At 58.6% G+C, this 115343-nt stretch carries 113 protein-coding genes, 2 tRNA genes and 1 pseudogene (2 of these 116 running past the window's edge); 42 read left to right on the top strand and 74 right to left on the bottom strand.

Translation table 11 applies throughout. The annotated features are described in order from the left end of the window. The 3 genes in view from H7850_RS03510 to H7850_RS03500 are tightly spaced (at most 23 nt apart) and all read left to right on the top strand, a layout consistent with a single transcriptional unit that may run on beyond the window. Window positions 1-92, top strand: the 3' end of a protein-coding gene (locus tag H7850_RS03510; protein ID WP_227367997.1) for a YraN family protein. 277 nt of this gene lie to the left of the window's left edge; 92 of the gene's 369 nt are visible here — the last part of the coding sequence; its start codon lies off the left edge, out of view; its stop codon occupies window positions 90-92. A 23-nt stretch (window positions 93-115) separates the two neighbouring features. Continuing rightward, window positions 116-709 carry a phosphoheptose isomerase gene (locus tag H7850_RS03505; protein WP_227367996.1) on the top strand — a complete coding sequence of 198 codons (594 nt, stop codon included), beginning with the start codon at window positions 116-118 and terminating at the stop codon, window positions 707-709. A 5-nt stretch (window positions 710-714) separates the two neighbouring features. Further along, window positions 715-1290: a BON domain-containing protein gene (locus tag H7850_RS03500; protein WP_227367995.1), complete on the top strand. Its 576-nt coding sequence runs from the start codon at window positions 715-717 to the stop codon at window positions 1288-1290. A gap of 110 nt (window positions 1291-1400) precedes the next feature. Here the strand turns inward: H7850_RS03500 and H7850_RS03495 are convergent, their stop codons facing one another. From H7850_RS03495 to zapE, 8 genes are all read right to left on the bottom strand, one after another. Beyond that, window positions 1401-1913 (bottom strand): ClpXP protease specificity-enhancing factor, encoded by a 513-nt coding sequence (locus H7850_RS03495; RefSeq protein ID WP_227367994.1) that lies wholly within the window; start codon window positions 1911-1913, stop codon window positions 1401-1403. Between the two features lie 72 nt (window positions 1914-1985). After that, window positions 1986-2612, bottom strand: a complete 627-nt coding sequence (sspA, locus tag H7850_RS03490) for a stringent starvation protein SspA (protein ID WP_227367993.1) — start codon at window positions 2610-2612, stop codon at window positions 1986-1988. Between the two features lie 183 nt (window positions 2613-2795). Continuing rightward, window positions 2796-3584, bottom strand: coding sequence for a cytochrome c1 (locus H7850_RS03485; protein ID WP_227367992.1), 789 nt, complete (start codon window positions 3582-3584; stop codon window positions 2796-2798). Continuing rightward, a complete protein-coding gene (locus tag H7850_RS03480; RefSeq protein WP_227367991.1) occupies window positions 3584-4843 on the bottom strand; it encodes a cytochrome b in 1260 nt (419 codons plus the stop codon). Before H7850_RS03480 ends, H7850_RS03485 begins: the two co-directional genes overlap by 1 nt. Further along, window positions 4843-5439: a ubiquinol-cytochrome c reductase iron-sulfur subunit gene (petA, locus tag H7850_RS03475; RefSeq protein WP_227367990.1), complete on the bottom strand. Its 597-nt coding sequence runs from the start codon at window positions 5437-5439 to the stop codon at window positions 4843-4845. Before petA ends, H7850_RS03480 begins: the two co-directional genes overlap by 1 nt. 232 nt (window positions 5440-5671) lie before the next feature. After that, on the bottom strand, window positions 5672-6061 hold the full coding sequence (rpsI, locus tag H7850_RS03470; RefSeq protein ID WP_227367989.1) for a 30S ribosomal protein S9: 390 nt from the start codon (window positions 6059-6061) through the stop codon (window positions 5672-5674). A gap of 13 nt (window positions 6062-6074) precedes the next feature. After that, a complete protein-coding gene (rplM, locus tag H7850_RS03465) occupies window positions 6075-6503 on the bottom strand; it encodes a 50S ribosomal protein L13 (protein WP_227368535.1) in 429 nt (142 codons plus the stop codon). Between the two features lie 179 nt (window positions 6504-6682). Beyond that, window positions 6683-7876, bottom strand: coding sequence for a cell division protein ZapE (zapE, locus tag H7850_RS03460; protein ID WP_227367988.1), 1194 nt, complete (start codon window positions 7874-7876; stop codon window positions 6683-6685). 177 nt (window positions 7877-8053) lie between these two features. Between zapE and H7850_RS03455 the strand changes: the two genes are divergently transcribed. Beyond that, on the top strand, window positions 8054-8524 hold the full coding sequence (locus tag H7850_RS03455) for a YhcB family protein (protein WP_227367987.1): 471 nt from the start codon (window positions 8054-8056) through the stop codon (window positions 8522-8524). A 24-nt stretch (window positions 8525-8548) separates the two neighbouring features. Here H7850_RS03455 and H7850_RS03450 read toward each other — a convergent pair whose 3' ends face one another. Further along, entirely contained in the window at window positions 8549-9307 is a 759-nt protein-coding gene (locus tag H7850_RS03450; RefSeq protein WP_227367986.1) for a Nif3-like dinuclear metal center hexameric protein, read from the bottom strand. Window positions 9308-9424: 117 nt separating this feature from the next. Here H7850_RS03450 and H7850_RS03445 point away from each other — a divergent pair, with 117 nt between their 5' ends. After that, window positions 9425-10675, top strand: a complete 1251-nt coding sequence (locus H7850_RS03445) for a Do family serine endopeptidase (RefSeq protein WP_227367985.1) — start codon at window positions 9425-9427, stop codon at window positions 10673-10675. A gap of 44 nt (window positions 10676-10719) precedes the next feature. Here H7850_RS03445 and hisD read toward each other — a convergent pair whose 3' ends face one another. The 9 genes from hisD to H7850_RS03400 form a co-directional block, all read right to left on the bottom strand. Next, a complete protein-coding gene (gene hisD, locus H7850_RS03440; RefSeq protein ID WP_227367984.1) occupies window positions 10720-12042 on the bottom strand; it encodes a histidinol dehydrogenase in 1323 nt (440 codons plus the stop codon). A 74-nt stretch (window positions 12043-12116) separates the two neighbouring features. Further along, the gene (gene hisG / locus H7850_RS03435; RefSeq protein WP_227367983.1) at window positions 12117-12761 is read right to left on the bottom strand and encodes an ATP phosphoribosyltransferase; all 645 of its coding nucleotides are present in this window, start codon (window positions 12759-12761) and stop codon (window positions 12117-12119) included. 20 nt (window positions 12762-12781) lie between these two features. Next, window positions 12782-14044, bottom strand: coding sequence for a UDP-N-acetylglucosamine 1-carboxyvinyltransferase (gene murA, locus H7850_RS03430; protein WP_227367982.1), 1263 nt, complete (start codon window positions 14042-14044; stop codon window positions 12782-12784). A gap of 14 nt (window positions 14045-14058) precedes the next feature. Next, a complete protein-coding gene (locus H7850_RS03425; RefSeq protein WP_227367981.1) occupies window positions 14059-14313 on the bottom strand; it encodes a BolA family protein in 255 nt (84 codons plus the stop codon). A gap of 101 nt (window positions 14314-14414) precedes the next feature. Beyond that, a complete protein-coding gene (locus H7850_RS03420) occupies window positions 14415-14753 on the bottom strand; it encodes a lipid asymmetry maintenance protein MlaB (RefSeq protein WP_227367980.1) in 339 nt (112 codons plus the stop codon). Next, window positions 14750-15397: a phospholipid-binding protein MlaC gene (locus H7850_RS03415; protein WP_227367979.1), complete on the bottom strand. Its 648-nt coding sequence runs from the start codon at window positions 15395-15397 to the stop codon at window positions 14750-14752. Before H7850_RS03415 ends, H7850_RS03420 begins: the two co-directional genes overlap by 4 nt. 18 nt (window positions 15398-15415) lie before the next feature. Beyond that, window positions 15416-15880 (bottom strand): outer membrane lipid asymmetry maintenance protein MlaD, encoded by a 465-nt coding sequence (gene mlaD / locus H7850_RS03410; RefSeq protein WP_227367978.1) that lies wholly within the window; start codon window positions 15878-15880, stop codon window positions 15416-15418. After that, complete coding sequence (gene mlaE, locus H7850_RS03405) at window positions 15880-16662, bottom strand: lipid asymmetry maintenance ABC transporter permease subunit MlaE (RefSeq protein ID WP_227367977.1); 783 nt, start codon at window positions 16660-16662, stop codon at window positions 15880-15882. Before mlaE ends, mlaD begins: the two co-directional genes overlap by 1 nt. Next, window positions 16659-17471: an ATP-binding cassette domain-containing protein gene (locus H7850_RS03400; RefSeq protein ID WP_227367976.1), complete on the bottom strand. Its 813-nt coding sequence runs from the start codon at window positions 17469-17471 to the stop codon at window positions 16659-16661. Before H7850_RS03400 ends, mlaE begins: the two co-directional genes overlap by 4 nt. A gap of 236 nt (window positions 17472-17707) precedes the next feature. Here H7850_RS03400 and H7850_RS03395 point away from each other — a divergent pair, with 236 nt between their 5' ends. From H7850_RS03395 to mgtE, 11 genes are all read left to right on the top strand, one after another. Beyond that, window positions 17708-18688, top strand: coding sequence for a KpsF/GutQ family sugar-phosphate isomerase (locus H7850_RS03395; RefSeq protein WP_227367975.1), 981 nt, complete (start codon window positions 17708-17710; stop codon window positions 18686-18688). Between the two features lie 11 nt (window positions 18689-18699). Then, complete coding sequence (locus H7850_RS03390; protein WP_227367974.1) at window positions 18700-19257, top strand: KdsC family phosphatase; 558 nt, start codon at window positions 18700-18702, stop codon at window positions 19255-19257. Window positions 19258-19259: 2 nt separating this feature from the next. Next, complete coding sequence (gene lptC / locus H7850_RS03385) at window positions 19260-19838, top strand: LPS export ABC transporter periplasmic protein LptC (protein ID WP_227367973.1); 579 nt, start codon at window positions 19260-19262, stop codon at window positions 19836-19838. Window positions 19839-19843: 5 nt separating this feature from the next. Next, window positions 19844-20365 carry a lipopolysaccharide transport periplasmic protein LptA gene (gene lptA, locus H7850_RS03380; protein ID WP_227367972.1) on the top strand — a complete coding sequence of 174 codons (522 nt, stop codon included), beginning with the start codon at window positions 19844-19846 and terminating at the stop codon, window positions 20363-20365. A 26-nt stretch (window positions 20366-20391) separates the two neighbouring features. Next, on the top strand, window positions 20392-21117 hold the full coding sequence (gene lptB, locus H7850_RS03375) for an LPS export ABC transporter ATP-binding protein (RefSeq protein WP_227367971.1): 726 nt from the start codon (window positions 20392-20394) through the stop codon (window positions 21115-21117). A 173-nt stretch (window positions 21118-21290) separates the two neighbouring features. After that, window positions 21291-22712, top strand: a complete 1422-nt coding sequence (locus H7850_RS03370) for an RNA polymerase factor sigma-54 (protein ID WP_227367970.1) — start codon at window positions 21291-21293, stop codon at window positions 22710-22712. Between the two features lie 78 nt (window positions 22713-22790). Next, window positions 22791-23099: a ribosome hibernation-promoting factor, HPF/YfiA family gene (gene hpf, locus H7850_RS03365; protein WP_227367969.1), complete on the top strand. Its 309-nt coding sequence runs from the start codon at window positions 22791-22793 to the stop codon at window positions 23097-23099. A gap of 8 nt (window positions 23100-23107) precedes the next feature. Then, complete coding sequence (locus H7850_RS03360) at window positions 23108-23596, top strand: PTS sugar transporter subunit IIA (RefSeq protein ID WP_227367968.1); 489 nt, start codon at window positions 23108-23110, stop codon at window positions 23594-23596. Window positions 23597-23689: 93 nt separating this feature from the next. Further along, complete coding sequence (gene rapZ, locus H7850_RS03355) at window positions 23690-24583, top strand: RNase adapter RapZ (RefSeq protein ID WP_227367967.1); 894 nt, start codon at window positions 23690-23692, stop codon at window positions 24581-24583. After that, entirely contained in the window at window positions 24570-24839 is a 270-nt protein-coding gene (locus H7850_RS03350; protein WP_227367966.1) for an HPr family phosphocarrier protein, read from the top strand. The genes rapZ and H7850_RS03350 overlap by 14 nt, the downstream gene beginning before the upstream one ends. Window positions 24840-24973: 134 nt before the next feature. Further along, window positions 24974-26329: a magnesium transporter gene (mgtE, locus tag H7850_RS03345; RefSeq protein WP_227367965.1), complete on the top strand. Its 1356-nt coding sequence runs from the start codon at window positions 24974-24976 to the stop codon at window positions 26327-26329. Window positions 26330-26413: 84 nt separating this feature from the next. Here the strand turns inward: mgtE and pmbA are convergent, their stop codons facing one another. Continuing rightward, entirely contained in the window at window positions 26414-27754 is a 1341-nt protein-coding gene (gene pmbA / locus H7850_RS03340) for a metalloprotease PmbA (RefSeq protein WP_227367964.1), read from the bottom strand. Between the two features lie 66 nt (window positions 27755-27820). Here pmbA and yjgA point away from each other — a divergent pair, with 66 nt between their 5' ends. Continuing rightward, on the top strand, window positions 27821-28330 hold the full coding sequence (gene yjgA / locus H7850_RS03335) for a ribosome biogenesis factor YjgA (RefSeq protein WP_227367963.1): 510 nt from the start codon (window positions 27821-27823) through the stop codon (window positions 28328-28330). Between the two features lie 367 nt (window positions 28331-28697). Here yjgA and tldD read toward each other — a convergent pair whose 3' ends face one another. From tldD to H7850_RS03300, 7 genes are all read right to left on the bottom strand, one after another. Then, window positions 28698-30152: a metalloprotease TldD gene (tldD, locus tag H7850_RS03330; protein ID WP_227367962.1), complete on the bottom strand. Its 1455-nt coding sequence runs from the start codon at window positions 30150-30152 to the stop codon at window positions 28698-28700. Further along, complete coding sequence (locus H7850_RS03325; protein WP_227367961.1) at window positions 30149-34057, bottom strand: YhdP family protein; 3909 nt, start codon at window positions 34055-34057, stop codon at window positions 30149-30151. The genes tldD and H7850_RS03325 overlap by 4 nt, the downstream gene beginning before the upstream one ends. 4 nt (window positions 34058-34061) lie before the next feature. Beyond that, on the bottom strand, window positions 34062-35525 hold the full coding sequence (gene rng / locus H7850_RS03320) for a ribonuclease G (protein WP_227367960.1): 1464 nt from the start codon (window positions 35523-35525) through the stop codon (window positions 34062-34064). 78 nt (window positions 35526-35603) lie between these two features. Next, the gene (locus H7850_RS03315; protein ID WP_227367959.1) at window positions 35604-36191 is read right to left on the bottom strand and encodes a Maf family protein; all 588 of its coding nucleotides are present in this window, start codon (window positions 36189-36191) and stop codon (window positions 35604-35606) included. Then, the gene (gene mreD, locus H7850_RS03310; protein WP_227367958.1) at window positions 36191-36679 is read right to left on the bottom strand and encodes a rod shape-determining protein MreD; all 489 of its coding nucleotides are present in this window, start codon (window positions 36677-36679) and stop codon (window positions 36191-36193) included. Before mreD ends, H7850_RS03315 begins: the two co-directional genes overlap by 1 nt. Next, entirely contained in the window at window positions 36676-37599 is a 924-nt protein-coding gene (gene mreC / locus H7850_RS03305) for a rod shape-determining protein MreC (protein WP_319799267.1), read from the bottom strand. Before mreC ends, mreD begins: the two co-directional genes overlap by 4 nt. 58 nt (window positions 37600-37657) lie before the next feature. Then, entirely contained in the window at window positions 37658-38695 is a 1038-nt protein-coding gene (locus tag H7850_RS03300) for a rod shape-determining protein (RefSeq protein ID WP_227367957.1), read from the bottom strand. A 165-nt stretch (window positions 38696-38860) separates the two neighbouring features. On the opposite strand from H7850_RS03300, the gene gatC reads away from it, so the two are divergent. From gatC to H7850_RS03280, 4 genes are all read left to right on the top strand, one after another. After that, a complete protein-coding gene (gene gatC / locus H7850_RS03295; protein ID WP_227367956.1) occupies window positions 38861-39148 on the top strand; it encodes an Asp-tRNA(Asn)/Glu-tRNA(Gln) amidotransferase subunit GatC in 288 nt (95 codons plus the stop codon). A gap of 122 nt (window positions 39149-39270) precedes the next feature. Further along, window positions 39271-40731, top strand: a complete 1461-nt coding sequence (gene gatA / locus H7850_RS03290; RefSeq protein ID WP_227367955.1) for an Asp-tRNA(Asn)/Glu-tRNA(Gln) amidotransferase subunit GatA — start codon at window positions 39271-39273, stop codon at window positions 40729-40731. Further along, window positions 40731-42182, top strand: coding sequence for an Asp-tRNA(Asn)/Glu-tRNA(Gln) amidotransferase subunit GatB (gene gatB / locus H7850_RS03285; RefSeq protein ID WP_227367954.1), 1452 nt, complete (start codon window positions 40731-40733; stop codon window positions 42180-42182). The genes gatA and gatB overlap by 1 nt, the downstream gene beginning before the upstream one ends. Window positions 42183-42406: 224 nt before the next feature. Next, window positions 42407-42958, top strand: a complete 552-nt coding sequence (locus H7850_RS03280; protein WP_227367953.1) for a cupin domain-containing protein — start codon at window positions 42407-42409, stop codon at window positions 42956-42958. Window positions 42959-43003: 45 nt separating this feature from the next. Here H7850_RS03280 and H7850_RS03275 read toward each other — a convergent pair whose 3' ends face one another. Beyond that, entirely contained in the window at window positions 43004-43177 is a 174-nt protein-coding gene (locus H7850_RS03275; RefSeq protein ID WP_227367952.1) for a hypothetical protein, read from the bottom strand. Between H7850_RS03275 and H7850_RS03270 the strand changes: the two genes are divergently transcribed. Beyond that, window positions 43176-44015, top strand: a complete 840-nt coding sequence (locus tag H7850_RS03270; RefSeq protein WP_227367951.1) for an MBL fold metallo-hydrolase — start codon at window positions 43176-43178, stop codon at window positions 44013-44015. The genes H7850_RS03275 and H7850_RS03270 overlap by 2 nt on opposite strands. 1 nt (window position 44016) lies before the next feature. Here H7850_RS03270 and H7850_RS03265 read toward each other — a convergent pair whose 3' ends face one another. Then, on the bottom strand, window positions 44017-45708 hold the full coding sequence (locus H7850_RS03265; RefSeq protein ID WP_227367950.1) for an endo-1,4-beta-xylanase: 1692 nt from the start codon (window positions 45706-45708) through the stop codon (window positions 44017-44019). A gap of 228 nt (window positions 45709-45936) precedes the next feature. Then, window positions 45937-46161, bottom strand: a pseudogene (locus tag H7850_RS03260) (aldehyde dehydrogenase family protein); the annotation flags it as partial. On the opposite strand from H7850_RS03260, the gene H7850_RS03255 reads away from it, so the two are divergent. Continuing rightward, window positions 46090-46743: a hypothetical protein gene (locus H7850_RS03255; protein ID WP_319799259.1), complete on the top strand. Its 654-nt coding sequence runs from the start codon at window positions 46090-46092 to the stop codon at window positions 46741-46743. The pseudogene H7850_RS03260 and the gene H7850_RS03255 overlap by 72 nt on opposite strands. A gap of 40 nt (window positions 46744-46783) precedes the next feature. Further along, a complete protein-coding gene (locus H7850_RS03250; protein ID WP_227367949.1) occupies window positions 46784-47575 on the top strand; it encodes a helix-turn-helix transcriptional regulator in 792 nt (263 codons plus the stop codon). A gap of 38 nt (window positions 47576-47613) precedes the next feature. Here the strand turns inward: H7850_RS03250 and H7850_RS03245 are convergent, their stop codons facing one another. Both H7850_RS03245 and H7850_RS03240 read right to left on the bottom strand, forming a co-directional pair. Beyond that, a complete protein-coding gene (locus H7850_RS03245) occupies window positions 47614-49356 on the bottom strand; it encodes an endo-1,4-beta-xylanase (protein ID WP_227367948.1) in 1743 nt (580 codons plus the stop codon). A gap of 194 nt (window positions 49357-49550) precedes the next feature. Continuing rightward, window positions 49551-50267 (bottom strand): winged helix-turn-helix transcriptional regulator, encoded by a 717-nt coding sequence (locus H7850_RS03240; RefSeq protein ID WP_227367947.1) that lies wholly within the window; start codon window positions 50265-50267, stop codon window positions 49551-49553. 230 nt (window positions 50268-50497) lie between these two features. Here H7850_RS03240 and H7850_RS03235 point away from each other — a divergent pair, with 230 nt between their 5' ends. Further along, on the top strand, window positions 50498-51904 hold the full coding sequence (locus tag H7850_RS03235; protein WP_227367946.1) for an FAD-binding oxidoreductase: 1407 nt from the start codon (window positions 50498-50500) through the stop codon (window positions 51902-51904). A gap of 160 nt (window positions 51905-52064) precedes the next feature. Here H7850_RS03235 and H7850_RS03230 read toward each other — a convergent pair whose 3' ends face one another. Both H7850_RS03230 and H7850_RS03225 read right to left on the bottom strand, forming a co-directional pair. Continuing rightward, window positions 52065-53564, bottom strand: a complete 1500-nt coding sequence (locus tag H7850_RS03230) for an aldehyde dehydrogenase (protein WP_227367945.1) — start codon at window positions 53562-53564, stop codon at window positions 52065-52067. Further along, the gene (locus H7850_RS03225) at window positions 53561-54964 is read right to left on the bottom strand and encodes an aspartate aminotransferase family protein (protein WP_227367944.1); all 1404 of its coding nucleotides are present in this window, start codon (window positions 54962-54964) and stop codon (window positions 53561-53563) included. The genes H7850_RS03230 and H7850_RS03225 overlap by 4 nt, the downstream gene beginning before the upstream one ends. Before the next feature lie 298 nt (window positions 54965-55262). Between H7850_RS03225 and H7850_RS03220 the strand changes: the two genes are divergently transcribed. Beyond that, window positions 55263-57248: a Na+/H+ antiporter NhaC family protein gene (locus H7850_RS03220; protein ID WP_227367943.1), complete on the top strand. Its 1986-nt coding sequence runs from the start codon at window positions 55263-55265 to the stop codon at window positions 57246-57248. An 88-nt stretch (window positions 57249-57336) separates the two neighbouring features. Here H7850_RS03220 and H7850_RS03215 read toward each other — a convergent pair whose 3' ends face one another. Then, complete coding sequence (locus H7850_RS03215; RefSeq protein ID WP_227367942.1) at window positions 57337-58077, bottom strand: gamma-glutamyl-gamma-aminobutyrate hydrolase family protein; 741 nt, start codon at window positions 58075-58077, stop codon at window positions 57337-57339. A 270-nt stretch (window positions 58078-58347) separates the two neighbouring features. On the opposite strand from H7850_RS03215, the gene H7850_RS03210 reads away from it, so the two are divergent. Together H7850_RS03210 and H7850_RS03205 are read left to right on the top strand one after the other, a co-directional pair. Beyond that, window positions 58348-59727 (top strand): glutamine synthetase family protein, encoded by a 1380-nt coding sequence (locus tag H7850_RS03210; RefSeq protein ID WP_227367941.1) that lies wholly within the window; start codon window positions 58348-58350, stop codon window positions 59725-59727. A gap of 219 nt (window positions 59728-59946) precedes the next feature. Beyond that, window positions 59947-61428 (top strand): Na+/H+ antiporter NhaC family protein, encoded by a 1482-nt coding sequence (locus tag H7850_RS03205; RefSeq protein WP_227367940.1) that lies wholly within the window; start codon window positions 59947-59949, stop codon window positions 61426-61428. Between the two features lie 90 nt (window positions 61429-61518). On the opposite strand, the gene H7850_RS03200 is transcribed toward H7850_RS03205, so the two are convergent. The 21 genes from H7850_RS03200 to hemA all read right to left on the bottom strand — a co-directional run bounded on the left by H7850_RS03200 (window position 61519) and on the right by hemA (window position 85755). Then, a complete protein-coding gene (locus H7850_RS03200) occupies window positions 61519-62082 on the bottom strand; it encodes a glycine zipper 2TM domain-containing protein (protein WP_227367939.1) in 564 nt (187 codons plus the stop codon). A gap of 154 nt (window positions 62083-62236) precedes the next feature. Then, the gene (locus H7850_RS03195; RefSeq protein ID WP_227367938.1) at window positions 62237-63526 is read right to left on the bottom strand and encodes an NAD(P)/FAD-dependent oxidoreductase; all 1290 of its coding nucleotides are present in this window, start codon (window positions 63524-63526) and stop codon (window positions 62237-62239) included. Window positions 63527-63665: 139 nt separating this feature from the next. Then, window positions 63666-64448: a glutathione S-transferase family protein gene (locus H7850_RS03190; RefSeq protein ID WP_227367937.1), complete on the bottom strand. Its 783-nt coding sequence runs from the start codon at window positions 64446-64448 to the stop codon at window positions 63666-63668. 300 nt (window positions 64449-64748) lie between these two features. Beyond that, a complete protein-coding gene (locus tag H7850_RS03185) occupies window positions 64749-65813 on the bottom strand; it encodes a spermidine/putrescine ABC transporter substrate-binding protein (protein ID WP_227367936.1) in 1065 nt (354 codons plus the stop codon). A gap of 79 nt (window positions 65814-65892) precedes the next feature. After that, window positions 65893-66648, bottom strand: a complete 756-nt coding sequence (locus H7850_RS03180; RefSeq protein ID WP_227367935.1) for a Crp/Fnr family transcriptional regulator — start codon at window positions 66646-66648, stop codon at window positions 65893-65895. An 806-nt stretch (window positions 66649-67454) separates the two neighbouring features. Beyond that, entirely contained in the window at window positions 67455-68822 is a 1368-nt protein-coding gene (locus tag H7850_RS03175) for a glutamine synthetase family protein (protein ID WP_227367934.1), read from the bottom strand. Between the two features lie 204 nt (window positions 68823-69026). Beyond that, a complete protein-coding gene (locus H7850_RS03170; protein ID WP_227367933.1) occupies window positions 69027-70088 on the bottom strand; it encodes an ABC transporter substrate-binding protein in 1062 nt (353 codons plus the stop codon). Window positions 70089-70177: 89 nt separating this feature from the next. Further along, window positions 70178-70975 carry an ABC transporter permease gene (locus H7850_RS03165; protein ID WP_227367932.1) on the bottom strand — a complete coding sequence of 266 codons (798 nt, stop codon included), beginning with the start codon at window positions 70973-70975 and terminating at the stop codon, window positions 70178-70180. Continuing rightward, complete coding sequence (locus tag H7850_RS03160; RefSeq protein ID WP_227367931.1) at window positions 70972-71892, bottom strand: ABC transporter permease; 921 nt, start codon at window positions 71890-71892, stop codon at window positions 70972-70974. The genes H7850_RS03165 and H7850_RS03160 overlap by 4 nt, the downstream gene beginning before the upstream one ends. 10 nt (window positions 71893-71902) lie before the next feature. After that, window positions 71903-73054, bottom strand: coding sequence for an ABC transporter ATP-binding protein (locus tag H7850_RS03155; protein ID WP_227367930.1), 1152 nt, complete (start codon window positions 73052-73054; stop codon window positions 71903-71905). A gap of 54 nt (window positions 73055-73108) precedes the next feature. Further along, window positions 73109-74401 (bottom strand): NAD(P)/FAD-dependent oxidoreductase, encoded by a 1293-nt coding sequence (locus tag H7850_RS03150; protein ID WP_227367929.1) that lies wholly within the window; start codon window positions 74399-74401, stop codon window positions 73109-73111. 230 nt (window positions 74402-74631) lie between these two features. After that, window positions 74632-76002 (bottom strand): NAD-dependent succinate-semialdehyde dehydrogenase, encoded by a 1371-nt coding sequence (locus tag H7850_RS03145; protein ID WP_227367928.1) that lies wholly within the window; start codon window positions 76000-76002, stop codon window positions 74632-74634. A 192-nt stretch (window positions 76003-76194) separates the two neighbouring features. Next, window positions 76195-77691 (bottom strand): CoA-acylating methylmalonate-semialdehyde dehydrogenase, encoded by a 1497-nt coding sequence (locus H7850_RS03140; protein ID WP_227367927.1) that lies wholly within the window; start codon window positions 77689-77691, stop codon window positions 76195-76197. 35 nt (window positions 77692-77726) lie between these two features. After that, window positions 77727-79052, bottom strand: coding sequence for an aminotransferase class III-fold pyridoxal phosphate-dependent enzyme (locus tag H7850_RS03135; RefSeq protein WP_227368533.1), 1326 nt, complete (start codon window positions 79050-79052; stop codon window positions 77727-77729). 190 nt (window positions 79053-79242) lie between these two features. Then, window positions 79243-80103, bottom strand: coding sequence for a formyltetrahydrofolate deformylase (gene purU / locus H7850_RS03130; RefSeq protein WP_227367926.1), 861 nt, complete (start codon window positions 80101-80103; stop codon window positions 79243-79245). A 31-nt stretch (window positions 80104-80134) separates the two neighbouring features. Further along, the gene (locus tag H7850_RS03125; protein ID WP_227367925.1) at window positions 80135-81085 is read right to left on the bottom strand and encodes a LysR family transcriptional regulator; all 951 of its coding nucleotides are present in this window, start codon (window positions 81083-81085) and stop codon (window positions 80135-80137) included. Window positions 81086-81098: 13 nt separating this feature from the next. Further along, window positions 81099-81860 (bottom strand): HesA/MoeB/ThiF family protein, encoded by a 762-nt coding sequence (locus tag H7850_RS03120; RefSeq protein ID WP_227367924.1) that lies wholly within the window; start codon window positions 81858-81860, stop codon window positions 81099-81101. A gap of 101 nt (window positions 81861-81961) precedes the next feature. Then, a complete protein-coding gene (locus H7850_RS03115; RefSeq protein ID WP_227367923.1) occupies window positions 81962-82459 on the bottom strand; it encodes an Lrp/AsnC ligand binding domain-containing protein in 498 nt (165 codons plus the stop codon). Between the two features lie 88 nt (window positions 82460-82547). Further along, a complete protein-coding gene (gene prmC, locus H7850_RS03110; RefSeq protein ID WP_227367922.1) occupies window positions 82548-83387 on the bottom strand; it encodes a peptide chain release factor N(5)-glutamine methyltransferase in 840 nt (279 codons plus the stop codon). Beyond that, window positions 83384-84472: a peptide chain release factor 1 gene (gene prfA, locus H7850_RS03105; protein WP_227367921.1), complete on the bottom strand. Its 1089-nt coding sequence runs from the start codon at window positions 84470-84472 to the stop codon at window positions 83384-83386. The genes prmC and prfA overlap by 4 nt, the downstream gene beginning before the upstream one ends. Continuing rightward, window positions 84469-85755, bottom strand: coding sequence for a glutamyl-tRNA reductase (gene hemA, locus H7850_RS03100; RefSeq protein ID WP_227367920.1), 1287 nt, complete (start codon window positions 85753-85755; stop codon window positions 84469-84471). Before hemA ends, prfA begins: the two co-directional genes overlap by 4 nt. Before the next feature lie 225 nt (window positions 85756-85980). On the opposite strand from hemA, the gene H7850_RS03095 reads away from it, so the two are divergent. The 9 genes from H7850_RS03095 to H7850_RS03055 all read left to right on the top strand — a co-directional run bounded on the left by H7850_RS03095 (window position 85981) and on the right by H7850_RS03055 (window position 93324). Next, window positions 85981-87693 carry a tetratricopeptide repeat protein gene (locus H7850_RS03095; RefSeq protein WP_227367919.1) on the top strand — a complete coding sequence of 571 codons (1713 nt, stop codon included), beginning with the start codon at window positions 85981-85983 and terminating at the stop codon, window positions 87691-87693. Window positions 87694-87728: 35 nt separating this feature from the next. Beyond that, entirely contained in the window at window positions 87729-88352 is a 624-nt protein-coding gene (lolB, locus tag H7850_RS03090) for a lipoprotein insertase outer membrane protein LolB (RefSeq protein WP_227367918.1), read from the top strand. Then, entirely contained in the window at window positions 88319-89200 is an 882-nt protein-coding gene (gene ispE / locus H7850_RS03085; protein WP_227367917.1) for a 4-(cytidine 5'-diphospho)-2-C-methyl-D-erythritol kinase, read from the top strand. The genes lolB and ispE overlap by 34 nt, the downstream gene beginning before the upstream one ends. Window positions 89201-89293: 93 nt before the next feature. After that, window positions 89294-89368 (top strand) — tRNA-Gln (locus tag H7850_RS03080). Window positions 89369-89458: 90 nt separating this feature from the next. After that, entirely contained in the window at window positions 89459-90400 is a 942-nt protein-coding gene (locus H7850_RS03075) for a ribose-phosphate pyrophosphokinase (RefSeq protein WP_227367916.1), read from the top strand. Between the two features lie 124 nt (window positions 90401-90524). Further along, window positions 90525-91220, top strand: a complete 696-nt coding sequence (locus tag H7850_RS03070; protein ID WP_227367915.1) for a 50S ribosomal protein L25/general stress protein Ctc — start codon at window positions 90525-90527, stop codon at window positions 91218-91220. Between the two features lie 139 nt (window positions 91221-91359). Next, entirely contained in the window at window positions 91360-91944 is a 585-nt protein-coding gene (gene pth, locus H7850_RS03065) for an aminoacyl-tRNA hydrolase (protein ID WP_227367914.1), read from the top strand. 155 nt (window positions 91945-92099) lie between these two features. Further along, window positions 92100-93191 (top strand): redox-regulated ATPase YchF, encoded by a 1092-nt coding sequence (ychF, locus tag H7850_RS03060; protein ID WP_227367913.1) that lies wholly within the window; start codon window positions 92100-92102, stop codon window positions 93189-93191. 56 nt (window positions 93192-93247) lie between these two features. Further along, window positions 93248-93324 (top strand) — tRNA-Met (locus tag H7850_RS03055). 73 nt (window positions 93325-93397) lie between these two features. On the opposite strand, the gene murB is transcribed toward H7850_RS03055, so the two are convergent. The 9 genes from murB to H7850_RS03010 are packed head-to-tail and all read right to left on the bottom strand — an operon-like array spanning window position 93398 to window position 102187. Further along, window positions 93398-94414, bottom strand: a complete 1017-nt coding sequence (gene murB / locus H7850_RS03050) for a UDP-N-acetylmuramate dehydrogenase (protein WP_227367912.1) — start codon at window positions 94412-94414, stop codon at window positions 93398-93400. Further along, window positions 94411-94884 (bottom strand): low molecular weight protein-tyrosine-phosphatase, encoded by a 474-nt coding sequence (locus H7850_RS03045; protein ID WP_227367911.1) that lies wholly within the window; start codon window positions 94882-94884, stop codon window positions 94411-94413. The genes murB and H7850_RS03045 overlap by 4 nt, the downstream gene beginning before the upstream one ends. Window positions 94885-94918: 34 nt before the next feature. Beyond that, window positions 94919-95701, bottom strand: a complete 783-nt coding sequence (gene kdsB / locus H7850_RS03040) for a 3-deoxy-manno-octulosonate cytidylyltransferase (protein WP_227367910.1) — start codon at window positions 95699-95701, stop codon at window positions 94919-94921. 12 nt (window positions 95702-95713) lie between these two features. Further along, complete coding sequence (locus H7850_RS03035; protein ID WP_227367909.1) at window positions 95714-95989, bottom strand: Trm112 family protein; 276 nt, start codon at window positions 95987-95989, stop codon at window positions 95714-95716. After that, the gene (lpxK, locus tag H7850_RS03030) at window positions 95982-96998 is read right to left on the bottom strand and encodes a tetraacyldisaccharide 4'-kinase (protein WP_227368532.1); all 1017 of its coding nucleotides are present in this window, start codon (window positions 96996-96998) and stop codon (window positions 95982-95984) included. Before lpxK ends, H7850_RS03035 begins: the two co-directional genes overlap by 8 nt. Before the next feature lie 5 nt (window positions 96999-97003). Continuing rightward, entirely contained in the window at window positions 97004-98746 is a 1743-nt protein-coding gene (gene msbA, locus H7850_RS03025) for a lipid A export permease/ATP-binding protein MsbA (protein ID WP_227367908.1), read from the bottom strand. After that, window positions 98743-99177, bottom strand: coding sequence for an ExbD/TolR family protein (locus H7850_RS03020; RefSeq protein WP_227367907.1), 435 nt, complete (start codon window positions 99175-99177; stop codon window positions 98743-98745). The genes msbA and H7850_RS03020 overlap by 4 nt, the downstream gene beginning before the upstream one ends. Continuing rightward, on the bottom strand, window positions 99174-99845 hold the full coding sequence (locus H7850_RS03015; RefSeq protein WP_227367906.1) for a MotA/TolQ/ExbB proton channel family protein: 672 nt from the start codon (window positions 99843-99845) through the stop codon (window positions 99174-99176). Before H7850_RS03015 ends, H7850_RS03020 begins: the two co-directional genes overlap by 4 nt. Before the next feature lie 53 nt (window positions 99846-99898). After that, window positions 99899-102187: a DNA internalization-related competence protein ComEC/Rec2 gene (locus tag H7850_RS03010; RefSeq protein WP_227367905.1), complete on the bottom strand. Its 2289-nt coding sequence runs from the start codon at window positions 102185-102187 to the stop codon at window positions 99899-99901. Between the two features lie 100 nt (window positions 102188-102287). On the opposite strand from H7850_RS03010, the gene H7850_RS03005 reads away from it, so the two are divergent. Then, window positions 102288-102839 (top strand): DUF2062 domain-containing protein, encoded by a 552-nt coding sequence (locus H7850_RS03005; protein WP_227368531.1) that lies wholly within the window; start codon window positions 102288-102290, stop codon window positions 102837-102839. Window positions 102840-102903: 64 nt separating this feature from the next. Here H7850_RS03005 and H7850_RS03000 read toward each other — a convergent pair whose 3' ends face one another. Together H7850_RS03000 and H7850_RS02995 are read right to left on the bottom strand one after the other, a co-directional pair. Then, on the bottom strand, window positions 102904-103596 hold the full coding sequence (locus H7850_RS03000) for an ABC transporter ATP-binding protein (protein WP_227367904.1): 693 nt from the start codon (window positions 103594-103596) through the stop codon (window positions 102904-102906). 9 nt (window positions 103597-103605) lie between these two features. Further along, complete coding sequence (locus H7850_RS02995) at window positions 103606-104847, bottom strand: lipoprotein-releasing ABC transporter permease subunit (RefSeq protein ID WP_227367903.1); 1242 nt, start codon at window positions 104845-104847, stop codon at window positions 103606-103608. A 169-nt stretch (window positions 104848-105016) separates the two neighbouring features. On the opposite strand from H7850_RS02995, the gene H7850_RS02990 reads away from it, so the two are divergent. From H7850_RS02990 to H7850_RS02975, 4 genes are all read left to right on the top strand, one after another. Then, window positions 105017-106069 carry an agmatine/peptidylarginine deiminase gene (locus tag H7850_RS02990; protein ID WP_227367902.1) on the top strand — a complete coding sequence of 351 codons (1053 nt, stop codon included), beginning with the start codon at window positions 105017-105019 and terminating at the stop codon, window positions 106067-106069. A 27-nt stretch (window positions 106070-106096) separates the two neighbouring features. Next, entirely contained in the window at window positions 106097-107020 is a 924-nt protein-coding gene (locus H7850_RS02985) for a carbon-nitrogen hydrolase (RefSeq protein WP_227367901.1), read from the top strand. A gap of 95 nt (window positions 107021-107115) precedes the next feature. Then, window positions 107116-108054: a rhodanese-related sulfurtransferase gene (locus H7850_RS02980; protein WP_227367900.1), complete on the top strand. Its 939-nt coding sequence runs from the start codon at window positions 107116-107118 to the stop codon at window positions 108052-108054. A 126-nt stretch (window positions 108055-108180) separates the two neighbouring features. Continuing rightward, window positions 108181-109044, top strand: coding sequence for a DNA replication terminus site-binding protein (locus H7850_RS02975; RefSeq protein ID WP_227367899.1), 864 nt, complete (start codon window positions 108181-108183; stop codon window positions 109042-109044). A gap of 182 nt (window positions 109045-109226) precedes the next feature. Here H7850_RS02975 and nqrM read toward each other — a convergent pair whose 3' ends face one another. The 8 genes in view from nqrM to H7850_RS02935 are tightly spaced (at most 24 nt apart) and all read right to left on the bottom strand, a layout consistent with a single transcriptional unit that may run on beyond the window. Next, a complete protein-coding gene (gene nqrM / locus H7850_RS02970; RefSeq protein WP_227367898.1) occupies window positions 109227-109484 on the bottom strand; it encodes a (Na+)-NQR maturation NqrM in 258 nt (85 codons plus the stop codon). Continuing rightward, window positions 109481-110551 carry an FAD:protein FMN transferase gene (locus H7850_RS02965; protein WP_227367897.1) on the bottom strand — a complete coding sequence of 357 codons (1071 nt, stop codon included), beginning with the start codon at window positions 110549-110551 and terminating at the stop codon, window positions 109481-109483. The genes nqrM and H7850_RS02965 overlap by 4 nt, the downstream gene beginning before the upstream one ends. Continuing rightward, window positions 110548-111780 carry an NADH:ubiquinone reductase (Na(+)-transporting) subunit F gene (nqrF, locus tag H7850_RS02960; RefSeq protein WP_227367896.1) on the bottom strand — a complete coding sequence of 411 codons (1233 nt, stop codon included), beginning with the start codon at window positions 111778-111780 and terminating at the stop codon, window positions 110548-110550. The genes H7850_RS02965 and nqrF overlap by 4 nt, the downstream gene beginning before the upstream one ends. A 24-nt stretch (window positions 111781-111804) precedes the next feature. Beyond that, entirely contained in the window at window positions 111805-112425 is a 621-nt protein-coding gene (gene nqrE, locus H7850_RS02955; protein WP_227367895.1) for an NADH:ubiquinone reductase (Na(+)-transporting) subunit E, read from the bottom strand. Beyond that, on the bottom strand, window positions 112425-113102 hold the full coding sequence (locus tag H7850_RS02950) for an NADH:ubiquinone reductase (Na(+)-transporting) subunit D (protein ID WP_227367894.1): 678 nt from the start codon (window positions 113100-113102) through the stop codon (window positions 112425-112427). Before H7850_RS02950 ends, nqrE begins: the two co-directional genes overlap by 1 nt. Window positions 113103-113104: 2 nt before the next feature. Continuing rightward, window positions 113105-113884, bottom strand: coding sequence for a Na(+)-translocating NADH-quinone reductase subunit C (locus H7850_RS02945; protein ID WP_227367893.1), 780 nt, complete (start codon window positions 113882-113884; stop codon window positions 113105-113107). Continuing rightward, window positions 113884-115119 (bottom strand): NADH:ubiquinone reductase (Na(+)-transporting) subunit B, encoded by a 1236-nt coding sequence (locus H7850_RS02940; RefSeq protein ID WP_227367892.1) that lies wholly within the window; start codon window positions 115117-115119, stop codon window positions 113884-113886. Before H7850_RS02940 ends, H7850_RS02945 begins: the two co-directional genes overlap by 1 nt. A gap of 4 nt (window positions 115120-115123) precedes the next feature. Continuing rightward, window positions 115124-115343, bottom strand: the 3' end of a protein-coding gene (locus H7850_RS02935; RefSeq protein WP_227367891.1) for a Na(+)-translocating NADH-quinone reductase subunit A. It continues 1130 nt past the right edge of the window; the window shows 220 of its 1350 coding nt (coding positions 1131-1350); its start codon lies beyond the right edge, outside the window — the gene reads right to left on this strand; its stop codon occupies window positions 115124-115126.

Genomic DNA, 115343 nt, shown 5'->3' with positions numbered 1-115343 from the left:
CATGTGCATGCCGCTTTGACGTAGTAGGCGTTGTCGGCACTGCGCCACAAATGGAGTTTACCTGGGTACGCGCCGCCTTCGACGCGTTTTGACCGACACTCGACCTTGGCTCATTATGGATTTTCAATCGCGCATTCTTGACCATTTCAACGCCAGCATCGATACCAAGACCTATGCCAGCGAAGTACTACCGCCCTTCATCGAAGTCGCCAGTCAGATGATGGTTCAGTGCCTGGTCAATGAAGGCAAGATTCTGGCCTGTGGCAATGGCGGCAGCGCCGGAGACAGCCAGCACTTCTCCTCGGAACTGCTCAATCGTTTCGAGCGGGAACGGCCCAGCCTTCCTGCCCTGGCTTTGACCACGGACACCTCGACATTGACATCGATTGCCAATGACTACAGCTATAATGATGTATTTTCGAAGCAGGTGAGGGCCCTGGGTCAGCCAGGGGACATTCTGCTGGCGATCTCTACCAGCGGCAATTCAGCCAATGTGGTTCAGGCGATTCAGGCAGCGCATGATCGAGATATGACGGTCATTGCCTTGACGGGGCGCGATGGTGGCGACATGGTCTCGTTACTGGGGCGTGATGACTGCGAAATTCGCGTACCGGCGACATCTACCGCGCGTATACAAGAGGTCCACTTGCTGGTTATACACTGCCTGTGCGACCTGATTGATGAACAGCTTTTTGGCAGCAACGAGTGATGACGATGAAAAAACCACTAATTACCCCGGTTCTACTTGCCCTGGCTCTGGGGCTAGGCGGATGCTCGGTTATTAACAACGCCACTACGCCCTCTCCTGAAGGGGAGGATTATGGTGCCCGTACTGCCGGCATGCGCGTCGAGGACGGGAGTATCGAAAGCAAGATTCAAGATGCCATGGAAAGTAATGACGCGCGACTGGGCGACGCCCGGGTCGGGGTCAATAGCTTCAATGGCGTCGTATTGCTATACGGACAAGTTCCTAGCCAGGAGCTCAAGGATAAAGCCGGCGAAATCGCGCAGAATACCCGCCAGGTACGCCAGGTACACAACGAATTGACGATCGCTGCAAACCTGCCGTTTACCCAGCGCATGACGGACAACTGGCTGGAAACCAATATCGAGACGCGCTTGGCGTCCAGCGAAGATATAGATTCCCGCCATGTGGAGGTCGTTAGCGAGAACGGCACCGTTTACTTGATGGGCATGGTGTCCCGGCAAGAAGGCCAACGAGTCGTCGACATCGTCTCACAAGTGAGCGGCGTACAGCGCGTCATCAAGATTTTCGACTATCTCGACTGAGCGCTATCCTTTCAAGGCTGGAAAGCAAGCATCAAAAAAAGCGGATGATCCAAGATCATCCGCTTTTTTTGTTTCACGCCTGATACCGACAAGCAACCGATCACTACTCACTATTTGATGACACGTAGCGACGGACGCTCCTTGCCAGCGCCCTTCTTCCCGGACGCGTTCTGATTCGACTCTTTCTCGCTGTCATCCTGCTTGGCTTTGTCGACTTCACTGTCTGTTTCACTGGTGTCGACACTCTCAAGAACAGGGCGCTCTTCTTTCTGTTTCGTTTCATCCGCCATTGCCTCGTCGTACCCGGGCATGACCGGTTCATGTCCGAATACCATGCCAACGCCGTTTTCTTTAGCGTATAGCGCAATCAACGAATCAAAGGGTACGAAAACCTGCATCGGATGACCGCCAAAGCGCGCATCGAAACTAAGAACATCATTTTCCATCTTCAATTCTCGTACCGCAGTAGGCGCGACATTGAGAACGATCTGGCCATTTTGAATGAACTGCTGCGGCACCCTGACACCCTCACGCTCGGCGTCGACAACGATATAAGGTGTCAATTCGTTGTCCAGAAGCCATTCATAAAGGCCCCTGGCAATATAGGGTCGACTGGACAGCATGACGTGCTCCCTCTGAATTAATGTGTGTTCGATCGATGCCTATTGCCGCTCGACTATCCTGCGAGACATCTTTCAAGGACGCATTTCGCGCTCCGCCTCGGACAAGGACGCCTTGAAGGCATCACGAGAGAACAAGCGCTCCATATAGCCCATCAGAGGCTGAACCTGTTTCTCGGGTAGCTCGATCCCCAAACTGGGTAGTCGCCAGAGGATGGGCGCAATACAACAATCGACCAGCGAGAACTCATCGCTCATGAAAAAGGTCATATCGTCAAAGATAGGCGTGATGCCAACCAGGCTTTCACGCAGCTCCTTGCGCGCGCGCTCGGCATCTTTCTTGCCTGCATTGAGAATCTCTTCAACCAGCGGGCACCATTCCCGTTCTATGCGATGCATCCATAGGCGACTCTGCGCGCGGGCAACAGGATAAACGGGCAACAAGGGCGGATGTGGAAAGCGCTCGTCCAGATATTCCATCATCACCTTGGATTCATAGAGCACCAGATCGCGATCCAGCAAGGTGGGGACACTATTATACGGATTGAGATCCGCCAGTTCGGCGGGCCGATTGTCCTCATCGACTTCGACAACATCCACCGCCACGCCTTTCTCAGCCAGCACGATTCTCACGCGATGGCTGTAATGGTCGTGACTACCGGAATAGAAGGTCATCGATGACCGCTTGGCCACTACACCCATGAAACACTTCCTCGTTTCGATTTAAAGCAAGAATGATAACACGCCAGTCCATAGCCGGGGTCTTGCACCATCGAAATCGACGGACTTTAGATGGACACGGTCAACTTATGCCAAAAACAGGCATCAAAAAAAGGCGTATGACAATCACGTCATACGCCTTGATCTCACACTAGATGCGCTTATCTAGTGAACGTCTCGCCAGTATTCACGCTTCAACAGGTATGCGATCACACCGAATATGAATATGAATATCAGCACCTTGGGCGCCATGGACTGAGCCTGTAGCTTCGAAGGCTCGCCAACGTACGCCAGGAAGTTGGTCAAATCCCACATGGCCTGATCGAACTCTTCGGGTTCCATTCTTCCAGGCTCGGTTACCTGGAGCACATGACAGGATTTGTACAGACCAGAAAGCGGGTCAAGCTCCGCATCCGGTGCCGTAGCCTTTTCGGTCTGCGCACAGACCATTTCCTGGGTCCCTTGCAGTGGCTCCAGCACATTGGGCATGCCCACCAGCGGGAACACCGTATTGTTGACACCCCAGGGCCGCTCGGAATCCTTGTAGAAACTGCGCAGGTAGGTATAAATCCAGTCCGTCCCGCGTAGACGCGCAGTCAGGCTCAAATCCGGCGGTGCAGCGCCGAACCAGCCTTCCGCATCGTCTCCATCCATGGCGATACGCATCTGGTCATTGTAGGACAGGTCTTCATCAAAGATGAGATTCTCTTCGACCAGCTCCTGCGGGATGTCCAGATCTTCCGCGGCCCGACTATAGCGCTGATAGTCAAGGGAGTGGCAACCCATGCAGTAGTTAGTGAAAAGCTTCATGCCATTTTGCAGCGATGCCTTGTCATGAATGTCAGGATTCATCTCGTCGAGATGGACACCTCCACCTCCGGCTCCCAATGCAGTCAGAGGGAGTGCGGCCAAGGGCACCAATGCGAAGAGCAGTGCACACAATTGCTTTTTCATTAGCCAGTCACCCTTTCCGGTAGCGGTTTGGTTTTCTCGAACCGGGTATAAAACGGCATCAGCAGGAAGTAGGCAAAATAAATGACCGTACATACCTGCGCGAGCAGAGTACGCCCCGGCGATACCGGCTGCACGCCCAAATATCCCAGGATAACGAAGCTGATTGCGAACAACGCCAGCATAATGCGTGATATCCAACCCTTGTAGCGCATCGAACGTACGGGGCTGCGATCGAGCCAGGGCAATACGAACAGCACGGCAATGGATGCACCCATCATGATCACGCCCCAGAACTTGGAATCGAGGCCGAACAGCGAGAAGGTGATCGCGCGCAGGATCGCGTAGAACGGTGTGAAGTACCATACCGGCGCGATGTGCTCAGGGGTCACGAGGGAATTGGAGGGCTGGAAGTTGGGCTTCTCGAGCAGATACCCGCCCCCTTCCGGGAAGTAGAAGATCACCGCGCAGAACACGAACAGAAAGACCGCTACACCGACGATATCCTTCACGGTGTAATAAGGATGGAATGGAATCCCATCGAGGGGCTTGCCGGTTTCGTCTTTCTTTGCCTTGATATCGATCCCATCGGGATTATTGGATCCGACCTCATGCAAGGCAATGATATGCAGCACCACCAGGCCCAGGATGACGATCGGCAACGCCACCACATGCAGCGCGAAGAAGCGATTCAAGGTGATGCCGGAAATCAGATAGTCACCGCGAATCCACTGGGTTAGATCGTCTCCGATGACGGGAATCGCCGAGAACAGCGAAATGATGACCTGAGCACCCCAATAGGACATTTGCCCCCAAGGCAGCAAGTACCCCATGAAGGCTTCCGCCATCAGCGCCAGATAGATGCACATGCCGAATACCCACAGAAGCTCCCGGGGCGCCTTGTAGGAGCCGTACATCAAGCCACGGAACATATGCAGGTAAACCACCACGAAGAAGGCCGTGGCGCCGGTAGAGTGCATGTAGCGAATCAGCCAACCATACTCGACATCCCGCATGATGTACTCGATGGAAGCAAAGGCGCCTTCGGCAGTCGGGTTGTAGCTCATGGTCAGCCACACCCCGGTCAGGAGCTGGTTGACCAGCACCAGCATCGCCAAAGAACCAAAGAAATACCAGAAGTTGAAGTTCTTGGGCGCGTAGTATTCGGAGAGATGCTCTTTCCACATTTGCGTGGCAGGGAAACGGTCATCCACCCATCGCATGATACCGCTATCGGCCTTGGCCTTGTTCGGATTAGCCATCAGCTCGCCTCCTGATCTTCACCGATCACGATGGTCGTATCGGTATCGTAACGATAGGGTGGCACCAGGAGATTCAAGGGTGCCGGTACGCCGGTAAACACGCGCCCGGCCAGATCGAAGCGCGAGCCGTGGCACGGGCAGAAATAGCCCCCGGGCCAATCGCCTCCCAGATCCGCAGCACCAGGCTCGGGACGATAGGACGGGACACAGCCAAGATGGGTACAGATGCCGATCAGCACGAGGTATTCAGGCTTGATCGAGCGCAGCACCGGATCCACGTAGTCAGGTTGCTGAGGCGCATCCGAATCAGGATCGCGAAGCCGAGAAGGATCGAGCTCCTTGATGCGTTCAATAGCGGCCTCGTCGCGACGCGCCAGCCACACTGGCTTACCACGCCACTCGACGGTCATCTGCTGCCCGGGTTCCAGCTTGGACACATCGACCTCGACTGGCGCCCCCGCCGCTCTTGCCTTGGCACTAGGTTGCCAAGATCCCAGAAAAGGAATCGCTACCCCGACTGCTCCGACTGCGCCTACTACAGCAGTCGCGCCGACGAGGAAACGGCGTCGCCCTTTGTTTACGCCGCTCTCTGCCATCTTATGATTTCTCCCATCAATACAGCTGCCCACTGTCACTATCACGTGCCGCGAAAAGAAAAACTCGCGACCTACTGGTATGAAGTGTCAACATGTTAAGAAAAGGCCTCCATCAACACAAGCTGACACTCGCCAACCCAGTGCTTTCTATTGAGTTAAGTCAATGAAGAACATAAAAAAACGCTCAACCAAAAATGGTTGAGCGTTATTGTCGCACCTGGCGTTGAGGCCGTTAGCGCTTGGAAAACTGGGGACGCCGACGCGCCTTGCGCAGACCCACCTTCTTACGCTCGACCTCGCGCGCATCCCGCGTCACATAGCCGGCTTCCCGCAGCGGCCCACGGAATTCTTCATTATAATTGATCAGTGCGCGAGTGATGCCGTGACGAATAGCGCCGGCCTGAGCGGAACCACCGCCACCGCTGACGGTGATGTAAGCATCGAATTGCTCACCGGTCTGAGTCAGCTCCATCGGTTGGCGCACCACCATCTGGGCGGTAACGCGTCCGAAATAATCAGCCACTTCGCGGTTGTTGACGGTAATCTTGCCGGAGCCCGGCTTGAGGAATACACGGGCCGTGGAAGTCTTGCGGCGCCCGGTACCGTAGTACTGCTGTGACATGGCGAAATATCCCTTAAAGGTTCAGTTCTTGAGGCTGCTGCGCGGCATGAGGATGCTGATTACCGGCGTAGACCTTGAGCTTGGTGTACATGGCGCGGCCTAGCGGCCCCTTGGGCAGCATGCCCTTGACGGCAAACTCGATGACACGCTCCGGCGCATGATCGATCATCTTTTCGAAGGACATCGAGCGCAGGCCACCCGGGTAGCCGGTATGACGATAATAGTTCTTGGCCTGGGCCTTGTTGCCGGTCACACGAACCTTTTCTGCATTGATCACGACGATATAATCGCCTGTGTCGACATGAGGGGTGTATTCCGGCTTGTGCTTTCCGCGCAGGCGGCGTGCAATTTCGGTAGCCAGACGACCGAGCGTCTTGTCCGCAGCATCGACAATGAACCAGTCGCGCTGGACGGACTGCGGCTTAGCAGTGAACGTCTTCATGGATTCAATCACCAATTGAAACATTGGGTCTCGTGTCTTGCGACGACGGACCATCCCTATTTTTCTTGGTTGCCGTTCCCGTGAGAAAGGCAACTGTCGAGCGAGCGCGAAGTATACATGAGGCTTGCGCCCGGGTTAAGAGGTATCGATATCTTATCGATTCAAGGCTAGAGCTAAGTCTAAGGCTGATGCGGAAGCGCCAGATACTCCTGGGACTGCATCTCCTGAAGCCTCGAGAGAGTACGCTCGAATTCAAAAGCCAGCTTATCGCCGTGATATAGTTGATCGATAGGCGCCGCGGCAGACATCAGCAGCTTGACGCCGCGGTCGTAGAATTCATCGACCATGCTGATGAAACGCCTGGCCTGATCCTCGTGTGACGTGCCCATGCGCGGCACACCAGATACCAGCACGGTATGAAACTCCCGGGATAGTTCAATGTAGTCGTTCTGGCTGCGCGGGCCGTCGCATAGCATATCGAAATCGAACCAGACCACGCCTTCGTGTTCGCGATGGGCAGTCAACAAACGATGATTGATTTCGATCTTCGTCTGCTCTTCGCCTTCAGCACCGGCGATGGCGAGGAAGCTTTGCTCGAGTCGACGGGTCGCCTCGTCGCTCAGAGGCTCATGGAACAGCTCAGCATGCTCGAGAGTTCGCAGACGATAGTCGACGCCGGAATCGACATTGACTACTTCACAATGGCGCTTGAGGAGGTCGATTGCCGGCAAAAAGCGCGCGCGCTGCAAGCCATTCCGATAAAGATCGTCGGGTACGATATTGGAGGTGGCTACCAGAACCACGCCATTGGCAAACAGCGCCTTGAGCAGATTGGCCAGGATCATCGCATCGGTAATGTCCTTGACGAAAAATTCGTCGAAGCAGATCACTCGAGCCTCTTTCGCGAACTTGCCGGCAATCAAGTCAAGCGGGTTCTTCTGCCCTTTGTAATGGTCGAGCTCGTTATGGACCCGCTGCATGAAGCGGTGAAAATGCGTGCGCATCTTGTCTGGAAAAGGCAAGGCTTCGTAGAAGGTATCCACCAGATAGGTTTTACCTCGTCCTACGCCACCCCAGAAATACAGCCCTGTCACTTCGGGTGTCTCTTTCTCTGCAGGAGGGGCTGGACGCTTACCTAGAAACCCCTTGACCTTGGAGGCGAGCTTCTCACGACTACTATTATCGGTAGTCGCACCTGGCGCCAATGATCTGCGCGGTGTTGCCGCCAGCTCGTTGAACAAGCGCTGCAGATGCTGCACGGCCGCTTCCTGGGCAGGATCGTACTCGAAATCCTCCCGTTTGAGGTCCTCTCGATAGCGTGCCATGGGAGAACGAGGAGCTGTCGCCTCGGAGGAGGTCGTTGTCACGTGCATGAAGTCTAGTGTAACCCCGGAGATGAACGAGGCATGGATTATACGCTGCCTGGAAGCCCCTGCATAAGCATGGAAAGCATTGTCGCGAACACATTGACCCTTCTCATGTCTTGGACCGTATAATACGTCGTGCCGACGGTCGGCTGAATCGGCACAACAACAGTAAAGGGGATGGATGTGTACGAAGGCAATATCAACTGGATTCTGGCGATTGCCAGCGCCCTGGCAGGCATTGGAATTGGCGCGCTAGGCTATCACTTGCTCAATGCCAACGTGGCCCGTAATCAAAAGGTGCGCCAGCGTTTGGCCGAGACCGAACTTGAACTCAGTCAGGTGAGAGATAATCTCAACGACCATTTCATCAATGTCTTCAGCTTGGTCAAAGGGATCCAGCGCCAGAGCCTGGAGCTGGAGCAGCAGGTAACCCTGGGAGCCGAGCGTTTGAGCGATGATCCACGACTCAAGCAGCAACTGGCTGGTCAGCCCGAGACCGACTCTGTCGACACCACGCCGAAAGATGGCTCCGAAACGTTTGAAACACCACGGGACTACGCTGACGGGGGTAGAGGTACGCTCTCCGAGGACTTCGGCTTGCAGCAGCCGAAGGCTGATGAAGAAGACCAGCAAACCCAGCCTGCTCGCTATTGAGATAGGCATTGTCGGCCATGAAGCTCAAGCAGGATTGTCGATATCCACGAAGCGATGCTCGATGTCCTGCTCGCCTGCCAACCACTCACCGAGTGCCTGAATACCGTAGCGCTCGGTAGCGTGATGACCCGCTGCAAAATAGCTGATGCCCATTTCCCGCGCCAGATGCGTAGTACGCTCGGAGATTTCTCCGGAGATGAAGGCATCGGCCCCGGCTTCGAAAGCCAACTCGATCATGTCTTGGGCGCCGCCAGTGCACCAGGCAACGCGTTCAATCCGCCGCTCATGGGCAACCACGACCGTGGGCTCGCGAGCGAGACGCTGAGTCAGATGCTCCCCCAATGCCACGCTGTCCATTGCCTTGCTCGGCGACCCCAGCCATAGGAGCCCTGCCCCGGGTTCTCCATCGGCACATCCCTGTACTTGAAAATCCAGCTCTGACGCCAGACATGCGTTGTTGCCCAATGTTTGATGAGCATCTAGAGGCAGATGATACGCCAGCAGATTGATGTCATTGCCAAGTAGCGTGGCCAAACGCCGGCGCTTCATGCCGGTAATCGTGACGGGTTCGTTCTTCCAGAAATAGCCATGATGAACGAGCACGAGATCTGCGTCCCAGCATACCGCTTCGTCCAGCAACGCCTGACAGGCGGTTACACCGGTCATGATCCTGCCCACCTGAGCGCGCCCAGCCACCTGCAAGCCATTGACGGTGTAATCCTTGAATTTTTCGGGACACAACAATTCGTCGCATATTTTTACCAATCTATCCCGCGCAATCATCGCTCATCCTCAGGCAGTCAACGTACTGCAGTGGTACACTTTCGCTCATTGTAGCGGTCGCTCCCTTTCGCTTCGAGCCGACAGGATGCCGAATCTCTTTTCAACTAAGGACCTTGCATGCGTCGCCTTGTCAAGCCACTCATCTGGCCCGTGATCAGCGGTGTACTCCTGGCCGTTATCCTGCTCAATCAGTTTCCAGATCTACTCGATCAATCAGCAACGCCGGAGCCCGCCCTAAAGCTGCCCGAGACGCTGACCTCACCGCCCTCCGAAACCAAAGGCATTGGCGATGCCATCGCCCCTACATTGAAAACCGCGCCCATTTCACGCCCAGCGCCAGAACTGCTTGAAGCGGCCCCACTTGCGCGACGCACCGGCCCGGCCAGTTATGCAAGCGCCGTTGACAAGGCGGCACCGGCGGTAACCAATATCTACTCCTCTCGAGTCGTCGAGCGGGAGCAGCACCCTTTGATGTCAGACCCTTTTTTTCGTCAATTCTTCGGCGATGAGATGCCTAGCCGTCAGCGCATGCTATCAAGCCTTGGGTCTGGCGTGATCGTCAGCGATGAAGGCTATGTGCTGACCAACCATCACGTGATTCGAGGCGCCGATCAGATTCAGGTGGCGCTGCAAGATGGCCGCGAGACCCTGGCTAAGGTCATCGGTACCGACCCGGAAAGCGACTTGGCCGTGCTCAAGATCGATCTTGACGATCTGCCCGTCATTAGCCTGGTGGATTCCGAAAGTGCGGCAGTGGGCGATGTAAGCCTGGCCATCGGCAATCCTTTTGGCGTCGGTCAGACCGTGACCATGGGAATCATCAGTGCAACCGGACGCAACCAGCTGGGTCTCTCTGCCTATGAAGACTTCATACAAACCGATGCAGCCATCAACCCGGGTAATTCCGGCGGTGCCCTGATCAATGCCGAGGGCTCGCTGGTCGGCATCAATACGGCTATCTTCTCACGCTCAGGAGGATCCCAGGGTATCGGTTTCGCCATCCCGACCAACGTCGCCCGTGAAATTCTCGACGAGCTGGTGCGCAAGGGGCGCGTCATTCGGGGTTGGCTCGGCCTCGAGGTACAGGGAATCAGCTCGAGTCTGGCCGCCTCGTTCGGCTTGAATACGGTTCAGGGGGTGGTAGTGGCCAGCGTGGTACCCGAAAGCCCCGCTCAGCGGGCCGGCATCCAACAAGGCGACGTGCTACTTTCCATCAACGGCAAGCCGATCATGGATCCCCGTATCGCCATGAGCGACATCGCCGACGTGGAGCCCAACACATCCCTTCCGATCACCTTGATGCGGAGTGGCGAAACACTAAAAGTCAAGATTGAGGTGGGCGAGCGCCCGGCACCCAGCGAGCGCTGAAGCACGATATCGGGTTCGATTGCCCGGGCGCTTGTCTGTCCAGTCTACTCGTCGATGCGATTCTCGGCGGAGCGTGCATGGGCCATCAGGGATTCGCCCCGGGCCAGTATCGAGGCGGTACGCCCAAGCCTGGAGGCGCCCTGGGCAGAGCATTGAATCAGGGATGAACGTTTCTGGAAATCATAGACGCCTAACGGAGACGAAAAACGTGCCGTACCCGAGGTGGGAAGAACGTGATTGGGCCCTGCACAATAATCGCCCAGGGCCTCGGCGGTATGGCGTCCCATGAAGATGGCCCCGGCATGACGAATCCCGGAAAGCCAGGCCTCGGGCTTGTCAACCGAGAGCTCCAGATGCTCAGGCGCAATACGGTTGATCAGCTCGATCGCCTCTTCCCGGTCTTGACACAGGATCAAGGCCCCCCGTGACGAAAGCGACTGACGGATGATGGCTTCGCGCTCCATCTCGGGCAACAGGCGCTCGATGGCCTCCGCGACGGCGTCAATATGGGGCTGCTCCCAGCCAATGAGGATCGCTTGCGCATCCTCGTCGTGCTCCGCTTGAGAGAACAGATCCATGGCCAACCAGTCGGGATCGGTGCCGCCGTCGGTAATCACCAGAATTTCCGAGGGCCCGGCAATCATGTCGATACCCACCTGGCCGAATACTGCACGCTTGGCGGTGGCCACGTAGATATTGCCGGGACCGACGATCTTGTCGACCCGGGGCACCGTCTCGGTGCCGTAGGCCAATGCTGCCACGGCCTGGGCACCACCGATGGTAAACACCTGATCGACCCCGGCAAGATGGGCGGCGGCCAGCACCAGATCATTGAGCACACCATCCGGTGTCGGCACCACCATGATGATTTCCCGAACCCCGGCGACACGGGCCGGGATCGCATTCATCAACACGGAGGACGGATAGGCAGCCTTGCCCCCGGGTACATAGATACCCGCTCGGTCCAGAGGCATGACCTGCTGCCCCAGGAGCGTGCCATCGGACTCGGTATAGTGCCAGGATTCGGGCTTTTGATGCTCATGATAGACACGAATACGCTCTGCAGCATGAGCCAGAGCGTCACGTTGCTCCTGGGGCAGGCCGTCGAAGGCCTGACGCAGGCGCACCTTGCTCAGGGTAAGTTCATTCATGTGCGTGACACTGAGGCGATCGAAGCGATTCGACGTTTCGATGAGAGCGGCGTCTCCTTGGGCACGCACCGCAGCAATGATGTCGTCCACTCGGCGCTGAACCTCGCCGCCCGAAACACCCTCCCAGGCCAGCAGAGCGTCCAGTGACTCACGGAAGTTTGCATCGACGGTGGACAAGCGGGCCAACGTAACGCCGGTATCTGTCTGAATAGCCATGGGTTACCTCGCAATTTGACGCTATTGCCCGATTGATGAGTTATTCGGTACGTAGGTATGTGTAGATCTGCTTCTCAGGCAGCACGGCGTGAAACCACCGCTTCCTGCAAGCGTTCGATCAGCGGCTTCAACTGACGATGCTTCATGGTCATTGCCGCCTTGTTAACCACCAGCCGCGTACTGATCTCGTCGATCATCTCTCGCGGCTCCATGCCATTGGCCCGCAGGGTATTACCGGTATCGACGATATCGACGATCTCATCGGCGAGATTCATGAGTGGAGCAAGCTCCATGGCGCCATACAACTTGACCACCTCCGCCTGAATGCCCTGCTCGGCATAATAACGGCGTGCCACATTGACGAACTTGGTGGCGACTCGGCGCCGAGCATGGGTTGGGCGGCTTCCAACCGGGCCGGCGGTCATTAGACGACAACGCGCGATCTCCAGATCGAGAGGCTCATAAAAACCTTCGGCGCCATGCTCAAGCAGCACGTCCTTACCGGCGATGCCAAGATCCGCAGCTCCCATCTGTACATAGGTGGGCACATCCACCGCACGGATGACCACCAGCTTGACGTGCTCCAGATTGCTATCGAAGATCAACTTGCGACTGCTCCCAAGGTCCTCGATGGGTTTGATGCCCGCGTCCGCGAGTAGCGGCAGCGTTTCCTGCAGAATACGTCCCTTGGAGAGGGCCAGAATCAGTTGTTTGCTCATAGCTCACCGGTTGGGCATTTTCAGCCGGGGACGCGGCGAATCTTCGCCCCCAGCAGCTGCAGTTTTTCCTCGATGCATTCATAGCCACGGTCGATATGATAGATGCGATCGACGAGGGTTTCGCCTTCCGCCAGGATACCTGCCATGACCAGACTTGCCGAGGCACGCAAATCCGTGGCCATGACCGGCGCACCGGACAGGCGTTTCACCCCGGTGACAACCGCTGTATTCCCCTCGAGGACGATATCTGCCCCCATGCGGTTGAGCTCCTGAACGTGCATGAAGCGGTTCTCGAAGATCGTTTCGACCACGCGGCTAGTGCCTTCAGCGACTGCATTCAAGGCGACGAATTGCGCCTGCATATCGGTGGGAAACGCCGGGTAAGGCGCGGTGCGTATATTGACCGCCTTGGGTCGTCGGCCACGCATGTCCAGTTCGATCCAGTCTTCGCCGGTGGTGATCTCGGCGCCGGTTTCTTCGAGCTTGGCCAGTACGGACTCAAGGATATGCGCCCGAGTCCGAACTACCCGCACACGACCGCCCGTTGCGGCAGCGGCGACCAGAAAGGTGCCGGTCTCGATGCGATCCGGCATGACATCGTGATGACAGCCGTGCAGCCGCTCGACCCCTTCGATGACGATGGTATCGCTACCATGCCCTTCGATCTTCGCCCCCATGGCAATCAGGCACTCGGCCAGGTCGACGATTTCCGGTTCGCGTGCCGCGTTCTCCAGTACCGTGGTGCCTTCCGCCAGCGTCGCCGCCATCAGCAGGTTCTCGGTACCGGTCACGGTCACGGTATCGAAGAAAATGGTGGCGCCCTTGAGACGGCCATCGACCCGAGCCCGGATATAGCCACCTTCCACGACGATCTTGGCCCCCATCGCCTCGAGGCCATGAATGTGCAGATCCACCGGGCGAGAGCCTATGGCGCAGCCGCCGGGAAGCGATACGTCTGCGGTGCCAAAGTGCGCAAGCAAAGGCCCCAGCACGAGAATGGACGCCCGCATCTTCTTGACCAGCTCGTAGGGCGCATGACAATCGCGTACCTGGGAACCGTCGAGCTGGATGGACATCTTGTCACCCATGACCGGCTCGATGCCCATGCAGGCAAGCAGTTCCAGCGTAGTGGTAATGTCCTGCAGATGGGGCAAATTGCCGATGACGACGGGCTCGTCGGAAAGGAGTGTCGCCGCCAGGATCGGCAGTGCCGAGTTCTTGGCACCGCTGGCCCACACCTCCCCTTCGAGAGGCCCGCCACCGGTGATGATTAGCTTGTCCATTGGTATCGTTCGCTTCAGGCCTGGATGTTTTCGGGCGCCTGATGCCACTGCGCGGGGGTATAGGTCTTGATGCTGATGGCGTGCAAGGCACCACTGGCAATCTCTTCGGACAAGGCGCCATAGATCAGCTGCTGACGCTTGACCGGCGTCAGATTCTCGAAAATGTCGCCAACGGCGACGACCTGAAAATTACAGCCCTCACCCTGGATATGGAAATCGCAGCCATCGATGCGGGATTCAAGCAATGCCTTGACGTCACTGGGTTGCATGGTTCGGAGTGGCTCCTATGGCTAAATAGATTCTTGATGGTATGACTAAGCAGAAAATACCATGTTAATGAAAAGTATCGCCGATGGCGATGACAGACCTATCAGTGTGCGTGCTCGACGGCACCTTTGGTCAGCAGCTTTTCCAGCCCAGCCATTTCGGTCACTCGTGCCAGGGGCGACGACAGATCAATCGACTCTACTACCAATGCTTTACGCTGAGCGCAGCGAAGCCATTCCAGTATGACGCTCAGCACGGCACTGCTGGCCTGATCGACTTGTTTGAAATCGAAAGCCACGGAACTGCCCTCGGCTTGCTGCTCCAGCCACTCACGACCAGTGGCCGCCAGCATCGAGGCCACATCGAAATCAGCTTCGCCACTCGCGGTCAATACTGCATCGTTCGCTTCGAGTCTAGCATCGCCATCAAGCAGCAGCGTCACGCGTTGCCCCCTTGTTCCAGCTCGTCAGTGCCCACTTCCGGTGACCAGCCATTGATGACCGCATCATAATCCCGGTTGTTGTCGCGCATGGCCTGATCGAACTGATTGCGGAAGGTCAGACCTAGGTTGATGCCGTTGACGATGACATTGACCACTTTCCACTGGCCGTCCGACTGGCGCAGGCTGTAGCTGACCGGATAAACCTGACCGTCCGTCGCGACAACTTCCATATCCACGCTCGCCTGATCCCCGGAGGCCTCCCCTTGGCTATCGAGCACTCGCAGATCGCGATAGTCGAAGGTCACCAGCCCCTTGGCGTAGGTGTCGATCAGCGTATTGCGAAACGTCTTTACGAAGCGACTACGCTGCTCCGGAGTGGCGTTACGAAAATAACGCCCCATGACGCTAGCGCCGATGTAGCGGAAATCGGCAATATCCTTGAGATTGTCGTCGACCAATGCCTCCAGCTCGTCCGGGTGCTGCTGGAAATAATCGCGACGCCCTTCGATCTTGCTCATCAACTGATCGACACTGTCGCGAATGGTTTGCACCGGCGATGTTTGTGCCTGCGCCTGAGCCATCATGAGACTCAGCATCAGTAATGGCAGCGCACAAAACCTGAAAAACGACGTGAACTTGTTCATCGACTTACTCCTGAAATATCAATTACTCGCCATGTTCGACACGAACTGCTGTATGAGTTCTTCGAGCACCAGCGCCTGCTGGGTATCATGGATGACATCGCCGTCCTCGAGCATATCGGGCGCGCCCCCCACGGACAGTCCGATATACTGCTCGCCGAGTAGGCCCGAGGTCAGAATTGCCGCTGTCGTATCTTCGGAAAGCTGGCCTTCCAGTTCGCCATTGAGATCCATCGTGACTCGGGCATCGAACCACTCCTGGTCAAGCTCCACTGAAGTCACCTTACCAATCTGAACCCCGGCCATGGTAACGCGAGAGCCTTTCTTCAAACCGCCTATATCGGCGAAATCCGCTCGGAGGCTAAAACTGGTGCTGGATAGGCCATTATTCAACCCACTGACGCTCAACCCTAGAAACACCAATCCCAGAATGCCGGCCAGCACGAACAAACCAACCCCTAGTTCCATCGTCTTGCTGCGCTTCATTAGAGTTCTCCAAACATCAGCGTCGTCAGCACAAAATCCAGACCGAGAACGGCCAGCGAAGAGTAGACCACCGTGCGGGTCGTAGCCCGGGAAATGCCTTCCGAGGTCGGCACGAGATCGTAACCCTGAAACACGGCGATCCAGGTAACGACCAACGCAAATACCAGCGCCTTGATCAATCCATTGCCGACATCATCAATAAAACTGACGCTGGCCTGCATGTTGCTCCAATAGGAGCCTTCGTTCACACCCAGCCAATCGACGCCGACCAGATAGCCGCCCCAGATACCCACGACGCTGAACCCTATCGTCAGCAGGGGCAAGGAAACGAAACCTGCCCACAAGCGAGGCGCCACCACTCTGCGCAAGGGATCGACACCGATCATTTCCATGCTGCTCAATTGCTCGGTGGCCTTCATCAAACCGATCTCGGCGGTCAGAGCCGACCCGGCACGACCGGCGAACAGCAGTGCCGCCACCACCGGGGCCAGTTCGCGCAGAAGCGACAGGGAAACCATCTGCCCCAGCGCATCCTCGGCGCCGAAATCCACCAGGATGGTATAGCCCTGCAGCCCCAGCACCATGCCGATGAAAAGCCCTGACACCAACACGATGGCCAAGGACATGACACCGATGAAGTGCATCTGGCGCAGCCATAGGCGGAACCCTTCTTTGCCCGGCATGCCGATGCTTGCCTGAAACAGGAATATGGTGGCCCGGCCCAGCGACTCGAACGCATCCAGCGTCGACTTACCCAGGGACGTGATTTGCTGCTTGATCATTGCCTCGCCCCTTCGTTCAAGATATCGCTGTAGTAATCCGGTGCTGGGTAATGAAAAGGTACCGGGCCGTCGGGCTCGCCATGCATGAACTGGCTGACCCGAGGATCACGATCCACGTTCAAGTTGGCCGGCGTACCATGGGCCATGACCTTGCCATCGGAAAGCACATAGACATAATCCGCAATGGACATGGTTTCTTTGATGTCGTGAGACACGATAACGGCAGTCAGGCCCAGCGCTTGATTGACCTTCTTGATCAACTGCACCAGCACACCCATGGAAATCGGATCCTGGCCGACGAAGGGCTCGTCATAAAGAATAAGCTCTGGGTCCAGGGCAATTGCCCGGGCCAGCGCGACTCTGCGTAGCATACCGCCGGAAAGCTCCGCAGGCTTGAGATTGCGCGCCCCGCGCAGGCCGACCGCCTCCAACTTCATCAGCACCACGTCGCGAATCATCGCCTCCGCTAGATCGGTATGCACTCGCAAAGGAAAGGCAACGTTCTCGAAAACACTGAGATCGGAAAACAAGGCGCCACTTTGGAACAGCATACCCATTCGACGGCGCAAGCGAAAAAGCTCCCGGCGCTTCAGGCGATGAACGTCGAGGCCGTCGATTTGCACACGGCCCGCGTCTGGATACAACTGTCCCCCGATCAGCTTGAGCAAGGTGGTCTTGCCCGAACCACTGGGCCCCATGATGGCAGTAATCTTGCCGCAGGGTATATGCATGTCGACGCCGCGAAATATCTCCTTGTCGCCACGAGAAAAATACATATTTTCGACCTCGACGAACTGCGGGTCATTCATCATAGCGATCCACCGGGGAAATTATCGAACAACGTATCCTAACTTATCTTGAGGCTGGCGACACCCGCTGGCAAGGACAAACTTGCAAGCGTTTGAAGCAATGCGTTTAATGGCGTTCACTCATTGCGTACAGGTTGTATCGCCAGACACTAGGGGTACGGGTGCTTGATGTGACCCGAGAACGGCCCAGCGGTTCGTCGCTTGAGCTCAAACACTAATGAAGCAGCGAATTCATCATGACCGTCAATGCCAACTTCGACTTTCGAACCAGCGCCCGCCGCACGCTTGATCTTGAACGGCAGGCGATCGCTGACCTGGACGCCAAACTGTCAGAGGACTTCGATCACGCCTGCCGCCTGATGCTTGCCTGCCCAGGCCGGGTGGTCGTCACCGGCATGGGAAAGTCCGGCCACATCGGTCGCAAGGTGGCCGCTACTCTTGCCAGCACCGGGACGCCCGCTTTTTTCGTCCACCCCGGCGAAGCCAGCCACGGCGATCTGGGTATGATCACACCAAAGGATGTCGTACTGGCACTGTCCAATTCCGGTGAGACCGCTGAAATCACAGCCCTGATGCCGTTGCTCAAACGCATGGGGACACCTCTGATCAGCATTACCGGTCGTCCTGGCTCGACCCTTGCCTGTCACGCTCAGGCGCATCTCGATGCGGGTGTCGAGCGCGAGGCCTGTCCATTGGGTCTGGCGCCCACCTCCTCGACTACCGCGGCGCTGGCATTGTCCGACGCGCTGGCCGTCGCCCTGCTCGAGGCCCGAGGTTTTACCACCGAGGAGTTCGCCCTCTCACACCCCGGCGGCAGCCTGGGGCGGCGCTTACTACTCAAGGTCGACGACCTGATGCATGTGGGCCAACGGGTGCCCAAGGTGATGCTTGGCAGCCCGCTGCGCGACGCGCTTCTTGAAATCACGCACAAGGGACTCGGGTTCACCTGTGTCGTGGATGAACAGGACCACCTGATCGGCGTCTATACCGATGGCGACCTGCGACGCACTCTCGACCTGCATGTCGATCTGAGGACTCTGCTGGTCGACGAGGTGATGACTCGCGGGGGCAGGCGTATATCTCCCGGCATGCTGGCCGCGGAAGCCATCAAGATCATGGAAGACAATCGCATTACTGCGCTGGCAGTGGTCGATGAGCAGGAGCGCCCTATCGGCGCCCTGCACATGCACGATCTACTCGCCAGCGGCGTCATTTAAAGGAGCTTGGCATGACTCTCGATTCTCAGTTCGACGCCTCTGCACTGATTCAGCGTGCCCGGCATATTCGTCTGCTCGCCCTGGATGTCGATGGCGTCATGACCGACGGACGACTCTATTTTCAGAGCGACGATCAGGAAATCAAGACATTCGGCACTCAGGATGGCTTGGGCATAAAGCTATTGCGACAAACCGGTGTTGAGGTCGCCATCATCACCGGACGCGAATCTAGAATGGTGAGCCGACGTGCCGAAGCACTGGGTATCGAACATGTCATGCAGGGGCGTGATGACAAGCTCGAGGCATTGCAATCCTTGCTTGCTCGGCTGAACATGGAATTGCAGCAGGCCGCTTACTGCGGCGACGACCTGCCGGATCTATCAGCAATCAAGCATGCAGGTTTGGGTATCAGCGTACCGAATGCACCTCTTTACATTCGAGAACATGCCAATTGGATCACCGAGCGTCCCGGAGGCCATGGCGCCGTGCGTGACATCTGTGACAACTTGCTGACATGGCAAGGTCATTGGCCTGCCATGTTCGACACCTATTTGCATGGAAAAGGCTGAGCATGGCACTGCGTTTAGCCAGGCCTCCCGCCAAGTTCTGGTTGGCATTGATCTTGCTGGCTTTAGGGGGGCTTTTGACCTTCATCGAACAACGTGACGCGCCCTCACCCGGGCCGGTGCCTCAGGACACCGCCGGCGAGCCGGACTTCTATCTGGAAAGCGCGCGGATGACGCGTTTCGATGCCGAAGGCAAGCCTTATCAACGCCTCGAAACGCCTCGTCTGGTGCATACACCCGTGGACGACGTCATTCGCGCGACAACGCCCGATATACGTCTTTATGATGATGAAGGCCGTATCTGGTTTGCCAGCAGCAACAGCAGCACGCTCGGCCCGGATGGCAACCCTCTCACTCTAAAGGGGGATGCCTGGATCGAGGCGCCTGAGCAGGGCTGGCGAATTGAAACTCAGACGCTCGTCTATGATATTCATGAACGTCATGCCTGGAGTGAAAGCGAAGCTCGCCTGAGCCAGCATCGGCAACGTGTTCGTGGCGAGCGCGTAGACGCATGGATCGACTCGGCGCGCATGCGTCTGAACGGTAACGTTCGCGGCCTACATCCGCCCATCAGCAAGGAATGAAGATCATGCGGCGAAAAACCTTACCTATCATGGCCGGCCTGCTGCTTCATGGTTCAGTCGCAGCGACGGCGTACGCTCTTGACAGCGACGCCGGTGCCCCCATCGAGATTGCCGCTGACCGCCTCGACATTGACGACCGAGCGGGCACGGCAGTCTATACCGGCGACGTGGACATGCAGCAAGGCAGCATGAAACTCATCGCCGACAAAGTCGAGATCGAACGCAACGCCCAGGGCGAAGTCTCTCTCGTCACGGCAACGAGCAATACCGGGCGGGCCTATCTGGAGCAGAAACCCGCGCCTCAGGATCCGGTCGCCAAGGGCTGGGGCGAGAGCATCGTCTATCATGCCGGAGAACGCCGTGTGGAATTGATTCGTCGCGCAGAGCTGCATCAGGGCGGCGACATATTCAACGGCGCCTACGTGGAATATTTTCTCGATCGCCGCCAGGTCCAGGCGCGCTCCCAAACCGGCAGCGGCGGCGATGAGCGCGTGCGTATGACCTTGACGCCTAAAACCACCGAGTAAGAAACACCAAGCAGGAAGCACTCTGGATGAAGACGCTTTTCGCTCGTCACCTGGCCAAGAGCTATAAGCATCGCCGGGTAGTGCAGGATATCAGCCTGTCCATCGCGCAAGGCAGTATCGTTGGCTTGCTAGGCCCCAATGGAGCCGGCAAGACCACTTCGTTCTACATGATCGTTGGCCTGATCAAGGCGGATGCGGGCAACGTTGCCATCGATGATCAGGATTTGACCTTCGCCCCCATGCATCACCGCGCTCGCGCCGGGATTGGCTACCTGCCTCAGGAAGCCTCGGTATTTCGCAAACTGTCGGTGGCGGACAATATTCTCGCAATCCTCGAAACCCGCAAGGATTTCGACAAGAAGCAACGCCACGCTCAGCTCGAGCATCTGCTCGAAGAGTTCCACATCGAGCACATTCGCGACAATCTGGGCATGAGCCTTTCAGGGGGCGAGCGCCGCCGGGTCGAGATCGCCCGCTCTCTTGCCACTGAACCTGCTTTCATCCTGCTCGACGAACCCTTTGCCGGCGTCGACCCGATCTCCGTGGGCGAAATCAAGAGCATCATTCGCCAACTGCGTGACCGGGGCATCGGCGTTCTCATCACCGATCACAATGTGCGGGACACGCTGGATATCTGCGACAACGCCTATATCGTCGGCGATGGCAAGATCATCGCCGAAGGCAACACCGAGGCCATCCTTGCCAGCCAAAAGGTGCGGGAAGTCTATCTGGGCAACGAGTTTCGCTTCTAGCCTTGCCGCTTTTCAACGCCTTTGTCGATCTGTTCCATTTCGCCTACGAACCTTTAGCCGTTATACAGGAAAGCATTAGCCGATTGATGGCATGATTATTGCTTTTCATGCTTGCAAGCGGCTTCCTGCAACGCTACCGTGATCCCAAATCATGTCGGTGATCTCCACCCCTTATGGTAATGAAGCCAACGCTACAGCTGCGCATCGGCACTCAGCTAACCATGACGCCGCAGTTGCAACAGGCAATCCAGCTGCTGCAGCTCTCGACGCTCGATCTGCGTCAGGAAATCCAGCAGGCGCTGGAATCCAACCCCATGCTGGAGCTCGACGAAGTCTACGGTGAACAAGCCGTGGCCGACAACGCCGAGGAGGAGTGGGCGGAGGACATTCCCACGGAACTGGTGACCGACAGCGAATGGTCGGACACCTATCAGGATGCGCCGGTCAGCCAGGCAGGCAGCCCCAATGGCAACGACATCGAACGCAACGTGGCGGGAACGAGCCTCAAGGATCATTTGCACTGGCAATTGACCATGACCGACATGTCGGCGCGTGGCCGTCAGATCGCCGAGAATCTTATCGACTCGATCAGCCCGGCAGGTTACCTTGAGGCCAGCCTTGACGATCTGGTGGAAGGCCTGCGGGGGCAAGGCCTTGTCGACCTCAAAAGCCAGGAAGTGGAACAGGTTCTGCAGCAGATACAGCAGTTCGAGCCGACCGGCGTCGGAGCCCGAAGTTTACGCGAATGCCTGCTTTTGCAACTCAGCGCGTGTGAGGAAACGACACCGCTGCTACCCCAGGCCAAACGGCTGGTTCGCCAGTTTCTGGAAGCCCTGGCCGGTAACGACCGCAAGATGCTCAAGCGTCGCCTGGGTCTTGACGATGCTCAGCTCGACGAGATCATCGCCATGATTCGTCTGCTTGATCCGCGCCCCGGACAAGCGTTCGATCGTCTTGACGATAGCCATGTCATCCCGGACTTGATCGCCCGCCATACTCTCGACGGCTGGCGCATAGAACTCAATCCCGAGATCCTACCCCGTCTACGCATTCAGCCCGATTACGCCGCACTGATAAAACGCGCCGACAAAAGTGACGACAACACCTTCATGAGACAGCATCTGCAGGAAGCGCGCTGGCTGATGAAGAGCCTCTCGAGTCGCAATGACACCCTGCTCAAGGTGGGCCGGGAAATAATGAGCCACCAGCTCGATTTCCTCGAACAGGGTGAAGAAGCGATGAAACCATTGATCCTGGCGAACATCGCTCAAATCGTTGACATGCATGAGTCGACCATTTCTCGGGTCACTACCCAGAAATTCATTCATACTCCGCGCGGGGTATTCGAGCTGAAATATTTTTTCTCGAGCCACGTGGGGGGCAACGAAAACGAGGGCGACGCCTACTCCAGCACGGCGATTCGTGCACGTTTGAAAAAGATGATCAGTGAGGAGTCGCCACGTAAACCCTTGTCCGATAGCAAGCTGGTAGACTTGCTCGCTGAGGACGGTATCAAGGTGGCTCGACGCACCATAGCCAAGTATCGCGAAGGGTTGGGCATTCCCTCTTCGAGCGATCGCAAGCGTTTGGCATAAGCTTCCCTCCTACGGGGGTTTGCTCCGCCGCAAAAAGGGTTACAATCCTTGGACCATTCGCAGCAATAGGAGCGTGCCATGCAAGTCAACATCACTGGCCATCATGTCGAGCTGACCGATGCATTGCGTGATTATGTGAACGAAAAACTTGCGCGTTTGGAGCGCCATTACGACAACATCACTCGGGTACAGGTCACCTTATCCGTCGAGAAGGAACGTCATCAGGCAGCCTGCACCCTTCATGCTGCTGGTGCAGATCTGCATGGCGAGGCCGAAAACAGCGACATGTATGCTGCCATTGATGCCCTGGCCGACAAGCTTGATCGTCAACTTGTCAAACACAAGGAAAAAACTCAGGCTCGCGCCCAAGGCGCCGGCGCGCGCTGATTTCAACTATGTCTCTTGAAGCCATCCTGCCCCCGGAACGTGCGCTGTTCGCCGTTCCCGGGGGAAGCAAGAAGCGGGTGCTGGAGTTCTTCAGCACCTTCATTGCGCAGAACATCCCTAGCCTGGACAGCCAAGAAGTCTTTGGGCGACTCATTGGCCGGGAAAAACTCGGCAGCACCGGCATCGGCAACGGTGTTGCCATTCCTCATGCGCGGGACCCTCACTGCAAGAGTCCGATTGCGGGCTTCCTCAAGCTTCAGGAAGCCATTAGCTTCGATGCCATTGACGGCGAGCCGGTGGATTTGATCTTCATTCTGCTGGTTCCCGAAGCAGCGGATGAAACGCATCTCACGCTTCTCGCTCAAGTGGCCAGCCTCATGAACGATGCGGATACCCGCATGCGACTACGCAAAAGCGAGAGTCAAAGCCAGCTTTACGAAACGCTTATTGATGCCATTCATGACATCGAACAGACGAGCCATGAGAAAGACAGGTGATAACAGATCGCGTCATTCCTGTATCATTTCATACAACACAAACTGTCTGACAAAAAAGCCGAAACCCTAATCCATCGTTATAAGGGCGCTACCATGCAGCTCGTGATCATCAGTGGACGATCGGGTTCTGGAAAATCAATTGCGCTCCAGGCACTCGAGGATCTTGGCTTTTATGCCATCGACAATCTGCCGGCCCTGCTGCTCGACCCTCTTATTCATGAGCTGCAACAAGATGACGCCCGGCGTTCGAATATTGCGGTAAGTATCGATGCGCGTAATCTACCAACGTCACTCAAGCGCTTTCCGGTATTACTCGAAGAAATTCGCATGCGCAAGATCGACTGCCATGTGGTCTACCTAACCGCCGAGAACAAGATCCTGCTGGAGCGTTATTCCGCCACGCGCCGTTGCCACCCCTTGACCCGTGATAGCGAGATGACCCTGGCGGAAGCCATTGACTCGGAAGAACACACCCTGGCCCGTATCCGGGATCTCGCCGATCTTGTGATCGATACCTCGCAGCTCTCGATACACGATCTACGAGCGCGTATCGCAAGCCAGGTGGCACACCACTCCAGTGATCAGCTGACGCTGACCTTCGAATCCTTCGGTTTCAAGCGGGGGGTACCCCTGGACGCCGACACGGTGTTCGATGCCCGCTGCCTACCCAATCCCTACTGGGACCCTCAATTGCGCCATTACGACGGGCGCGATGATGAGATCGTCAAGTTCCTCGAAGATTATACCGACGTTGGCGCCATGTCAGATGACATTCGCGACTGGCTGGAGCGCTGGCTGCCGGCCTATATCGCCAGCAACCGCAGCTATCTGACGGTTGCTGTCGGATGTACTGGCGGCCAGCATCGTTCCGTCTACTTGAGTGAGCGTTTGGCTCACCATTTCGCCAACCGGTATCGCGTGCGTCTTCGGCACCGTGAGCTTGGTGTTCTCACCGTCGTAGGAGAAGCGCGGAATGATTCAGCGTGAGCTGATCCTGACCAATCGACGTGGCCTTCATGCGCGTGCAGCCACAAAACTGGTCAAGTGCTGCCAGCCCTTCGATGCCAATGTGATCGTATGCCATCAAGACAAGAGCGCCGATGCGAATAACATCATGTCGCTTTTGATGCTTGCCGCTCCCTGCGGCAGCGTGCTTGAAATCAATGTAGAAGGTCCTCAGGCCGCAGAAGTGCTCACCGCGGTTGAAGCGCTTTTTTCCGCACGCTTTGACGAAGACGATTGATCTCGAGCAGGACGGTGGCTTGAAGCGAGGCGCTTGAAGACTTCTCTCGAACAGCGTTTTCTTTTGTACGCGCCCACACCCTCCGGTGCTAGAATAGCGCGACAATTGGGGCACGACACAGGACATCACTCAACATGAGCAAAAATCCAGAGAAGCTTCAGCCAAGACTCGCCAGGCTAAACGATGCTCTGGAAAGCGGTGCCTTGGAACAAGCACGGCGCATGCTCAATCGTGGCCTCGCCCCAGTCGATATAGCGCACTTGTTGGAATCGACCCCGCCCAGGGAGCGCGACGTTCTTTGGGAGCTGATCGAGCCTGAGCTAAAAGGTGATGTGCTGCAGTATCTGGGTGAGGATATCCAGACGGAATTCCTCAACCGGATGGATACCCAGCAGCTGATGTCCGCCACCGAGGGGTTGGATGTCGATGACCTGGCGGATCTTCTGCAACGCCTGCCGGATACTGTCACTCTCGAAGTGCTCGACTCCATGGAAGCCCAGGAGCGCCAGCGCCTGGAAACCGTGCTGTCCTATCCTGAGGACACCGCCGGCGGGTTGATGAACACGGATACGCTGACAATCCGCCCGGAAATTACTCTGGATGTCGTACTGCGTTACCTGCGGCGTCACGAGCGACTGCCGGATACTACCGACAGCCTTCTGGTGGTGACCCGTGGCGACCAGCTGATCGGCAGCTTGCCCATCAACCGTCTGCTGGTTTCCGACCCGTCAATGCTGGTGCGCGAGGTCATGGATACGGACATGGTGACGATCCCGGCCACCATGGAAGAAACCGAGGTGGCTAGACTGTTCGAGCGTTTCGATCTGATCTCGGCGCCGGTGATCGGCGGTGATCGTCACCTGCTGGGACGTATCACCATCGACGACGTGGTCGATGTCATCCGCGATGATGCTGAGCATCAAGTGATGAGCATGGCGGGCCTCGACGAGGACGAAGACACCTTCGCCCCGGCCTGGCGCACCAGTCGGCGCCGCGCAGTCTGGCTGGGCATCAACCTGATCACTGCCTTCATGGCCGCTGCAGTCATCGGCATGTTCGAAAGCACGATTCAAAAGGTCACCGCCCTGGCCGTATTGATGCCAATCGTTGCGAGCATGGGCGGCATTGCAGGCTCTCAGGCGTTGACCGTCTTGATTCGCGGCATTGCCCTGGGGCATGTATCCGGGGGCAACGTGCGCTGGTTGCTCAATCGAGAATTGGTCGTCGGTGCGCTCAATGGCGTGCTTTGGGCGCTGGTGGTGGCGGTAATTGCGGTACTCTGGTTCGGCGACATGACCTTGGGTATCATCATCGCCGCGGCCATCGTCATCAATCTATTGTTCGCTGCTTTTTGCGGCACCTTGCTGCCGGTGCTGTTGAAAAGGCTCAACATCGACCCGGCCTTGTCCGGCAGCGTCATCCTGACCACGGTCACCGATGTGGTCGGCTTCATGGCCTTTCTTGGCCTTGCCACCTATTTTTATCTATAAGGTTTCCGCCCAATAAAATGGCCGCCCTATAGGATTAAATAGAGCGGCCATTTTAATTTCCTTCCTCACCCCCCCAAAGTGCTATCAGCTTCCTGCCACGGTCATACCATCGATCAGCCAGCTGCCGGTATGGATACTGCCACGGGTATCGATATCGTCTCCTACCCCCATCAGATTGGCAAACATGGTATTGAGGTTGCCGGCAACGGTGAATTCCTCGATCGGATACTGAATCTTGCCATTTTCGACCCAGAAGCCTGCGGCACCTCGGGAGTAATCTCCGGTCACCCCGTTGACCCCTTGGCCCATCAGTTCCGTGACCAGCACGCCACGATCCATCTGCGCCAACAGGCCGGCTTGCGCCGAGAGAGGCGCCTCGATACGCAGGTTGCGAGCGCCACCGGCGTTGCCGGTAGAGGTCATGTTCAGGCGTCGAGCGCTGTAGGCAGAGAGCATGTAGCTGGCAATACGACCGCTGTCAACAAAGATGTTGTCCCGCGTGTAGACGCCGTCACTATCGAAGGCGGAACTGGCCATACCGCCAATTTCGCGGGGCTTCTCTTGAAGCGTAAACCAGTCTGGAAACAGCGGCTTGCCCAGGCTATCGCAGAGAAACGACGCCTCGCGATACAACGCGCCACCGGCAATGGCATTGAGAAAATTTCCTACCAGCCCGCTGGCCAACTCCGGGGCAAACAGCACCGGTAGACGCCCAGTCTCGGGCCGGCGCGCACCCAGGCGACGCAATGTTCGTTCTGCGGCACTGCGCCCGATCGTCTCCGGTGAGCTTAGCCTCGCGGGATCACGTTCGCTGCTGTAGTCGTAGTCCCGCTGCATACCTTGCTCGTCTCGGGCGATCAGCATGCAGGACAATGAATGCCGGCTGCCGCGCTGTCCTGCCAGGAAGCCGTGGCTATTGCCGTAAACCCGCACAGCTTCGCCGGTGGATAGCCCAGCGCCATCGGAATTGTCGATACCCTCGACCGCGCGACCGGCATTTTCGCATGCCAAGGCCAACTCGATCGCTTCGTCCGTGGTCAACGACCAGGAATGATGCACCTTGAGATCGGGGAATTCCGTTGCCATCAATTTTGCATCCGCTAGGCCCGCATAGGGGTCCTCCCCGGTATAGCGGGCGATGTCAATGGCTTTTTCCACCACCGCGCGGATAGAGGCTTCCCCGGCATCGGAAGAGGACGCACTACCCTTACGCTGGCCTACGTAGACCGTGACGGCAATGCCTTGATCCCGGGACAGCTCGACGCTTTCCACCTCGCCCATGCGTACGTTGATACCGGTTCCCTGATCGACGCTAGCACCGACTTCGCAGGCATCCGCACCCAGTGTACGCGCCTGCTCCAGGGCCGTGGCCACCCGGGATTCCAGCAGCGTCTGCTGCGCGGCGGCATCGAAGGCTTGAGTCATGTTGATCTCCTTGTGGCAAGGCGGGCTGGTATACTGCACCAACCTCCCAATGCTGATGGTAATGGCATGTCATTTGAATCACCTGCCGATCCTGGGGATCGGCCAAGCAAGACCCAACGCAAGCAGGAAATGCAGGCCCTGCAAGCCCTGGGCGAACGTATAATTGCCCTGTCCGAGGCCCAGCGAGCACGTTTGCCGCTGTCCGACGACCTTCTGGAGGCCATCGAGGAAACCTCGCGAATTCGTTCTCACGAAGGGCGCCGCCGTCATATGCAGTACGTCGGCAAGCTGATGCGCCGCGAGGATATCGACGCTATCCAGCAGGTCTTCGACGAGTTCGAACGTGAGACACTGCGTCGCGATCACGCTTTTCATCGTCTTGAAAAATGGCGCGACCGGCTCATGGACGACGAAAGCAACGAGACGCTGGAAACCTTCATCGCCGAGTATCCCGATGTCGACCGCCAGACGCTGCGCCAGCTGATCCGCAATGCGCGAAGCGAACGAAAACGCGGTAAACCGCCGACCAGCGCACGCAAGCTTTTCAAGCTGATACGCGACACCGCCGGCATGTGAGAACTATCCACGATCTGCTGCGCGTCGGCCATACATCGTTAAATTCGGCCTCGTGCGCGAGTCCGATTAAAATGCTCATTTACTAAAGTAAACTCCGCTTTTTTCGTCCGAATTTGCCTTGTCTGGCTCTAGCTCGCTAGATCTCGAAACAGGTGCTAAATCTCTCAACCTTCAAGAAAGCGTTACGAACGCAACAGCTATGCTCACGGAACTTAGCCGAACAAGCGAACCCGCTGTCCTACCTCGAGGAACGTAGCCGAGCGATGCTCAGGCAAGGCGAACAGCGGCGAGGCAGCGGAGTTTACTTTAGTAAATGAGCATGCCGAGCCGATGTTCAACGCCGCATGAGCAAGCGCAGGCACGTTCGTTAGGACTGGGTGCCGCCGACTGTCAATTCATCTAACTTCAACGTCGGCTGGCCCACCCCCACCGGCACACCCTGGCCCTCCTTGCCGCAGACACCGATGCCGGTATCAAGAGCCATGTCGTGGCCGATCATCGACACCCGCCCCATCGCTTCCGGGCCGTTGCCGATCAAGGTAGCGCCCTTGACCGGCGCGGTGATGCGTCCATCTTCGATCATGTACGCTTCGCTCGCGGAGAACACGAACTTGCCGGAGGTGATGTCCACCTGGCCGCCGCCGAAGCTGACCGCGTACAGCCCACGCTTGACGCTCTTGATGATGTCTTCCGGATCATCCTGGCCCGCCAGCATGTAGGTATTGGTCATACGCGGCATCGGCATGTGGGCAAAGGATTCGCGTCGCGCATTACCCGTGGGTGCCATGTTCATCAGCCGTGCGTTCAGCTTGTCCTGCATGTAGCCCACCAGGATGCCGTCTTCGATCAAGGGCGTGTAAGCCCCCGGCGTACCCTCGTCGTCGATGGTCATCGAGCCACGACGATCCGCCAAGGTGGCGTCGTCCACCACGGTCACACCAGGAGAAGCCACTCGCTGTCCCATGCGTCCGGCGAAGGCGGAGCTCTGCTTGCGATTGAAGTCGCCTTCAAGACCATGTCCGACCGCTTCGTGTAGTAGAATGCCTGGCCAGCCGGAGCCCAGCACCACCGGCATCTGGCCGGCGGGAGCATCGAGCGCCTCGAGATTGACCAGCGCCTGACGCACCGCCTCCTTGGCAAAACGCTCGGCCACGTTCTCATCGCGCAGTCGTGACATGGCGTAGCGCCCGCCACCGCCGGCGCTACCCCGCTCACGCCGCCCGTTCTTGGCGGCAATCACACTAACGTTGAAGCGCACCAGCGGGCGAATGTCCGCGGCCAGGGTGCCGTCGCTTGCGCGAACCAGCACGACTTCATGCACTCCGGTAAGAGACGCCGTCACCTGAGAAACGGACGGATCCGCTTCTCGTGCAACACGATCCGCCTGCTTGAGTAGCGCAATCTTGTCTTCGGCGCTGAGCCCCGACAAGGGGTCGATGCCCGCATAGCGCAGCGGGGCGCCGCCGGCTTGAACCGGCTGGCTGGTTAGACGCGAGCCGCTACGTGCAATCCCCGAGGCCGTGCGTCCGGTATCCGCAAGAGCCCCCGCGGTGATCTGATTGGAATAAGCAAACCCGGTCTTTTCACCGGCCAGGGCGCGCACACCGACGCCCCCGTCGATGCTGTAGCTGGCATCCTTGACCTCGCCATCCTCGAGCACCCAGCTTTCATGCCAGCTGCGCTGGAAGTAGAGATCGGCGTAGTCGATACCCACCCCCATGGCATGATCCAGCCCGGTGTCGAGCGCCGCGGCATCAAGACCACCCGGGGTCAACAGTATGGCAGTGGCCTCGTCGAGAGGCGCTTTCGTCGATTGCGTCATTCGGCATTTTCCACGGTGATTCGCGGCGAGGCCCAGGGGCCTTGCACGCTGTAATAGATTCGCGTGACCTTGTCGATCCAGCCGCCGAATAGCTTGTCGGCCAGAAACAGGGCTCCACCAATGTAGGGAGCACCCACCAGCACCGCTGCTAAAGGCAGGTTTTGACTGATAGGAACGGTCACTCCTAGAGACAAATCCAACTGACGCTGCAGAAGATTTACGTTGCCATTGAGACTAAATTGGGTAGAGGGACCATCGATTTCAATGGGTCCACGGGTTTCCAGCCGTCCATCGTACAGCGTCGCACCGCCCTTCACACTGTTGAAAGCAGTGCCTTGCCCGGTCACGTCGGCAAAGTCCAGGCGTAGACGCCGCAACAGGTTGTTGATATTGAGCAGACCGATGAGCCTTGCCGAGGATGAGTCCAGCGTCAGGAAACTGCCATCGCTCAGGGTCGCATCGATGTTTCCTCGGGAGCGCTCCAGGGCAAACTGCCACGGGGCGCCTGGCCAAGCCAGACGTGTCTGCACGTCCGTATCGGTGCTACGCAGTGCGACCGGCTGGCCGAGAGACTCGAACAAGGTGCCTATGTCTCCTCCGCTCAAGGCAATCTTGGAACGCGTGAGGCTTGCCTGAGGCCCGGCGGCTTCCCAGGTGAACTCGCCATCGAGTTGCACTTGCCCGAACGTGGATCTCAGCGGAGCGACCTGCAGCCGCTGGGAGGATGCTTTCCAGTTCGCCGTCAAAGGGCCGAACTGACGCCCCTTGTACAAGACCCTATCGACACTAACCTTGCCATCGGGCACCTGGTTCAATGTTGTCGGAAAGGGCGCCGCCTCCGGCGCGGTCGCAATCTCGCTGGCCAACTCGGGGGGTGACTCGGATTCACTCTCGTCGATCAGACCATCCAGGGCCAGGCGGGACAGTACCAGCGACAGCGGCTGTGGCTGAGTCGGCAGAAAGTCTCCGCGGCCTTCCACCAGGCTGCCGCCCAAATCGAATTGCCAACCCTGCCCCCGTGGCCTGAACACTGCCTGCAACGAGCCGAGGCAGCGCTGTTCAAGGTGCAGACACTGGGTATCGAGACGCACGCTGTTCAACGCACTCATATCGGAGCCCTTGCCTGCCGACTCCTCACCCCCCTCTGCCGCTACGTTCAAGGAACCAAGACGCGCCAGCGCCTCCTGCCAAGGCTCGATATCGAGACGCGGCGTCTGCCAGGCCGCTTCCCAGCCGTTACCGTCAGGCCATCGAGGGACCGAGGGCCAGCGTTCGAGCCATATCTGCCCTTGCCCCGGACTCTGATTATCCTGGCCCTGCTGGCGCCAGCGCAGCCGTAGACGATCTGCGAGTTGCGCACTGAATCGACGCCCGGGAACCGACTCTATATGCAGGGGCACGCGTTCGGCAGCGGGCTTGCCGAAAGGCGCGGGCAAATGAATACTTAGCCCCTCGAGCCCGCTATTCAAGACGAACGTTGGCTGCTCGCTCTGCAGATCGATCTGAGCGGAATAAGGAAAGTAGCCGCTCAGGAGACCACTCAGTTCGCTCAAGCCACCCCATTCGAGCAAACCGGTCGCCAGGGCACGACCTTCCAGCGTGATGCCTTCGCCACCGACGTCAAAATTCGCCAGTACAGGGCCATCGAAGGCACGGGCACCAAGAGTGCCCGTCAGGAAATCCTCATCCTCTGCGTGGCGATAGCGCAAGTCGCCATTGACGCTACCAAGTACAAGATCTATATCCGGAAAGACCAGTTGCGGCGCATTCGCCGACGCCGTTATTTCCAGTGTCATTGCATCGGTATCGTCCATGGGGACCGCAAGGCTCAGCTGACCGTCCACCGCTCCGCTTGCCTGCCACCCGGTGAAGATTTCGGCGCCGTCAATCGGGCTAGCCCCCAGAAAATCAAACAGCGCCTGAATCGTGCCGCCAACCGGCCCTTGCACGCTCAATCGCTCGTTCTCAAGGGCGACCTGGGCATCTTCGGTAACCAGGCCATGGGTTTCGGCATGGGCAACCGTCGCCTGGAGACTGTCGTTGTGCAAGATCATTTCACCACTGACATTCTCGAGCGCTGGCCACTCCGGATCATAAGGCAGTCGCCCCTGCTCGACTTGTAATCCGAGGCGTAACTCACCGTCGAAGGGTGCGTCGTCGCTGTCAGGATCATCGCTTGAATCGCCGTCCAGGGTCTTTTTGAGATAGAAGCTGCCTTGCGGTACACGGCCGGCAATGCCTCCGGAAAGCCATTCCGACAGTTCCGGCGCGAGCACCTTGACCGGCAGCCACTGCATCAGGGGAGTGTCGATTGCATTCACGTCGCGCATATCGAGGTTCAGCTCGAGTTCCGGGGGCGCTTGACCGGGAGCGATGAAGCGAAACCCCCCTTCTACCTTGGCGTCACGCCAGGTCAGCGCAAGATTTTCGCCGCCAATGCTGAAGGTGCCGTCACCCAGTATCCAGTCGATTTTCCCCCGCGCTTTTGAAAGTTCCAGCGGCGCGGCAAACACCTCGGGGAAGGCCAGAGTCATGCCAGGTTGCTCGACGAAACGCACGCTGCCATGCCCGTTGTTTACGCTGACCCAGGCATCGAGAGGCCCAACTCCGGGCACGCCCTGCCAGGGAGATACTTCAGTGTCTTGCAAGGCCACTTGGGCGCGCCAGCCTCCCTTGTCCTGTTCCAGTGCCAACCCGGCCACATGGCCACGCGGTGAAAGCGTGGAGAGAACCTGGCCCAGCGATTCAGCAAGTGGCAGGCCTTGCAGCCAGGTCGTTACCGGACCAAGCTCGAAAGGCGCACTGCGCAGCTGCCAGGATGCATTGTTGCCCTGGGCATATAGCCGCTGAGGAAAGGGCGAGGACGCTTCCTGCTTCTCGGATTTGGGCAGAGCGTTGATCCAGGCCTGCCAATTGTCCTCCTTGCCGCGTAGCCACTGGGCTCTGGCAGCGAGGTTCTCGAGCACTAGCGGTTCGACTCTATTCTTCGGCATCTCAGGTTCAGAGGCTTCACTTTCAGGCGCGTTGCTTTCGAGCACCAGCCGACCGATGTCGAAACTGGCTCGGGCATCCTCCAGACGCCCCTCTTGCCAGCGCCCCCAAAGCGTTGCCCGACCATCGACCTGCTTCATGTAGATGTCTTCTTGCCCGGTCAGAACGGTGCCCAGACGCGACATCGCACCCAAGTCGGCACGGGCCTGCAAGATAGCGCTGGGTCTCGTCCAGTCGGTCTGGCCAGGCAGCAGTTCCAACACCGCTTGAATGGCGCTGGAGGATTCACCCTCGACGAATAGTGTACCTTCCACATGGGCACGCTTGGCGTCGCCGGTCATGAGCAAGCGAGGTGCCGTCAATGTCAGCGTGTCGCTGACGCCATGCAGCACCAGACGCAGGTCCTCTACCACCGCCTCTTGACGCAGCAGAGTGGCGACGGCGTCATCCAGACTCTCGATCTCGAAATCCGTCTCGAGGGCAAGTTCTTCGGGCAGCTCGGCTGGATCCGGCCATTTCCAGCGGCCTAGGGCATCCTGATACAGATGCAGCGTCGCCTTCTCGATGCGCGCCTCGTCGAGTATCGGATATCCAGCGCGTAAGGAAGCCAGGGTATCCAGACGCGCCCGGATATGCCGGATCTCCATCAGCGGCAACGATTTTGCCGGGCGGTGGGAGACCAGCTGCAGGTTGTCGATTGCAAGGAAAGGATCAAAACCATGAAAGCTACCCTGCAGGTCTCGAGTCTGCAGAGTGGCATTGAACTGCTTCGTGAGCTGCTCGTTCAACTCATCGCGCAGCACATCGATCTGGTTGATCGCCAGACGCAAACCGCTGAACAGCAAGGCCAGTACAACCAGCCCCAGAGCGATGAGGGTCAGCACCCAGCGCAAAGCGATGCGGTACGGGCTCATAGGACTACATCAGCACGATATCGTACTGCTCCTGAGAATAAGGGGTCTCGACTTGAAAACGAATGGTCTTGCCAATGAAGATTTCCAGATCCGCCACGGCGGAAGACTCCTCGTCGAGCAGGCGATCAACCACTGCCTGGGAGGCCAATACCATATAGGTGTCAGGGCTGTAAGCGCGCTCCTCCCGCATGATCTCGCGGAAAATTTCATAGCACACGGTTTCCGGTGTCTTCAGAGCGCCACGACCCTGACAGGTGGGGCAGGAATCGCACAGCACCTGTTCGAGGCTCTCCCGAGTGCGCTTGCGCGTCAGCTGTACCAACCCCAGTTCGGTGACACCGGTCAGCTTGTTCTTGGCATGATCACGCTCAAGGGATTTCTCGAGTACCCGCAACACCTGACGCTGATGCTCGAGATCCTCCATGTCGATGAAATCGATGATGATGATGCCGCCCAGATTGCGCAGCCTGAGCTGGCGGGCGATGGCGGTGGCAGCCTCGAGGTTGGTCTTGAAGATGGTCTCTTCGAGGTTGCGATGGCCGACGTAGCCGCCGGTGTTCACATCGATGGTGGTCATCGCCTCGGTGGGATCGATCACCAGATAGCCGCCGGACTTGAGTTGCACCTTGCGCCCCAGCGCCTTGAGTATCTCATCCTCGACGCTGAACAGATCGAAGATCGGCCGCTCGCCGGGATAGTACTCGATGCGCTCGGCCATGCCGGGCATGAACTCCTCGGCAAACTCCTTGAGCCGATGGAAGTTCTCTCGGGAGTCGATGCGTATCTTCTCGATATCGTCGCGCATCATATCCCGCAGGGTGCGAATGAACAGCGGCAGGTCGTCGTATATACAGCTGGGGGCCGGGGCGTCGATGCGACGTTCGCCGACCTTGCGCCACAGGCGCAGCAGATACTGCATGTCCGTGATCAGTTCGTCCCGACCAATGCCTTCGGCGGCGGTACGAATGATGAACCCTCCGGGCGCCTGGGAGTCGAGTTCGACTAGACACTCTTCCACCAGGGTGCGCAGGCGCTCACGCTCACCCTCATCTTCGATACGTTGAGACACCCCGGTATGAGAGGCGTCGGGCATGTAGACAAGATAACGGGAAGGCACCGAGAGATGAGTCGTGAGCCGCGCCCCCTTGGAGGCAATCGGGTCCTTGGTCACCTGAACTACCAGGGGCTGCCCTTCCTGCAGCAGTTGACTGATCGAGACCTGTTCGTCATTGGGCGTGTGAGGCGGCATGACCTCGTGAACATGAATGAACGCCGCTCGCTCCAGGCCGACATCGATGAACGCCGCCTGCATGCCTGGCAACACTCGGGCCACCTTGCCCTTGTAGATATTGCCGACGATGCCCCGGCGCCGGCTACGCTCGATGAAAGCTTCCTGCAGTACGCCGTTCTCGACCACCGCCACTCGAGTTTCCATCGGCGTCAAGTTGATCAGTACTTCACCACTCATGCATAGATCCTTGATCGCTGGGGCAAGACACAATTATGACATAGCCACAGCGCTTTAGAATGGTGAATCCAACGGGTTCTACACTGGCCAGCAAGAGACGTCCTGGCGCAGCAACAGCTGTGAGGTCTCGTAAAGCGGCAATCCAACCACCGCCGAATAGCTGCCCTCGAGATGTTCGACGAAGATGGCGGCGCGCCCCTGGATAGCATAGCCCCCGGCCTTGTCGATGGGCTCGCCGGTAGCCCAGTAGGCGTCGATCTCCTGGGTTGCAATGGTGCGCAGCGTCACTTGGGTGGTCACACACAGCGAAAGCAACCCTTGCGGGCCGCTAACCGCCACCGCGGTCATGACCTGATGACACCGCCCGGAAAGTCCCTCGAGCATTTGCCGGGCATGAGCTTGATCTATCGGCTTGCCTAGAATCTGGCCATTGAGCACCACCGCGGTATCCGAGCCCAAGGTCGGCAGCAGGGTATCCAAGGCACCGGCTTCTGCCTTGGCCCGGGCCAGACGCAGAACATACTCGATGGCGGGCTCACCCGGTTTCGGCGTTTCATCGATATTCACCGGCATTACTTCGGCGACAAGCCCGATCGAGGCCAGAAGCTCGCGCCGGCGTGGTGATGCGGAAGCCAGACGAAGCAAGACGGGCGCCTGCGCTGACATCAGAGCCCCCCGAGCTTGCGGCGCAGCGCCTGCAGCATGGTATACAACCAGGGCCACAGCACGGCGCCAATCAATGCCGAAAGTAAAAAGGCCAGATTGATGGAAAATGGCCCGAACATGGTGCGCAGCCACTGCTCGATCAGTTGCGCGATTCCCAACAGCACCAATATCAGTATCGACTGCTGTGCCAGGGAATAGGCGCGCATGCGCTGATGAACCAGCAAGGCGAGATAGGCCAGAAGCGACATCACTAGCGCGTTCTGACCCAGCGGAGAACCTTCGATCAGATCAAGCAGCAGCCCGAGTACGAAACCATGGAAGATACCCACCCGCCTGGGCGCTGCGATACACCAGTAGATCAACATCAGCCCCAGCCATTCAGGGCGCCAGACCAGCCAGGCATCCGGCAGCGGCATCACCTGTAGGCACAGTGCCAGAAGCAGGGTAAACCAGATCAGCAACAGCGCGGGTAGCGGCCTCTGGCTCATGGCGCCTCCCGGGGTTCAGCGATAGGCGCTGCATCAAGCAAGGGCTCACCGCCGCCAGCAAGAATGGCCGCGTCCAGCGCGTCCAAGGCAACTTCCACCGGCGGCGGCGGAAACAGCAGCAAGAAATGGCGCGAGCGCTCGGGCTGGGAAATGGGCCTGGCCGCCACATTGGCAAAAGGCTCGCCGGGATCGTGAACCACTTCGGTCACCCGTGCCACCGGATACCCTTCAGGAAAACGTTCGGCGAGACCAGACGTCACCAGAAGATCGCCTTCGCGGATATCCGCGGTATCGGGTACGTGCATCACCAGGAGCCGGTTATAGGCGCCGGTGCCCTGAACGATGAAACGTAAACCGTTGCGATTGATTTGAATCGGAACGGCATGGCTGGCATCCGCCAGCATCAGCACGCGACTGGTATAGGCGGAAACCGACATGACCTGCCCGATCAACCCCGAAGCATCCATGACCGGCTGCCCTTTATAGACACCATCGACTCCGCCGCGATCGATGACCATCTGATGGGTGAAGGGATCGGAATCCAACGACAACAGTTGGGCCGTCACATAAGGGATATCATCTCGCTGCGCCGCATCGAGCAGTTCACGCAGCCGTACATTTTCTGCCGCGAGACTTGCCATGCGCTGAACACGGCGAGAGAGCTTGAGGAGTTGTTCGCGTAATTGACGGTTTTCATCGATTAGCTGGCGCTGATCGGAAATCACCAAAGCCCCCCAGGACAAGGCATCGCTTGGGAGGCTCACCAGCCATTGCACCGGCGCCACGACGGTGGTCAGATGGGCGCGCAGATCCGCCATGCGCGGTACGCGCTGTTCGGCGAACATAAGGGCAAAGGCAACAATGGCGCACAGCAACATGCGATAACCCGATGCCGGGTCCTGCGAGAACAGCGGTTTGATAGACCTTCCTCCGCCGGCCGACGAACACGAGGCGCCAAAGCGTCCGTGTCCGCGGAAATCAGTCGCTGGATACCAGTTCGAAGGTGTCGCGATCGATCATTTCAAGAGCCTTGCCGCCACCGCGTGCAACGCAGGTCAGGGGGTCTTCGGCCACGATGACCGGCAAGCCGGTTTCCTCGGCGATCAATTTGTCGATATCCCGCAGCAGCGCCCCGCCCCCGGTCAGCACCAGGCCACGCTCGGCGATGTCCGAGGCAAGCTCCGGCGGCGACTGCTCCAGGGCACTCTTGATGGCGGAGACGATCGAAGCCAAGGGATCCTGCAGGGCGTCGAGAATTTCGTGAGAGTTGAGCGTGAAGCTGCGGGGAATGCCTTCGGCCAGGTTGCGACCGCGCACATCGATCTCGCGCAGTTCGCCCCCGGGATAGGCACAACCGATCTCTTCTTTGATACGCTCTGCGGTGGCCTCACCGATCAGGCTACCGTAATGGCGACGTACATAGGCAGTAATCGCTTCATCGAAACGGTCGCCCCCAATACGAATCGATTCCGAGTAGACTACGCCATTGAGAGAGATGATCGCGATCTCGGAGGTTCCGCCACCGATATCCACTACCATGGAGCCCTGGGCTTCTTCGACGGGCAAACCGGCGCCGATTGCGGCAGCCATCGGCTCCTCGATCAGAAAGACTTCTCTGGCCCCAGCGCCTTCGGCGGATTCCTTGATGGCACGGCGCTCCACTTGGGTCGACATGCAAGGCACGCAGACCAGTACCCGAGGGCTAGGCGTGAGAAAAGTGCTTTGGTGAACCTTGCGAATGAAATGCTGCAGCATCTGCTCGGTCACGGTGAAATCGGCAATGACGCCATCTTTCATGGGGCGGATTGCGGTAATATTGCCCGGTGTCCGGCCCAGCATACGCTTGGCGTCTATTCCGACAGCCGCGACGGAGCGTGTGCTACCGGATTGGCGAATGGCAACCACCGAGGGTTCGTCCAGGACGATACCGCGGCCGCGTACGTAAATCAGTGTATTGGCGGTTCCCAAATCGATCGATAAATCGCTGGAAAACAGCCCCCTTAAGCGTTTAAACATGAAAGTGTTTCACCTAGTAACCGAAGCCCCTGTGCTGGCGCAAACGTTATCATCGTGGGGGAGGCGCGGCAAGCAAGGAGTTATGATACCTTTTGCCTCTATTTCATTACATTGATCATCCTGCCTGTTTGAGCTCGATGATCATGAATTTTATGGGAAATCGATATGGCACTTGAACTCGACGACGTGCGTCGTGCGGCCCATCTCGCGCGTCTTGGCCTGAGTGACGAAGAGGCCGCAAGCTACGTGGATGACCTGAGTCGCATTCTGGAGATGGCGGATAGCCTGCAGGCCGTGGACACCGAACATGTCGCGCCGCTGTCACACTCGCTGGATACCACCCAGCATCTTCGCGTCGACGAAGTGACCGAACAGGATCAGCGGGAGCGTTTTCAGCGCTGTGCGCCCGCAGTGGAAGACGGCCTTTATCTCGTTCCCCGGGTAGTGGAGTAAGACGGGCAAGCCGTGCACGCTGAATACGCCAGCAGGATCACTCGAACATTCTCGCAACCTCGTCGACTGGCAGTACGTCATTTATAGCGCCAGGATACAGTGACAAGAGAGCCACTTATTACATGCATGACAAGACACTCACAGAACTTGCCGCAGGACTGACCACCGGCGATTTCTCAAGTCGTGAATTGACCGATCACTTCCTTGGTCGTATCGAGCGTCTGGATGGTGAAATCAACAGCTTCATCACCGTGACCCCAGAGCAGGCCCAGGCTAGCGCCGACGCCGCGGACGCCACCCGCCGTCAGGGCGATGCCGGCCCCTTGAACGGCCTGCCCCTGGCCTTGAAGGATCTGTTTTGTACTCAAGGCGTACGCACCAGCTGTGGCTCCCGCATGCTGGACAATTTCGTATCGCCCTATGATGCCACCCTGGTGGAAAGGCTGGCCGCCGCCGGCACCGTAAGCCTGGGCAAGACCAACATGGATGAGTTCGCCATGGGCTCTTCCAACGAGAACAGCTACTACGGCCCGGTGAAGAACCCCTGGGATCTTGCCGCCGTGCCCGGTGGAAGCTCTGGAGGCAGCGCCGCGGCGGTCGCCGCAGGGCTTACGCCTGCAGCACTCGGTACCGACACCGGGGGCTCGATCCGTCAACCTGCCGCCTTTTGTGGCATCACCGGTCTCAAACCCACCTATGGCCGGGTATCCCGCTATGGCATGGTGGCCTATGCCTCGAGCCTCGACCAAGGCGGCCCCATGGCGCGCAGCGCCGAGGACTGCGCGCTGCTGCTGGGCGCTATCGCGGGCCACGACCCACGGGATTCCACCAGCGTCACTCGTGGCGTGCCGGACTACCGGGCCGAGTTGAACGCCCCGCTGACGGGCCTTCGTATCGGGCTGCCCAAGGAGTATTTTGGCGAGGGGCTCGACCCTGAAGTGGAAGCAGCGGTACGCGAAGCCATCAAGGTATATGAGTCATTGGGGGCCAGCGTGCAGGCCATCAGCCTACCCCATACCAATCTAGCCATTCCCGCTTATTACGTGATTGCACCAGCGGAAGCGTCATCGAATCTGTCACGCTTTGATGGCGTACGCTTCGGTCACCGCTGCGAGAATCCTTCTGATCTCATCGATCTCTACAAGCGCAGCCGCGCGGAGGGGTTCGGCTCCGAAGTCAAGCGACGTATACTGATGGGAACTCACACCCTGTCCGAAGGCTTCTTCGACGCCTATTACAAGAAGGCACAGCAGGTGCGCCGGCTGATTCGCCAGGATTTCCTCGATGCCTTCGATGAAGTCGACGTGTTGATGGGGCCAGCCGCCCCGACCCCCGCTTTCGACCTGGGCGCCAACAAGGACCCGCTCTCGATGTACTTGCAGGATATCTACACCATCGCCACCAATCTCGCCGGCATTCCCGGCATCAGCGTGCCGGCAGGCTTCGTCGGCCAGCGTCCCACCGGCTTGCAGATCCTGGGCCCGCATTTCGCCGAATCGCAGCTGCTCAACGTGGCTCATCAATTCCAACAGGCCACGGACTGGCATCTCAAACGGCCCTCTTTTGGTGAGGAGAACAGCTGATGCAGTGGGAAACCGTGATTGGACTTGAAGTCCACGTTCAGCTTGCCACCCAGTCGAAAATCTTTTCCGGGGCTTCCACCGCGTTCGGCGCCGCCCCTAACACCCAGGCCTGCGCCGTGGATCTGGGCATGCCCGGCGTACTGCCGGTACTCAATGAAAGCGCCGTCGCCATGGCGGTGCAGTTCGGCCTGGGCATCAACGCCGAGATCCCGGAAGTCTCCATTTTCGATCGCAAGAACTATTTTTATGCGGACCTCCCCAAGGGCTATCAGACCAGCCAGATGTATCATCCGATCGTTGGCCCGGGGGAGGTCGAAATCGTGCTGGGCGACGACAAGACCAAGCGCATCCGGGTACATCACGCCCACCTGGAAGAAGATGCCGGCAAATCCCTGCATGAAGACTACCACGGCATGAGCGGCATCGACCTCAACCGTGCCGGCACCCCGCTGCTGGAGATCGTCTCCGAGCCGGACATGCGCTCCGCCACAGAGGCTGTCGCGTACCTGCGCGCCATTCATGCCATCGTGACCTATCTGGATGTTTCCGACGGCAACATGGCCGAGGGTTCGATGCGCTGCGACGTCAACGTCTCGGTGCGCCCGGAAGGTCAGGCGACCTTCGGCACCCGGGCCGAGATCAAGAACGTCAACTCGTTTCGCTTCGTCGAACGGGCCATCGCCTTCGAGGTCGAGCGCCAGATCGAATTGATCGAGGACGGCGGCCAGGTGGTGCAGGAAACCCGCCTGTACGACCCGGAGGCGGACGAGACCCGCAGCATGCGCACCAAGGAAGAAGCCAACGACTATCGCTATTTCCCCTGCCCGGACTTGTTGCCGGTGGTGCTGGACCGCGCCTACGTCGATCATCTGCGCAGCACCCTGCCGGAGCTGCCCGCGGAGAAGCGCGCACGCTTCGAGAACGAACTGGGGCTGTCCGCCTACGATGCCGGGGTGCTCTCCTCCAGCCGCCCCATGGCGGAGTATTTCGAAGCGGTCAAGGCGGTCTGCGGCGATGCGAAACTGGCGGCCAACTGGGTGCAGGGCGAACTCTCGGGGCAGCTCAACCGGGAAAACATGAGCATCGACGATAGCCCGGTGACGGCGCAGCAGCTTGGCGAGCTGGTGCTTCGCGTGAAGGATGAGACCATCAACGGCAAGGCGGCCAAGCAGGTATTCGCCGCGCTGTGGAATGGCGAAGGCGACAGTGCCGATGCCATCATCGAAGCCAAAGGGCTCAAGCAGGTCACGGACACCGGCGCCATCGAGGCCATGATCGATCAGGTGATTGCAGAAAGTCCGCCCCAGGTCGCTCAGTATCAGAACGCCGATCCGGACAAGCGGGGCAAGATGATCGGCTACTTCGTCGGCCAGGTGATGAAGGCCTCGCGAGGCACCGCCAACCCGCAGCAGGTCAATGTCCTGCTCAAGCAGAAACTCGACCAGATCTGAAACGATTTCCTGTGTTATACACCAGCCGGGAGTTGCCGCGGGCAGACCAAAGCGAAGGTCATTCGCCATGGCCGGAAAAAGCTCCATGCAATTCCGGCATTTCCGCCATCCATGGCGGTCAGATGGCAAATGTAGCGCCCAAGGAAGGGTTCACAGCGCCTTCGCGGCGGTCTGCCCTCGGGAACCAATGTTGTCACACAACGAATTTCAGGAGCCATACCAGGATGTCGGACAGTGTCGGTCCTCGCTTGCGCGCTCTGCGCACATTGCGAGGTGTTTCTCAGCGTGAACTGGCCAAGCGCTGCGGTGTTACGCATTCGAGCCTGTCGTTGATCGAGCAGGACAAGGTCAGCCCTTCGATCAGCTCACTGAAGAAGATCCTCGACGCCATTCCCATTAGCGTCGGGGACTTCTTTACCATGGAGTTGGAGAATACCGATCAAGTGTTCTATCGCCGCGATGAACTACCGAATATCGGTAGTGGCGACGTGATCTTTCATCTGGTCGGCGCCAACCGGGAGAATCGTGCCCTCTCCTTCATGATCGAGACCTACGCAGCGGGTGCGGATACCGGTCGTGAGATGATCGCCCATCGCGGTGAAGAAGCCGGTGCGGTACTGGAAGGCGAAATCGAGATCACCATCGGCGCCGATATCCGGATACTCGGACCGGGGGAAGCCTACTACTTCAACACCAATATACCGCACCGTTTTCGCAACCTCGGCGACATACCTTGTCGCTTGGTAAGTTGCTGCACACCGGCGAAGGATTTTTGAGTCAGATCCGTCGTCTTTTAATTTTGCCAATCAATGATTTGCAAGCTAGCCTTTAGAGGGAACATAGGCTGTTGTTGCAATGACGCTCTCTGTTGGCACCCTGCTGGCACCGATGATCAGCGGGTGTTTGAACCGCGCCAACGCCTTGCCCATCTCAGACGCCTGCCTATCGGACAGATAGGCTCGCATTTGCCAGGCCATTCCAAGGAAGGTTTTCATGCCACAGGATCCCCTGAACCCCATGCCGCTCACCAGTAAAGAAAGCGGTAACACCCACGAAATACTGCCGGATGTGCTGGGTTTGACCGTACAGATCGTCAACCTGTATATGGTAGGCGCACCCAATAATCCTGAAAACTGGGTGCTGGTAGACGCGGGCATGCCCGATACCGAGAAAGAGATTCTCGAGACCGTGCATCAACGCTTCGGCGACAATGCCAAACCCCGGGCCATTCTGCTCACCCATGGACACTTCGATCACGTGGGCGCGGTGGTGGAGCTTGCCGAACACTGGAAGGTGCCGGTCTATGCCCATCCGCTGGAAATGCCTTACCTAACCGGCGACAAGCACTACCCTGAAGGCGACGACAAGGTGGAAGGCGGTCTGGTGGCCAAGCTCTCGCGCTACTTCCCCACCCGCCCGGTGGATCTGCGCCCGTATATCCAGGCCTTGCCCGAGGATGGCCGCGTTCCCGGACTGCCGGACTGGCAGTGGCTCCATACCCCAGGCCACACGCCAGGGCACGTGTCATTCTTCCGCGAAGCGGATCGTGCATTAATCGCCGGCGATGCCTTCGTCACCGTGCGCCAGGACGAGCTTTACCAGGTGCTCACTCAGCGCAAGGAAATTAACGGGCCGCCGCGCTATTTCACTCCGGACTGGGACGCCGCCCGGGAGTCCGTACAGCGGCTGGCGGCGTTGAAGCCTCGCGTGGCCATGACCGGCCATGGTCTGGCTCTTGCGGAGGAGGAGTTGACTCCCGGGCTCGAGCACCTGGTCCAGCATTTCGACGAGGTAGCCCGGCCGAATCACGGCAAGAGTGTCGGTAATCGCTGACTCACTCCTTCAACGCCTCCTGCAGACTGAAGTAGGCGGGTTTGGGCTGATGATTGGCGTCGAAAATCAGCCCATTGCCGAAACCGTCCGTATCCCACCACTCCTGCAGGGAGGAGTAACGGTCGGTGAAACCCCAGGTCGAAAAGGCGGTGAAGGCCGGGTTATCCATGGCCAGTTCGAGTATAGAGCGGTAGTACTCCGCCTGCTGCTGCAAACGCTCTTGGGAGGCGTCATCCTGCAGGTTCACGTCCATTTCAGAGATACGCACCTCGAGGCCCAGATCGATGAAGCGCTGCACGTTGTCGTGAAATACAGAAGCCTCGACGGGCTGGTAATCATCCGTCATGTCCTCGTGCATCTGAAAGCCGATACCGTGCAGGGGCACGCCGCGCTCGAGCAGTGACTCCGCCAAGGCGTACATGGCGTCGGATTTGGGACTCGGATGCTCCAGCGCATAATCGTTGATGTAGAGCCTCGCCTCGGGATCGGCGCGATGCGCCTCACGCAAGGCAAAGGCAATGTAATCCTTACCCATTGTCTGATACCAGGGTGAGCCGATGCGCAAGGTGGCACCAAAGGGCTCGAAAGGCTCGTTCACCACATCCCAGGACTGAATGCGCCCCTTGTAACGCCCCACCACCGTGGCGATGTGTTCCGCGAGGATTTCACGAATGCGCACAGCGCCATGATCCTGTTCGGTTACCCAGCGCGGCAGCGCTTCCTTCCAGGCCAGAGTATGACCATGCACCGCCATGTCGTTGGCCTCGGCGAAATCGACGATGGCATCCGCATCGGCGAAGGCATAGCGATCCGGGCGCGGATGGATGAACTGGAATTTCATGGCGTTTTCTGGTGTCACCATGTTGAATTCCCGAGCTAGAATGCGCGCATACTTCTTGTCGCTGAGCAGTGGGATCGCGGCTACCGCAGTCCCGATATAAAGCTGGGGATGGTTCTTTCCGGCTAGGCGGCGCAAGGAAGCGGGGGCGGAACCGGGTTGCGCTTTCTCCCCGGCGCCGAACACCGGTATTTGATTGTCCGCAACGGTGGCCGTGGATCGCTTACTAAGCGCTCGTGCCTTCAGTGAGTGCAGCAGGTATTCGCTGCCCTCATCGGCGGAAGCTCCGAACCACAACACCCCCGAGTCGAACAATCCTGGTTCGTCGAGTAGCCCAACGGTCTCGCCATTGATCTGAATGCTGAGCCATTCGCCAATCCGGGCCAGGCCCAATTTGACTTCGTCGCTCGCTGAAGCCGGCAAGGGATAAGCATGACGCTCGGAATCGTCGATGCCATCTTGCAGCTCGACGATCAGACTGTCACCCTCCAACCCTAGAGTCACTGCACGCCCATCCTGACGCCACTCATCCTGGGTCAGAGGCAGTTTGCCGTAGATCGTCAGATAGGCACTATCATCCGGTGAAGATTCCAGACGCGATAGCTTGGCGGACAAAGCAAAATCCCCCTTTACTCGCAGTACCGCGCCGCGCAGATTGATGGGCGGGTTGGAAACCGGTGTCTGATCCTTCGCATCCTCCGTGGGCACGATGGCGCGCCCCAGCCCTTCGATGCGCACACCTTCATCAACTCTCTCGGCGCCCGCCAGATGCGTCCAGTCATAATCGAGTAGCGCGACACTGCCGCGACTGTTCATACAGCCGACACTCAATAACAGCACGGCACCAAGGGCCAATCCTTTACATCCACACCTCCGCCAGCGACCTCTTTTTTTCTCACGCGCCTTTATTCTCATGTTATCGCCCAACGGTAAAACCTTGAACGATACTAGCGTTTGAAACGCGATTGTGGTGCCTGAGTTCTTCCATTAAAAAGCCGGTCACGAACCCCTAAGGCTCATGACCGGCTAGAATGAAAAGGCTCAATCCTGCTCAGCAGTTTGCAACCCGGGATAGCCCCATTATCAGGTTGCCAGGGTCATCCACACGGTCTTGAGCTCGGAATACTCCTCCAGGGAGTGGTGCGACTTGTCGCGACCGTTGCCGGATTGCTTGACGCCACCGAAGGGCACCGTCTGGTCACCGCCGGCCCAGTTGTTGACGAACACCTGCCCCGAATGCAGCCACCGCGCGACACGCATGATGCGATCGATATCCTGGCTCCAGAACCCCGCCGCCAGGCCGTCATCGACTGGGACGTCCACCACGGCAACGGCACCCAGCAGGCATTTTGGGATCGCGATGACGTTCTGACGATATCCATCCATCACGATAACAACTACCCTCAGGACAGCGGTGGCCACGATGAACGCGGCGTTGATGCCGGCTTCGGCTATAACCTGAACATCCCTCTGCCTGCCGGCAGCGGTATCGGCGCCTATCGGGCCACGCTCCAGGAGGTAGTGATCCCAGCGCTTGAGCGCTATCGACCCGAACTGATCGTGGTGGCCTGCGGCTTCGATGCTAGCGCCATGGATCCGTTGGGCTGCATGCTACTCAACAGCCGCAGCTATGCTCAGATGACTCAGGCGCTGATGAAGGCCGCCGAGCGGCTCTGCGCTGGCCGTCTGGTCATGATCCATGAGGGGGGCTATTCAGAGGGCTATGTGCCCTTCTGTGGCCATGCCGTGATTCAGACCCTTTGTGGAAGCCAGATCGCCGCCGTCGACCCCATGAACGACGAGATCGCCCGCTGGGGGCAGCAATCGTTGCAGGATCACCAGAGCCCCTGGATCGACAAGGCGGCCGCATTGGTAAAATCGATTCGCTGAGTTAAGGTCAGGATTCTTCTGCCCGACCAGCAACTCTTGAATGAACGACCTACAACGTCCTGCCATCCCTCCTGCCAGCCTGACACCGGTCGCCAGGCTGGCAGGCCAAATTCGCTCGCCGGAATTCCTTGCCGGCCTGGGGCAAATGCTCGAAGCCTATTTCCCCAATATCAGCCATGCCGCCTTTCATTTTCCCGCCCACGGACGCCCTACGCTGCTCGAGCACAATCTGGATGACACGCTCTTCCGGCGAACGCTGGCACCCTATATTGACGGAATGTATCTGCTCGACCCGATGTTTCAGCACTGGGAGCAGCGACGTATTCCAGGCGTCTGGTCGTTGGATGAGTTGGCTCCCAGCGAATTCCGAGCCAGCGACTATTTCGCTACTTACTACCGCGAACTAGGACTGCATGACGAGGCCAGCGCCTTTTTCGCCTTGGGGAATACTGAGTGCTTGTCGCTCTCTTTCGGCTTCTATCGGCGCAACAGGACACTGGAGCCGGCCTATGTCCTCGCCATCTTGACGTATCTATTCCCATTGCTCGACGCCCTGATTCGCCAGTTCTGGCTCGCCAACAGCCTTCACCTATCGACCCAGGAGGAAGCCCCTTCCCTGTTGCAGGACTTCGGCAAGGACGTACTCAGCGAACGGGAGCGAGACGTCGCCTGGCTGATCCTTCGCGGTCACAGCTCACCGGAGATCGCCCAGGAGCTCGGCATCACTCAAGGCACCGTGAAGAACCATCGCAAGCGTCTTTATGCCCGGCTCAACATCAGCAGTCAGGCAGAGCTATTTCGGCAATTCATGCTGTTTCAGCAGCAGGGATAGCCGAGTCAGGCTGCTTCGATAATGTCATGGGGCAAACCTCACTCCTTCAACGCCTCCTGCAGACTGAAGTAGGCCGGTTTGGGCTGATGATTGGCGTCGAAAATCAGCCCATTGCCGAAGCCATCCGCCTCCCACCACTCCTGCAGCGATGAGTAGCGATCGGTGAAACCCCAGGTCGAGAAAGCGGTGAAGGCGGGAATATCCATGGCCAGTTCGAGTATGGAGCGGTAGTACTCCGCCTGCTGCTGCAAACGCTCCTGGGAGTCGTTATCCTGCAGGTTCACGTCCATTTCAGAGATACGCACCTCGAGGCCCAGATCGATGAAGCGCTGCACGTTGTCGCGAAATACCGATGCCTCGACGGGTTGGTAATCATCCGTCATGTCCTCGTGCATCTGAAAACCGATACCGTGCAGGGGCACGCCGCGCTCGAGCAGTGACTTAGCCAGCGCGTGCATGGCGTCGGACTTGGGACCCGGGTGCTCCAGCGCGTAATCGTTGATGTAGAGCCTGGCCTCGGGATCGGCCCGATGCGCCTCACGCAGGGCAAAGGCAATGTAATCCTTACCCATGGACTGATACCAGGGTGAACCGGTACGCAAGGTGGCGCCAAAAGGCTCGAAAGGCTCGTTCACCACGTCCCAGGATTGAACGCGCCCCTTGTAGCGCCCCACTACCTTAGCGATATGCTTTGCCAGAATATCCTTGAGCTGCTGGTCTGTATAATCCGACCCGGTTACCCAGCGCGGCAGGGCTTCCTTCCAGGCCAGGGTGTGACCGTGTATCGCCATGTCGTTAGCCTGGGCGAAATCGACGATGGCATCCGCGTCGGCAAAGGCGTAGCTATCCGGGCCGGGATGGATGAACTGGAATTTCATGGCGTTTTCCGGCGTCACCATGCTGAATTCCCGGGCCAGAATGCGCGCATACTTCTTGTCACTGAGCAGTGGAATCGCGGCTACCGCGGTACCGATGTAAAGTCGGGGGTGGTTTTTCTCGGCCAGATGACGCAAGGAGGTCGCCGCGGACACTTCCTCTTCGGCGCTCAACACCGGTATTTGATTATCCATGATGGTCACCTCGGAGCGCCTATCCAGCGGGCGCGCCGTCAGTGATTGAAGCAGGTATTCGCCGTCCTCACTGGCTGACGCCCCGAACCACAGCACGCCCGAGTCGAATAGCCCCGGATCGTCGATGAGCGCCACGGTCTCATCATTGATCCGAATACTGAACCGATCGCCGATACGCGCCAGACTCACGTCAGTCCCTTGACTCATCGCACTTGCCGGCAAGGGGTAGGCATGGCGTTCGTAATCGTCGATGCCGTTCTGCAGTTCGACGATCAGATCGTTGCCCTCCAGGCCCAAGGTCACCGCACGCCCGTCCTGGCGCCATTCGTCCTGGGTCAAGGGCAGTTCACCGTAGATCGTCAGGTAGGCGCTGTCATCCGGTGAAGATTCCAGGCGCGATAGCCTGGCGGATAAGGCAAAATCCCCTTTTACCCGCAGTACCGGGCCGCGCAGATTGATGGGCGGATTGGCAACCGGGGTCTGGTCGTCCGCATCGTCGGTGGGCACGATGGCGCGCCCCAGCCCTTCGATGCGCACACCCTCATCGACCATCTCGGCGCCAGCCAGATGCGTCCAATCTTTATCGAGCAGCTCGACCTTGTCATTGGCGTTCACGCAGCCGGTACCCAAGGCCACCAGGGCGATACAGGCCAATCCTTTCCATGCATGTCCCCACCAATAGCGTTTTTTCTCAAGCAAATTTACTCTCATAGCGTAATCCGTTGCCAGAACATGCGCCGATACTAGCCGCTGACAGGGCAACGCTGCGCATGACTTCCTCCATTAAAAAGCCTGCCTCCTGAGGACAGATAGGCAGATCGACAGAATCGAAAAAAATTCAAACCGGAAAACAAGAAACTGCCTATATCGCAGTCATCTGCCAGCAATGAACCTTATCTGTCATCTTAAGCAACGCCTTGGGTAGCCCTTTCGCCATTCTTACTGGCGAAAGGGCTAACTCCCAGCCAGGCATCGATTGTGCGTTTCAAGCCGGGTTCACCGATCAACTGCACATTACCCCGGTCGATTTCATCAGCAAGGGTCACGAATCCCATCCAGATGGCCGTCATGCTTCTTAGCTCGGCAACGACTCGCAAATCCACCTCGAAACCAGGATCGCCATAGCATAGATCGACCTCGCCCTGCGCTTCGACCACTAGCCACCAACGCTGCTTCGCGCGAGGCAGGTCACGGTACACAAACTGAACCACGCTACGTCGCTTCGGTAACGGCCGAGGGTCAAGATTGCGGCGCATATCCCACATTAATAAGGATGGGTCAAGATTGGCTAGCGACGCCGAGCTTTCTACCCACTGGTGCCCCCACACGCCCAGTGCAATGACGATGGGCCGCAGCGCTTCTCCGGCTTCCGTCAGCAAGTAGCAGTTGTCGCCTTTATCGGTTACTGCACGTCGGATCACACCCTTGCTTTCGAGTTCGCGGAGGCGATCGGTGAGCAGCGCCGGTGAAATGCGTGGCAGGCCTTTACGCAGCTCACCGTAGCGATGACTTCCGCTTAGAAGTTCACGCAGGATCAGCGTCGTCCAACGCTTGCAGACCAGCTCCGAGGCCATGGCCACAGGGCAGAACTGACCATAACCGGCATGCGATATCGAACTCATGGAGCCTCCCGGGAACACCGCTTGCACTTCAGATACTGATGTTGACCGCTCCCGATAACGGATCAAAATCAAAGTATGGACCGGAATCCACACCAATGCACAGCGGCCTCTGGGTCTGGAACCACCATATACACCAGCGACGATCCCTTCGCAGCGAAGTCACTGGCTCATACCATTTGAACAAGTCGGGTAAAACAATGAACACCATCCTCTATCGTACGATGGACGGCATGACAAATCCCCTCACCGCCGCCAGCATCGAAGCGTTTTCCAATACACTACGTGGGACAGTAATGACACCTGGCGACGGTGATTACGATAGTGCACGCGCACTGTGGAACGGCATGATCGATCGCCATCCGGCGATAATTGCTCGTTGCACCGGGAGCCTTGATGTTCGCCACGCCATCAACTTCGCGCGCGAAAATCGCATGCTGCTGAGCGTACGCGGCGGCGGCCACCATATTGCCGGCAATGCTGCCGCGGAGGGTGGCCTTATGATCGACCTGTCTCGGATGCGTTCGGTACATGTCGATCCGGCCAGCCGCACGGCCCGGGTTGATCCTGGTGCTCTGCTCGGGCAGGTCGACCATGAAACCCAGGGCTTTGGCCTGGCGACACCGCTTGGCATCAACTCCACCACTGGCATTGCCGGGCTTTGCCTGGGCGGTGGCTTCGGCTGGCTGACCCGCAAGCATGGCCTGACCGCCGACAATCTGCTTTCGGCGGACATCGTCACCGCCGATGGCGAACTGCACCGGGTCTCCGCCAGCCAGGAGCCCGACCTGTTCTGGGCCATTAGCGGCGGCGGCGGTAACTTCGGCGTCGTGACATCATTCGAGTTGCAACTACACCCTGTCGGTCCCGAAGTGTATTCCGGGCTGGTCGTCTACCCCTTCGATGAGGCCGGCGCGGTACTGCGCGCCTGGCGCGATTTCACACTGAACGCGCCGGACGAACTCAGCGTCTGGGCCATCTTGCGCAAGGCTCCACCATTACCGTTCTTGCCGGAATCGATACATGGTAAGGATGTCGTCGTGTTGGCAGTGGTCTATGCCGGCGATATGGCAGAAGGTGAACGCACAGCCAGACCGCTACTGAATTTTGGGACTCCCGTCGGTCAAATGCTGACCCCACACTCCTACACGGCCTTTCAGGCCGCCTTCGACCCTCTGCTCACCGCCGGCGCACGTAACTACTGGAAATCCCACAATGTCAGCCGGCTCGGCGACGAGGCGCTGGACATCATGATCGAAGCGGCAGCACGTAACCCCGGGCCCGAGTGCGAAATATTCATTGCGCAACTGGGCGGAGCCATGGCTCGCGTTGGTATCACGGAGACAGCCTATACCGGCCGCGATGCGCAGTACGTGATGAACGTCCATGCTCGCTGGCAGGACGCCGCCGATGACACGGTCTGTCGCGAATGGGCCCGACATACCTTCAATGACATGGTTCCTCACGCCACCGGTGGCGGTTATGTGAACTTCCTCACCGAAGACGAAGGAGAGCGCGTTAGTGCTGCCTACGGTGTCAACTATCCCAGGTTGCAGATGCTTAAACGGCGTTACGATCCGGATAACCTGTTTCGTATGAACCTCAACATTGTCCCGGGTATCGAGGAGGCTGTTGCCTGAACCTCGCAGGATGTTGAAGTTCAGGCGATATTACTGCATGGAGCTAGCGAGAAAAGCCGGTCTCCGTCATTCACGGCAACCGGCTTTTTATATGTGAGCGGCGCGTCGAACAACTGACCTATCTGCCGCTATTCGACGCGTCACTCTCCAAGGCGATCGACTAAGGCGCGAGCGACATCCACACCGTCTTGAGTTCGGAGTATTCCTCCAGGGAGTGGTGAGACTTGTCGCGGCCGTTGCCGGACTGCTTGACGCCGCCGAAGGGCACCGTCTGATCGCCACCGGCCCAGTTGTTGACGAACACCTGGCCTGAGTGCAGCCGCCGCGCGACACGCATGATACGATCCACGTCCTGGCTCCAGAACCCCGCCGCCAGGCCGTAGTCGCTGTCGTTGGCCAGGCGCACGGCCTCTTCTTCGCTGTCGAAGCCGAACACCGCCAGCACCGGGCCGAAGATCTCCTCCCGGCCGATGGTCATCTGATCCGTCACGCCATCGAACACCGTGGGCGCGACGAACAGGCCTCCGTCGATCGGGCTCACCGCGTCACCGCCGGTACGCAGGTGAGCGCCCTCTTCCACGCCCTGGCGAATATAATCCAGAATGCGCTTGTGCTGAATCTTGTCGACGATCGCGCCCATGAAGCTATCCGGGCTCAAGGGATCGCCGGGCTGCATGTTTTCCGTGTGGGCCAACACTCGCTCGACGAACTCCTCACGGATCGAATTTTCGACCAGCAATCGCGAACCAGCAATGCACACCTCGCCCTGATTATGGAAGATCGCCGCAGCGGCGTTGCTGGCCGCTGCATCGAGGTCCTTGCAATCGGCAAAAACGATATTGGGGCTCTTGCCACCGCACTCCAGATAGACGCGCTTGAGATTCGACTGCCCCGCGTACTGCATCAGCTGCTTGCCGACGCCGGTGGAGCCGGTGAAGGAGAGGCAATCAACGTCCATGGAGAGCGCCAGGGCCTTGCCGGCGGTATGACCGAAGCCGGACAGCACCTGGAACACGCCCTCCGGGAAACCGGCCTCCTGAACCAGTTGTGCCAGGCGCAGCGCCGACAGCGGCGACTTCTCGGAAGGTTTCAATATGACGCTGTTGCCGGCGGCTAACGCCGGGCCGATCTTCCAGGCGGTCATCATCAGCGGAAAGTTCCAGGGCACAATAGAAGCCACCACCCCCAAGGGTTCGCGCAGAATCAGCCCCAGGGCATCCTCACCGGTGGGGGCCACCTCGCCATAGATCTTGTCGATGGATTCAGCGTTGTAGCGAATACAGCCGATGGCGCCGGCCATATCCCCCAGGGAGCTGCCCACCGGCTTGCCCATGTCCAGGGTATCGAGCAGGGCCAGTTCGTTCTTGTGCTGCTCCATGAGATCCGCCAGGCGCAGCATTACCTGCTTGCGCTTGCCCGGCGCAATGCGTGACCAGTCGCCGCGCTCGAAAGCCTTGCGAGCATGACCCACCGCCGTTTCGACATCCGCCTTATCGCAACTGGCGATACTGGCCAGGGTCTCGCCGGTGGCAGGATTGATCGTCTCGAACGACTCGCCGCTGGCCGCCTCGCTGAAAGCGTTGCCAATAAAGGCTCGAGTCTCGAAACGCAGATCGCCGGCAAGGCGCTGCCAGTCCGCATGACTCATCTGTGTACTCATGCACTCACCCCTTTAGCCATGTGTTTTTCCAATCGCCGAGCGGTTTCATCCAGCGCTCGACGCGCCAGAGTAACAAGCTCGTCGATCTGTTCACGAGTAATGACCAAGGGCGGCGAGATGACCATGGCATCGCCCACGGAGCGCATGACCAGTCCGTTCTCGAAGCAGATATCGCGACACAGATTGCCGGCGCTCAGGGACTTGTCGAAGCGCGCGCCGCTTTCCTTGTCCGCCACCAGTTCCAGGGCACCGATCAGCCCCAGGCTACGGGTCTCGCCGACGATGGGATGATCCGAAAGCTCCGCCCAACGCTTGGCCAGATAAGGCCCGAGATCGTCCCGCACCTTGTCGACGACGCCTTCTGCTTCCATCAATTCGATGTTCTTCAAGGCCACGGCAGCACATACCGGGTGCCCGGAATAGGTGAAACCGTGGAAGAACTCGCCGCCTTCATTGATGAGCGTTTCGGCAACGCGATCTCCTACCATCACCGCGCCAATGGGCAGATAGCCCGAAGAGAGCCCCTTGGCGATGGGCATCAGATCCGGCTTGAGACCGTAATGCTGGCTGCCGAACCACTCGCCCAGACGGCCAAAGCCGCAGATGACCTCATCCGCCACCAGCAGAATGTCGTACTTGGCGAGCACTTCCTTGACCGCCGGCCAGTAGCTCTCTGGAGGGACGATCGCACCGCCGGCGCCTTGCACAGGCTCGGCAATGAAGGCCGCCACGTTGTCCTCGCCCAGGGCCAGGATCTTGTCTTCGATGGCCTGAGCGCAAAGACGACCGAACTCCTCGGGTGAATGATCGCGCCCTTCGCCGAACCGCCCTTCAGCAAACCAATAGGGCTGGCGCACGTGCTCGATACCCGGCACCAAGGGGCCGGTCTGCTCGTGCATCGGCGCCATGCCGCCCAGGCTCAAGCCCGCCACGGTGGAGCCGTGATAAGCATTCTCCCGGGAGATGACGATGTGCTTTTCCGGCTTGCCCTTGATCGTCCAATAGCGCCGCACCATGCGCAGCACCGTGTCATTGGCTTCGGAGCCGGAGCCGGTGAAGAACACGCGATTGATGTGGGAAGGCGCCAGCTGGCACAGCTTCTCCGCCAGCTTGACCGCCGGCGGATGAGTGGTCTTGAAGAAATTGTTGTAGAACGGCAGCTCGCGCATCTGCTGAGTCGCCGCCTCCACCAGCTCCTCACGCCCATAGCCCATATTCACGCACCACAGGCCCGCCATGCCATCGAGGATGCGGTTTCCTTCACTGTCGTGAATATAAACGCCCTCGGCATGGGTAATGATACGGCTGCCTTCTTCTCCCAACGCCTTGAAATCGGTGAAGGGATGCATGTGGTGGGCGCTGTCCAGACGCTGCAGCTCAGCGGTGGTCTGATGGGTCATGATGGGCTCCTGGAGAGTTGAACGACGCAACATGGGATTCGAGCGTTATTCTTTACTCAACATATACGTTCAACATTTGCCTGCCAACCCCTTTAGTGTAAGAACCTTTGCGATCGAAATATACGGTTGATATAGAAAGAAAAATAACGTCCTACTACGAAAGGTGATAGTCCGAAAAGTAAAAAATAATTGACGACTGCAGTGCAAGCGGCCACTTTTTGATCGACAGCGCCAGCGTTGTGTCCTTTATACGCGCATCAAATGGCAAGCCAATAACAAGACCCGAGGTAGACACGATATGACATTGCGAAAAACGCCATGGTTGAAACCTGCAAGGCAGGCGCTATGCCTGCTGGCACTCTTGCTGACCACCTTACTGACAACCTTACTGACAACCTCGCTGAGCCATGCCGATCAAGGCACCCCCAGTTTTGAACCGCCGGACGTCATTCTGCAGGGTGTGGCGTTCGATCTATCCATTGCCGATTTAGGCGACACCGCCGGGCCACGGCTGCGCCTGAGCGATAAAACCATCGAACTCACTCAAGACGAAGACGGCCAATGGCAGGCCCAAGGGATCACCATCGATCAGGACGTCAGTCGAGTCGAACTGCTCGGTGGCGATAATCAGGTGCTGGTATCCACGGAGCTCTCCGCAATTCCGGCCTGGCTGTCACTATTACCAGCCCTGATCGCCATTACCCTGGCGCTGGTCTTCCGTCAGGTTATTTTGGCCCTGTTCGTCGGCATTCTGATGGGAGGCTGGATTTTGCATGGCATGGATGCAAAAGCGCTGCTCGGCGCCTTTGGCGACTCCATCAACGTCCATGTGCTCGAGGCCGCCAGCGACACCTCGCATATGTCCATCGTGCTGTTCTGTCTGCTCATCGGCGGCATGGTCGGCATCATTTCCCGTAACGGCGGCACCCAGGGCATCGCTCAGCGCATCTCCCGGGTGATTCGCGGGCGTCGTCATGCACAGACCTCCACCGCCCTGCTGGGGATGGCGATCTTTTTCGACGATTACGCCAATGCGCTGATCGTCGGCAATACCATGCGCACCATCACCGACAAGCTGGCGGTCTCCCGGGCCAAGCTGGCCTATATCATCGACAGCACCGCGGCGCCGGTTTCCACCATCGCCCTGATCAGCACCTGGATCGGCTTCCAGGTGGGCTTGATCAGCGAAGCCATGTCGAATATCCAAGGCTGGAACGAGTCCGCCTATTCGGTGTTCGTCAACGCCTTGCCTTACAACGCCTACCCCATCCTGGCCCTGGCCTTCGTGTTCATGGTCACCTGGAGCGGTCGTGACTTCGGCCCCATGCTCAAAGCAGAGCGCCGCATGCTGAGCGAAGGACTGCAGCCCACAAAGCGCAGTAGCCAAGAAGCCATCGTCGAGGAGGCGGAAATCACCACCAAGACCGGCGTTCCCATTCGCGCCTTCAATGCCATCGTGCCCATGCTGGTGCTGGCCGCCGTCACCCTGGGCGGCATCTATGCCACCGGGCTCGACGCCCTGGGACCGGGTGAACATGCCCTGCGGGATATCTTCGGTGAAGGGGACTCTTTCAGCGCCATGATGTGGGGGTCGCTGGCCTCCTGCGTGGTGGCGGTCATCATGACCCTGGTGCAGCGCCTGATGGGCATGACCGAAACCGGCCACTACTGGTTCGAGGGCGTCAAATCGATGCTGCTGCCGATTACCATCCTGATGATGGCCTGGGCCCTGGCCAACGTGAACGATGCTCTGCAGACCAGCGAATTCCTGGTAGCTGCGCTCGGTGAAACCTTGAGCCCTGCCTGGCTGCCCGCGGTGGTCTTCGTCCTGGCGGCCTTCACCGCCTTCGCTACCGGCTCCTCCTGGGGCGTCATGGGTATCATGATGCCCTTGGTAGTGCCGCTGGCCTGGGCAGTACTGGATATGCAAGGCATGGCCGGCACTGCGGAAGGGATGCCGATCCTGTACGCCTCGGTGGCCTCGGTGCTTGCCGGCGCGGTATGGGGCGATCACTGCTCGCCCCTGGCGGATACGACGCTGCTTTCCGCCCTGGCCAGCGGCTGCAACCTGGTGGAACACGTACGCACTCAGCTTCCCTATGCGCTTCTCGTCGGTGTCGTTGCGCTGGTATTCGGCACCCTGAGCGTGGGTTACGGCATCAGCTGGTGGATCGGACTGGTGGTGGGCGCGGTGATACTGTTCGCCATTCTGATGACAATCGGCAAGCGTGCTCAGCCCCTTCAATCACAAAAAGACACCGTGACGGCAGAGACTACCGACTGATCCATTGAGGCGACTGACACGAAAAACCCGCCGTTCCAGTTGAACGGCGGGCTTTTCTATTTGAGGCTTAGTTTCCTGAAAGCTCACTTCAGGCGCGGATGGCTCGCTCGCACGCCTCGGCAAACCCTCTGAACAACGCCTCGTTGATCGGATTCTCATGGGGGCGCCATTCAGGATGCCACTGCACCGCCAGCGTAAACGCCTTGGCGTTCTCGATCGAAAACGCCTCGACCAGACCGTCCGGCGCCCGCCCTTCCACGCGCAGCCCCTTGCCAAGACGCTCGACACCCTGCTGATGCAAGGAATTGACCCGCGCAGTTGGCTGATCGAATAGCCCTGCCAGCACGCCGCCCGGTTCGATGGTCAAATCGTGCGCTGGCATATAATAGTTGGCACTGTCTCCTTCGGGCTCACGATGGTCGAGCATACCCGGCACTTTCTGTACCGCCTGGTAAAGCGTGCCGCCCATGGCAACGTTGATTTCCTGGAACCCACGGCAGATACCCAGCAGCGGCAAGCCAAGCTCGACAGCTGCGGGGATCAGTTCAAACGCCACGGTGTCACGATCCCGGTCGTCCCGCGCATTCTCGGGGATTCGCTCGGCGCCATAGCGATACGGCTCAACGTTGGTATAGCTACCGGTCAGCATCAGGCCCTCGAGACGCTCCAACAAGGATGTATCCACCCCATCCTCCCAGACCGGGAGCACCACCGGCGCAAGCCCGACATCATACAATGCGCGCAGGTATTTATCGGTCACGATATGCGCCGGATGCCCCTCGACCTGTCGACGACAGGCGATCACCCCTACCAGCGGACGTCGTTGCATCATTGAGCTCCTTTGGTGAGCAATTTTACGAATGGTATGGTTTACTCAACATAGCGCCGTTCTTCATGCTTGCCAAGACCTGGCAAAAACTCTTCTTCAAACCGAGAATTTAAAATTACATATCAAATGCTTATAGATAAAAATACACACACTATCCAAAAGTAGAAGGCTTTTTTGTCGTAAAAAATTTGACAACAATCCTTGCCGGCGCAGAATGAAACCATCGATAGTCCTTTTTGGCACACTTTTCGGCATACAAGGTACCTGCTCATGACGTCCGCCTCCGACACCCACGAACCCAGCGCCTTTCTGGAAAAGCACCCGGAGGTCGAAAGCGTCGATCTTCTGATCAGCGATCTCAACGGCGTACTACGGGGCAAGCGTATTCCTCGGGACAATCTCCTGAAGGCATATGAGAACGGCGTCAATTTACCCGCCTCACTGTTCGCACTCGACATCAATGGCAATACCATCGAGGAAACCGGCCTGGGGCTTGCCACCGGCGACAGTGACCGAGTCTGCCGGCCCATTCCCGGCACCTTGATGAGCACCCCCTGGCTACGCGACGGGCGCCAGGCCCAACTGTTGATGACCATGGAAGAGATCGACGGCTCACCGTTCTTTGCCGATCCGCGCCAGGTATTGAGTCAAGTACTGTCGAATTTCACGGCACTCGGTCTTACCCCGGTGGTGGCTCTGGAGCTGGAGTTCTATCTGGTGGATCGCCGCCGAGACGAGCGTGGACAGGCTCAGCCGCCCTGCTCCCCGAGTACCGGTGAGCGCGCCACTCAGAGTCAGCTTTACTCGATCAGCGAACTCGATGAATACGCGGATTTCCTCGAAGAGATTCAGCAGGCGGCCATCGAGCAGTCGCTGCCCCTGGATACTGCCCTCAAGGAGTGTGCGCCAGGTCAGTTCGAGATCAACTTGATTCATTGCGACGATGCGCTTCGCGCCGCGGACAGCGCGGTACTCCTCAAGCGACTGATCCGGGGCGTGGCACTCAATCATGATTTCGAAGCCACCTTCATGGCCAAGCCCTATGGCAATGAAGCGGGTAATGGCGCTCATGTGCATATCAGCCTGATTGATAAAAACGGGCACAACGTCTTTGCCAGCGACGACGAGGACCTGTTGGGTACGCCGCTGTTAAAACAAGCCATTGCGGGCATACTGGAACTGATGCCGGCCTCGATGGCAGTCCTGGCGCCGAACATCAACTCCTTCCGCCGCTTTCAACCCAGCCTCTACGTGCCCATGACCCCCTCCTGGGGCTATGACAATCGCAGCGTCGCGGTACGTATTCCTTCTGGGCCCAACGCCGCCCGGCGCATCGAGCATCGCGTGGCCGGCGCCGACGTCAACCCCTACCTGCTGCTGGCAACGCTGCTGGCGTCGATGTTGCATGGATTGAACCACGAGCTGTCGCCGTCAACGCCCATCGTAGGCAACGCCTACGAGCAACTCGAACCTACGCTGACCAATAGCTGGCTGAAGGCCCTCGAGCTGTTTGCAGAAAGTGATGTACTGGCGGAAGCCCTCGGCCGCGATTTTCATCGTGTGTTCCATATCAATCGTCGGGAGGAGCGCGCCCAGACCATGCAGGCGGTCAGCACGCTGGAATACGACTGGTACCTGCGCAACGTGTGAACCGGACGCGTACCGGGTGATGTTGCGTTTGAGCACCTGAATTCAGCCCGATCCATTTAGCCCCAGACTCCAGGGCCGAGCACAGCACGATGCTCGGCCTCAGGAAACCTGTGCCCAAAATAAACCGTTCATCCCAGGGAGTGACGTAATGACAACCACAAGACCACTACCAATGTTTTATTTCACACTTACTGACCGTCTGCGTACAGGAGCCAAGCAATGAGTACGTCGCATCCCTTCGCGCCATCCCTGCCCCTCGAACGCGGACAGCTCAAGCCACTCGCTTTGCTGGCGACCATTATCGTCATCGTTGGCGGACTGACGCTTTATCACGAACCCGGCAACGAGTTTGGCTGGGTAAGTCTGGTACCTTCCGGCCTGGTATTGCTGGTCGCCTTGACGACCCGCCGCACCCTCGAGGCGCTGGTCACCGGAGCGCTCGCGGGACTCTTCATGCTGCAGCCAGACAACTACATCGGGGCACTGGCGGACATTTCCCTGAGTGTCATGATGGACGAAACGATCGCCTGGCTGATTCTGGTAGTCGGCTTGATGGGCGGCTTCATCGGCATGCTGGAAAAAGCCGGTTGTACCCTGAGTTTCAGCCACTTCATGCAACGTCTGGTCAAGAGTCGGCGCCAATCGCTGCTCTGGACCTCGGTGCTGGGCATGCTGATCTTCATCGACGACTATCTCAACGCCCTGGCGATTTCCTCATCGATGAAGCGGCTCACGGACAGCTACAAGGTATCTCGGGAAAAGCTGGCCTATATCGTGGACTCCACCGCGGCGCCGGTTTGTATTCTGGTACCGATCTCGACCTGGGCGGTCTATTTCGCCGAGCTGCTCGAGAGCAATGGCGCCACCGACGGCAATGGCATGTGGCTGTATATCGAGTCGATCCCCTACATGGTCTATGGCTGGGTCGCGCTGGGGCTGGTGCTGTTGGTCGCCGGCGGACTGATGCCGGATTTCGGCCCCATGAAAGCGGCCGAAGCCCGGGCCAAGGCTGGGCAGCCAATTCCCGACGACGCGCCGGATGAACCTATGGAAGACGAGAGTGCCCCGAAAGTCCACCCTTGGATGGGACTGTTCAACTTCCTCGCCCCCATGGTGGTACTGATCGGTGCCAGCGCTTATTACGATATCGACCTGTTGATGGGGACGATCGTGGCCACCCTGTTCACCTTGGTATTATTCCTGATCCAGCGTCTAAGTACCTTCGATGCGCTGATGGATTCGATCTTGAACGGCTTTCGTATCATGATGTTGCCCCTGGCCATCGTAGCTGCGGGCTTCGTATTGAAAGACATCAACGAGCAGCTGGGCATGACCGAGTTCATGATCGAGACCTTGACGCCTTACTTGACCGTGGCGATCCTGCCCATGGTGGTGTTCATTTCCATGGCGATCGTGGTCTTCGCCACTGGCTCCTCCTGGGGCGTGTTCGTGATCTCGATTCCCATCGTGATACCCATCGCTCAGCATATGGGAGCGCCCATGCCCCTGGTGGTCGGCGCCCTGCTCTCCGCCTCTAGCTTCGGCAGCCACGCCTGTTTCTTCTCGGACTCCTCAGTGCTGTCGGCCCAGGGCAGCGGCTGTCTGCCCATGCAGCACGCGCTGACCCAGATCCCCTACGCAGCGCTTGGGGCTGTCGTTGCCAGCATCATCTTTTTGATACTCGGCTTCGCGATGACCTAAGCAATTCAGCAGCAGAACACAACGCAAAGGCCCCGTTAAAAACGGGGCCTTTGCGTATCATCACTTACGTTGACTCATGAACTTGCCGATTTACGAACTGGCTGTGGAATCCCCGCCGGCAGCCTGCCACTGGGGTTTGCCATCCACCAGCGGCACTCGCTCGCCCTTGGGTGCTTCATCGAGGCGCGCATTGAAGACCTCGCCATCGACTCGGTACTCGATGTCGTAACCCTTGAACTGCTCCGTCGTATCCGTGACGGTCCGACAGCGCTGTTCCGTCGTCGTGTAGGTATCGCCCTGCTGCATGCGCCCCTGCACCTCACGCCCGGCGAAGCCACCCGCCACGGCGCCGGCTGCAGTGGCGATCTTTTTGCCGCTGCCGCCACCAACCTGATTGCCCAGCACCCCGCCGACAATAGCGCCTACCGCGGTACCGGCGATTCGATTGGAGTCCTTGCTTGGGCGTTGGCGCGTCACTGAAACGTCGTCACATACCTCGCGAGGTGTCTCGACAGTATCGGTGATACGCTCGACGTTGACGATCTCGGCATACTGCGGCGTCGGATTAGCCGTCTGGACCTGATAGGCCCCAAAGGCCAGACCGCCTAGCCCCAGTACCGCAAGTGTGCTGCCGATAGCGATGGATTTACTCATGGGTCGCCTCCTCGATTCTTCTTGATAATGCGAGTAACTCTTCTTGAAAATGCAGTAACATCGAGTCGGAGTTTACGCTGAAGAGGCGATTAAATAAGTTTTAGAACGCTGTTTCCTTATTCTTTGTCATATCTGTTCTGCTGGCAAAAAGCGCTCAAGCGCCTAAAACATCGCGAACTCTATAGTACCAGCCCCCCAAGGCCGTCAGCGGCACACTCAGTATCCGCCCGCCCGGGAAAGGTAAATGCGGCAGCCCGGCAAACACATCGAAGCGCTCGCTTTGCCCTTGTATGATTTCGGCAATCAAGCGCCCGGCCAGATGGGTACAGGTAACGCCATGCCCGGAATAGCCCTGGGCATAATAGACATTGTTGTTGATACGGCCGAACTGAGGCAGGCGGTTGAGAGTCAACAGGAAATTGCCGCTCCAGGCATGGTCGACCTTCACACCCTTGAGCTGCGGAAAGGTCATTTCCAGCTTGGGCCGAATGACGTTCTCGATGCTGCTGGGATCCTGGCCGCCGTAGCTGACGCCACCGCCATAGATCAACCGACGATCGCCGGACAGCCGGTAGTAATCGAGTAGATAGTTGCAGTCCTCCACCGCACGATCATTGGGCAGTATGTCCCGCGCCTGTTCTTCGCTGAGCGGCTCGGTGGTGACGACCTGAGTACTGGCTGGCATTGATTTGCCCTCCAGAGACGGCATCAGCCCTTTCATGTAGGCATTGCCCGCCAGCACAACCCGCTCGGCGATGACGCTGCCCTGAGGCGTTGTAAGCCTTACCGGCTCGCCCTGAATGATGTCCGTTACCGGCGTCTGCTCGTAAATCACGCCCCCTAGGGATTCAAAGGCAGCTGCCTGACCCAGCACCAGGTTGAGCGGATGCATATGACCACCGGAGTGATCGAGCAAGGCGCCGGTATAGCGCTTACTGCCGATCTCGCGCTGATAGGCCTGGCCTTCCAGCAATTCCAGTTGATCGTTGCCGAAGCGCTCCCAGAGCGCCTTGTGCTCGACAAGGCCCTTCATCTGCTTGGCGTTACAGGCTGCGAACAGGTTGCCTTCTTTCAGATCGCACTGAATGTCATAGCGCTTGATACGTTCGCGAATGATGCGATTGCCCTCGAAGGCCATCTCCCCCAGAGCCCGCGCGGTGTCGGTGCCGTACTTGTCTTCGATGACGTCCATGTCGCGGCTGTAGCTGTTGACAATCTGTCCGCCATTGCGCCCAGATGCGCCATAGCCAACCCGAGCCGCCTCCAATACCACGACCTGATGCCCTTTCTCTGCCAGATGCAGAGCAGCGGAAATGCCGGTAAAACCGGCCCCCACGACACAGACGTCGCAGCGAATCTCTTTTTGCAACGCAGGGCGTTCAGGACTGGAGTTGGCCGAAGCGGCGTAATAGGAACCTACATGAGACGTGCTAGGGGATGGCATCGGCGCTCTCCAGATAAGCGTTTCTTTTATTCAACGTATACCCGTGATAGTACGCCACTTGGGCCAATCCTCTCAAGCAAGTGGTACTTTATTTAAAACACCTGGAGTCAAAAAACCTGTCGAAATAGCTTCTTTCTCGTCAGGTGAATGCGTTTTCAAGATCTAGATAGTTTCCGCTCTGCTCTCGGATGGTTCTGCCCTGATCGAGAATCTCAGCAGAGACATCCTTGAAATGCGGACGGCTGGCGATCGTCTCGATCCATTGGGAAACCCGCGGGTAGCCCTTGAACCGATAGCCGATCGCGACAATCTGATAGAGTTCGCAGACCATGGAAAGATCCGCCAGGGTGGGATGTTCGTCGCCGCATAGCGTTGGCGCGGACGAATCGCCCATTCCCTGCCTTTCAAAGTGAGATTCCAGCATCGACAGCCCGGATTTCAAGCCTTCCTGTAGCGGCCTGATCTGTGTGTCCTGAATCTCGTATTTGAGCATGGGCAGGGTCAGATGCAGATTCATGATGGCATGAAAGCTGTCGAAGCGCCGGATGCTGTTGTGATGCCAGGCCATCCACTGGTCGATTTGTGCGCTGCGCCGAGGGTCTCGATCGCCGGGATACCAGCGCTGTGCCGCGTCCTGGTTCTTTGCCGTACGGCAAGCATGGTGTTGGATGGCGTGACTTTCCGCCAGCAGAAAACTCTCGGATTCGCCAGTACCAGCGTCAGGCTCCGGGTCCGGCGCTGTAATGGCAATCGCCGGTAAGCTTTTGAATGGATTGATGTGATCTGCAAACCAGGGTTCGCGCGCCTGTCCGTTGGCAAAATCGACTTCGTACCATTCATAAGGCACCTCAAGCTCCCGCAGCAGTATTTCAGCGGCGCGGCAGGGCTGGGATAAACGGTGTGCGTATAACGTCAGTGTCATGGTCATGTAACCACTGTGGCGGTTCGAATCGATGAATTTGCGGTGGTTACATTCTAGTAGCACCAAAACGAAAAACGATCAGGCAGGTGATCGTTTTTCTTGAAGGTAGAAACCGTTGGCGCACTCGTCAAATCGCGTTGACTAGAGGGTGTTTACAAAAGTCACGAGCGACGATCAGACAAGGCGAAACCAGCCGAAAAAGCGGAGTTTACGTGTTGTAAATGAGCATTTTGACCGGGCTGGCGCACCAGGCTGGTTTCAACGTAGTATGGTCGAGCGCAGTAATTTGTAAAGGCCCTCTTAGCGGCTGCGCACTTCATTCCACAACTGCTGCAACAGCTGAAGCTGATCACCCTCGATCACCGGCGTGGTCACCAATGTCTCGCGCTGTTGGGAAGTCAAGCGCGACGACTCTCTGAGCGCCGGGGCAACCTTGTCCAGCGCTGCCTCATTGGGCGTACGATAGAAAGCATAGTTTGCCGATCGGGCGGCATTTTCCGGGCGCTGCAGAAACTCGATGAACTGATTGGCAAGTTCCGGATGCGGGGCACGGGCCGGGATGACCAGAGTGTCCACGGCCAGCTGAGAACCCTCTTCGGGAATGAAAAATCCCAAGTTGCCGTAGGTCTCGGGGGAATCCGCCTGGCGGTAATCCACGTCGCCGCTATAGGAGACGGCCACCTGGCTGACTCCCCTGGCGACCTGTTCGATAGCGGCGCTGCCGTCGACAAAACCGGTAAAGTTGTCGCGATCGAGCGTCTCGCTCATCAATTTGGCCGCCTCGACCCAAGGCTCCTGACCCACACAATCGAAACCGTTGCCTTGGTAAGCACAAGCCATGCCCAGGCTGACCTGGGGGTCGCCTCCCAGCAGGGCGAAGGGTTGGTCCGGATTGATTTCGGGATCGAATAGCATGCCCCAGGACTGTTCTGGCTCATCGAAGGTAGCGGTGTCGTAGACGATGCCGGTCGCCCCCCACAGGTAAGGTACGCTGTAGCGCTCCTCAGGGTCGTAATCCGGGTGCCGGAAGGCGTCCATCAAGTTGTCGCGATTGTCGACGATGTCGGGATTCAGCTCTTGAACCAGGCCCGCGTTGATCAGCCGCGGCACAAAATAGTCGGTCGGTATCACCACGTCGTATTGCGCATCCCCTCCGGCGGCCAATTTGGAAAACATCTCCGCGTTCGAGGTGAAATAGCTTTGAACCACCTCGGCGTCATACTCCTGCTCGAAATCCTCCAGAACCTCAGGGTCCATGTATTCCGTCCAGTTGAACAGATACAGTTTTTCTGCAGCACCGGCTTGCAGACTCAGGGCCAGCAGGCAGGCGCCCATCAAAGGCGATAGCGAGGAAGAGATGCGCATGTGGAGAATCCTTATGGGGCCAGGCCAAATGGTGGAGAGCACATCATAGCCTGAATGGCGATCCGGGTTAACCGGCGCGTCAGGCCTTAGTCAGTTTCAAATACTCCTTCAAACCGTCCATCTCGTCGCTCAAGTAATCGCTGTCGAACTCCGCTTCTACGATCAGTCTCTGCTCGTCAAGAATCTCGATGTGATGACGGTGCTTGATCAGAATACCGTCTCGTTCCAAGCTGGCAAGGGTACGGTTGATGTGCACGATGGTCAGGCCCAGCACCTCCCCCAGCATGGCCTGGGTGAGCGGCAGATAGAATTGATGTAGATCCGTGGGGTTGAGCTTGTTAAGCCGAATATGGGTTTCGATAATGAAGTGCATGATGCGCGAACGCGCGCTGTGGTGAATGGCCATCAACATGCGCTCGTTGAGCATCGCCTCCTGTCGTGCGATGGAAGCCAGCAAGGCCAGGGTCAGCGCCGTCGAGCCATCGATGATATCGACGATACACTTGTGAGAGAAAATGCTCACCATGCCCCGGGTCAACATCCGTGCCGAGGTCTTGTGGGTGGCGAAGGTCAGATCACGCAGGCCAATGATGTCACCGGGTAGCAATACGTCGATGATATGACGTTGGCCATCGAATTTGTCCCGATACGTATAAGCCCAGCCACTTTGAATCACATAAAGCTTATCGACCTTGTCTCCCGCCTGCCAAAGAGCGGACTTACCTGCCATGCTATGCCGATCTTTTTCCAACTCCAGCAAAAGCGACCGGTCGTCGTCGCTCAGGGAAAAATAGCGACCCAGGTTCGACAGGATGGCACTAGCTTCTTGGGGCATGAATTCGCCTTGTTTAGGCCTTTACAGCGCCTTTGAGGACAATGGGCAAGCCATGGCTAGCTGAATTGGCGAATTGGCGATCCAACGTCGACGTTTCTGGCAATATGAGCAAGCCTTCGAGCGTGGCTTGACTGGATCGAAAACGACGAGCGCAAGTGATGCGGGGATAACTGTCGGTTTATCTCAATCTAATCTTACTAGTCAGGATAGAGCATATAAACACGAATAAAATTCATATCGTAGAAAAACACAACATATGTTAATAAATATTCCAAAACGTATGAGACTATTGATATTTTTTATGCTGAAAAACTTTAGAGGGGTCAGACCTAGCGGATACCTTTCTTCCCTGACCACTCCCTGGCCAGATCGCATTCCTTTGCGTATCCCCCTAGTTTAATACCCTCCTTGGCATGTCTGACCCCATATGCATGGTAGTAGAAACAAACAGTATTTTTATTAAACTGAGTTAATGGAAGTACCAATCAATAAATCTCGAACCTTTCGCTAAAAAACCTATCGATGCTCAGTCAATATTCGTCAATGGCTTACGTTAAAAAGCTAATTAAACTTCAAAAAAATTGCCTTTTTACTACTTATTTCCTCCCAACTATGCACACTCTATTTATTGGCGCGATGGGCCTTTTATGCCGGCAAACAAGCGTCAATTTTCTCTTTAATTTCCCACCGTATTTCTCTTGCCATGACAGGCCAATAAGAACGGCGTATCCGGCAACCGGATACGCCGCAGATGCCATGCACGAATGGCCAGTAGGCTTACTCGCCCATAGCGACAAAAAGGCGGTTCACACCCGTAGCAGCAAGTGCTCCCGCTCCCAGGAGCTGATGACGCCGAAGTAGGCAGTGTGTTCGGCGCGTTTGACCGCCAGATAGCTATTGATGAACCGCTCGCCCAGCAGGTCTGCAAGGGCGGTGCACTCCTGAAGGCTGTCTAGCGCCGGACTGATGTCGTCCGGCAGCTTGTCTCCGACTGCCCAGGCCGATCCCATCATGGGAGGGCGAGGATCGATCTGACTGAGCATGCCCAGATAGCCACAGGCCAGCGTGGCGGCGATCGCGAGATAGGGATTGGCATCGGCACCCGCCAGGCGATTCTCGACACGGGTTGCTTCGGGAGCGCCCATTGGCACCCGCAACCCCACGGTGCGATTGTCGAACCCCCATTCCGTATTGACCGGCGCGGAACCGCTGGTCTCGGTGCGCATCAAGCGACGATAGGAATTGACGTTGGGCGCGAAGAACGGCATGGCAGCGGGTAGATATTGCTGCAGACCACCAATGTAGTGATGAAAAAGCTTGCTGGGCTGATTCTCCTCACCAGCAAACAGATTTCGCCCGCTTTTGATGTCCACCAGGCTCTGGTGCACATGCATGGAGCTACCCGGCTCGTTGGCCATGGGCTTGGCCATGAAGGTGCCGTACATGCCATGACGCAGCGCCGTCTCTCGCAAGGTACGCTTGAACATCACCACTTGGTCCGCCAGCATCAAAGGGTCGCCGTGCTGGAAATTGACTTCCATCTGCCCTGCGCCCTCTTCGTGTACCAGAGTATCTATATCCAGGCCCATGGCTTCGGAGTAGTCGTACATCTCTTCGAACAGCGGGTCGAACTCGTTGACCGCATCGATAGAGAAGGATTGGCGACTGCTCTCCTGGCGTCCGGTGCGGCCGATAGGGGGTTCAAGAGGATAGTCGGAGTCGGTATTGGTCTTGACCAGATAGAACTCTACCTCAGGGGCAACCACCGGCTTCCAGCCCCGATCGTCAAACAGCTTGAGTACACGCTTGAGCACCCCTCTAGGGGATAGCTCCACCGGCTCGCCAGTCAAATAGTAACAGTCATGGATGATCTGAGCGGTAGGGTCTTCTGCCCAAGGGACTAGATAGGCAGCTTTTGGATCGGGCACCAGTTCCATATCGAGTTCGGCGGCATTCCAGAAGCGAATATCCTCGTCTTCAGGATAGCCACCGGTGACCGTCTGGATGAAGATTGAGTCCGGCAGGCGTGGTCTTCCACCATTGAGATACTTCTTGGCGGGCATGATCTTGCCCTTGAGAATACCGGTCAGATCCGTCACCAGACACTCTACCTCGGTGATGCCCTTGGCATGAAACCACTCGCTCAGCTCGTGGTGCTGACTGTCACTGCTCATACAACATTCCTTTTTTGGCGGGTTGCGCGACTTGCCGGCCACCTCGTACCGGCATCACAAATGCAGAGGGGCAACCACGATGACCCCTGCTTTGAGGCTTCGAGGAAGGGAACCATGAGATTCCCTTCCTGTTCTCGAGGGAACGCCGATAAATAGACGGGCGACGTCACGAACAAGGCGCACAGGCCTTTACTCAGTGTTTCCTCAACGGGATTGGACCTCGTTCCACAACTGCGTAAACGTCTGAAGCTGTTGACCTTTCAGGCTGGGCGTAAACTCAAGGCGCTCCATGTCGTCTTCACTGGGCTGTACCGGAGGCTTGGTCAGCACTTCATCCAGATGCGGCTTGGCTGCTTCGTTGGGGCTGGCGTAGTAGTTGTAGTTGGAGAGCTGGGCGCCGACTTTTGCATCGAGAATGAAGTTGATGAAGTTGTGCGCCATATCCACATTGGGAGCCTTGGAAGGGATCATCATGACATCCACCCACTTCTCGGTGCCTTCGTCGGGAATCATGAACTCGATGTCCTTGAAGGAGTCCGGGTTCTCATCCTTGTAGAACAGATAGTCGCCGTTATAGGTCATTGCCGCATGGGACACGCCTCGGGCAAGCTGCTGCAAGGACGGCGTGCCGTCGACGAAACCACTGAAGCGCTCGCGATTCTTGGTCTCAAGCAATAGCTTGGCGCTCTCTTTCCAGGCTTCCACATCGGTACAGTCATAACCATGACCGAGATAGGCACAGGCAGCGCCCATGTTTATCTGCCCGTCTCCCATCAAAGCAAAGGGATGGTTGGGATTGACTTCGGGATCGAACATCAACGACCAGCTCTTGGGCGCATCCGGGAAGGTTGCAGCGTTGTAGACCAAGCCAGAGACACCCCACTGGTAAGGCGCGGAGTAGACCGCTCCTTCGTCGTAGCTGGGGTCGTCGAACTGCTCCATGATGTTGTCCAGATTCGGGATCTTGGACTTGTCGAGCTTTTGCACCAGACCGGTCTCGATCAGACGCGGCACATAGTAGTTGGAGGGCACGATGATATCGTACTGGGAAACGCCGCCGGTATTGAGCTTGGCAAACATCTCCGGCAGGGAGTTGTAGTAGTTCTGAACCACCTCGACGCCATATTTGTCCTCGAACGCCGTGATGATCTCCGGGTCCATGTACTGAGTCCAGTTGAACACGTACAGCTTGTTTTCCTGAGCCTGTACGCTGCTGATCAGAAGAAGACTTCCTAGCGCGGTGGCAATCGTGGTCATTGTTTTCATTGTGTTGCTCCCCTTCAAATCAAAATGGGCCTTCGGTTTACATTACATCTCACTTTGCATCGTCTATCGTTTTGCACTGCCAAGGACATTCAGCGCTGCCCCTGGCGGTTGAACAACAGGCTCATCAATGCCGCAATGGCTACGGCACCAATCATCAAGGCCGCGATGGCATTGATTTCCGGTGTCACCCCTTTCTTGATGGCGCCCCAGATATAAATCGGCAAGGTGGCGCTTTCCGGTCCCGAGGTGAAGAAGCTGATCACGAAGTCGTCGATGGACAGCGTGAAGGATAGAAAGAACGCGGATATCAGCGCCGGCTTGATGGTCGGCAGCAGAAAGTGCCAGGCGCGTTTGAACGGCGTGGCATAAAGATCCTTGGCCGCCTCGAACAAGGTCGGGTCGAGCCCCACCAGCCGCGAATAGACGATCAGCGCCACGAAGGGAATCTGGAAGGTCACATGGGAAATGATCATGGTCATAAGCCCCGGCTGCAGCAGACCGGTATAGCGATGCATCGAGACAAAAAAGGCCATCTCCGAGATACCGAAGACGATATCCGGCAATACGATGGGCAGATAGATCAGCACGATCAGCCAGCCCAGCTTGCGATGCCGATGGCGATACATGCCGTAGCCGATCAGACAGCCGATCACCAGCGCCAGCACCGCCGAAACGATCGCCAGCACCATGCTGTTCCAAAAAGCGGAGATGATCTGCTCGTTGCCCAGCAACCGCTCGTACCAGCGCAAGGAGAAGCCGGTAAAACGTGCCGCGCTGTTGGCGGCATTGAAGGAGAAGAACACCACCACTGCCAGGGGTAGATAAAGAAATACCAGGGTCAGCCACCAGAAAACGTTCAAACCACGCTGCAAGGACCGTTTTTTCATATCACCACCTCTTCGCCGCCGCCCAGGCGTTTACCGATTCGGCGCATGGCGAACAAGCCAATGAAGGTGGCAATCAGCATCAGAATGGCGCCGGCGGCTCCCAAGGGCCAGTTGGAGCCCCCGGCAAACTGATTGGCGACCAGGTTCCCAAGCATCATTCCTTTGCCGCCCCCGAGCAGTTCGGGAATCACGTACATGCCGAAGGCCGGGATTGCAACCAATACCGTACCGGCCAGGAGTCCTGGCAGCGTCTGAGGAAAGACCGCGTGCCAGAAGGTGCGCATCGGGGAGGCGTATAGATCCTGAGCGGCCTGCACCTGAGCCGTATCGAGCTTCTCGAAGGCGGCATAGAGCGGCAGCACCATGAACGGAAGGAAGTTGTAGACCAGCCCCAGAGTGACGGCAAAATTCGAGGGATAAAGGCCCATGTTGGGAGGAATGACCCCTAACCACTGGGCAAGATCGGAAAGTGGCGTGCCCGGCGCCAGCAGGTTCATCCAGCCAAAGGTACGAATGACCTGGTTCGTCCAGGACGGCACCACGACCAGCAACAGCATGATGGCGCGCCATTTCATGCGACAGGTAGTGATGTAATAGGCGATGGGGTAGGCCACCATCACCACGAGCACCGTTGCCAGCAAGGTCTGCCATAGCGAGCGCAACAGCGTATAGAAGTTGCCCGGGCTCCATCCCAGGAAACCAAAGCCTGCCAACTGCTCGAAAGAATCCAGAGTCAGCGGCATTTGCGGCAGGCCGTAGGGACCATTGGTCATGAAGGCAACCGCCATCAGATACAGACTCGGCAACACCAGGAACACGACAATCCAAATGGCCCCGGGCGCCACACTGAAAAGCAGGTGCTGCGACTCACCGACGACGCCTCGCCCCCGGGACGCTGTTCTTGAAGATTCCACCATTATCGTCTCCTCAGGAAGCGACCCGAACCAAGTCGTCAGGGCACACGCTGACCGTCACCTGATCGCCGACATTGAGCAGGCGCTGCCCCACATTGCTCGCCGTGGCCATCATGGTCACCCCGTCCACTTCCAGGCGATATTCGACCCGGCTGCCTCGATAGAGTCGCTCCATCACCTTGCCTTGCAGCTGGTTATAGCTCTCGGGATTCTCTGCATTGAGTTCCAGGGTCTCTGGGCGAATCAGCAACCAACCGTCCTGTTCCTCACGCTGTTCGGCGGGATCGAGTCGCAGTCGACCAAGTTCCGTATCCACCCAGTCCTCCCCGCTTGCGCGAACGGCATAGAGATTGTCGTGGCCCATGAAGCGTGCCACGAAGGCGTTGCGTGGATGTTCGTAGACCTCAATGGGCGAGCCAACTTGCTGAATGATGCCGCCATCGAGCACGGCGATGCGATCCGACATCACCATGGCCTCGTCCTGGTCATGGGTGACGAATACGAAAGTCATGCCCAGGCGCTTCTGGATGCGCTGCAGCTCGACCTGAAGTTGTCCCCGTAGCCCCGCATCGAGGGCCGACAAGGGCTCATCCAGCAGCAGTACATTGGGCTCGCAGATCAAGGCGCGCGCCAGGGCGATCCGCTGCCGCTGCCCTCCGGAGAGCTGATCGACCGGTCGATCGACCAGGGACCCCAGCTGAATGAACTCGGCAACCTCCTCCACCTTGCGCCGCTGCTCCTTTTTCGACTCCCCACGCATGCGCAGGCCAAACGCCAGGTTGTCGCGCACCGAGAGATGGGGAAACAGGGCATAGGATTGAAAGACGGTATTGACGCTACGCTTGTGAGGCGGAATATCGGTGACATCCTGGCCGCCGATACGGACATGGCCGGCATCGGGCTCTTCAAGGCCGGCAAGCATACGCAGCAACGTGGTCTTGCCGCAGCCAGAAGGCCCGAGCAGCGTGAAGAACTCCCCGGCTTCGATCGTCAGATCGACATCATCAAGGGCCACGGTGTCCTTGCCAAACCGCTTGTGCAGCCCCTTGAGCTCGATGGAGGAAGGCTCTCGGCGCTCACCTGCGTCGCTCTGCGGGGCACTATCGGAACGGCTTTCTGTTTCGCCCTGGTCGGTAGTCTTAGCAACCGTGGTGGCATGACTCATGCATTACTCTCCCGTTATTGTCGTCGTGTCTCGGAGAAGTAAGTCGCCCCGAACCTACAACCGGTCCCGCAATTTATAGAAATTGGTTGCCAATACCAGTAGCGGCTGGCGTAGCAAGCGCCCCCCCGGGAAGCGGCGATGCGGCATGGCGGCGAACACATCGAAGCGCTCGGCCTGGCCGGCAATGGCATCGCTCAACAGTTTACCGGCAAGCCCGGCCAGAGACATGCCGTGCCCCGAGTAGCCCTGGGCATAGAGAACATTGCGGTCCAGCCGTCCAAAATCCGGCGCACGATTGACAGTGATGGCGACATCCCCGCCCCAGCGATAGTCGATTTTAGTGCCCTTCAATACCGGAAACAGCCCGGCGATCTTGGCATCCATGCGAGCTTCGAGCGCACGGGGTTCGCGCCCATCGTAACTGACCTCTCCGCCATAGATCAGACGCTTATCCGCGGATAGTCGATAGTAATCGAGGACGAAATTGGTATCCGATAGCGCGTCGTTCTGGGGAAGCACCTGGGCAACCTGCTCATCGCTCAAGGGTTCGGTGGTGACGATGTAATTGGCGGCGCGCATGATGCGCCCGCTCAACTCAGGCAACAGCCCGCCCAGATAGGCATTCGCAGCCACCACTACAAACTCCGCACTCACCCGCCCTTGAGCGGTAGTCACCCGAGCAGGCTGACCGCACTCTACAGTGATAGCGGCACTGTGCTCGTGAATGGCAACCCCCGCCTGCTGGGCGGCCCGAGCCAATCCGAGGGTATAATTGAGAGGATGTAGATGGCCGCCTTCCGCATCGTGAAGACCGGCCAGATAGGCGTCACTGACGACCCGCTCGCGCAGAGCGTCGCCTTCCAGAAAGGTCATCGAATGGTAGTCATAGCGCTGGGCCATGCTTTCCTGAAACGCATGCAGCTCGCGTACATGGCGGGGTTTGATCGCTGCGTTGACATAGCCCCAGGTGAGATCGCAAGGAATGTCATGGCGCTTTATGAGCTGCTCGGTGAGGCGTACCGACTCGCGGCTCATTTCCCATATTTCCCGGGCACGTTCGAGTCCCAGCGCCTTTTCGACCACTTCGAGCTCGGTGCCCAACCCCGGCAAAATCTGCCCGCCACTGCGGCCCGAGGCGCCATAGCCGATTTCACCGGCTTCGAGCAAGACCACCGAATACCCTCGCTCCGCGAGGTGCAATGCCGTGGAGCAACCGGTTACGCCGCCCCCGATAACGCAGACATCGGCCTTGATATCGCCTTCCAAGGGCGGTGTCGGCGCCAGAGTGACTGCGACACTGGCATTGTAATAAGAAGCTGGACGACAAGGTCCAGATGCAACCGTCATAGTACTTTCCTGGTCCAGTAAAGTAAGTCGCCAAATGCGACTCTATATTGTTGTTGAATTCTGCGACCGTTTTCGACTGCACACGATTGCTTGTCGTCCTTTTCAAAGCGAGGCTGCATCGAGAGTTGCACTGAATGCTTGCTATCAGTCTTGCACCAGACCCCATATGGGTGTCAAGTATAAAATACCAAGCATCCAGCAAAACGATACGAAGGTAGAACGATTCAGCCTCAGCCCTTTATCCGAATGAGCTTTTTATTGACGAATTCATCGATACCGAAGCGACCCAGCTCCCTCCCGAAACCACTGCGCTTGACGCCACCGAAAGGCAACTCCGCCGCCTCCCCGCCGACCTCATTGATGAAGACCATGCCGACTTCGAGCTGGTCGGCAACCCGCAGCGCTTTCTCCTGATCTTTCGATACCACAATCGAACCAAGACCAAATGGCGACGAGTTGGCAAGCTCAACGGCCTCCTCTGCACTCGCCACCTTGTAGACCACGGCCACCGGCCCAAACAGCTCCTCGTGGTAGACATCCATGTTCGGGGTGACCTGGGTCAGCACTGTCGGTGAAAAGAAATTTCCCTCGGGATCGTCTCCGCCCACCTTCGCCACGGCTCCCTGCTCAAGCGCCTTTTGCACCTGTCCTTTGAGAGTCTCGGTCGCATTGGCGGAAGAAAGCGGGCCTAGCGCAGCGCCTTCGTCAGTGGGATCGGCTGGTTCGATCCTCTCCATGGCGGCAGCGAACTTCTCGACGAATTCGTCGTGGATATCCTCCATCACCAGGATGCGCTTGGAGCCGTTGCAAGCCTGTCCGCTGTTTTCCAGACGCCCCGCCACGGCCATCTCGACAACCCCATCGATATCGTCGGTATCGAGCACCAGGAAGACATCGGAACCGCCCAGCTCCAGCACGACTTTCTTGAGATGTCGACCCGCGATCTCTGCAACGGCTGCCCCCGCCCGCTCGGAGCCGGTCAACGAGACCCCTTGAACCCGAGGGTCGGCAATGATGTCGGCGACCTGATCGTTGGTCGCAAAGACATTGACGTAAGCGCCTTCCGGGAAACCCGCGTCGTTGAAAATACTTTCCAAAGCCAGCGCGGACTCAGGACACTGCGGCGCATGCTTGAGCACGATCGTATTGCCCAGCACTAGATTCGGCCCCGCGAAACGCGCCACCTGATAGAAAGGAAAATTCCACGGCATGATGCCAATGAGCACCCCCAGCGCCTGGCGGCGAATGAACGCCTTGCCGCCGGCGGGAGAGGGAATGGGCTCGTCCGCCAGAAACGTCTCGGCGTTATCGGCGTAGTAATCGTAGATATCGACACAGAAGTCGATTTCACCCCGCGCCTGCTCGATGGGCTTGCCCATCTCCTTGACGATGATGGCCGCGAGTTCTTCACGACGTTCGGCGTGCAACTGCCCTACGCGCTTGAGAAGCGCCGCCCGCTTGGCCACATCGGTGGTGCGCAATAGTTGGCGATAAGCGTTGTCCGCGCTGGTGATCGCCTGCTGAACCTGGTCGTCCGTGGCGGTAGGATAAGTATCGAGATTTTCGCCGGTAGCGGGGTTAACGACCTGATAGTGACTCATGACGCCTCCTCGGGGTGCGTTACGCAGCCCATTCATGGATAACGGAAAATAGTAGGATCAAACGACATTCTCAGACACAGGATAGCTTGCCGGCAAATCCTTGAAGATTCGCTTCTGCAATTCAAGCGCCTATTCACTAAGCGCTCACTCAATGAGCGACACGGGCCATCCATAGCCGACTCACTGGCTCAATCAGCTCCCTCCCGAGGGAAAATGGAACTCCGCATGAGCTTTCTCGAAGGGTGCTGCCCAGCGCTGGGAGACGGCCTTGCGCCGGGTGTAGAAGCGCACCGCGTCCGGGCCGTAGGCGTGCAGATCGCCGAACAACGAACGCTTCCAACCGCCGAAGCTGTGATAGGCCACCGGCACCGGTAGCGGCACATTGATGCCCACCATGCCCACCTCGATCCGGTCCGCGAAACGTCGGGCCGCCTCGCCGTCGCGAGTGAACAGGCAGGTACCGTTGCCGTATTCGTGGGCGTTGATCAGTTCGATGGCGGCATCGAGACTCTCGACCCGCACCACGCACAGCACCGGGCCGAAGATCTCTTCCTGGTAGATGCGCATCTCCGGGGTCACCTTATCGAACAGACAGCCGCCGAGAAAGAAGCCCTCCTCATGGCCGGGCACGCTCAGGCCTCGCCCATCCGCCAGCAGTTCGGCGCCGGAGCGCAGGCCATCCTCGATATACCCCAGTACCTTGTCGCGATGCTCGTTGGTAACCAGCGGCCCCATGTCGAGCCCCTTGTCGGTGCCCGGCCCCACCTTCAACTCGGCGATCTTGGGTTGCAGGGTCTCGATCAGACGATCGGCGGTGTCATCGCCCACACATACCGCCACGGAAATCGCCATGCAGCGCTCGCCGCAGCTGCCAAACGCTGCGCCCATCAGGGTCGTGGCGGCATTGTCGATGTCCGCATCCGGCAGCACCACGGCATGATTCTTGGCGCCGCCCAAAGCCTGGACCCGCTTGCCGTTGGCGCAGCCGCGGGCATAGAGGCTCTCGGCAATCGGCGTGGAACCAACGAAGGAGATCGCCTTGACGTCCGGGGCGTCGAGCAGTGCTTCCACCGCTTCGCGATCGCCGTGTACCACGTTCATTACCCCCTTGGGAGCGCCCGCTTCTTGCAGCAGCTCGGCGATGGCCAGGGACGAGGTCGGGTCTTTTTCTGAGGGCTTCAGGATAAAGGTATTGCCGCAGGCGATGGCCATGGGATACATCCACAGCGGCACCATGGCCGGGAAGTTGAACGGTGTGATACCCGCCACCACGCCCAATGGCTGGAAGTTGGACCAGGCATCGATATTGGGCCCCACGTTGTGGGAATACTCGCCCTTGAGCAGTTCCGGCACGCCGCAGGCGTATTCGACGTTCTCGATGCCGCGCTTGAGCTCACCCAGGGCATCTTCCAGAGTCTTGCCATGTTCTTCGCTGACCAGCTGCACCAGGCGTTCAGCGTGCTCTTCGAGCAGTTGCTTGAAGCGGAACATGACCTGGGCACGCTTGGCCGGCGGCGTATCGCGCCAAGCGGGAAATGCCGCTTTGGCCGCCGTTACTGCCTGCGCCACGGTGGCGGTGTCGGCACAGGCCAGTTGGCGAATCGCCTGGCCGGTCGAGGGATTGGATACTTCCAGCGTCCTGCCGCCATTTACGCGTTCACCGCCAATCAAATGCGAAACCTGCTCCATTATCGTCTCCTGTCTTTGTGCTGTTAGGCGCAGAATCAGTTCAGCTTATCGAGGGTCGTGGCCACGGCGTCGAACAATCGTTCCAGCTCTTCCGGGGTAGTGCCGAACGGCGGGCCGAACTGGAGGGTATCGCCGCCGTAGCGCACGTAAAAACCGGCTTCCCAGAGCGCCAGATGCGCATTGCGAGGGCGCAGTGTCGGATCGCCTTCAAGGGGCGCCAGCTGAATGGCGCCGGCCAGGCCGTAGTTGCGGATATCGATCACATGGGGACGGCCTTTCAGCGCATGCAGCTTCTCTTCGAATACCGGGGCAATGGCCCGTACCTGGGCGGGAAAGTCCTCGCGCTCGAGCAGATCCAGCGCCGCCAGCGCCGCGGCACAGGCCACCGGATGGCCGCTGTAGGTGTAGCCGTGGGGGAACTCGACGGCATGCTCCGGCCCGCCGGCCTGCATGAAGGTGTCGAAGATCTCGCTCGTGGCGATCACCGACCCCATGGGCACCGCGCCGTTGGTCAGCTGCTTGGCCACATTCATGATATCCGGCGTGACGCCGAAGGCTTCGGCCCCGGTGCGGGCACCGCTACGGCCAAAGGCGGTGATCACTTCATCGAAGATCAGCAGGATATCGTGCCGAGTACAGATCTCGCACAGGCGATCGAGATAGCCCTTGGGCGGCACGATGACCCCAGCGGAACCCGCCATGGGCTCGACGATCACCGCAGCGATGCTCGAGGCGTCATGCAGGGCGATCTGCTCGAGCAAGGCATCCGCCAGCTCCGCGCCGGTCTCAGCCTGACCCCGGGTGAAGGCCAGGTCCGATTGCAGGGTGTGAGGCAGATGGGTGACGTCTAGCAACTGGCCATAGTGCTTGCGATTGCCGCCAATACCACCCAGGCTGGTGCCGCCGATGTTGACGCCGTGATACCCCTTGGCGCGGCCGATCAGCCGGGTCTTTTCCGGCTTGCCCTTGAGTCGCCAGTAGGCCTTGGCCATCTTGATGGACGTATCCGCGGCCTCGGAACCGGAATCGGTGAAAAACACATGATCGAGCCCTTTTGGCGTCAGGCTGGCAACCTTTTCGGCAAGCTCGAACGCCAGCGGGTGGGCCACTTGAAAGCCCGGCGCATAGTCCAGGCTGCCCAGCTGCTTGGCCACCGCCTGCTGAATTTCGGCGCGATTGTGGCCGGCGCCGGAACACCACAGCCCGGAGAGGGAGTCGAACAGCCGCCGCCCCTGATCGTCGATGAAATAGCGCCCTTCCGCCCCCGCGATTACCCGCGGATTAGCATGAAAATCCCGGTTGCTGCTGAATGGCATCCAGTAATGCTGGTTGAGTGCAGTAGCAGGCGCCTTGCGCGCCATTGCCTCAGGATTCGAACTTACGGCGTGATCCGTGGTGTCCAGCATGGCCCTACCCTCCTCGTATCAGGAACATTCCTTGAGCATGGCTCAACTCTCAGCCTGAAAAAATTCACGATCCCTCACGCTTACGTCAGGAGACACTGACGTAAGCGCATTTTCAGTGCCTGGGCCGAGAAATCATGTCAGAAACTCATAGCACCACGGTGCGCAGCCCGTTCTGGAACACGCGGTGATGCACGTGGTAGTTCACCGCCCGAGACAGGGTTTGAGCCTCGATGTCACGGCCAACCTGGGTCAGATGCTGGGCGTCGTGAACATGACTCACCCGCTCGACCATCTGCTCGATGATCGGACCCTCGTCGAGATCGGCGGTCACGTAATGCGCCGTGGCGCCGATCAGTTTCACGCCCCGGGCGTAGGCCTGATGATAGGGTCTGGCCCCCTTGAAGCCAGGCAGAAAGGAGTGATGGATATTGATGCACCGTCCCGCCAGCCGCTGACAAAGATCATCGGAGAGCACTTGCATGTAGCGCGCCAGCACCACCAGCTCGGTCCCGGTCTCCTCGACGATCTCCAATAGTCTCGCCTCCTGCTCGGCCTTGTTGTCCTGGGTCACCGGCAGATGAAGGTAGTCGATGCCTGCATGGGTGGCCATGGCGCGCAGGTCTTCGTGATTGGAGACGATGGCGGTGAACTCGACGTTCAGTTCGCCTCTCTCCTGACGATAGAGCAGATCCCGCAGACAGTGATCGTACTTCGACACCATCACCAGGACCTTGGTCGGCTGCGAAGCGTCATGAATTTCCCAATCCATGTCGAAGCGCTCCGCCGTCGTCTCGAAGGCCGCCTTGAGCTGGTCGACGCTGAGGGAGTGCTCGCCATCGAACACGAACTCGATGGTGGAAAAGAAGCGCCCCGAGTCCCGGTCATCGAATTCATGGAACTGGGTGATGAAACAGCCTCGATCGGCAAGGAAGCCGCCGATGGCGGCGACGATGCCGACACGCCCTGGGCACATGGCTTTGAGGATATAAGCGGGCTTGTTTTTCATGATATGGCTCCAGAGTTCCAAAAAGGATAATTCATGTCGATGAGCCGTCATCGTTCTGGCTTTCCAGGCTCTCTAGAAACGCTTCGAGCACGCGATGAAAGCGCCGATCACGGCGGGTGATGACCACGAAAGGCGTCAGATAGTGGCCTCCGACGATGGGTAGCACCTTGAGACGACCCGCCGCGACCCAGGGCGCGGCGAGATGATCCGGCAGATAGCCGATATAGCGCCCGGTCAGTATCAGAAAAACCGCCCCCTCGCGATCCGAGGCGCTGGCGGTGCCGTGGAGCGCGGCATGAGCCGTTCGGGCGACCGGCGGTAGCGGGTAGGTGGGAATCACTGCATCCTGCTGTTTCAGACAGGCAGGCGTCAGTTCTTCGTCGGGGACCGTGAAGAGCGGGTGAGTATCGGCACAGTAGAGAAGCGAGCGCTCATCATAAAGCGCGTGAGTGTCGAGGCTTGCGAGCAGATTGACCTTCGGTACGACCCCCACATGCAAGCGAGCGTCCAGTACCCCTTGGGCGATCGTATCCGAGGATTCCATGTGAATGTTGATACGCACCTCGGGGCCGCGCGCCTTGAGCGCTGCCAGAGCATGGGTGATGCGCATTTCGGGCTTGCTGACCAGATTGTCGGTAATGCCGATATTGAGCTCGCCACGCAAATGATGATGCAAGCCATTGACTTCGGTGCGAAAAGTTTCCAGAGCAGCCAGTAAGGTCAGAGCGGCACCATGCACCTGACGTCCTTCTTCGGTAAGGGAGAAGCCGCCGCGCCCACGCTGGCACAGCCGCAGCCCCAGACGCTTTTCCAGGTCGCTCATATGCAGGCTGATGGCCGAACGGCTAATGCCGAGCGTTGGTTCGGCAGCGGTAAAGCCGCCACACTCCACAACCGTCTTGAACACCCGCAGCAAACGGATATCGAAGTCGCTGACCTGGCTCAAGGTGATCTGATTTGAAGAGAGGGATGAGCGCTCCATGCGGCTTGCTTGCTCAACCCTTCACGCTGCATACGCTGCATTGCGGGTCGCGAGACACGGAAAAATGCCGCCACTCGCCACTCAAGCCATCGAAGGTGGAAAGCCCTCGATGTGGCGTTCCAGCGCCGCTTAGAATCTTCATTGCCTCAAGCGCCTGGAAGGTGCCGATCATGCCCACCAGCGGCGCAATGACGCCATTCTCGGCACAGCGCATTTCCTGATCGCTCTGTTCGCCCGCCTCGCCCGCAGGGTATAGACAGGCGTAGCAGGGCGTTTCCCTCTCCCGTAGATCGAACACGGCCAGCTGTCCGGAAAACCGAATGGCAGCCCCGGACACCAGGGGCTTACCTGCCTGCAGGCAGGCACGATTGATGGCATATCGACTGGAAAAGCGATCGGTACAGTCGAGTACCACATCCGCATCCGACACCGCCTCTACCAGCGCCACGCCGTCCAGATGACGGGCAATGACATCGATCTGACACTCGGCATTGAGCGCCTGGACCGCCATCGTCGCGGATTCGACCTTCAGCCGGCCAAGGTCCGCTTCGCCATGAGCGATCTGGCGCTGCAGGTTGGAAAGCTCCACCACGTCGTCGTCGATCAGAGTCATGCGCCCGACCCCTGCCGCTGCCAGATAAAGCGCTACCGGCGAGCCCAATCCACCGGCCCCGACGATCACCGCATGGCTGGCAAGCAGCCGCTCCTGACCGGCAATATCGACCTGGGGCAGCATGATTTGCCGGCTGTAACGCAGTAGCGCTTGATCGTTCATGGCTCACCTTGGCTTCTAGCATTCATCGAAAAAATTCGGGCCTGATTGATTATTGTACGCGCTGAGTGCTGCTTTCACTGCGAACGGTACGCATCGTGGAATCACTGCTCCCACTGATCGAAATCGGGAATCGGCAGCGTGAATGCCTCCTTGACTTCCTCCATGACCACATAGCTTTTCGACTCCTTGACTCCGGGCAGGGTCAGCACCACGTCCCCGAGCAGCTGGCGATAAGCGGACATCTCGGGAATACGGCATTTGAGAATGTAATCGAACTGCCCCGAGACCAGGTGGCACTCTTGGATCTGGGGCAGTTTGGCAATGGCGCGCCGAAACTCATCGAACACCGCAGGTGACTGGGTCTCGAGGCTTATCTCGACGAATACCAGCAGATTGGCCTTGAGGGCCGTCGGATCGAGCAGGGCCTTGTAGCCCCGAATGACGCCGGCGCGTTCGAGACGCTTGACTCGTTCAAGACAAGGGGTCGTCGAAAGCCCGACCTCGGCGGCAAGATCCACGTAGGAGATACGGGCGTTCTCTTGCAAAACATTGAGAATCTTGAGATCGATACGATCCAGGGGGCGCGTTTTGGTTTTCATTGTAAGGGTCTTTTTCAATCAGGTATCGACTGTCTATCACTATCACACTCGCTTGCCAGTGCTCCAGTCTGCCATTCCACACAGACTCTCAATAGGCATATCGCCCCAGGGAGACTCGCGGCTGGCCTGCCAGATCGGCAAGCGTCGCCACCTCCGTGTAACCCGCTTCACACAATGCCTCGCCGACTGCCTCGCCCTGGGTCCAGCCATGCTCGAGCAGTAGCCAGCCCTGGGGTTCGAGGTGCGTTCCTGCGGTAACGATCAAATGGCGCAGATCCGCCAGCCCGTTCTCCGCAGCGACCAGGGCCGAGCGCGGTTCAAATCGCACATCGCCCTGCTCCAGATGCGGGTCGTCCGGGGCCAGATAAGGAGGGTTGGCCAGAATCAGCTCGAAGCGCTGATCGGCAAGCGCCGAAAACCAGTCGCTCTCGATGAACTCGACGTTAAGGATATCCAGTCGCTCCGCGTTTGCCTGGGCCAGCGCCAGCGCATCGGCGATTCGATCGACGCCGGTGACCTGCCAGCCTCGGCGTTCGCTGGCAAAGGCCAGGGCGATGGCGCCGCTACCGGTGCCCAGGTCCAGCGCTCGCCCGTGCTTTTCTGTGGCTCTGAACAGAGCCGCTTCCACCAGGCATTCGGTGTCCGGGCGAGGAATCAGACTGGCGGCATGGGTCTGCAGGCGCAGGCCCCAGAACTCTCGCTCGCCGATCAGGTAGGCAATGGGTTCGCCGGCGATCCGTGCGTCTAGAAGAGCCTCGAATTTTGTCAGCGCCGCATCTTCCACCTTGCGGTCGCTCCAGGTATAGAGCCAGGTGCGATCTCGTCCAAGCACATGCCCCAACAGCACCTCGGCGTCCAGCCGGGGTGTTGCCGATTCCGCAGCCTTCAAGCGTACCGCCGCTTGAATCAGCAGCTGTTCGATGGTCATCCCGCGTCCTGCAGTGCGGCCAGGCGTTCGGCCTGGTATTCGTTGATCAGCGGCTCGATGACCTCATCCAGCTCCCCGGCCATTACCTCACCGAGCTTGTACAGGGTCAGATTGATACGATGGTCCGTCAGCCGCCCCTGGGGGAAGTTGTAGGTACGTATGCGCTCGCTGCGATCTCCGGAACCCACCAGGGAGCGGCGGGTATCCGCCTGCTGCTGGCGCTGACTGGTCACGGCGTTCTGTTTCAGCCGCGCTGCTAGCAGTGACATCGCCTTGGCGCGGTTCTTGTGCTGGCTGCGCTCTTCCTGACACTCCACTACCACGCCGCTAGGAAGATGGGTAATACGAATCGCCGAATCCGTGGTGTTGACGTGCTGCCCGCCGGCGCCGCTGGAGCGAAAGGTATCCACCCGCAGATCGTTGGAATCGATATCGATATCCCCGACCTCGTCCGCTTCCGCCATGATCGCCACGGTACAGGCGGAGGTATGAATACGCCCTTGAGATTCCGTGGCCGGCACCCGCTGCACCCGGTGCGCGCCGGATTCGAACTTGAGCCGGGCATAGACCCCTTCGCCCCGCACCCGGGCGATGATCTCCTTGTAACCGCCCTGCTCACCGTGGCTGGCACTGACCACCTCGATCTTCCAGCCCAGCTTTTCGGCATAGCGTGAGTACATGCGAAACAGATCGCCGGCAAATAGCGAGGCTTCGTCTCCTCCTGTACCGGCACGCACCTCGAGAAAGATATTGCGATGATCGTCCGGATCCTTGGGTACCAGCAGTTTCTTGAGACGCTCTTCCAGCACTTCGAGACGCTCACGCCCCTCCTGGACTTCCTCCTGAGCCAGTTCCCGCAGGTCCGCATCCCCGTCGGCGCTCAGCTGAACGGCGTCTTCCACGTCCTGCTCCACCTGGCGATATTCGCGCCAGGCAGCAGTGAGTTCGTCGAGTTCGGCATACTCTCGCGAATAGTCGCGAAACCGCGTCTGCTCAGCGATCACGCCAGGGTCGGCCAGCAGTGCCGCCAGCTCCTCGAAGCGTTCCTGAAGACTTTCCAGCCGATTGCGCAGTGACGCTTTCATGAAGGGTCCTGTTGTGAATCCTGGGTGGGGGCTGTCGGCTCGAGCAGCAGCTGCTCCGCTGCCTGAACGAGATCATGGCGCTCCGCGCCGGAGGCTTCTCGTAGGCGTAGCGTAGGGCCATGCAACAGCTTGTTGGTCAGTTGCTGGGTCAAGCGACGAATGACCTTTTCCGGGTCCTGGCCCTTGGCCAACTGCGCAAGGGCACGATCCTCCGACGCTTGACGCAAGGCATCGCCGTGCTCTCGATAGCGCCGAATGATATCGCCGGCGCCACGCACCCGGCGTTCGTGCAGCCAGTGCTCCACCCCGAGGGTGATCAGCTCCTCCGCCTGATCCGCCGCGACCTGGCGGTGGCGGCGATTCTCCTCGATCACCTCCTGCAGATCATCGACGGTGTACAGGAAGACGTCGTTCAGCTCGCCAACCTGGGGTTCGATATCCCGGGGTACAGCGATGTCCACCATGAAGACAGGGCGATAACGACGCAGTTTCAGCGCGCGCTCAACCATGCCCTTTCCCAGGATAGGCAGCGGTGCGGCGGTGGACGTGATCACGATGTCGGCTCGAGGCAGTTCGTCAGGAATTTCGCTTAGCGAAATGGCCTTGCCACCGATTTCCTGGGCCAGGTCCGCAGCTCGCTCTCGGGTGCGGTTGGCAACGACCATGTCCTGAATGCCCGCCTCTTTGAGATGCCGCGCCACTAGCTGGATGGTTTCGCCCGCACCGATCAGAAGCGCGCGGGACTGGGATAGGTCATCGAAGATGCGGTTCGCCAGGCTGACCGCAGCGTAGGCGACGGAGACCGGATTTTCACCGATACCGGTCTCGGTGCGTACCTGCTTGGCCACGGCAAAGACATGCTGGAACAAGCGCTCAAGCTCTCCGCCAAGGCCCTGGTAGTCGTGGGCCTGCTGATAGGCCGTCTTGATCTGCCCCAGTATCTGGGGCTCGCCAAGCACCATCGAATCGAGCCCGGAAGCCACTCGCATGAGATGCCGAGCCGCCGCATCATCGAGGTGATGATAGGCGCACTGAACCAGCTGATTCACCGTCAGGCCATGAAAACCGCTTAGCCAATCGAGAATCGCCTGCTCACCCTGTTCACCGGTAACACAATAAAGCTCGGTTCGATTACAGGTCGACAGTACGGCTGCCTCACGCACATGAGGCAGACACTTGAGTTCACCCAGTGCTTTTTCCAGCTGACTCGGATCGAAGGCAACCTGCTCGCGCACCTCAACGGAGGCGGTATTATGATTGATTCCCAGCGCAAGAAGCGTCATTTCAGCGTCACTAGCATCGAGACCATAAATGGATAGCAAGAAATCCGACAAAGGATATTTGGCGCAATAGTTTATCACACCCGCTTCGTCACGGCAGGATACCTGGCACATCACTTTGCCCGGACCGATCAAGCCGGTATGCTGAGCGACAATCCTATCGTCATGGCCATGATGGCCGGTGATACTCCCTGAAATCGCTGAGCCTGTTTAGCGCACGAGGAAGGAATGCGTCCACACCTGGTTACGACCACTTTGCTCATTGTGCTGTTGACGGGCTGTCAAGGCACGTCCTCCGGCCCTTCTTCAATGGCCTCTGACGATCCGCTGGCCTCGGCGCCCGCGATCCGCAAGGGTCTCGACGCCCAGAGCCTGGCAACCCTGCTTACCGCCGAGCTGGCCGGCCTGCGCAATGATTTCGATCGTGCCGCAAGAGGCTATCTGGAAACCGCCGACCGCTATGGTTCTTCCGCCCTGGCGGAGCGAGCCGTTCTTGCCGCTCGTTCTGGCAATGACAAGGAATTGCTTCTACAAACTGCCAAGCGCTGGAGCGAGCTTGCACCCACCAGTGAAGCACCGGCTCGGCTTTTAGCAGGGCTCGCCATGGAGCAAGGCGACTGGCAGGCCAGCCTGGAGCAGCGCCTGACCCTGGCAGCACAAGGCGATCAGGGCGATCTGATTACCTTTGCGGAAGCCGCCATCGAGGAAAACGTCGATCTTTCTCCTCTACACGCGACGCTCCTTCGCTTTCTCGACGATCATCCGCAGCAGGGCGATGCCGTTGTCGCTACCGCTTTGCTCGAAGCCGCCCTGGGCGATACCCGGCAAGCCCAGCAGCGTCTGACCGATCTTTCGCGAACGCAGCCGAAGTTTCCTGCCGTATGGCTGGTGAGTGGGCGAATCGCGCTGGAGCAAGGCCGTATCAGCGCTGCCCGAGACGCCGCTCGAAAAGGGCTGCAGATCGCGCCCGAGGACAGCCGTTTCATCCTGATGCTTGCCCAAGCCCAGCTGCGCCTGGGCAATGTCGATGCTGCCGAAGCGGGGCTCGACACCCTTCTCGAGCGCCATCCGGATGCGACGCAGCTGCGCTTGGCGCTTGCGCAGCTCTATATAGAGGAAGGCTACAATGCCCCGGCACGGCGCTTGCTGCTGCCCTTGCTGGATGCCGACCCGACCCCACCGGCAGCCTATATCCTGCTGGGCGCCATTGCCGACGACCAGGGTGAGGTCGACAACGCCCTGCTCTATTATCGCCAGGTGCCCCCCGGGGAAGGTTTCCTCGAAGCGCGGGTTCGCGCAGCCCAGATGCTGATCGAAACGGGTCGCCTGCTCGATGCGCGGGATTTTCTGGACATCGAACGTTTGCGCTACCCGGACATGGCCAGCGAACTCACCATTATCGAAGTCGACCTGCTGGAAGAGCAGAACTTGTCGGATGCCGCCACACAACTGCTCGAACGTCAAATCCGGCGTAACCCCGACGCTACCCAGCTGCGTTTCCTGCGCTCCATGCGCCGCTATGAACAGGGCGACCTACCTGGCATGGAGCGCGATCTACGCGCCATCCTCGCGCGGGAGCCGAATAATGCCATGGCCTTGAACGCCTTGGGTTACACCCTGGTGGACGTCACCGAACGCCACGAAGAAGGCCTCGAACTCATTCAGCGCGCTCATGAACTGGAACCCGAAAGCGCTGCCATTCTCGACAGCCTGGGCTGGGCCCATCACAAGCTGGGCGACAATCAAAAGGCGCTGCCCTATCTACAGGACGCCTATGGGGCTCAGCCCGACCAGGAGATAGCCGCGCATCTGGCGGAAGTGTTGTGGCTGCTCGATCGCCGCGAAGAGGCCCGGAAAATCGTCACCGAAGCCCTTGAGCGCTTCGATGAGCGACCCAAGCTGGATGCGCTGATCGAGCGAATTCCAGGCCTCGCGCCTTGAACGCACACCCTTTTTTATCATCGAGACGAGCTTGTATGACAAGAACACTGTTTCTATTGTTAAGCCTATTGTTGCTGGTAGGCTGTGCCGCCCAAGCACCGACGCCGGACGCGCCGCGTCAGTCCGGTGACTGGCCTGCGCAGCTTGAACAACTCAAGACCCTCGAGAGCTGGCGTCTGGCGGGGAAGGTGGGGCTGCGAACTGCCAACGATGCCACCAGCGCCAACCTGGACTGGCAGCAGACACCTTTTTCCTATCGCATGATGATCAGCGGCCCCTTCGGCGCCGGCCGCAGTACTCTAGACGGTTCACCCGGTGGCGTGACCTTGACCACACCGGACGGCCGCTTCTCCGCTCGTACGCCGGAGCAATTGATGCAGCAGCAGCTTGGTTGGTCATTGCCCATATCCGCTATGGACTACTGGGTCCGCGGCCTGCCCGCACCGAATGCAGCCCATGAAATGCAGGCGGATGCGCTCGGGTTTCCTCAACAGCTACGCCAAGCGGGCTGGACCATCGACTACCGCGACTGGACCTGGGCACCGAGACTGAACGGCGGCCTATGGCTACCCCGGCGCCTGGTGATGACCTTCGATGATCTGCGCGCCACCCTGGTAGTCAATCAATGGCAGCCACTCGATACGGCCACATCTCCGTGAGGGAACTGACGCTGCCGGCCCCGGCCAAGCTCAATCGTCTGCTGCATATCACCGGGCGTCGTGAAGACGGCTATCACGAACTGCAGACGCTTTTTCAGTTTCTCGACCACGGCGACACCCTGCATTTCAAGCGCCGTGATGACGGAGTCGTCAGTCTTACTTCGGCCCTTGCCGGGGTGGCGGATGACGACAATCTGATCATGCGTGCCGCACGGCTGCTTCAATCCGACACCGGCTGTCGCCTGGGGGCAGATATTCATCTCGACAAGCGCTTGCCGCTGGGCGGCGGTCTGGGAGGCGGAAGCTCCGATGCCGCCACTACCCTGGTCGCTTTGAATCGCCTCTGGAATCTTGAGCTTGGCCTCGAGCATCTCGCCGCACTCGGGCTCCAGCTGGGGGCTGACGTACCGGTATTCGTGCATGGCCACGCTGCCTGGGCCGAAGGCATCGGTGAGCGCCTGACGCGGGTCGAGCTGGATACCCCCTGGTTTCTGGTGCTGCATCCCGGTATAGAAGTATCGACACCCCAGGTGTTCGGCGCTCCGCAATTGACACGAAACACCCCCCCTATTAGTATGGCGCGCGCACTGCAGGAGGGGCCCGGCACCTGGCGCAACGACTGCGAAGCGACGGTAAGGCGACTTTACCCGGCGGTTGATGAGGCCCTCGCATGGCTTTCCGCTTTTGCCCCGCCGCTATTGACCGGCACCGGTGCTTGTCTATTCTGCAATTTCGAGGATGAAGCCGACGCCCGGGAAATACTGGCGCAGACACAAGACGGTTGGCATGCCTTTGTGGCTCGTGGCTGTAATGTTTCGCCCCTTCATCAGGCGCTTGGGCTTTTATAGAACTGAGCCTGTTGCAAGAAATAGAGCAAGGCAATCTGGAGAGCCAGCGGCCTGGCGACAAGGTACGAGTCCCAGCGTCTACAATGGTATTACTGGGGTATAGCCAAGTGGTAAGGCACCGGTTTTTGGTATCGGCATTCCCAGGTTCGAATCCTGGTACCCCAGCCAACTCTCTATTGAAACTGCCAACATCCTATCGAGATTCCTCCAGACGCCCGTCTCCTGCGACGAGCGTTCAGACTCCAAAGGTAGCTGCGCGTGTCTAAATTGATGGTTTTCGCCGGAAACGCCAATCCCGAACTCGCCCGCAAGGTCGCCGAATGCCTCGACAACCGGCTCGGCCATGCCACGGTCGGCCAATTCAGCGATGGCGAGATCACGGTCGAGATCAACGAGAACGTGCGCGGCAAGGATGTATTCATCCTGCAGTCTACCTGCGCGCCGACCAACGACAATCTGCTCGAACTGATTCTGATGGTGGATGCCCTGCGCCGCGCCTCCGCCACTCGTATCACCGCCGTCGTTCCCTACTTCGGCTATGCGCGCCAGGATCGCCGCGTACGTTCGGCCCGGGTGCCCATCTCCGCCAAGGTAGTGGCCGACATGATGGTCAAGGCCGGGGTCGACCGGGTCATGACCATGGATCTGCACGCGGATCAGATTCAAGGCTTCTTCGACGTGCCGGTAGACAACGTCTACGGCTCGCCGATACTGCTCGATGATATCGAGCGCCAGAACTACGACAACCTGGTGGTGGTATCGCCGGATGTCGGCGGCGTGGTTCGGGCCCGGGCCATTGCCAAGCAGCTCAATGCGGATCTCGCCATCATCGACAAGCGACGCCCGCAGTCCAATCAGGCCCAGGTGATGCACATTATCGGTGAGATTCAGGATCGCACCTGCGTGGTGGTGGATGACATGGTGGATACTGCCGGCACACTATGCAAGGCCGCCGAAGCCTTGAAGGATCACGGCGCCAAGCGTGTCGTTGCCTATGCTACCCACCCGATTCTCTCGGGCCCGGCAGTCGATAATATTCTGGGCTCGGTACTCGACGAACTGGTGGTCGGTGATACCATCCCTCTTGCCGAAAGCGCACGGCGTAGCGGCAAGATACGCCAGCTTAGCGTGGCGGGGCTGATTGCCGAGGCGATCCGCCGTGTCAGCAATGAAGAATCCGTGAGCGCCATGTTTCATTGAGGGCTTTAGCGCCTTCAGTGCAGACAGGATCGCGGTTACAAGCGTCCCAAGACGCCACCGGAAACATCAGGATTTGGTCGCGAACCCTGGTGCTTTCCTCACTTTAACCAACGAGGTTACTTAAATGTCCGATTTCAAACTTAACGTCAAGGTCCGTGACGATCTGGGGAAAGGTGCGAGCCGCCGCCTGCGTCGCGAAGACCTGTACATTCCCGCCATCGTTTATGGCGGTAACAAGGCTCCGCGCCCGATCGCCGTGGAAAAATCCGCTTTCTACAAGGCCATCGAGAACGAGCTCTTCTTCTCTTCCCTGATCGATCTGATCGTGGATGGCAAAAAACATCAGGTGGTAGTGCGTGATCTTCAGCGCCATCCTTTCAAGCCGCTGGTGACCCACGCAGACTTCCTGCGAGTCAGCGCCAAGGAAGAGTTCACCATGAACGTGCCACTGCACGTGACCGGCCAGGAAGAGTGCATCGGCATCAAGGAAGAGGATGGCGAGCTTCACCAGCTGATGACGGAAGTCGAGATCAGCTGTCTGCCGAAGGATCTGCCGGACTACCTGGAAGTCGATATCTCCGAGCTTGAAGTCGGCACGACGCTGCATCTGTCAAACATTACCTTGCCGAAGGGCGTAACCTCCGTGGCCTTGAGCCATGGCGAAGAGTACGACTACGCCATCCTCAACATCGCCAAGGCGCGTGTCCGCACCGATGAGGAAATCGAGGGCGAGGATGCGGTTGGAACCGAAGGTGAGGAAGGCACGGATCAAGAGCAGGATCAGGAAAGCAGCGAGGGCGAAGGCGAAGACAAGAGCTAACACGCTATCTTGTCGGGTATTTCAATCTGTTGAAACGCTCCACTGCATGGATCAAGCGCCGCTAACCCGGCGCTTGATCTTTTTAGGGGTGCCCCGTTTTCTTGAGAAGTTGGTTCGTTTCCTTGGAGAGCACAGCCTCATGAGTCAACTAAAAGCGATCATCGGCCTCGGCAATCCTGGCGCCGACTATGCCGACACCCGGCACAATGCCGGTGCCTGGCTGGTGGAAGCCATCGCCCGGGACAGCCTCGCGTCACTGCGTGCGGAGAAGAAATTTCTGGGGCTCTACGCCAAAGTCAATTTCGCCGGCCGGGAGCTGCATCTGCTCAACCCGACCACCTTCATGAATCGCAGCGGCGGGGCAATCGCGGCGCTTTGCCAGTTCTTCAAACTCTTCCCGGAAGAACTGCTTGTTGCCCACGACGAACTGGATATCGCCCCGGGTACGGCTCGCTACAAGCAAGGCGGTGGCCACGGCGGCCACAACGGTTTGCGCGACACCATCAGCGCCCTGGGCAACAACAACGCCTTTCATCGTCTGCGTATCGGTATCGGTCATCCGGGGGAGGCGCGCCAGGTAGTCAACTACGTGCTGAGCCGGCCGGGGAAAGCCGAGCGCGCCGCCATCGATGCGGCAATCGATGAATGTCTGGCGACCCTTCCAGAAGCCCTGAGCGGAGAATGGGCTAAAGCGATGAATCGACTGCACTCTTTCAAGAGCTAGTTCAAGGGCTAGTTCAAGGGCTAGTTCAAGGGCTAGTTCAAGGGCTAGTTCAAGGGCTAGTTCAAGGGCTAGTTCAAGGGCTAACGAAAATGGCTGCTTCACGCCATTTTCCGTAAGATATCCCCACTTTTTCACTCGATTTCCAGGAACACATCATGGGTTTCAACTGCGGTATCGTCGGCCTGCCCAACGTCGGCAAGTCCACCCTGTTCAATGCGCTGACCAAATCCGGCATCGACGCGGAGAACTTCCCCTTCTGCACCATCGAGCCCAATACCGGCATCGTGCCCATGCCGGATCCGCGTCTCGACAAGCTGGCCGAAATCGTCAAGCCCCAGAAGACCATTCCTACCACCATGGAGTTCGTGGATATTGCCGGCCTTGTTGCCGGGGCTTCCAAGGGTGAAGGCCTGGGCAATCAGTTTCTCGCCAACATCCGCGAGACCGACGCCATCGCGCACGTGGTGCGCTGCTTCGACAATGACAACGTCATTCACGTGGCCAACCAGGTCGACCCCCAGGCGGATATCGAAATCATCAATATGGAACTGGCCCTGGCGGACCTGGACACCGTCGAACGGGCCAGCCAGCGCCTGAGTCGAGTGGTCAAGGGCGGCGACAAGGATGCCATGGCCACCAAAGCGATTCTCGATCGTATTCAGCCTCATCTTGCCGAAGGGTTGCCCCTACGCAGTTTCGGTCTTTCCGATGACGAGAAGCGTCAGGTCAGAAGCTTCGGCTTCCTGACCCTCAAGCCCACCATGTATATTGCCAATGTCAACGAGGACGGCTTCGAGAACAACCCCTATCTCGATGTCGTGCGCGGGATTGCCAAGGACGAAGATGCCGTGGTGGTGCCGGTGTGCAATCAGCTCGAGGCCGAGATTGCCGAACTCGACGATGAAGAGCGCAGCATGTTCCTGAGTGAAATGGGCATGGAAGAACCGGGTCTAGACCGGGTCATTCGCGCCGGCTACTCGCTGCTGGGGCTGCAGACCTACTTCACTGCCGGCGTGAAGGAAGTGCGCGCCTGGACGGTCAGGATCGGCGCTACAGCGCCCCAGGCTGCCGGTGTCATCCATACGGATTTTGAAAAGGGCTTCATTCGTGCCGAGGTTATCGGCTACGAGGACTTCGTTACCCTGGGCGGCGAACAGGGTGCCAAGGATGCGGGCAAGTGGCGGCTGGAAGGCAAGGAATATATTGTTAAAGACGGAGATGTCATTCACTTCCGCTTCAATGTATAAACAGCTGAATAATTGACAGGTCATCCACTTACGCGTAGGATTCGCCCCCGTTGGACGGCTACGTAGCTCAGCTGGTTAGAGCACATCACTCATAATGATGGGGTCCCCTGTTCAAATCAGGGCGTAGCCACCACCACGAATACGAAAAGCCCGGCAGGTGAAAAATCACCTGTCGGGCTTTTTCATTTTCTGCCATGAAGATCTGTCTAGCGTGCCTTCCGCCCCATCAAACGCGGCTCTCGCTCCAGTGTCACACCGAAACGCGCCTGCACCTTATCGACGACACGCTGGGCCAGGGCCAGCAACTCGCCAGCACTGCCGCCGCCATGATGCACCAACACCAGCGCCTGACGCTCGTGAATGCCCACATGACGCTCCCGCAGCCCCTTCAAACCGCACTGATCGATCAGCCAACCGGCAGCGAGCTTGACGCCGCCATCGGCAAGAGGGAAGTGCGGCATGTCCGCATGCTTCGCGAGTAATGCCTTAGCTTGCTCATTGGCAACTACCGGATTCTTGAAAAAACTGCCTGCGTTACCCAGCACCGTCGGATCGGGAAGTTTCTCTCGGCGCACCGCGCTGACCGCGGCGACTACGTCGCTTGCACTGGGCTTGGCTGGGAGTCGCGCCGCCAGATCGCCGTAATCGAGCCGCGGCTGAGCCCGGGTGGAAACCCGCAGCACCAGCCGGGTGATGACCACGCGATTCTCCAGGGCATGCTTGAAAACGCTATCCCGGTAGCCGAAGCCGCACTCCTCCCGATCGAATACGGCTTCCCGACCGTCCTCGAGGTGCAGCAGGTACACTCGTTCGAGCACGTCCGCAAGCTCGACCCCGTAGGCGCCGATGTTCTGGATGGGAGCCGCCCCGACATGGCCCGGGATCAGCGACAGATTCTCGATGCCCCACAACTCCTTGGCCGCCAGTGCTTCAACCAGCGCATGCCAGTTCAGACCGGCGCCAGCATGCACCAGCACATCGCCCTCTCCAACCTCCTCGAAACGCAGATCGGCAAAGCTCGGCTGTAACGCCAGACCCGGCAGCCAGGGTTGCAGCACCAGGTTGCTGCCGCCCCCGAGTACCGTCAGTGGCCAGTCCCGCTTCACCGCCTGACGAAGCGCATCGCGAGTGGTCGCGATATCGTCAGTGGCCAGAAAACGTTCCGCTCGACAAGGCAAGCCCAGGGTATTGGCCCTAGACAGATCGACGTCCTGTCGAATCATGCCGTGTCCAGACGCCTGCGCAACGCTTCGATCAGGCCATCGCTGGCCGCTTCGATCATATCGAACACCTTCTCGAAATGCCTTTCGTCCCCGGTGTAGGGGTCCGGAATCGCTTCGTCGGAGCGCCCCGCAAACGCCATGAACAGACCCACATGGGCCTGGCTATCCCGGGGCCGTAACGCTTCGAGATTTTCCAGATTCATATGATCCATGGCCAGGATATAGTCGAAGCGGCGAAAGTCTTCTTCTTCCAACTGGCGCCCGCGCAACTGGCTCAGATCGACACCACGACTCTTGGCGGCGACGACGGCCCTGGAGTCCGGTGGATCGCCAATATGCCAGTCGCTGGTGCCACAGGAGTCGACCTCGACGCGCTCTGCCAAACCCGCTTTATCGAGGCGGGAGCGAAAGACACCTTCCGCGGTAGGAGAGCGGCAGATATTGCCCAGACAAACGAACAGAACTCGCATTCGAAACCTCATGGCGTATTTGAAACTTTATGGCTTATTCAAAACCTTGAGAAGTGGGATGATCGGCCAGCAGTCCACGCACACGCTCAAGATCCCCCGGAGTGTCCACTCCCGCCGGATGGGGTTCGGCGCTGAGTGCCACCTGAATGCCATGACCGTGATGCAGCGCCCGCAGCTGCTCGAGTTGCTCCAGCTGCTCCAGGGGGCTAGGCAGCCAGTTGACGTACTCGGCAAGAAAGCCGGCACGATAAGCATAAAGCCCTACATGACGAAGCCAGAGATCGGATTCGAGCAGTTCAGGACGTGTCGCAAAGTGCTCTCGATCCCAGGGAATGGGCGCCCGGGAAAAATACAGGGCGCGCCCGTGTATATCCCGCACCACCTTGACCACGTTCTGGTTGAACAGGGTATCGATATCGCTGATCGATTCCGCCAGGGTGGCAATCGACGCCTCGGCATCCTTCTCGAGACTTGCCGCGACCTGATCGATGAGCGAGGCGGGCAGCAAGGGCTCATCCCCCTGCACGTTGACCAGAATGGCATCGTCGGCGAGTTCGAGGCGCTCGGCCACCTCTGCCAGACGGTCCGTACCCGACGGATGATCATCCCGGGTCAACACTACCTCGCCTCCCGCCTTCTCCACCGCCTCCTGGATGCGGCGATCGTCCGTAGCCACTACTACCCGGGTCGCTTTGCTCTGGCAGGCCCGCTGCCAAACCCGCACCACCATCGGCAGCCCGCCAATATCCAGAAGCGGTTTTCCCGGCAGGCGCGTGGAGTGATAGCGCGCCGGAATCACGACAACAAAATCATTCATGAATCACGGCACTCATGCGGTTGGCTTGTGGGATCCGGCTTCCTGCCCGTCCTGCCGCTCACTTTCATCGCCCTTGGCAGAAAGCCCGCCGCCTTGAAGAGTCGGCTTGTTGAGCTTTTCATCGACGCTCAAGACCCGGGCCTCCTCTTCCAGCATCACCGGAATGTCGTCACGAATCGGAAAGGCCAGGCCATCGAAGTGGCAGCGCAGCTCTGCCCGATCCCGATCGTATTTGAGCTTGCCCTGACATAGAGGGCAGACCAGTAGCGCGAGTAATTCCTTATCCATTGCTTACCTCCCGGGTAGCCGATTGAAGCGTCTCGAGTCGCGTTTGCAGCCAGTCGATGAAGGCCGGCTGCGGACAAGCCTCCACGTCCAGCACCCAGCAATCCGCATGGGCGAAGGGACGGCATTTGACTGCATCCTTGGCCGTCATCACCACTGGCAGTTCGTCGTCGAAGCGCAGATCCTCGGCACTGAAACGATGATGATCCGCCAGTGGGTGTTCACGTACTTCTACACCCAGGGCTTCGAGGGTGGCGAAAAAGCGCGAAGGGTGCCCAATGCCCGCCAGCGCATGAACGGGACTATAGAATGGCTGCCTGCCCACAGGATAACAGACCCCATCAACGAGGTGACGCCACTGGGCCGGCCGCAGCTGCATTTGATAGCTCTTGGTGCCGTTGGCGCAGTGAAGCGTTTTACGGGACTCGCCGTTGACTACGATCGCATCCACGTGGTTCAGTCGCGAAAAGGACTCTCGCAGCGGACCTGCCGGCAGGCAGCGCCCATTGCCGAACCCTCGCTTGCCATCCACCACCACCAGTTCGATGTCCCGACCCAGTGCCAGATGCTGCAGGCCGTCATCGGCAATCACGATGTCGCAACCCGCTTCGATCAGCGCTCGAGCGCCGCGTGGGCGATCGGGATCGACCACCACCGGCAGACCGGTTTGCTGAACTAGCATCAAGGGTTCATCACCGGACTGGTCCACCGACGCCTCCATCCCGACATGAAAAGGATAGTGCGGCGCCTTGCCGCCATACCCCCGGGAAACGATGCCCGGACGCCAGCCTTGCGCACCCAGGTAACGTCCCAGCCAGGCAACCAGCGGAGACTTTCCGGTACCGCCTAGCGTGATATTGCCCACCACGATCACCGGCACCGGCAAGCACTGAACGGACTTGCGGCCACTGGCGTAGGCACGGCGCCGGCGCGCCACGGCGCCCCGATAGAGCCATTCCAGAGGCCTTAGCAGCTTGAGCCAGGCAGCATCCCGGTACCAGGCCTCGACCATGCGACTCACGCCTCGACCTCCTGGAACTGCAGCCGATACAGGGCGGCGTAGGCGCCATCGCGTTCGAGCAGTTGAGCATGGGTGCCGCTCTCGACGACCTCCCCTTGTTCCATCACCAGAATGCGATCCGCGCGCTCGATGGTGGATAGCCGGTGAGCGATGACGAAGGTGGTACGATCCCGGCAGACTTCCTCGAGTGCCCGCTGAATATACCGCTCGGACTCAGTGTCAAGCGCCGAGGTCGCCTCGTCCAGGATCAGGATCGGCGCGTCCTTGAAGATTGCCCGGGCAATGGCCAGACGCTGGCGCTGGCCTCCGGAAAGCATCACGCCGTTATCGCCCACCACGGTATCGAAGCCCTTGGGCAGACGCTCGATGAACTCGCTGGCATAAGCGGAATCCGCTGCGGCTTTTATCTGCTCACGGTTGGCATCGGGAACGCCATAGGCAATGTTATCGGCGATCGAGGCATTGAACAGGGTGACCTGCTGGGAAACCAGGGCGATCTGCTGACGCAGGGGCGAGAGCTGATACTCGTTGATCGCGATCCCGTCGATGGTGACGCGCCCTTCCGTCGGATAGTAAAAGCGCGGCAGCAACCCCATCAGGGTCGTCTTGCCACTGCCGGAGCGCCCGACGATGGCAATCAACTCCCCTGGAGTGACGTCAAGATCGATGCTCTTGAGCACTTCGGGCTGATCGTCGCCATAGGCAAAGCGAACCCCTTCGAAGCTCACGTGCCCCTCAAGTCGCGTCGGCAGGATTGTGCCGTCGTCCCTTTCCGGGGGCACTTCGAGCAGACCGAACAGCTCCTGAGAAGCCGCCAAGCCTTTCTGGATCTCGCTATTGATTTCGGTGAGCTGCTTGACCGGCTTGGCCATCAAGGAGGCAGCGGTGATAAACGCTACGAACTCTCCGGCAGTCATGCTTGCCATCAGCTCCGGAGCCATCGCCAGCCACACCAGGCCAGCCAGCGCAATCGCAACCAATAGCTGGATCACCGGGGTGCTGATGCCCTTGGTCAGTGCCTCTTTCAGGCTCTGTTCGCGATTGTAGTTGCTGGCTCTGGCGAAACGCTGCTTTTCGTACTCCTCGGCGCCATGAGTCCGCACTACCTTGTAGCCGGAGAGCGCCTCGGAGGCCACGTGGGTGACGTCTCCCATGGAACTCTGGATGCGCCGAGAAATACGCCGAAAACGCTTGCTGGCGACACGCACCACCAGGCCGATCAACGGCGTCACGGTCAGAAAGACCAGGGTCAGCATCCAGTTGGTCCACAGTAGATAGCCGAGCAGACCGATGACGAACAGACCTTCCCGCAGCAGAATGGTCACCGCCTTGGTCGCCGCGCCGGTCACCTGCTCGACGTGATAGGTCACCCGGGAAACCAGATGACCACTCGAATGGGCATCGAAGAAGCGTCCGGATAAATGCAGCATGTGATTGAACACCTCGCAGCGCAGCGAGTGCACCACGTTACGCGCCACGTTGCTCATGAAGTAGGTGCCCAGAAAAGTGCCTACGCCGCGAGCAGTGAACATACCGATAACGAACAGAGGCAAGAACAGACGAAAGGACGCATCCGGGTTCTGGATGCCATCGATCAACCGCTTCATCATCTCCGCCAGGGCGGTGCTGGAGGCGGCGTAAATCGCATAGCCCAACACCGCCAGAGAAAAGTAGTGCCAATAGGGTTTGACGTAGCCGAGCAAACGGCGATAGAGGGTCCAGCTACTGGATTGAGTCACGGCGTCTCCAGGGGTTCGGAGTCAAGCGCTGCAGGTTGTCGGGTAGCGATTCGCACACGCTGTATGCCCAGCGCGGCAGCCTGGTCCAGGGCAACCACCACTGCCCCATGGGTCGTACGCGTATCCGCTTCGATCACCACGCCCCGTTCCCGGGCACTTTCCACCTGGGCCGCCAGCGCCTGGCGTAGCGCCTGGGCTGAGTCCAGTATCTGTTCGCCCAATCGATACTCGCCGCTCTGGGTAATCGTCAGTGTTACCGGCGATGCTTCCTGAGCAGTGGCGCTGCCGCTGTCTGGCAGCACCAATTCCAGTGCTTGCCGGGTATCGAAGGTTGTGGAGACCATGAAGAAGATCAGCAGCAGAAAGACCACGTCGATCAAGGGGGTCAGGTTGACGTCCACCGAGTCGCGGCTATGACGCAGAAACTTCATGCCCGCTGCTCCCGGACATCTCGGCCCTCGAGGGAGTCGCGGCGATCCGCCAGGGTCAACTCCCCGCTTTGATGCGCCAGTTGCTCGACCACTTGGCCCGCCTGCTGCTCCATGCGCACGGTGATATCCTCTACTCGGCGCTGAAAATAGCGGTGGAACATCAGCGCCGGTATCGCCACGAACAGTCCCGCAGCGGTGGTTACCAGCGCCTGAGAAATACCCCCCGCCAGATCCGCGGTGCGCTCGACGCCATTGGCACTGACGATGACGGTAAACACCTTGATCATACCAACGACCGTACCCAGCAGACCGATCAGCGGCGTAATCGAAGCAATAGTGCCCAACGGACTGAGATAGCGCTCCATATCGTGAATGACGGCGGTCGCTGCATCCTGAAGCCGGGAGCGCACCTGCTCCTGACCAAGGCGCGCGTTGCGCAGCCCTGCCGCCAGCACCGTCCCGAGCGGGGAGTGCCCTTCTAGCCAATTCAAGTCGATCTGGCCCTGACGAATACGCTCACACACTTCCTGCCCGAGTCCGCGAGGCGCGATACGCGCTGCCCGCAGACTCCACAGTCGCTCGATGACGATCACCGTGGCCAGCAGCGAGCAGCCGAGAATCGGCAGCATCAGCCAGCCACCCGCCATCAGCGCGTCGAATACATCCATCGGTAGAGTCTCCCACTCGAGCCGCAAGGCCGCCAATACCAACAGGCCAATAGTCACTTGTCCCGGGAGTGCGATTCTACCGCATGACACTCTCTGCCGACACCAGCGCCCGAGATGGGCCGCTGGGTGATCACATCGGCATTCGTCTCGCTACCCAGCCAGAGCGTTATCGCGCCGTCATTGGCGGTACTCCACAGGCAGCTTCCCGCGTCGCGAAAGCGCCGCACCACATCACCGTGAGGATGACCGTGCGCATTGCCGCGCCCGGCGCTGAAGATCACATGGCGGGAACGAGTCGCCGCCACCCACTCGGCGACGGAGCTGGTGCGACTGCCATGATGGCCGGCGATCAATACCTCGATATCCTTCTCAAGCTCGCCGGCAAGGCGCGCTTCCACTGCGGCCCCGGCATCGCCGCTGATCAACAGGCGCTGTCCACCCGCCTCGACCAGCAGCACACAGGAACGATCGTTCCGCCCGAGCCTGGCCGGATCACTTTCCGGCCACAGAAAGCGAAACTCGACCCCATCCCAGCGCCAGCGCTCGCCGGCACGACAGGGAGATACCGGCATGCCCAGCGATTCGACCCCCGGTGACCACCAACGCTCGACCTGATGTTCATCGACAAGGGCCGATACCCCACCGGCGTGATCGCTATCGCCGTGACTGACGATAACGCCATCGAAGCGCTGACCTGCCGGCCACAGGGTCGTCAGCGGCATGAACCCAGAGCGAAAACGCGGCCCGCTGTCGTAGAGCAAGCGGTGCCTTGCGGTACGCAACTCGATCAACTGCCCCTGGCCGACATCATGAATACGCACTCGCAGCTGCCCGTCCGCAAGATGGGGCGGCGTGAGAGTGAAAACGAGTGCCACAAGAATCGCGCTGCTGCCCCAACGCAGCGGCTTCGAGAACCCCGGCAATGCCCAGAAAACAGTCAGCAGAACCAGACTCAGCGTCACTGGTAGCGTTTGCCAGGGTTCGGGATACCATAGCGGGGACCAGGCGACGACCGCTTCCAGACTCGCTTGCACGCCCTGAGCCAGCATCGTGAAAAGCCACCAGCAGGCTTCCGCCAGTGGTGGCATCCAGGCCAGCAGCCAGCCCATGAGCCCAAGCGGTACCATCAGACTACCGATTGCGGGGACCGCCAGCAGGTTGACCAGCGGTGCCGCCGGCGCCAACCGATCGAAGGCCAACAGCACCGCCGCCGCCATCAGTGGCGCCAGCAGGCACTGACTGCGCAGTAGCGCCATACACCAGCCGCGCCAGCCCGTGGGCCGCGAACGCCCTTGCCAGGCCAGAATCAGCAGGGCCACGGCAATGAAGGAGAGCCACAGCCCCGGTCGCCACAAGGCCAATGGATCGGCCAGCACGATAATCGCAAGGGCCAGCCACCAGGCCTGCCAAGCACCCGGGGCATGGCGCCCACTGGCCACCCAGAGACCCACCAGAGTCATGATCATGGCCCGCAGGGCCGGCGGTTCGAGTCCGGCAAGCCAGGCATAGCCGATCGCCGCCAAGGCAGCGCTCCACCAGGGCCAGGCCGCCATGCGCCAGCGTTGTGGCGTAAGCAGTCGTGCAACCCCTCGGGAGAGTGCGAGCATGAACATTGCCACCAACCCCACATGAAGCCCTGAAATCACCATCAGATGGGTGGTGCCGCTGGCGTTGAGCAGATCCCAATCTTCCTGGGTCAGGCGCTCACTTGCCCCCAAGGTGAGGGCAGCCAGCCAGCGCCGAGGGAAATCATCGCTGACATGACGATCGAGATAGGCCAATGCTTCTTTACGCAGGGTGTTGCGGGATAGCTGAATACGCTTCGGTGCCGGGGCGCTGCGCACATAGCCGGTGGCATCGATGCCTTCCCGCCATAGCCAGGCCTCATAATCAAAGGCATGAGGATTGGCGAAGCCGCCGGGTGGTCGCAAACGCAGCGTCAATGCCCAGGTTTCGCCCACCTCCAGTGTCGGCGGGTCATACCAGCTGACCCGCACCTGATCCAGTCTGTCACAGGCAAGGCGCTCCGCTTCGATCGCATGGCAGGTATTCAATTTCAAGCGTAGGCGCCTGGCATCGCCTTCACCGTCGAGCTGGATTATTCGCGCGGTCACGGTAAGGTTCGTGCCCGCAAGACCCGGCGGCAGTATCGCGCCCTGAGCCCACAGAACTTGGCTTACGCCAATGGCCAACGCCAGTATTGAAACAGCAAGCCTGTACCGGGAAGCGGCCAGCGCGAGCAAAAACCCGATACAAATGATGCCAAACAGGCCCGGCGGCGCTAGAGCGCCCAGGGAGGCGCCCAACAGTGCGGCAAGGGCCAATGGCGCAGCCAGCCCCATAAGCTTTCCCGTATTGCTTAACTGTTGTTTTGATCTAGCCGTGGCAGGACAACGACCATGTATGGATAATGGTACGGGTTCAAAACCAGTGAACGAGGCCATGTTGCGCCGACTGCTACAGCGTCACATACCCCATCAGGACACTCTGAAGCGCAATCGTTCATTGCGCTTTCTGCATCCGATCGTCGCCAACACGTCTCTTTGGGTGTTGACGCGACGTTCTGTCGGCAATGCTTTCATGGTGGGATTGTTTTGCGCCATGCTGCCGATCCCGTTTCAAATGGCATTGGCGGCCTGTGGTGCCTGGCTGCTGCGCTGCAACCTGCCCTTGTGTGTCGGCCTGGTATGGCTGACCAATCCCCTCACCATGCCGGTGATCTTCTATGGCAACTATCGGCTGGGAAGCTTTATTCTTGACACACCGGTGCAGTCAGCGCCGAATCATCTCAGTACCCATTGGTTCGCTGCCAAGATGATTGACATACTGCCGGCACTCTTCTTGGGATCGCTGGTATCCGCCATCGTCCTCGGCATCATCAGTAATATCCTGGTGCGCCTGGTCTGGCGCTGGCAGGTAGCTCGCAGCTGGAAGCGCCGTACCAAACGGCGCCGTGACCAGCGAGAAACGATTCGTCGCAATACGCTTACCTGACTGAGCCTGATATGCCCCCAGGGCCGACAGGTTTTTTTAGAGCCCACCTCTTGGAAAGCTCACATCAGGAGGTCAGCAGACGCCCCCCGTCCAATCGGAGCACTCGATCTTGATGCGCCGCCAGGCTCGGGTCATGGGTAACGATCACGAAGGCACAGGCACTCGTTCGCGCCAGCTCATCCATCAATCCCAGGATATTCCCCGCCGTCGTTTGGTCCAGGTTACCCGTGGGCTCGTCCATCAGCATGAGACTCGGATCGGTGATCAAGGCCCGGGCAATGGCGACCCGCTGGCGTTCCCCACCGGACAGCTCTCCGGGTTTGTGGTCGCCTCGGGGCGCCATGCCCACCTGCTCGAGTATCGCCATGGCGCGCTTCTCCGCATCGCGACGCTTGTGACCCCGCACGATCAGGGGCAAGGCGGCATTCTCGCAGGCGGTGAACTCCGCCAGCAGGTGATGGAACTGATAGACGAAGCCAATATAGCGGTTGCGAAAACGCCCCATGGCCGCATCGTTGAGCTTAGTCAAGGGCTGGCCGGCAATGCTCACCGAGCCACGACTGGGATGATCGAGCCCGCCCAGCAGATTGAGCAGCGTGGTCTTGCCGGAGCCCGAGCTGCCCACCACGGCGACCCGCTCTCCGGCGCGCACCTTCAGATCGAGCCCATCCAGCACGGTCACGTCCTGGGGACCCTCGTTGTACACCCGAGTCAGATCCCGGCATTCGAGCATCACTGGTTTCGTATCAGTGGTCATTGATGGCCCTCACTCGTAACGCAATACTTCGGCTGGCTGGACACGCGCTGCGCGCCAGGCCGGATACAGGGTAGAAAGAAAGCTCAGGCCGAAGGCCGCCACGACGATGGTGCTCACGTCGCCCCAGTTGAGCCGGGACGGCAGATAGCTGATGAAGTAGACACCGGGATCGAGAAACTGGATGCCCGAGACCGTCTCGAACCAGGCGATGATATCGGACACCGAGAGCGCTAGCACGATGCCCAGCGCCACGCCGATGGCGATACCGATCACGCCTATCGAGAGGCCTTGGACGATGAAGATGCCCATGATGGATTTGGGCGTGGCCCCGATGGTGCGCAGGATGGCAATATCGGCGTGCTTGTCCGTCACCACCATGACCAGGGTGGAGACGATGTTGAACGCCGCCACGGCGACGATCACCATCAACAGCAGCCCGATCATGCGCTTTTCCATCTGAATCGCCTGAAACAGATTGCCGTGGGTGTAGGTCCAGTCCATGCCGCGATAGCCATAGCCGAGATCATTGAGGATCGACTGGGTCTCATCCTTGGCCAGAAACAGATCGTCGAGCTCCAGGCGCAGCCCGCCGATGGCGTCCCCCATGCGTGCCAGGGTCTGCATGTCCGCCATGCTGGCATAGGCCAGATTCCCGTCGATATCCGCCCCCACCTTGAAGATACCGCTGACGGTGAAGCGCTTGAGTCGGGGGAACACACCACCCGGTGTGATCGAGGCTTCCGGCACCAGCAGCGTCACGCGATCGCCGATTCCGACCCCCAGGTTGCGGGCCAGCAACTCCCCCAGCACCACGTTCCACTTGCCTGGAGCCAGGGAATCGAGTTTGCCCTGCTGCATATGGTTGCCGATGATCGACACCCGCTGCTCATAGTCCGGCTCGATACCATATACCAGCGCCCCTTCATTGCGTCCACCGACCGAGAACATGCCCTGCTGATCCACGTAGGGCGCCGCGCCGATGACGTGCTCACGTTGACTCAAGCGCTCAGCCAAGGGCTTCCAGTTGGCCATGCCGTCCTGGGCCTCGATGCGCGTATGCGGCACCATGCCCAGCACTCTTGAGCGCAGCTCGTGATCGAAGCCGTTCATTACCGACAGCACCAGAATCAGTACTGCCACACCCAGCATGAGCCCTAGCATGGATGTCAAGGAAATGAATGAGATGAAATGGTTACGTCGTTTGGCGCGCACGTAGCGCAGCCCGATCAAAAAGGGTATGCGGTCCAGCATCAGGTTCGGTTCCTCCTCGGCAGGCGCCTATGGTACGGTTTTTCCCGGCCGGGTGCATCGGCTGCACAAACACTGCAACATTACTTGCATGCGTCATGCCGGGCTCTAAAATGCCGCAACCGCCCTGCCTCATGCCCAATAGAGGCTTTCAAGGCTTCGAGAGATCATCATGACCCAGCGCCTGCTTCCCGAATGGCACCCTCAGGATGCCGTACAACTCACTTGGCCCAGCGTCGACAGCGACTGGGCGCCGCTGCTCGAGCGCATCGAAGCGACACTGGAAACGATGGTCGTGGCCATCACCCGCTATCAGCGGGTGTTGATCAGCGTTCCCGATCATTCGACCCATGAGCGCCTCACCGCGACCTTTCATCATCTTGGTGTGCCCATGGATCGTTTGATACTGGTCGAAGCCCCCGCCGATGATACCTGGGCCCGAGATCACGGTCCCATCGCCGTGGAACGTGACGGCGATATCGTCCTGCTCGACTATGAATTCACCGGCTGGGGCGGCAAGTTTCCCGCCAAGCGGGACAATGCCCTCACCGGCCGACTACGTGACACCGGCGTGTTCAAGGCCCCGGTGGAAACCCGCGACCTGGTACTGGAAGGCGGCGCCATCGAGACGGATGGCCAAGGCACGCTGCTGACCACCGAAGCCTGCTTGCTCAACCTCAACCGCAACCCGCAGCTCGATAGAGGCGCCATCGAAGCGCGACTACGCGAGGATTTTGGCGTCGAGCGCGTTTTATGGTTGAGTCATGGTCATCTGGAAGGGGACGACACCGACAGCCATATCGATACCCTGGCGCGCTTCTGCGACCCGCAGACCATCGCCTACGTGCGCTGCGGCGACCGGGACGATCCTCATTACCCGGCGCTGGCCGCCATGGAAAAGGAACTCGAAGCGCTGCGCCAAGCGGACGGTTCTCCCTACCAACTGATTCCGCTGCCCTGGCCACGGCCCTGCTTCGACCTCCAGGACGGCCATCGCCTGCCGGCCACCTACGCCAATTTCCTGGTCATCAATGGCGCGGTATTAGTGCCTGTCTATGGTGATGCCGCGGATGCCCAGGCTCTTGATGCCTTGGCGACAGCATTCCCCGGGCGCGATATTCTGCCCATCGACTGTCGTAGTGTGATCCTTCAGCATGGCAGCCTGCACTGCCTGACCATGCAGTTACCAATTGGCACCCTGGCGGAGTTTCCCACCTCCCTTTGAACGCGCTGAACGACACGGAGAATCGAGATGAACAAGAATACCGATAAAATCCCTGACAAAACCCTCAAGGTAGGCCTGGTGCAGCAACCTGCTTGGCCGGACAAGCAGCGCAGCCTGGAAGCCAGCGAAGCCGGTGTTCGCGAACTGGCCAAGCAAGGCGCTGAGCTAGTGATGCTGCAGGAACTGCACGCCACTCACTATTTTTGCCAGTGCGAGGACGCGGATCTCTTCGATCTCGCCGAGTCCTTGGATGGCCCTACCGCCACCCGCCTTGCGGAACTCGCCAAGGAACTGAACATCGTACTGGTCGGTTCGATCTTCGAGCGTCGTGCCGCTGGTGTCTATCACAATACCGCCATAGTCATGGACCGTGCTCAAGGCCGGGTCGGACACTATCGCAAGATGCATATCCCGGACGATCCTGGCTTCTACGAGAAATTCTATTTTACTCCAGGGGACGCGGATGCCGAACAGGGCTTCGAGCCCATCGACACCTCCGTGGGCCGACTTGGAGTGCTGGTATGCTGGGATCAGTGGTACCCGGAAGCGGCGCGCCTGATGGCCCTGGCCGGTGCCGAACTGCTGCTCTACCCCACCGCCATCGGCTGGCATCCACCCGACAACCTACCGGAAAAGGAGCGCCAGAAAGACGCCTGGACAATTGTTCAGCGCGCTCATGGGGTAGCCAACGGCCTGCCGGTGCTGGTCGCCAACCGGGTCGGCTTCGAAGAAGACCTGAGCGGGGTCACCGAGGGCATCCATTTCTGGGGTGGTAGCTTCATCTGTGGCCCCCAGGGAGAACTGCTGGCCCACGCCGGGGATGATAGCGAAAACCTGCTGGTCGAACTCGACATGCGAAGCAGCGAGCAGGTGCGACGCATGTGGCCCTATCTGCGTGATCGCAGAATCGATGCCTATGGGGATCTGACCAAGCGTTATCGGGATAGATAGGTCGCCAGCCCCGTTGGCATTAGCGTAAAATACCGCTCGCCTGAAAACACGTTCCGGTCCGTCCTTTACGCGGACGACCCGCTGGAGACAGTTACATGAATCAGTCCATCGTCGTGGCGGCGCTATACAAGTTCGTCACGCTCAATGATTTCGAAGCATTGCGGGAGCCGCTGCTCGAAACTCTCAAGACTCATGACATTAAGGGCACGCTGCTGCTGGCCCGGGAAGGCATCAATGGCACGGTTTCCGGTCGCCGCGAGAGTATCGATGCGCTGCTGGCCTGGTTCAAGACCGATCCTCGCTTTGCGGACCTCGACCATAAGGAGTCTCATTGCGACGAGCAGCCTTTCTATCGTACCAAGGTCAAGCTCAAGAAGGAGATCGTGACCCTAGGCATTCCGGAGGTAGACCCGAATCAGACGGTTGGCACCTATGTCGAGCCCGGGGACTGGAACGCTCTGGTCAGTGACCCGGAGGTGCTGGTGATCGATACCCGCAATGATTACGAGGTTGAGATCGGCTCCTTCAAGGGGGCGATCAATCCTGAGACCAAATCATTTCGTGAGTTTCCCGAATACGTCAAAGCACATTATGACCCATCGAAGCACAAGAAAGTCGCCATGTTTTGCACAGGTGGCATCCGCTGTGAAAAGGCATCGAGCTTCATGCTCAATGAAGGCTTCGACGAGGTCTACCACCTCAAGGGTGGCATTCTCAATTACCTCGAGAAGGTCCCCGAATCGGAATCCCTATGGCAAGGCGACTGCTTCGTCTTCGATAATCGCGTGACCGTGCGCCACGATCTCAGCGAAGGCGAATTCGAACAGTGTCATGCTTGCCGACGCCCATTATCTGCCGAGGATCGCGCCTCAGAGCATTACACACCCGGCATCAGCTGCCCGCATTGCTGGGACTCACTCTCGGAGAAGACGCGAGCGGGTGCCCGGGAACGTCAAAAGCAGATCGAGTTGGCCAAGGCGCGTAACGAGCCGCATCCCATCGGTCGCGATCCACGCGAACTTGCTGACGCCTGAGGTAAACAAGCCGACGCCCTTTGCCTGGCGTCGATGAAACCTTACTTGATGAGTCATGGTTGGATGGTGACAATATTGAAGGCGGCCGTTAATATAACGGTATAATAATGACGAAGGAATGGTTTGATGGAACTACAGTATCGTCTGCTCGCGGAACTCGAAGCCGCTTTCGATCATCTGGTCGAGCGCATCGATGCGCTACTCGATATCTATACCGCGAGCCCCGGCAAGGCCTGGGCGCTGGAATCGCCACGACCGGATGCACAGTGGCTGCGCCGGGTTCTGCTCGATTTCTGGTATCAGGACGGCCAGGATGGCCGAGTGACCCGCAGCTATGTAGGCCTGATCGCCGCCAGCGAGACATTGCTAGATGCGGTAGCCGAGGTCAATGCCGCCAAAAGCCGATTTGCGGCCATATTGGCAACGATACGCGAACAGGCGATTTCGCTAATTCCTGAAATCAAGACCGTCCTTCCGTTTCGTCACCCGGCGCTGCACGATCATTTGCGGGGACAAGGGCTGGCACGCTTGCATCTGAAGCAGTGCTGGCGGCATTTACCGGTTGCCGATGCGCCATTGTCACGGGTTCGCCTGGCCTGGTACACCAGCGGCCGCTCCATCAAGCGGCTCACCGTGCGTGAAGCAGAACAGAAGCTGCTGACACTGGACAGCGATGCGCCTCATGTGCGGATTCAACTCAAACGCCTGGCCGGCATACCGGACGGCGAACCGCTTGCCCAGGTACAGCGTCAGGCGCCGGTCATGCGCGCCAATCTATTCTTCCAGGAACCCCTGGCCGATGGTCGCTCCCGCAAGGCCATGAACCTGCCCCTTCCCCTTTTCATTCCTGCGCCAGACGGGCAGCTTCCGCACTACAACCAGCCGCTGCCCCGCCCACCTCAAGGCCGTACTCGGGCCAAACGCAGCGATGAACGCCTGGAAGACGATGTATTTTTGCCCAGCATTCGAGTATTTCGCTACCGCGGCTGACCCCTGCACGCGGTGTGTCATCCTTGGGCTTTGTCTGAAAAGTCGACGAGCGATGGCCAGACAAGGCAAAAATCGACGAAAAGACGGTGTTTACTCGGTGTAAATGAGTACTTTGATCGGACTCGCGCACGAGTCGATGTTTAACGCTGTATGGGCGAGCGCAGGCACTTTTCAGGCATAGCCTAGCGCCGGCTGGCATCATAACCCAAATCAATGCCCCGCTTTTCATCCGCCCGGCGCTGGGCCATGGCTTTCTGCTTGCGGTTTTCCTCTTCGCATACCTCGTCCTTGCCGCCGCAGATATCGCAGCCGTCCTTGAGGCCCAGGTTGTTGAGCCCGCCGCAGGAGCCAGCGATAGGCTTGCGGCCCATCAAGACTCCTATGGACATGGCTCCTATCACCAGCAGCATGAATCCAAACACCAGTATCCAAAGTGTCATGTTGTCTCCTTCTCAGTTGCCGGCTCATCCAGATAAGGTTCAAAGGACGAGCTCATGCGCGTTGTAAAGCCTTCTTCCTCTCTGACAATAAAATAGACCGCCAGGTTTTCCTGCTCGGCCATTTTCAGTCCCGCATCGGCTCCCATCACGGTAAAGGCCGTCGCCAGCGCATCCGCGGTGGCGCTGCGTTCGGTGATGACCGTCACCGAGGCAACCCGATTGTCGATGGGTCGACCGGTACGTGGATCGATAGTATGGGAATAGCGTACGCCATCTGCCTCGAAATAGTTACGATAATCGCCCGAGGTGGCCACAGCCGCCGCTTCGAGATCAATGATACGCTGCGCGCTACGTTCGTTGGACACAGGCTTTTCCACGGCGATGCGCCAAGGCTCATTGCCGGGCTTGTGACCGTGAGTACGGATCTCACCGCCTACTTCGACCAGATAATTGGCAACGTCACTGGCTTCCAGATAGTCCGCCACCTGATCCGTGGCATAGCCCTTGGCGATGCCCGACAAATCGACATAAACCGGCTTGGTCTTGCTAAGCATGCCGTCCTTCAACTGCAGCGCGTTGACGTCGACCCGGGATAGTGCTTCTCGCAGCGTCCTGACATCAGGTACTTCCTCGGGTCGCCCTTCCGGCCCGAACCCCCATAGATTGACCGCTGGCCCAATCGTCATATCAAAGGCGCCATTGGAAAGCCGGGCTATGCGCTGTGACTCCCGTATGACCTCCGCCGTGGCAGGTGATACGAAGAAGGGAACAGCTACCGGGAATCGATTGAAACGTGACAGCTCAGAGTCATCGCGATAGGTCGACATAAGTGCATCGATGCGCTCGAGCTCGGTAAGTATCCCGGATTCGAGACGGGCATAGTCATCCTGATCCAGATCCGCATAAACCGTGACGTGATAGCCGGTGCCGAAGATCGGCCCCTGGAATCGATGCTCGCCAGGACCGCTATCGCAGCCGGCCAGCAGTACGATCACCAAAGCCATCAACGACAGGGCCAGCCCTTTCGAGGCCGGCCCTGTCAGCTTTCTACAAGCAACTTTCATCATCCGCCGAAGTCATCCAGCATGATGTTCTCCGGCTCGACCCCCATGTCGGTGAGCATCTTGACCACGGATGCGTTCATCATGGGTGGCCCGCACATGTAGAACTCACAATCCTCCGGTGCTGGGTGATCCTTGAGATACATGTCGTACAGCACATTATGGATGAAACCGGTCGGCCCTTCCCAGTTATCCTCGGGCTGCGGGTCGGAAAGCGCCAGGTGCCATTCAAAGTTATCGAACTCCTCGGCCAGCTGGTCGTACTCCTCGTTATAGAAGGTTTCCCGCCAGGAGCGCGCGCCATACCAGAAGGTCATCTTGCGCGTGGACTTCAAACGCTTGAGCTGATCGAAGATGTGGCTGCGCATTGGCGCCATGCCCGCACCACCGCCGATGAAGACCATTTCTGCATCGGTATCCTTGGCAAAGAATTCACCGAAGGGCCCCATTACCGTGACTTTGTCGCCGGGCTTGAGGGAGAACACATAGGTCGACATCAGCCCTGGCGGATAATCGCTGTTGGGCGGCGGCGTGGCGATACGGATGTTGAACTTGAGCAGGCCTTTCTCTTCAGGATAGTTGGCCATGGAATAGGCGCGAATGACCTCTTCATTGCTCTTGTGAGAAATATTGAAAATACCGAATTTCTCCCAATCCCCACGATACTCTTCCTCGATATCGAAGTCGGAGAACTTGATGTCGTAGGGAGGCGCCACCAGCTGTACATAGCCGCCGGCGCGGAAGGCGACCTCCTCTCCCTCTGGCAACTTGAGGTTGAGTTCCTTGATGAAGGTTGCGACGTTGGGGTTGGAGGTGACTTCACACTCCCACTTCTTGACCCCGAACACCTCCTCCGGCACCTCGATCTTCATGTCCTGCTTGACCGGTACCTGACAGGAGAGCCGCCAGCCTTCCTTTTTTTCACGCATGGTGAAATGGGATTCTTCCGTGGGCAGAATCGAGCCGCCGCCCTCGGAAATACGGCACTTGCACTGAGCGCAGGAGCCACCACCGCCACAGGCAGATGATAAAAAGATGCCATTGGAGGCCAAGGTCTGCAGCAGTTTGCCACCGGCCTGAGTCGTCATCGTGTTGTCGGGATCGTCGTTGATCTCGATCGTGACGTCGCCACTGCTGACCAGCCGACTGCGCGCAGCCAGGATCACCATCACAAGGCCAATGACGATCACGGTAAACATGATCACACCGAGCAAGATTACAGATATATCAACCATGTCGATTTCTTATCCTCGTTGGCTTTATAGCTGGACACCGGAGAAGGACATGAAGCCTAGCGACATCAGCCCGACGGTAATGAAGGTGATACCCAGCCCCTGCAGTCCTGCCGGCACATCGCTGTACTTGAGCTTTTCACGGATACCCGCCAGGGCTGTGATTGCCAGAGCCCAGCCGATACCGGCGCCGGCGCCGTAGACAACGGACTCACCAAAACCGTAGCTACGTTCGGCCATGAACAATACCGCGCCAAGAATCGCGCAGTTGACCGTGATCAGCGGAAGGAAAACACCCAATGTGTTGTAAAGCGCCGGAACGAATTTATCGAGGAACATCTCGAGAATCTGCACCATGGCAGCGATAACCCCGATGTAGCTCAAAAGCCCCAGGAAGGAGAGATCGATATTTTCCGCCCCTTCAATGCCCGTCCAGGTCAGTGCCCCTTCCGCCAGCAAGTAATGCAGGATCAAATTATTGGCCGGCACCGTAATGGTCAGCACCACGATTACAGCAATGCCTAGCCCAATGGCAGACGACACTTTCTTGGAAACCGCCAGAAAGGTACACATGCCCAGGAAGAATGCCAACGCCATGTTTTCGACGAAGACCGCCTGGACGAATAGGCTGAGATAATGGCCAAGCATTACGCGGTCTCCTTGATCTTGGTTTTACTGTTGGAAACGATACGGTATTCGGTCTTCTCCACCTGATCCGGGTTGAAGGAGCGCAGTATCCAGATCAACAGGCCGATGACGAAAAAGGCTGAAGGCGGCAACAGCATCAAACCATTAGGCACATACCAACCACCGTTTTGTACCGCCGGCAGGATAGTGAGGCCAAACAGACTGCCGGAACCAAGCAGTTCCCGCACGAAGCCGACGAACAGCAGAATCACAGCGTAACCCAGACCATTGCCCACGCCATCGAGGAAACTCATCACCGGGCCATTCTGCATGGCGTAACCTTCAGCCCGCCCCATGACGATACAGTTGGTGATGATCAGCCCAACGAACACCGATAACTGCTTGGACATTTCGTAGGCATAAGCCTTCAATACCTGATCCACCACGATCACCAGGGAGGCGATGATGGTCATCTGTACGATGATGCGGATCGACGAAGGAATGTGATGACGAAGCAAGGACACGAAGAGATTGGAAAACGCGGTAACCACGATCACGGCAATCCCCATGACCAGCGACACGCTCATCGAGTTGGTGACCGCTAGCGCGGAACAGATCCCCAGCACCTGCAAGGCGATGGGATTGTTCTTGAACACCGGCGATAACAGAACGCTTTTCGGAGTATCAGAGGCAGCCATACTTACGCGTCTCCCTGTGTATTGTCATGGAAGCGAGCGAGGTACTCGGCAAAGCCCGCCTCGCTGAGCCAGAATTGCAACATATTGGTGACACCGCGACTAGTCAGGGTGGCACCGGATAGTGCGTCTGCCTCGTACTCGGAATCGGCACCGCCTTTTACCAGACGAATCTCCGGCTGCATTTCGCTATCGCTGTAGTCATAGATTTTCTTGCCATCCCATTGCGCCTTCCAGCGCGGGTTGTCCACTTCACCGCCAAGCCCCGGGGTTTCCGAATGGTCGTAGTAGGACAGGCCAAGGATGGTATTGCCATCGCCCTTCAGCGCCAAGAAGCCGCGCATCAGACCCCACAGGCCCTGGCCGCGAATCGGCAGAATGATTTCATTGGGATTTTCGGCATCACCTACCAGATAGACAGTGGAAAAGTTTTCCTGGCGAATGAGACCCGCCGGATCGTCTCCGGATAGCGTCCGGGAAGACGCTGGATCCTTGGAAGCATCGAACTGATTGAAGGTCTCGGGATCGAGTTCTTCAGAGTATTCACCGGTCTCGAGATTGATTACCCGAGAGGTGATCTTGTCCTTGAATACCTGATTGACATCGACACCCGGCTCATAGAGCCCAGCCACCTGCAAGATGTTGCTTTTGCGGTCGAGTTCCTGATTCAGCTGCTGGGTGGGGCGTAGCGCCACCGCAGCGGTCGAAACGATGACGGAGCAGACGATACACAACGCCAGGGCGACCCCCAGCGTTTTTTTGATCGAGTTGTTGCTTGACGACATCAGGCAGTCTCCTCGGTTGTCGGCGTAAAGGCTTTCTCACGCTTCTGGCGACGCTTGATATTGGCTTGAACGACGAAATGATCGATTAGCGGTGCAAACAAGTTGGCAAATAGGATTGCCAGCATGATGCCCTCCGGGAAGGCCGGATTGACGACACGAATGAGCACCGTCATCACCCCGATCAAGGCGCCGAAAATCAGCTTGCCGGGATTGGTCATGGAAGCCGAGACCGGATCGGTGGCCATGAACACCAGGCCGAAGGCAAAACCACCGACCACCAGGTGCCAGTACCAGGGCATGGCAAACATCGTATTGGTATCGGAACCGATGAGATTGAGCAGCAAGGACATCCCTACCATACCGAGGAAGACCCCCAGCATGATGCGCCAGGACGCGATTCGAGTCAGCAGCAACACCGCCGCCCCGAGCAGGATCGCCAAGGTCGAGACTTCACCCACCGAGCCGGGCATGAACCCCAGGAAAGCATCCCACCAGCTGTACTGTTCGGTCATGCCAGGCATACCGTCGGTGACGACCATTGAAAGCGCCGTGGCCCCGGTATAGCCATCCGCGGCCACCCATACCGCATCACCGGAAATCTGCGCCGGATAGGCAAAATAGAGAAAAGCACGACCGGTCAGCGCGGGATTGAGGAAGTTCTTGCCGGTACCGCCGAAAATTTCCTTCCCGATCACCACGCCGAAGGTGATGCCTAAGGCGACCTGCCACAAAGGAATGGTGGCCGGAAGGATCAATGCGTAGAGCACGGAAGTGACGAAGAATCCCTCGTTGACCTCGTGCCCACGCTTGACCGCAAACAGTACTTCCCAGAAGCCCCCCACCACGAAGGTCACCAGGTAGATAGGCAGGAAGTAAGTGGCACCGTGAATGAAGTTCGCCCAGATGCTGCCGGGGTCATGACCACTGGTCAGCGCCAGGGTCACCGCCTCGCGCCATCCTCCCAGCGCGCCGTAGCCATCGGCGATCGCCAGATTGGCCTGTAGGCCGGCATTGTACATACCGAAGAACATGGCTGGAAACGTACACATCCATACCGTGATCATGATGCGCTTCAGATCGATGCCATCGCGCACATGGGCCGTGCCTTTGGTGACGTCCGGTGGCGCATAAAAGATGGTGTCTACCGCTTCGTAGAGCGCATAAAACTTCTCGTAGCGGCCACCCTTGTGGAAATGGGGCTCGAGATTGTCGAGTGATTTGCGGATACCCATCATCGCATTAGGCCTCTTTCTCGATCGTAGTGAGATTGTCGCGCAGGATAGGGCCATACTCGTATTTGCCAGGGCAGACGTAGGTGCACAGCGCCAGATCCTCTTCATCCAACTCGAGGCAACCGAGTTGCATGGCATCTTCGATATCGCCCACGATCAACGAACGCAGTAACTGGGTCGGAAGAATATCCAGTGGCATGACTTTCTCGTAGGAGCCGATAGGTACC

This window comes from Halomonas sp. M20, from assembly GCF_020622265.1.
Taxonomy (GTDB): Bacteria; Pseudomonadota; Gammaproteobacteria; order Pseudomonadales; family Halomonadaceae; genus Modicisalibacter.
This window is presented reverse-complemented; position numbering and strand designations above follow the sequence as displayed.

Bases quoted from the DNA above. Each gene is read 5' to 3' on its own strand.
- H7850_RS03505 (WP_227367996.1), top strand. From the start codon at position 116: ATGGATTTTCAATCGCGCATTCTTGACCATTTCAACGCCAGCATCGAT.
- H7850_RS03500 (WP_227367995.1), top strand. From the start codon at position 715: ATGAAAAAACCACTAATTACCCCGGTTCTACTTGCCCTGGCTCTGGGG.
- H7850_RS03495 (WP_227367994.1), bottom strand. From the start codon at position 1,913: ATGCTGTCCAGTCGACCCTATATTGCCAGGGGCCTTTATGAATGGCTT.
- sspA (WP_227367993.1), bottom strand. From the start codon at position 2,612: ATGGGTGTAGTGGCCAAGCGGTCATCGATGACCTTCTATTCCGGTAGT.
- H7850_RS03485 (WP_227367992.1), bottom strand. From the start codon at position 3,584: ATGAAAAAGCAATTGTGTGCACTGCTCTTCGCATTGGTGCCCTTGGCC.
- H7850_RS03480 (WP_227367991.1), bottom strand. From the start codon at position 4,843: ATGGCTAATCCGAACAAGGCCAAGGCCGATAGCGGTATCATGCGATGG.
- petA (WP_227367990.1), bottom strand. From the start codon at position 5,439: ATGGCAGAGAGCGGCGTAAACAAAGGGCGACGCCGTTTCCTCGTCGGC.
- rpsI (WP_227367989.1), bottom strand. From the start codon at position 6,061: ATGTCACAGCAGTACTACGGTACCGGGCGCCGCAAGACTTCCACGGCC.
- rplM (WP_227368535.1), bottom strand. From the start codon at position 6,503: ATGAAGACGTTCACTGCTAAGCCGCAGTCCGTCCAGCGCGACTGGTTC.
- zapE (WP_227367988.1), bottom strand. From the start codon at position 7,876: ATGCACGTGACAACGACCTCCTCCGAGGCGACAGCTCCTCGTTCTCCC.
- H7850_RS03450 (WP_227367986.1), bottom strand. From the start codon at position 9,307: ATGATTGCGCGGGATAGATTGGTAAAAATATGCGACGAATTGTTGTGT.
- H7850_RS03445 (WP_227367985.1), top strand. From the start codon at position 9,425: ATGCGTCGCCTTGTCAAGCCACTCATCTGGCCCGTGATCAGCGGTGTA.
- hisD (WP_227367984.1), bottom strand. From the start codon at position 12,042: ATGGCTATTCAGACAGATACCGGCGTTACGTTGGCCCGCTTGTCCACC.
- hisG (WP_227367983.1), bottom strand. From the start codon at position 12,761: ATGAGCAAACAACTGATTCTGGCCCTCTCCAAGGGACGTATTCTGCAG.
- murA (WP_227367982.1), bottom strand. From the start codon at position 14,044: ATGGACAAGCTAATCATCACCGGTGGCGGGCCTCTCGAAGGGGAGGTG.
- H7850_RS03425 (WP_227367981.1), bottom strand. From the start codon at position 14,313: ATGCAACCCAGTGACGTCAAGGCATTGCTTGAATCCCGCATCGATGGC.
- H7850_RS03415 (WP_227367979.1), bottom strand. From the start codon at position 15,397: ATGAACAAGTTCACGTCGTTTTTCAGGTTTTGTGCGCTGCCATTACTG.
- mlaD (WP_227367978.1), bottom strand. From the start codon at position 15,880: ATGAAGCGCAGCAAGACGATGGAACTAGGGGTTGGTTTGTTCGTGCTG.
- mlaE (WP_227367977.1), bottom strand. From the start codon at position 16,662: ATGATCAAGCAGCAAATCACGTCCCTGGGTAAGTCGACGCTGGATGCG.
- H7850_RS03400 (WP_227367976.1), bottom strand. From the start codon at position 17,471: ATGAATGACCCGCAGTTCGTCGAGGTCGAAAATATGTATTTTTCTCGT.
- H7850_RS03395 (WP_227367975.1), top strand. From the start codon at position 17,708: ATGACCGTCAATGCCAACTTCGACTTTCGAACCAGCGCCCGCCGCACG.
- H7850_RS03390 (WP_227367974.1), top strand. From the start codon at position 18,700: ATGACTCTCGATTCTCAGTTCGACGCCTCTGCACTGATTCAGCGTGCC.
- lptC (WP_227367973.1), top strand. From the start codon at position 19,260: ATGGCACTGCGTTTAGCCAGGCCTCCCGCCAAGTTCTGGTTGGCATTG.
- lptA (WP_227367972.1), top strand. From the start codon at position 19,844: ATGCGGCGAAAAACCTTACCTATCATGGCCGGCCTGCTGCTTCATGGT.
- lptB (WP_227367971.1), top strand. From the start codon at position 20,392: ATGAAGACGCTTTTCGCTCGTCACCTGGCCAAGAGCTATAAGCATCGC.
- H7850_RS03370 (WP_227367970.1), top strand. From the start codon at position 21,291: ATGGTAATGAAGCCAACGCTACAGCTGCGCATCGGCACTCAGCTAACC.
- hpf (WP_227367969.1), top strand. From the start codon at position 22,791: ATGCAAGTCAACATCACTGGCCATCATGTCGAGCTGACCGATGCATTG.
- H7850_RS03360 (WP_227367968.1), top strand. From the start codon at position 23,108: ATGTCTCTTGAAGCCATCCTGCCCCCGGAACGTGCGCTGTTCGCCGTT.
- rapZ (WP_227367967.1), top strand. From the start codon at position 23,690: ATGCAGCTCGTGATCATCAGTGGACGATCGGGTTCTGGAAAATCAATT.
- H7850_RS03350 (WP_227367966.1), top strand. From the start codon at position 24,570: ATGATTCAGCGTGAGCTGATCCTGACCAATCGACGTGGCCTTCATGCG.
- mgtE (WP_227367965.1), top strand. From the start codon at position 24,974: ATGAGCAAAAATCCAGAGAAGCTTCAGCCAAGACTCGCCAGGCTAAAC.
- pmbA (WP_227367964.1), bottom strand. From the start codon at position 27,754: ATGACTCAAGCCTTCGATGCCGCCGCGCAGCAGACGCTGCTGGAATCC.
- yjgA (WP_227367963.1), top strand. From the start codon at position 27,821: ATGTCATTTGAATCACCTGCCGATCCTGGGGATCGGCCAAGCAAGACC.
- tldD (WP_227367962.1), bottom strand. From the start codon at position 30,152: ATGACGCAATCGACGAAAGCGCCTCTCGACGAGGCCACTGCCATACTG.
- H7850_RS03325 (WP_227367961.1), bottom strand. From the start codon at position 34,057: ATGAGCCCGTACCGCATCGCTTTGCGCTGGGTGCTGACCCTCATCGCT.
- rng (WP_227367960.1), bottom strand. From the start codon at position 35,525: ATGAGTGGTGAAGTACTGATCAACTTGACGCCGATGGAAACTCGAGTG.
- H7850_RS03315 (WP_227367959.1), bottom strand. From the start codon at position 36,191: ATGTCAGCGCAGGCGCCCGTCTTGCTTCGTCTGGCTTCCGCATCACCA.
- mreD (WP_227367958.1), bottom strand. From the start codon at position 36,679: ATGAGCCAGAGGCCGCTACCCGCGCTGTTGCTGATCTGGTTTACCCTG.
- H7850_RS03300 (WP_227367957.1), bottom strand. From the start codon at position 38,695: ATGTTTAAACGCTTAAGGGGGCTGTTTTCCAGCGATTTATCGATCGAT.
- gatC (WP_227367956.1), top strand. From the start codon at position 38,861: ATGGCACTTGAACTCGACGACGTGCGTCGTGCGGCCCATCTCGCGCGT.
- gatA (WP_227367955.1), top strand. From the start codon at position 39,271: ATGCATGACAAGACACTCACAGAACTTGCCGCAGGACTGACCACCGGC.
- gatB (WP_227367954.1), top strand. From the start codon at position 40,731: ATGCAGTGGGAAACCGTGATTGGACTTGAAGTCCACGTTCAGCTTGCC.
- H7850_RS03280 (WP_227367953.1), top strand. From the start codon at position 42,407: ATGTCGGACAGTGTCGGTCCTCGCTTGCGCGCTCTGCGCACATTGCGA.
- H7850_RS03270 (WP_227367951.1), top strand. From the start codon at position 43,176: ATGCCACAGGATCCCCTGAACCCCATGCCGCTCACCAGTAAAGAAAGC.
- H7850_RS03275 (WP_227367952.1), bottom strand. From the start codon at position 43,177: ATGAAAACCTTCCTTGGAATGGCCTGGCAAATGCGAGCCTATCTGTCC.
- H7850_RS03255 (WP_319799259.1), top strand. From the start codon at position 46,090: ATGCAGCCACCGCGCGACACGCATGATGCGATCGATATCCTGGCTCCA.
- H7850_RS03250 (WP_227367949.1), top strand. From the start codon at position 46,784: ATGAACGACCTACAACGTCCTGCCATCCCTCCTGCCAGCCTGACACCG.
- H7850_RS03245 (WP_227367948.1), bottom strand. From the start codon at position 49,356: ATGAGAGTAAATTTGCTTGAGAAAAAACGCTATTGGTGGGGACATGCA.
- H7850_RS03240 (WP_227367947.1), bottom strand. From the start codon at position 50,267: ATGAGTTCGATATCGCATGCCGGTTATGGTCAGTTCTGCCCTGTGGCC.
- H7850_RS03235 (WP_227367946.1), top strand. From the start codon at position 50,498: ATGACAAATCCCCTCACCGCCGCCAGCATCGAAGCGTTTTCCAATACA.
- H7850_RS03230 (WP_227367945.1), bottom strand. From the start codon at position 53,564: ATGAGTACACAGATGAGTCATGCGGACTGGCAGCGCCTTGCCGGCGAT.
- H7850_RS03225 (WP_227367944.1), bottom strand. From the start codon at position 54,964: ATGACCCATCAGACCACCGCTGAGCTGCAGCGTCTGGACAGCGCCCAC.
- H7850_RS03220 (WP_227367943.1), top strand. From the start codon at position 55,263: ATGACATTGCGAAAAACGCCATGGTTGAAACCTGCAAGGCAGGCGCTA.
- H7850_RS03215 (WP_227367942.1), bottom strand. From the start codon at position 58,077: ATGCAACGACGTCCGCTGGTAGGGGTGATCGCCTGTCGTCGACAGGTC.
- H7850_RS03210 (WP_227367941.1), top strand. From the start codon at position 58,348: ATGACGTCCGCCTCCGACACCCACGAACCCAGCGCCTTTCTGGAAAAG.
- H7850_RS03205 (WP_227367940.1), top strand. From the start codon at position 59,947: ATGAGTACGTCGCATCCCTTCGCGCCATCCCTGCCCCTCGAACGCGGA.
- H7850_RS03200 (WP_227367939.1), bottom strand. From the start codon at position 62,082: ATGAGTAAATCCATCGCTATCGGCAGCACACTTGCGGTACTGGGGCTA.
- H7850_RS03195 (WP_227367938.1), bottom strand. From the start codon at position 63,526: ATGCCATCCCCTAGCACGTCTCATGTAGGTTCCTATTACGCCGCTTCG.
- H7850_RS03190 (WP_227367937.1), bottom strand. From the start codon at position 64,448: ATGACACTGACGTTATACGCACACCGTTTATCCCAGCCCTGCCGCGCC.
- H7850_RS03185 (WP_227367936.1), bottom strand. From the start codon at position 65,813: ATGCGCATCTCTTCCTCGCTATCGCCTTTGATGGGCGCCTGCCTGCTG.
- H7850_RS03180 (WP_227367935.1), bottom strand. From the start codon at position 66,648: ATGCCCCAAGAAGCTAGTGCCATCCTGTCGAACCTGGGTCGCTATTTT.
- H7850_RS03175 (WP_227367934.1), bottom strand. From the start codon at position 68,822: ATGAGCAGTGACAGTCAGCACCACGAGCTGAGCGAGTGGTTTCATGCC.
- H7850_RS03170 (WP_227367933.1), bottom strand. From the start codon at position 70,088: ATGAAAACAATGACCACGATTGCCACCGCGCTAGGAAGTCTTCTTCTG.
- H7850_RS03165 (WP_227367932.1), bottom strand. From the start codon at position 70,975: ATGAAAAAACGGTCCTTGCAGCGTGGTTTGAACGTTTTCTGGTGGCTG.
- H7850_RS03160 (WP_227367931.1), bottom strand. From the start codon at position 71,892: ATGGTGGAATCTTCAAGAACAGCGTCCCGGGGGCGAGGCGTCGTCGGT.
- H7850_RS03155 (WP_227367930.1), bottom strand. From the start codon at position 73,054: ATGAGTCATGCCACCACGGTTGCTAAGACTACCGACCAGGGCGAAACA.
- H7850_RS03150 (WP_227367929.1), bottom strand. From the start codon at position 74,401: ATGACGGTTGCATCTGGACCTTGTCGTCCAGCTTCTTATTACAATGCC.
- H7850_RS03145 (WP_227367928.1), bottom strand. From the start codon at position 76,002: ATGAGTCACTATCAGGTCGTTAACCCCGCTACCGGCGAAAATCTCGAT.
- H7850_RS03140 (WP_227367927.1), bottom strand. From the start codon at position 77,691: ATGGAGCAGGTTTCGCATTTGATTGGCGGTGAACGCGTAAATGGCGGC.
- H7850_RS03135 (WP_227368533.1), bottom strand. From the start codon at position 79,052: ATGGCGCGCAAGGCGCCTGCTACTGCACTCAACCAGCATTACTGGATG.
- purU (WP_227367926.1), bottom strand. From the start codon at position 80,103: ATGAAAAACAAGCCCGCTTATATCCTCAAAGCCATGTGCCCAGGGCGT.
- H7850_RS03125 (WP_227367925.1), bottom strand. From the start codon at position 81,085: ATGGAGCGCTCATCCCTCTCTTCAAATCAGATCACCTTGAGCCAGGTC.
- H7850_RS03120 (WP_227367924.1), bottom strand. From the start codon at position 81,860: ATGAACGATCAAGCGCTACTGCGTTACAGCCGGCAAATCATGCTGCCC.
- H7850_RS03115 (WP_227367923.1), bottom strand. From the start codon at position 82,459: ATGAAAACCAAAACGCGCCCCCTGGATCGTATCGATCTCAAGATTCTC.
- prmC (WP_227367922.1), bottom strand. From the start codon at position 83,387: ATGACCATCGAACAGCTGCTGATTCAAGCGGCGGTACGCTTGAAGGCT.
- prfA (WP_227367921.1), bottom strand. From the start codon at position 84,472: ATGAAAGCGTCACTGCGCAATCGGCTGGAAAGTCTTCAGGAACGCTTC.
- hemA (WP_227367920.1), bottom strand. From the start codon at position 85,755: ATGACGCTTCTTGCGCTGGGAATCAATCATAATACCGCCTCCGTTGAG.
- H7850_RS03095 (WP_227367919.1), top strand. From the start codon at position 85,981: ATGCGTCCACACCTGGTTACGACCACTTTGCTCATTGTGCTGTTGACG.
- lolB (WP_227367918.1), top strand. From the start codon at position 87,729: ATGACAAGAACACTGTTTCTATTGTTAAGCCTATTGTTGCTGGTAGGC.
- ispE (WP_227367917.1), top strand. From the start codon at position 88,319: ATGGCAGCCACTCGATACGGCCACATCTCCGTGAGGGAACTGACGCTG.
- H7850_RS03070 (WP_227367915.1), top strand. From the start codon at position 90,525: ATGTCCGATTTCAAACTTAACGTCAAGGTCCGTGACGATCTGGGGAAA.
- pth (WP_227367914.1), top strand. From the start codon at position 91,360: ATGAGTCAACTAAAAGCGATCATCGGCCTCGGCAATCCTGGCGCCGAC.
- ychF (WP_227367913.1), top strand. From the start codon at position 92,100: ATGGGTTTCAACTGCGGTATCGTCGGCCTGCCCAACGTCGGCAAGTCC.
- murB (WP_227367912.1), bottom strand. From the start codon at position 94,414: ATGATTCGACAGGACGTCGATCTGTCTAGGGCCAATACCCTGGGCTTG.
- H7850_RS03045 (WP_227367911.1), bottom strand. From the start codon at position 94,884: ATGCGAGTTCTGTTCGTTTGTCTGGGCAATATCTGCCGCTCTCCTACC.
- kdsB (WP_227367910.1), bottom strand. From the start codon at position 95,701: ATGAATGATTTTGTTGTCGTGATTCCGGCGCGCTATCACTCCACGCGC.
- H7850_RS03035 (WP_227367909.1), bottom strand. From the start codon at position 95,989: ATGGATAAGGAATTACTCGCGCTACTGGTCTGCCCTCTATGTCAGGGC.
- lpxK (WP_227368532.1), bottom strand. From the start codon at position 96,998: ATGGTCGAGGCCTGGTACCGGGATGCTGCCTGGCTCAAGCTGCTAAGG.
- H7850_RS03020 (WP_227367907.1), bottom strand. From the start codon at position 99,177: ATGAAGTTTCTGCGTCATAGCCGCGACTCGGTGGACGTCAACCTGACC.
- H7850_RS03015 (WP_227367906.1), bottom strand. From the start codon at position 99,845: ATGGATGTATTCGACGCGCTGATGGCGGGTGGCTGGCTGATGCTGCCG.
- H7850_RS03010 (WP_227367905.1), bottom strand. From the start codon at position 102,187: ATGGGGCTGGCTGCGCCATTGGCCCTTGCCGCACTGTTGGGCGCCTCC.
- H7850_RS03005 (WP_227368531.1), top strand. From the start codon at position 102,288: ATGTTGCGCCGACTGCTACAGCGTCACATACCCCATCAGGACACTCTG.
- H7850_RS03000 (WP_227367904.1), bottom strand. From the start codon at position 103,596: ATGACCACTGATACGAAACCAGTGATGCTCGAATGCCGGGATCTGACT.
- H7850_RS02995 (WP_227367903.1), bottom strand. From the start codon at position 104,847: ATGCTGGACCGCATACCCTTTTTGATCGGGCTGCGCTACGTGCGCGCC.
- H7850_RS02990 (WP_227367902.1), top strand. From the start codon at position 105,017: ATGACCCAGCGCCTGCTTCCCGAATGGCACCCTCAGGATGCCGTACAA.
- H7850_RS02985 (WP_227367901.1), top strand. From the start codon at position 106,097: ATGAACAAGAATACCGATAAAATCCCTGACAAAACCCTCAAGGTAGGC.
- H7850_RS02980 (WP_227367900.1), top strand. From the start codon at position 107,116: ATGAATCAGTCCATCGTCGTGGCGGCGCTATACAAGTTCGTCACGCTC.
- H7850_RS02975 (WP_227367899.1), top strand. From the start codon at position 108,181: ATGGAACTACAGTATCGTCTGCTCGCGGAACTCGAAGCCGCTTTCGAT.
- nqrM (WP_227367898.1), bottom strand. From the start codon at position 109,484: ATGACACTTTGGATACTGGTGTTTGGATTCATGCTGCTGGTGATAGGA.
- H7850_RS02965 (WP_227367897.1), bottom strand. From the start codon at position 110,551: ATGATGAAAGTTGCTTGTAGAAAGCTGACAGGGCCGGCCTCGAAAGGG.
- nqrF (WP_227367896.1), bottom strand. From the start codon at position 111,780: ATGGTTGATATATCTGTAATCTTGCTCGGTGTGATCATGTTTACCGTG.
- nqrE (WP_227367895.1), bottom strand. From the start codon at position 112,425: ATGCTTGGCCATTATCTCAGCCTATTCGTCCAGGCGGTCTTCGTCGAA.
- H7850_RS02950 (WP_227367894.1), bottom strand. From the start codon at position 113,102: ATGGCTGCCTCTGATACTCCGAAAAGCGTTCTGTTATCGCCGGTGTTC.
- H7850_RS02945 (WP_227367893.1), bottom strand. From the start codon at position 113,884: ATGTCGTCAAGCAACAACTCGATCAAAAAAACGCTGGGGGTCGCCCTG.
- H7850_RS02940 (WP_227367892.1), bottom strand. From the start codon at position 115,119: ATGATGGGTATCCGCAAATCACTCGACAATCTCGAGCCCCATTTCCAC.